The 115343-nt window shown below is 65.0% G+C and carries 104 protein-coding genes and 1 tRNA gene (2 of these 105 running past the window's edge); 63 read left to right on the forward strand and 42 right to left on the reverse strand.

What is annotated here, in order from left to right:
• The 6 genes from VGV41_RS17475 to VGV41_RS17500 form a co-directional block, all read left to right on the forward strand.
• Positions 1-597, forward strand: partial view of a ribonuclease J gene (locus VGV41_RS17475; protein ID WP_326865237.1) — the 3' end only. It extends 1074 nt beyond the left edge of the window; the window shows 597 of its 1671 coding nt (coding positions 1075-1671); the start codon falls outside the window, past its left edge; it ends in the stop codon at positions 595-597.
• A gap of 22 nt (positions 598-619) precedes the next feature.
• Complete coding sequence (gene mce, locus VGV41_RS17480; RefSeq protein WP_326865238.1) at positions 620-1024, forward strand: methylmalonyl-CoA epimerase; 405 nt, start codon at positions 620-622, stop codon at positions 1022-1024.
• Positions 1025-1306, forward strand: a complete 282-nt coding sequence (locus VGV41_RS17485) for a DUF1467 family protein (protein WP_326865239.1) — start codon at positions 1025-1027, stop codon at positions 1304-1306. It begins immediately after the preceding gene.
• Between the two features lie 404 nt (positions 1307-1710).
• Positions 1711-3033 carry a proline--tRNA ligase gene (gene proS, locus VGV41_RS17490; RefSeq protein WP_326865240.1) on the forward strand — a complete coding sequence of 441 codons (1323 nt, stop codon included), beginning with the start codon at positions 1711-1713 and terminating at the stop codon, positions 3031-3033.
• A 296-nt stretch (positions 3034-3329) separates the two neighbouring features.
• Positions 3330-4598: a lipoprotein-releasing ABC transporter permease subunit gene (locus tag VGV41_RS17495; protein WP_326865241.1), complete on the forward strand. Its 1269-nt coding sequence runs from the start codon at positions 3330-3332 to the stop codon at positions 4596-4598.
• Complete coding sequence (locus VGV41_RS17500; protein ID WP_326865242.1) at positions 4591-5337, forward strand: ABC transporter ATP-binding protein; 747 nt, start codon at positions 4591-4593, stop codon at positions 5335-5337. Before VGV41_RS17495 ends, VGV41_RS17500 begins: the two co-directional genes overlap by 8 nt.
• Before the next feature lie 60 nt (positions 5338-5397).
• Here VGV41_RS17500 and VGV41_RS17505 read toward each other — a convergent pair whose 3' ends face one another.
• Positions 5398-5931 carry a hypothetical protein gene (locus tag VGV41_RS17505; RefSeq protein ID WP_326865243.1) on the reverse strand — a complete coding sequence of 178 codons (534 nt, stop codon included), beginning with the start codon at positions 5929-5931 and terminating at the stop codon, positions 5398-5400.
• A gap of 659 nt (positions 5932-6590) precedes the next feature.
• Between VGV41_RS17505 and dnaE the strand changes: the two genes are divergently transcribed.
• From dnaE to VGV41_RS17585, 16 genes are all read left to right on the forward strand, one after another.
• Positions 6591-10022: a DNA polymerase III subunit alpha gene (gene dnaE / locus VGV41_RS17510; RefSeq protein ID WP_326865244.1), complete on the forward strand. Its 3432-nt coding sequence runs from the start codon at positions 6591-6593 to the stop codon at positions 10020-10022.
• A gap of 679 nt (positions 10023-10701) precedes the next feature.
• The gene (locus tag VGV41_RS17515; RefSeq protein WP_326865245.1) at positions 10702-11700 is read left to right on the forward strand and encodes a 30S ribosomal protein S2; all 999 of its coding nucleotides are present in this window, start codon (positions 10702-10704) and stop codon (positions 11698-11700) included.
• Between the two features lie 122 nt (positions 11701-11822).
• Complete coding sequence (gene tsf, locus VGV41_RS17520; RefSeq protein WP_326865246.1) at positions 11823-12746, forward strand: translation elongation factor Ts; 924 nt, start codon at positions 11823-11825, stop codon at positions 12744-12746.
• 33 nt (positions 12747-12779) lie between these two features.
• Entirely contained in the window at positions 12780-13493 is a 714-nt protein-coding gene (gene pyrH / locus VGV41_RS17525) for a UMP kinase (RefSeq protein ID WP_326865247.1), read from the forward strand.
• 77 nt (positions 13494-13570) lie between these two features.
• Positions 13571-14134, forward strand: a complete 564-nt coding sequence (gene frr / locus VGV41_RS17530; RefSeq protein ID WP_326865248.1) for a ribosome recycling factor — start codon at positions 13571-13573, stop codon at positions 14132-14134.
• A 12-nt stretch (positions 14135-14146) separates the two neighbouring features.
• Positions 14147-14902 carry an isoprenyl transferase gene (locus VGV41_RS17535; protein WP_326865249.1) on the forward strand — a complete coding sequence of 252 codons (756 nt, stop codon included), beginning with the start codon at positions 14147-14149 and terminating at the stop codon, positions 14900-14902.
• A 4-nt stretch (positions 14903-14906) separates the two neighbouring features.
• Positions 14907-15770: a phosphatidate cytidylyltransferase gene (locus VGV41_RS17540; RefSeq protein ID WP_326865250.1), complete on the forward strand. Its 864-nt coding sequence runs from the start codon at positions 14907-14909 to the stop codon at positions 15768-15770.
• The gene (gene dxr / locus VGV41_RS17545; RefSeq protein WP_326865251.1) at positions 15764-17005 is read left to right on the forward strand and encodes a 1-deoxy-D-xylulose-5-phosphate reductoisomerase; all 1242 of its coding nucleotides are present in this window, start codon (positions 15764-15766) and stop codon (positions 17003-17005) included. Before VGV41_RS17540 ends, dxr begins: the two co-directional genes overlap by 7 nt.
• Positions 17006-17052: 47 nt before the next feature.
• Positions 17053-18201 carry an RIP metalloprotease RseP gene (rseP, locus tag VGV41_RS17550; protein ID WP_326865253.1) on the forward strand — a complete coding sequence of 383 codons (1149 nt, stop codon included), beginning with the start codon at positions 17053-17055 and terminating at the stop codon, positions 18199-18201.
• 159 nt (positions 18202-18360) lie between these two features.
• The gene (gene bamA, locus VGV41_RS17555; protein ID WP_326865254.1) at positions 18361-20835 is read left to right on the forward strand and encodes an outer membrane protein assembly factor BamA; all 2475 of its coding nucleotides are present in this window, start codon (positions 18361-18363) and stop codon (positions 20833-20835) included.
• Between the two features lie 34 nt (positions 20836-20869).
• Positions 20870-21931, forward strand: coding sequence for a UDP-3-O-(3-hydroxymyristoyl)glucosamine N-acyltransferase (lpxD, locus tag VGV41_RS17560; RefSeq protein WP_326865255.1), 1062 nt, complete (start codon positions 20870-20872; stop codon positions 21929-21931).
• Positions 21932-21933: 2 nt separating this feature from the next.
• Positions 21934-22389: a 3-hydroxyacyl-ACP dehydratase FabZ gene (fabZ, locus tag VGV41_RS17565; protein ID WP_326865377.1), complete on the forward strand. Its 456-nt coding sequence runs from the start codon at positions 21934-21936 to the stop codon at positions 22387-22389.
• Complete coding sequence (gene lpxA / locus VGV41_RS17570; RefSeq protein WP_326865256.1) at positions 22386-23201, forward strand: acyl-ACP--UDP-N-acetylglucosamine O-acyltransferase; 816 nt, start codon at positions 22386-22388, stop codon at positions 23199-23201. The genes fabZ and lpxA overlap by 4 nt, the downstream gene beginning before the upstream one ends.
• Positions 23198-24061 (forward strand): LpxI family protein, encoded by an 864-nt coding sequence (locus VGV41_RS17575; protein WP_326865257.1) that lies wholly within the window; start codon positions 23198-23200, stop codon positions 24059-24061. The genes lpxA and VGV41_RS17575 overlap by 4 nt, the downstream gene beginning before the upstream one ends.
• Positions 24058-25218: a lipid-A-disaccharide synthase gene (lpxB, locus tag VGV41_RS17580; RefSeq protein ID WP_326865258.1), complete on the forward strand. Its 1161-nt coding sequence runs from the start codon at positions 24058-24060 to the stop codon at positions 25216-25218. Before VGV41_RS17575 ends, lpxB begins: the two co-directional genes overlap by 4 nt.
• Positions 25219-25319: 101 nt before the next feature.
• A complete protein-coding gene (locus VGV41_RS17585) occupies positions 25320-26366 on the forward strand; it encodes a beta-ketoacyl-ACP synthase III (RefSeq protein WP_326865259.1) in 1047 nt (348 codons plus the stop codon).
• 80 nt (positions 26367-26446) lie between these two features.
• Here VGV41_RS17585 and gltA read toward each other — a convergent pair whose 3' ends face one another.
• A complete protein-coding gene (gene gltA / locus VGV41_RS17590; protein WP_326865261.1) occupies positions 26447-27757 on the reverse strand; it encodes a citrate synthase in 1311 nt (436 codons plus the stop codon).
• A gap of 188 nt (positions 27758-27945) precedes the next feature.
• Complete coding sequence (gene gltX / locus VGV41_RS17595; protein ID WP_326865262.1) at positions 27946-29376, reverse strand: glutamate--tRNA ligase; 1431 nt, start codon at positions 29374-29376, stop codon at positions 27946-27948.
• Between the two features lie 131 nt (positions 29377-29507).
• On the opposite strand from gltX, the gene VGV41_RS17600 reads away from it, so the two are divergent.
• The 3 genes from VGV41_RS17600 to VGV41_RS17610 all read left to right on the forward strand — a co-directional run bounded on the left by VGV41_RS17600 (position 29508) and on the right by VGV41_RS17610 (position 34060).
• Entirely contained in the window at positions 29508-31205 is a 1698-nt protein-coding gene (locus VGV41_RS17600; protein WP_326865263.1) for a glutamine--tRNA ligase/YqeY domain fusion protein, read from the forward strand.
• Positions 31206-31221: 16 nt separating this feature from the next.
• Positions 31222-31731 (forward strand): GNAT family N-acetyltransferase, encoded by a 510-nt coding sequence (locus VGV41_RS17605; RefSeq protein WP_326865264.1) that lies wholly within the window; start codon positions 31222-31224, stop codon positions 31729-31731.
• Between the two features lie 79 nt (positions 31732-31810).
• Positions 31811-34060 (forward strand): ComEC/Rec2 family competence protein, encoded by a 2250-nt coding sequence (locus tag VGV41_RS17610; protein WP_326865265.1) that lies wholly within the window; start codon positions 31811-31813, stop codon positions 34058-34060.
• On the opposite strand, the gene lexA is transcribed toward VGV41_RS17610, so the two are convergent.
• From lexA to VGV41_RS17645, 7 genes are all read right to left on the reverse strand, one after another.
• Positions 34054-34758: a transcriptional repressor LexA gene (gene lexA, locus VGV41_RS17615; RefSeq protein ID WP_326865266.1), complete on the reverse strand. Its 705-nt coding sequence runs from the start codon at positions 34756-34758 to the stop codon at positions 34054-34056. The genes VGV41_RS17610 and lexA overlap by 7 nt on opposite strands.
• Positions 34759-34896: 138 nt before the next feature.
• Complete coding sequence (gene glp / locus VGV41_RS17620; RefSeq protein WP_326865267.1) at positions 34897-36105, reverse strand: gephyrin-like molybdotransferase Glp; 1209 nt, start codon at positions 36103-36105, stop codon at positions 34897-34899.
• A 1-nt stretch (position 36106) separates the two neighbouring features.
• Entirely contained in the window at positions 36107-36643 is a 537-nt protein-coding gene (gene moaC / locus VGV41_RS17625) for a cyclic pyranopterin monophosphate synthase MoaC (RefSeq protein ID WP_326865269.1), read from the reverse strand.
• A gap of 5 nt (positions 36644-36648) precedes the next feature.
• Positions 36649-37458 carry an indole-3-glycerol phosphate synthase TrpC gene (gene trpC, locus VGV41_RS17630; protein ID WP_326865270.1) on the reverse strand — a complete coding sequence of 270 codons (810 nt, stop codon included), beginning with the start codon at positions 37456-37458 and terminating at the stop codon, positions 36649-36651.
• A 1-nt stretch (position 37459) separates the two neighbouring features.
• A complete protein-coding gene (trpD, locus tag VGV41_RS17635; protein WP_326865271.1) occupies positions 37460-38485 on the reverse strand; it encodes an anthranilate phosphoribosyltransferase in 1026 nt (341 codons plus the stop codon).
• Between the two features lie 11 nt (positions 38486-38496).
• Positions 38497-39120 (reverse strand): aminodeoxychorismate/anthranilate synthase component II, encoded by a 624-nt coding sequence (locus VGV41_RS17640; protein ID WP_326865272.1) that lies wholly within the window; start codon positions 39118-39120, stop codon positions 38497-38499.
• Positions 39121-39246: 126 nt separating this feature from the next.
• Complete coding sequence (locus tag VGV41_RS17645; protein WP_326865273.1) at positions 39247-39576, reverse strand: hypothetical protein; 330 nt, start codon at positions 39574-39576, stop codon at positions 39247-39249.
• A gap of 144 nt (positions 39577-39720) precedes the next feature.
• Here VGV41_RS17645 and VGV41_RS17650 point away from each other — a divergent pair, with 144 nt between their 5' ends.
• Positions 39721-40593, forward strand: coding sequence for an undecaprenyl-diphosphate phosphatase (locus tag VGV41_RS17650; protein ID WP_326865274.1), 873 nt, complete (start codon positions 39721-39723; stop codon positions 40591-40593).
• 12 nt (positions 40594-40605) lie between these two features.
• Here the strand turns inward: VGV41_RS17650 and VGV41_RS17655 are convergent, their stop codons facing one another.
• From VGV41_RS17655 to VGV41_RS17665, 3 genes are read right to left on the reverse strand one after another with little or no spacing between them, the layout of a single operon-like run.
• Positions 40606-41085, reverse strand: a complete 480-nt coding sequence (locus VGV41_RS17655) for a cupin domain-containing protein (protein WP_326865275.1) — start codon at positions 41083-41085, stop codon at positions 40606-40608.
• Positions 41086-41098: 13 nt separating this feature from the next.
• Positions 41099-42616, reverse strand: a complete 1518-nt coding sequence (gene trpE / locus VGV41_RS17660; RefSeq protein WP_326865276.1) for an anthranilate synthase component I — start codon at positions 42614-42616, stop codon at positions 41099-41101.
• A 2-nt stretch (positions 42617-42618) separates the two neighbouring features.
• Positions 42619-44535, reverse strand: coding sequence for a peptidylprolyl isomerase (locus VGV41_RS17665; protein ID WP_326865277.1), 1917 nt, complete (start codon positions 44533-44535; stop codon positions 42619-42621).
• Between the two features lie 171 nt (positions 44536-44706).
• On the opposite strand from VGV41_RS17665, the gene tpiA reads away from it, so the two are divergent.
• The 5 genes from tpiA (at position 44707) to VGV41_RS17690 (ending at position 49892) form a co-directional block, all read left to right on the forward strand.
• Positions 44707-45465, forward strand: a complete 759-nt coding sequence (tpiA, locus tag VGV41_RS17670; RefSeq protein WP_326865278.1) for a triose-phosphate isomerase — start codon at positions 44707-44709, stop codon at positions 45463-45465.
• Positions 45466-45588: 123 nt separating this feature from the next.
• A complete protein-coding gene (secG, locus tag VGV41_RS17675) occupies positions 45589-46011 on the forward strand; it encodes a preprotein translocase subunit SecG (RefSeq protein ID WP_326865279.1) in 423 nt (140 codons plus the stop codon).
• A 171-nt stretch (positions 46012-46182) separates the two neighbouring features.
• Complete coding sequence (locus VGV41_RS17680; RefSeq protein WP_326865281.1) at positions 46183-47811, forward strand: CTP synthase; 1629 nt, start codon at positions 46183-46185, stop codon at positions 47809-47811.
• Positions 47812-47877: 66 nt separating this feature from the next.
• Positions 47878-48714 carry a 3-deoxy-8-phosphooctulonate synthase gene (gene kdsA, locus VGV41_RS17685; protein ID WP_326865282.1) on the forward strand — a complete coding sequence of 279 codons (837 nt, stop codon included), beginning with the start codon at positions 47878-47880 and terminating at the stop codon, positions 48712-48714.
• A 17-nt stretch (positions 48715-48731) separates the two neighbouring features.
• Positions 48732-49892 (forward strand): MFS transporter, encoded by a 1161-nt coding sequence (locus VGV41_RS17690; protein WP_326865283.1) that lies wholly within the window; start codon positions 48732-48734, stop codon positions 49890-49892.
• Here the strand turns inward: VGV41_RS17690 and queF are convergent.
• On the reverse strand, positions 49889-50341 hold the full coding sequence (gene queF / locus VGV41_RS17695) for a preQ(1) synthase (protein WP_326865284.1): 453 nt from the start codon (positions 50339-50341) through the stop codon (positions 49889-49891). The two genes, VGV41_RS17690 and queF, sit on opposite strands and share 4 nt — an antisense overlap.
• A gap of 110 nt (positions 50342-50451) precedes the next feature.
• Between queF and eno the strand changes: the two genes are divergently transcribed.
• From eno to VGV41_RS17760, 13 genes are all read left to right on the forward strand, one after another.
• On the forward strand, positions 50452-51735 hold the full coding sequence (eno, locus tag VGV41_RS17700; protein ID WP_326865285.1) for a phosphopyruvate hydratase: 1284 nt from the start codon (positions 50452-50454) through the stop codon (positions 51733-51735).
• Positions 51736-51817: 82 nt separating this feature from the next.
• Positions 51818-52621, forward strand: a complete 804-nt coding sequence (locus VGV41_RS17705; protein WP_326865286.1) for a hypothetical protein — start codon at positions 51818-51820, stop codon at positions 52619-52621.
• 133 nt (positions 52622-52754) lie between these two features.
• Entirely contained in the window at positions 52755-53072 is a 318-nt protein-coding gene (locus VGV41_RS17710) for a septum formation initiator family protein (RefSeq protein WP_326865287.1), read from the forward strand.
• 157 nt (positions 53073-53229) lie between these two features.
• A complete protein-coding gene (pdhA, locus tag VGV41_RS17715; protein WP_326865288.1) occupies positions 53230-54261 on the forward strand; it encodes a pyruvate dehydrogenase (acetyl-transferring) E1 component subunit alpha in 1032 nt (343 codons plus the stop codon).
• Between the two features lie 34 nt (positions 54262-54295).
• Positions 54296-55696: a pyruvate dehydrogenase complex E1 component subunit beta gene (locus VGV41_RS17720; protein WP_326865289.1), complete on the forward strand. Its 1401-nt coding sequence runs from the start codon at positions 54296-54298 to the stop codon at positions 55694-55696.
• Between the two features lie 12 nt (positions 55697-55708).
• On the forward strand, positions 55709-57064 hold the full coding sequence (locus VGV41_RS17725) for a pyruvate dehydrogenase complex dihydrolipoamide acetyltransferase (RefSeq protein WP_326865291.1): 1356 nt from the start codon (positions 55709-55711) through the stop codon (positions 57062-57064).
• A 126-nt stretch (positions 57065-57190) separates the two neighbouring features.
• Positions 57191-58609, forward strand: a complete 1419-nt coding sequence (gene lpdA, locus VGV41_RS17730) for a dihydrolipoyl dehydrogenase (protein WP_326865293.1) — start codon at positions 57191-57193, stop codon at positions 58607-58609.
• Positions 58610-58636: 27 nt separating this feature from the next.
• A complete protein-coding gene (gene cysK / locus VGV41_RS17735) occupies positions 58637-59692 on the forward strand; it encodes a cysteine synthase A (protein WP_326865294.1) in 1056 nt (351 codons plus the stop codon).
• Between the two features lie 30 nt (positions 59693-59722).
• Positions 59723-59965 carry a GlsB/YeaQ/YmgE family stress response membrane protein gene (locus VGV41_RS17740; RefSeq protein WP_326865296.1) on the forward strand — a complete coding sequence of 81 codons (243 nt, stop codon included), beginning with the start codon at positions 59723-59725 and terminating at the stop codon, positions 59963-59965.
• A gap of 61 nt (positions 59966-60026) precedes the next feature.
• Entirely contained in the window at positions 60027-60980 is a 954-nt protein-coding gene (gene lipA, locus VGV41_RS17745) for a lipoyl synthase (protein WP_326865297.1), read from the forward strand.
• 4 nt (positions 60981-60984) lie between these two features.
• A complete protein-coding gene (locus tag VGV41_RS17750; protein ID WP_326865298.1) occupies positions 60985-61446 on the forward strand; it encodes a type II toxin-antitoxin system RatA family toxin in 462 nt (153 codons plus the stop codon).
• A 63-nt stretch (positions 61447-61509) separates the two neighbouring features.
• The gene (locus VGV41_RS17755; RefSeq protein WP_326865299.1) at positions 61510-62487 is read left to right on the forward strand and encodes an FUSC family protein; all 978 of its coding nucleotides are present in this window, start codon (positions 61510-61512) and stop codon (positions 62485-62487) included.
• Between the two features lie 241 nt (positions 62488-62728).
• Positions 62729-63181 (forward strand): hypothetical protein, encoded by a 453-nt coding sequence (locus VGV41_RS17760; protein ID WP_326865300.1) that lies wholly within the window; start codon positions 62729-62731, stop codon positions 63179-63181.
• A 76-nt stretch (positions 63182-63257) separates the two neighbouring features.
• Here VGV41_RS17760 and VGV41_RS17765 read toward each other — a convergent pair whose 3' ends face one another.
• Both VGV41_RS17765 and VGV41_RS17770 read right to left on the reverse strand, forming a co-directional pair.
• The gene (locus tag VGV41_RS17765) at positions 63258-63782 is read right to left on the reverse strand and encodes a CinA family protein (RefSeq protein WP_326865302.1); all 525 of its coding nucleotides are present in this window, start codon (positions 63780-63782) and stop codon (positions 63258-63260) included.
• A gap of 3 nt (positions 63783-63785) precedes the next feature.
• Positions 63786-64964, reverse strand: a complete 1179-nt coding sequence (locus VGV41_RS17770) for a bifunctional 2-C-methyl-D-erythritol 4-phosphate cytidylyltransferase/2-C-methyl-D-erythritol 2,4-cyclodiphosphate synthase (protein ID WP_414705147.1) — start codon at positions 64962-64964, stop codon at positions 63786-63788.
• Between the two features lie 167 nt (positions 64965-65131).
• Between VGV41_RS17770 and dusB the strand changes: the two genes are divergently transcribed.
• The 8 genes from dusB (at position 65132) to hflX (ending at position 75325) form a co-directional block, all read left to right on the forward strand.
• Entirely contained in the window at positions 65132-66187 is a 1056-nt protein-coding gene (gene dusB, locus VGV41_RS17775) for a tRNA dihydrouridine synthase DusB (protein ID WP_326865305.1), read from the forward strand.
• Positions 66184-67335, forward strand: a complete 1152-nt coding sequence (locus VGV41_RS17780; protein WP_326865306.1) for a nitrogen regulation protein NR(II) — start codon at positions 66184-66186, stop codon at positions 67333-67335. Before dusB ends, VGV41_RS17780 begins: the two co-directional genes overlap by 4 nt.
• A gap of 16 nt (positions 67336-67351) precedes the next feature.
• On the forward strand, positions 67352-68800 hold the full coding sequence (ntrC, locus tag VGV41_RS17785) for a nitrogen regulation protein NR(I) (protein ID WP_326865307.1): 1449 nt from the start codon (positions 67352-67354) through the stop codon (positions 68798-68800).
• Between the two features lie 137 nt (positions 68801-68937).
• Positions 68938-71190, forward strand: coding sequence for a PAS domain-containing sensor histidine kinase (locus VGV41_RS17790; protein ID WP_326865309.1), 2253 nt, complete (start codon positions 68938-68940; stop codon positions 71188-71190).
• Between the two features lie 4 nt (positions 71191-71194).
• The gene (locus tag VGV41_RS17795) at positions 71195-72565 is read left to right on the forward strand and encodes a sigma-54 dependent transcriptional regulator (RefSeq protein ID WP_326865310.1); all 1371 of its coding nucleotides are present in this window, start codon (positions 71195-71197) and stop codon (positions 72563-72565) included.
• A 10-nt stretch (positions 72566-72575) separates the two neighbouring features.
• Positions 72576-73433, forward strand: coding sequence for a D-amino-acid transaminase (locus VGV41_RS17800; protein ID WP_326865312.1), 858 nt, complete (start codon positions 72576-72578; stop codon positions 73431-73433).
• A 272-nt stretch (positions 73434-73705) separates the two neighbouring features.
• Positions 73706-73963: an RNA chaperone Hfq gene (gene hfq, locus VGV41_RS17805; RefSeq protein WP_326865313.1), complete on the forward strand. Its 258-nt coding sequence runs from the start codon at positions 73706-73708 to the stop codon at positions 73961-73963.
• Positions 73964-75325 (forward strand): GTPase HflX, encoded by a 1362-nt coding sequence (hflX, locus tag VGV41_RS17810; protein WP_326865316.1) that lies wholly within the window; start codon positions 73964-73966, stop codon positions 75323-75325.
• Positions 75326-75370: 45 nt separating this feature from the next.
• Here the strand turns inward: hflX and mazG are convergent, their stop codons facing one another.
• The 7 genes from mazG to VGV41_RS17845 all read right to left on the reverse strand — a co-directional run bounded on the left by mazG (position 75371) and on the right by VGV41_RS17845 (position 82195).
• A complete protein-coding gene (gene mazG / locus VGV41_RS17815; RefSeq protein WP_326865318.1) occupies positions 75371-76174 on the reverse strand; it encodes a nucleoside triphosphate pyrophosphohydrolase in 804 nt (267 codons plus the stop codon).
• Between the two features lie 122 nt (positions 76175-76296).
• Positions 76297-77094 (reverse strand): MBL fold metallo-hydrolase, encoded by a 798-nt coding sequence (locus VGV41_RS17820; protein ID WP_326865319.1) that lies wholly within the window; start codon positions 77092-77094, stop codon positions 76297-76299.
• Positions 77091-77885 (reverse strand): TatD family hydrolase, encoded by a 795-nt coding sequence (locus tag VGV41_RS17825; RefSeq protein ID WP_326865321.1) that lies wholly within the window; start codon positions 77883-77885, stop codon positions 77091-77093. The genes VGV41_RS17820 and VGV41_RS17825 overlap by 4 nt, the downstream gene beginning before the upstream one ends.
• Positions 77886-77887: 2 nt before the next feature.
• Complete coding sequence (gene metG / locus VGV41_RS17830) at positions 77888-79489, reverse strand: methionine--tRNA ligase (protein ID WP_326865322.1); 1602 nt, start codon at positions 79487-79489, stop codon at positions 77888-77890.
• Positions 79490-79602: 113 nt separating this feature from the next.
• Positions 79603-80124, reverse strand: coding sequence for a DUF1697 domain-containing protein (locus VGV41_RS17835; protein WP_326865323.1), 522 nt, complete (start codon positions 80122-80124; stop codon positions 79603-79605).
• A 10-nt stretch (positions 80125-80134) separates the two neighbouring features.
• Positions 80135-80959, reverse strand: a complete 825-nt coding sequence (locus tag VGV41_RS17840) for an SDR family oxidoreductase (RefSeq protein WP_326865324.1) — start codon at positions 80957-80959, stop codon at positions 80135-80137.
• A 3-nt stretch (positions 80960-80962) separates the two neighbouring features.
• The gene (locus tag VGV41_RS17845) at positions 80963-82195 is read right to left on the reverse strand and encodes an ABC transporter substrate-binding protein (RefSeq protein ID WP_326865326.1); all 1233 of its coding nucleotides are present in this window, start codon (positions 82193-82195) and stop codon (positions 80963-80965) included.
• Between the two features lie 426 nt (positions 82196-82621).
• On the opposite strand from VGV41_RS17845, the gene VGV41_RS17850 reads away from it, so the two are divergent.
• The 4 genes from VGV41_RS17850 to VGV41_RS17865 all read left to right on the forward strand — a co-directional run bounded on the left by VGV41_RS17850 (position 82622) and on the right by VGV41_RS17865 (position 86432).
• On the forward strand, positions 82622-83293 hold the full coding sequence (locus VGV41_RS17850) for a PhoH family protein (RefSeq protein ID WP_414705148.1): 672 nt from the start codon (positions 82622-82624) through the stop codon (positions 83291-83293).
• Between the two features lie 83 nt (positions 83294-83376).
• Positions 83377-84312, forward strand: a complete 936-nt coding sequence (locus VGV41_RS17855) for an alpha/beta hydrolase family protein (protein WP_326865327.1) — start codon at positions 83377-83379, stop codon at positions 84310-84312.
• Positions 84313-84684: 372 nt separating this feature from the next.
• Positions 84685-84858, forward strand: coding sequence for a hypothetical protein (locus VGV41_RS17860; RefSeq protein WP_326865328.1), 174 nt, complete (start codon positions 84685-84687; stop codon positions 84856-84858).
• Between the two features lie 173 nt (positions 84859-85031).
• Positions 85032-86432, forward strand: coding sequence for a S41 family peptidase (locus tag VGV41_RS17865; RefSeq protein ID WP_326865329.1), 1401 nt, complete (start codon positions 85032-85034; stop codon positions 86430-86432).
• A 4-nt stretch (positions 86433-86436) separates the two neighbouring features.
• Here VGV41_RS17865 and VGV41_RS17870 read toward each other — a convergent pair whose 3' ends face one another.
• The 4 genes from VGV41_RS17870 to VGV41_RS17885 all read right to left on the reverse strand — a co-directional run bounded on the left by VGV41_RS17870 (position 86437) and on the right by VGV41_RS17885 (position 90361).
• Positions 86437-87465 (reverse strand): DNA polymerase III subunit delta', encoded by a 1029-nt coding sequence (locus VGV41_RS17870; protein WP_326865330.1) that lies wholly within the window; start codon positions 87463-87465, stop codon positions 86437-86439.
• Entirely contained in the window at positions 87462-88130 is a 669-nt protein-coding gene (tmk, locus tag VGV41_RS17875; protein ID WP_326865331.1) for a dTMP kinase, read from the reverse strand. Before tmk ends, VGV41_RS17870 begins: the two co-directional genes overlap by 4 nt.
• 40 nt (positions 88131-88170) lie before the next feature.
• Positions 88171-89373, reverse strand: a complete 1203-nt coding sequence (locus tag VGV41_RS17880; protein ID WP_326865332.1) for a D-alanyl-D-alanine carboxypeptidase family protein — start codon at positions 89371-89373, stop codon at positions 88171-88173.
• 73 nt (positions 89374-89446) lie between these two features.
• The gene (locus tag VGV41_RS17885) at positions 89447-90361 is read right to left on the reverse strand and encodes a septal ring lytic transglycosylase RlpA family protein (protein WP_326865333.1); all 915 of its coding nucleotides are present in this window, start codon (positions 90359-90361) and stop codon (positions 89447-89449) included.
• A gap of 248 nt (positions 90362-90609) precedes the next feature.
• Here VGV41_RS17885 and VGV41_RS17890 point away from each other — a divergent pair.
• Both VGV41_RS17890 and VGV41_RS17895 read left to right on the forward strand, forming a co-directional pair.
• A tRNA-Ser gene (locus tag VGV41_RS17890) sits at positions 90610-90699 on the forward strand.
• Positions 90700-90982: 283 nt separating this feature from the next.
• Positions 90983-92428 (forward strand): hypothetical protein, encoded by a 1446-nt coding sequence (locus VGV41_RS17895; protein WP_326865334.1) that lies wholly within the window; start codon positions 90983-90985, stop codon positions 92426-92428.
• A gap of 147 nt (positions 92429-92575) precedes the next feature.
• Here VGV41_RS17895 and VGV41_RS17900 read toward each other — a convergent pair whose 3' ends face one another.
• From VGV41_RS17900 to VGV41_RS17930, 7 genes are all read right to left on the reverse strand, one after another.
• Positions 92576-95455 carry a site-specific DNA-methyltransferase gene (locus tag VGV41_RS17900; protein WP_326865335.1) on the reverse strand — a complete coding sequence of 960 codons (2880 nt, stop codon included), beginning with the start codon at positions 95453-95455 and terminating at the stop codon, positions 92576-92578.
• Between the two features lie 8 nt (positions 95456-95463).
• Positions 95464-98448 (reverse strand): BPTD_3080 family restriction endonuclease, encoded by a 2985-nt coding sequence (locus VGV41_RS17905; protein WP_414705149.1) that lies wholly within the window; start codon positions 98446-98448, stop codon positions 95464-95466.
• 205 nt (positions 98449-98653) lie between these two features.
• Positions 98654-100711 (reverse strand): hypothetical protein, encoded by a 2058-nt coding sequence (locus VGV41_RS17910; protein WP_326865337.1) that lies wholly within the window; start codon positions 100709-100711, stop codon positions 98654-98656.
• Between the two features lie 15 nt (positions 100712-100726).
• Positions 100727-101038 (reverse strand): KTSC domain-containing protein, encoded by a 312-nt coding sequence (locus tag VGV41_RS17915; protein WP_326865339.1) that lies wholly within the window; start codon positions 101036-101038, stop codon positions 100727-100729.
• A complete protein-coding gene (locus tag VGV41_RS17920) occupies positions 100935-102845 on the reverse strand; it encodes an ATP-binding protein (protein WP_326865341.1) in 1911 nt (636 codons plus the stop codon). Before VGV41_RS17920 ends, VGV41_RS17915 begins: the two co-directional genes overlap by 104 nt.
• A complete protein-coding gene (locus VGV41_RS17925; RefSeq protein ID WP_326865342.1) occupies positions 102809-104026 on the reverse strand; it encodes an SIR2 family protein in 1218 nt (405 codons plus the stop codon). Before VGV41_RS17925 ends, VGV41_RS17920 begins: the two co-directional genes overlap by 37 nt.
• Positions 104023-105522, reverse strand: coding sequence for a TM0106 family RecB-like putative nuclease (locus VGV41_RS17930; protein WP_326865343.1), 1500 nt, complete (start codon positions 105520-105522; stop codon positions 104023-104025). The genes VGV41_RS17925 and VGV41_RS17930 overlap by 4 nt, the downstream gene beginning before the upstream one ends.
• A 604-nt stretch (positions 105523-106126) precedes the next feature.
• On the opposite strand from VGV41_RS17930, the gene VGV41_RS17935 reads away from it, so the two are divergent.
• Complete coding sequence (locus VGV41_RS17935; protein WP_326865344.1) at positions 106127-106660, forward strand: hypothetical protein; 534 nt, start codon at positions 106127-106129, stop codon at positions 106658-106660.
• A gap of 140 nt (positions 106661-106800) precedes the next feature.
• Complete coding sequence (locus VGV41_RS17940; protein ID WP_326865345.1) at positions 106801-107652, forward strand: hypothetical protein; 852 nt, start codon at positions 106801-106803, stop codon at positions 107650-107652.
• Between the two features lie 154 nt (positions 107653-107806).
• Here the strand turns inward: VGV41_RS17940 and VGV41_RS17945 are convergent, their stop codons facing one another.
• The 7 genes from VGV41_RS17945 to VGV41_RS17975 form a co-directional block, all read right to left on the reverse strand.
• A complete protein-coding gene (locus VGV41_RS17945) occupies positions 107807-108079 on the reverse strand; it encodes a hypothetical protein (protein WP_326865346.1) in 273 nt (90 codons plus the stop codon).
• Between the two features lie 837 nt (positions 108080-108916).
• Complete coding sequence (locus VGV41_RS17950) at positions 108917-109339, reverse strand: plasmid mobilization protein (RefSeq protein ID WP_326865347.1); 423 nt, start codon at positions 109337-109339, stop codon at positions 108917-108919.
• A gap of 62 nt (positions 109340-109401) precedes the next feature.
• On the reverse strand, positions 109402-110178 hold the full coding sequence (locus tag VGV41_RS17955) for a hypothetical protein (RefSeq protein ID WP_326865348.1): 777 nt from the start codon (positions 110176-110178) through the stop codon (positions 109402-109404).
• 177 nt (positions 110179-110355) lie between these two features.
• Positions 110356-110604, reverse strand: coding sequence for a PilZ domain-containing protein (locus VGV41_RS17960; protein ID WP_326865349.1), 249 nt, complete (start codon positions 110602-110604; stop codon positions 110356-110358).
• Between the two features lie 7 nt (positions 110605-110611).
• Positions 110612-110830, reverse strand: coding sequence for a hypothetical protein (locus tag VGV41_RS17965; protein ID WP_326865350.1), 219 nt, complete (start codon positions 110828-110830; stop codon positions 110612-110614).
• 126 nt (positions 110831-110956) lie between these two features.
• Positions 110957-111379 carry a DUF2147 domain-containing protein gene (locus VGV41_RS17970; protein ID WP_326865351.1) on the reverse strand — a complete coding sequence of 141 codons (423 nt, stop codon included), beginning with the start codon at positions 111377-111379 and terminating at the stop codon, positions 110957-110959.
• An 8-nt stretch (positions 111380-111387) separates the two neighbouring features.
• Positions 111388-111711 (reverse strand): hypothetical protein, encoded by a 324-nt coding sequence (locus VGV41_RS17975; RefSeq protein ID WP_326865352.1) that lies wholly within the window; start codon positions 111709-111711, stop codon positions 111388-111390.
• A gap of 195 nt (positions 111712-111906) precedes the next feature.
• Here VGV41_RS17975 and VGV41_RS17980 point away from each other — a divergent pair, with 195 nt between their 5' ends.
• Positions 111907-112707 (forward strand): aspartyl/asparaginyl beta-hydroxylase domain-containing protein, encoded by an 801-nt coding sequence (locus tag VGV41_RS17980; protein WP_326865353.1) that lies wholly within the window; start codon positions 111907-111909, stop codon positions 112705-112707.
• 172 nt (positions 112708-112879) lie between these two features.
• Positions 112880-114244: a 30S ribosomal protein S12 methylthiotransferase RimO gene (gene rimO / locus VGV41_RS17985; protein WP_326865354.1), complete on the forward strand. Its 1365-nt coding sequence runs from the start codon at positions 112880-112882 to the stop codon at positions 114242-114244.
• Between the two features lie 58 nt (positions 114245-114302).
• Here the strand turns inward: rimO and VGV41_RS17990 are convergent, their stop codons facing one another.
• A complete protein-coding gene (locus tag VGV41_RS17990) occupies positions 114303-114575 on the reverse strand; it encodes a hypothetical protein (RefSeq protein ID WP_326865355.1) in 273 nt (90 codons plus the stop codon).
• Between the two features lie 163 nt (positions 114576-114738).
• Here VGV41_RS17990 and VGV41_RS17995 point away from each other — a divergent pair, with 163 nt between their 5' ends.
• On the forward strand, positions 114739-115343 hold the 5' portion of the coding sequence (locus VGV41_RS17995) for a metallophosphoesterase family protein (protein WP_326865356.1). It continues 136 nt past the right edge of the window; only the first 605 of its 741 coding nucleotides appear in the window; it begins with the start codon at positions 114739-114741; the stop codon falls past the right edge of the window.

Below are 115343 nucleotides of genomic sequence, written 5' to 3' on the forward strand. Positions count from 1 at the left end.
GTCATCACCGACCGCACGCACCTGGTGCACGTGTCCGGCCATCCGCGCCGGGCCGAGGTCGAGGAGTTGCTCTCCTGGGTGAAGCCGCGCATCGTGATCCCGGTGCACGGCGAGGCGCTGCACCTCTCCGAGCACGCGAAGATCGCCCGCAAGGCCGGCGTGCCCGAGGTGATTCAGTGCCGCAACGGCGATCTGGTGCGGCTGGCGCCGAAGGCCGGCCTCATCGACGAAGTGCCGGCCGGGCGCATCTACAAGGACGGGCGTCTGCTGGTCGACGCGCAGGCGCGCACCGTCGCCGATCGCCGGCGGCTGTCGTTCGCCGGCGCCGTGTCGGTCGCACTGGCGCTGACCGAGAAGGGCGAACTCGTCGGCGATCCGTCCTACGATCTCCTCGGCATTCCCGAGCGCGACCGCAAGGGCGATTTCCTGCACGAGCACGTGCACGAGGCGGTGCTGTCCACCTTCGAGTCGCTGCCGCGCGGCAAACGGCGCGATCCCGACGCGGTCGGCGAGGCGGTGCGCCGGGCGGTACGCGCTGCGGTCAATGAGCGCTGGGGCAAGAAGCCCATGTGCTACGTGCACGTGCTGACGGTATAATCGGGCGAACGCGAGGGACTGCATGATCGGCCGTTTGAACCACGTCGCCATCGCCGTACGTGACATCGCCAAAGCAAGCGCGGTCTATCGCGACACGCTCGGCGCGCAGGTGTCCGGCAAGGTGGCGCAGCCCGACCACCGCGTCTTCACGGTGTTCATCACGCTACCGAACACCAAGATCGAATTGCTCGAGCCGATGGGCGCCGACTCGCCGATCGCCAAATTCCTCGACAAGAATCCGGACGGCGGCATTCACCACGTCTGCTACGAGGTCGACGACATCAAGGCCGCGCGCGACAAGCTCAAGCGCCAAGGCGCGCGCGTGCTCGGCGACGGCGAGCCGAAGATCGGCGCGCACGGAAAGCCGGTGCTGTTCCTGCACCCGAAGGACTTCTGCGGCACGTTGGTCGAACTGGAGCAGGCGTAAGTGACCATCACCACCACCACCGCCATCGCCGTCTACTTCCTCGTCTGGTGGGTGACCCTGTTCGCCGTGCTGCCGTTCGGCATGAACCGCCAGGCCGAGGACGGCGACGACACGCCCGGCCGCGATCCCGGCGCGCCGATCGTGCATGTGATGTGGCGCAAGCTCGGCTGGACCACGGTGGTGGCGACCATCGTCTTCGCCATCCTCGCCGCCATCTACCTGAGCGGCGTGATCAAGCTCGACTGGCTGATCAAGACCTTCGGGCCGCCGAAATCGTTCTGACGGAATCCCGACGCAGGCAAAACTGGACAAAAAAAGAGCAGGGCTGCTCGCCCTGCTCGTTTTATCCAGTGTCCTTCCCGATTCTTCTTGTCGCCGAGATCGGGGCGGCTGCGGGTGAACGCGCCGAGGACTTCTTCCCTCCCAAGACTTGGACCGCATTTTGGAGCCGGTCTTGTCGAGCCGGAATTCTCCTGCCACACGGACGCGCGCAAGCTAGCCCATGATTTTCCGGCTGTCACGAATTTTCGTTGCCCTGCTGCGCGTTTTCTTGCAACGACCTTGCCGCGGGCCCTCTGAAGCGGCACGGCCGGTCGCCGTTAGGTCCGCGGCGGCCCTTGTCTTTTGACGGGCGATCCGCTTTGTCTCGCATCGCCGTTCCCGCCCTCGAATCCCGCCGGATTTCCATGCGCCTGTCCCGCTATTTCCTGCCGATCATGCGCGAGACCCCGAAGGAAGCGGAGATCGTCTCGCACCGGCTGATGGTGCGCGCCGGCATGATGCGGCAGGAGGCCGCAGGCATCTACGCGTTCCTGCCGCTGGGCCTGCGCGTCCTGCGCAAGATCGAGCAGATCGTACGCGAGGAGCAGGACCGCTCCGGCGCCATCGAGCTGTTGATGCCGACCATTCAGTCGGCCGACCTCTGGCGCGAAAGCGGGCGCTACGAGGCCTACGGTAAGGAGATGCTCCGTATCGAGGACCGGCACGAGCGCGAGATGCTCTACGGCCCGACCAACGAGGAGATGATCACCGACATCTTCCGGGCCTACGTACGGTCGTACAAGGACCTGCCGCTCAACCTCTATCATATCCAGTGGAAGTTCCGCGACGAGGTCCGTCCGCGTTTCGGCCTGATGCGCGGCCGCGAGTTCCTGATGAAGGATGCCTATTCCTTCGACATCGACCAGGCCGGCGCACAGCACTCCTACAACAAGATGTTTGTCGCCTATCTGCGCACCTTCGCACGCATGGGCCTGAAATCGATCCCGATGCGCGCGGACACCGGCCCGATCGGCGGCAATCTCAGCCACGAGTTCATCATCCTGGCCTCGACCGGCGAATCCGAGGTGTTCTGCCACAAGGACTACCTCGATATGGCGGTGCCGGGCGCCGACGTGAACTTCGACGACGCCGGCGCCATGCAGACGATCGTCGACCAGTGGACGTCGCAATACGCCGCGACCTCCGACATGCACGACGCGGCCGCCTACGGCCTCGTGCCGGTCGACAAGCAGGTGTCGGCGCGCGGCATCGAGGTCGGCCATATCTTCTACTTCGGCACCAAGTATTCGGCGCCGATGAAGGCCGTGGTCGCTGGTCCCGACGGCAAGGAGGTTGCGGTCCATGGCGGCTCCTACGGCATCGGCCCGAGCCGGCTCGTCGCCGCCATCATCGAGGCCTCGCACGACGACGCCGGCATCGTCTGGCCGGAACCGGTGGCGCCGTTCAAGGTGGCGCTGCTCAACCTGAAGCAGGGCGGCGCGGAGACGGACGCCGCGTGCGAGCAGCTCTATCGCGATCTCTCCGCCAAGGGCGTCGATGTGCTCTACGACGACCGCGACGAGCGCGCCGGTGGCAAGTTCGCGACCGCCGATCTCATCGGCGTGCCGTGGCAGGTCCTGGTCGGACCGAAGGGCCTTGCCGAGGGCAAGGTCGAGGTTAAGAAACGCGCGGACGGCACGCGCGAGCAGATGTCCGCCGCCGCCGCTGTGGATTTGCTGACCAGGTAAGCGTCGCTGGCGCTCTTCACCTCTCCCATAGGGAGAGGTCGGATCGCGAAGCGATCCGGGTGAGGGGTTACAAAATTCGAGAGACACGACCCCCTCACCCCATCCCTCTCCCCGACGGGGAGAGGGAGCCGGCCCTGCTGGCGGACCCGCCGTGCCGCGCTCGCGGAGGAGGGGTGCCACACTCCCTTACATCCCGCTTCGAGAAAGCTGTGCGCGGACAAAGGCTTTCGCTGTTACACGGGCTTGAAAGCGCCAGAATCGTGTGAAAATCCACGGTTCGTGGGAACCAAACAACAATGACCGAACCCCAGGGGACGCGGCCCTTCTCCCCGTTTGAATGGATGCTGTCGCTGCGCTATCTGCGCGCGCGGCGGAAAGAAGGATTCATCTCGGTCATCGCCGGGTTCTCCTTCCTCGGCATCATGCTCGGCGTCGCCACGCTCATCATCGTCATGGCGGTGATGAACGGCTTCCGCCACGAACTGCTCGACAAGATCCTCGGGCTCAACGGCCATCTGCTCATCCAGCCGCTGGAGAAGCCGCTCACCGACTGGGCCGACGTTGCGAGCCGCATCGACAAGGTGCGCGGCATCAAGCTCGCCGCGCCGATCGTCGAAGGGCAGGCGCTCGCATCGTCGCCGTTCAACGCCGGCGGCGTCCTGATCCGCGGCATCCGCCTGCAGGACCTCGAAAAGCTTCCCTCGATCGCCAAGAACATCAAGCAGGGCACGCTTGCCAATTTCGACAGCGGGCAGGGCGTCGCCATCGGCCGGCGGCTCGCCGATCAATTGTCGCTGCGCGCCGGCGACAACATCACGCTCGTCGCGCCGCGCGGCGCGGTCACGCCGATGGGCACGACGCCGCGCATCAAGATCTACAAGGTCGCGGCCGTCTTCGAGATCGGCATGTCGGAATACGACAGCGCCATGGTGTTCATGCCGCTGAAGGAAGCGCAGGCCTATTTCAACCGCGCCGGCGACGTCACCGCGATCGAGGTCTATACCGACAATCCCGACAACGTCGACAGCTACCGCAAGGCGGTGCAGGCGGCGGCGCAGCGTCCGATCTTCATGATCGACTGGCGCCAGCGCAACGCGACCTTCTTCAACGCGCTGCAGGTCGAGCGCAACGTGATGTTCCTGATCCTGACGCTGATCGTGCTGGTGGCGGCGCTCAACATCGTCTCCGGCCTGATCATGCTGGTGAAGGACAAGGGGCAGGACATCGCCATCCTGCGCACGATGGGCGCGACGCAAGGCTCGATCATGCGCGTGTTTCTCATCACCGGGGCTTCGATCGGCGTCGTCGGCACGCTGGTCGGCTTCCTGCTGGGCGTGGTCGTGTGCCTCAACATCGAGAACATCCGCGAATTCCTGTCCTGGCTGACCAACACCGAATTGTTCTCGCCCGAACTCTACTTCCTGTCGCATCTGCCGGCCGACATGGACACCGGCGAGACGAGCGCGGTGGTGATCATGGCGCTGGTGCTGTCGTTCCTCGCCACACTCTATCCGTCGTGGCGCGCGGCGCGGCTCGATCCGGTGGAGGCGCTGCGCTATGAATGACACGACCACCATCGACGTCGAGATCGCAGCCGCCGAGGTCGAGGAGGGGGCGCCGGAGCAGAACCCGGTCCTTTTCCTGCACGACATCGAGCGCACCTATCGCCAGGGCGACGAAGCGCTGCACATCCTGCGCGGCGCCGAGCTCGCGGTGTGGCCGGGTCAGTCGATCGCGTTGGTGGCGCCGTCCGGCGCCGGCAAATCGACGCTGCTGCACATCGCCGGCCTGCTCGAGCATCCCGACCACGGCGAGGTCTATATCGACGGCCGCGCCACCGCGAGCCTGCCGGACTCGGAGCGCACGCGGCTGCGCCGCAACCTGATCGGCTTCGTCTATCAGTCGCACCGGTTGCTGCCGGAGTTCACGGCGATCGAGAACGTGATGCTGCCGCAGATGATCCGCGGCCTGTCGCGCAAAGAGTGCGAGAAGCGCGCGAGCGAATTGCTGGCCTATCTCGGCCTGCGCGACCGGCTGCGCCACCGGCCGGCGGAATTGTCCGGCGGCGAGCAGCAGCGCGTCGCCATTGCCCGCGCCGTGGCCAATGCGCCGCGTCTCCTGCTGGCCGACGAGCCGACCGGCAATCTCGACGTCCACACCGCCGACCACGTATTCCAGTCGCTGGCGACTTTGGTGCGCGCCTCCGGGCTCGCCACCATCATCGCCACGCACAACATGGAGCTCGCCGCCCGCATGGACCGCCGCGTCACCCTGCGCGAGGGGCGGGTGGTGGAGATGGAGTAGCGCGGCGGCGGGCAGGCCGCGCGCCGTGTTTCAGCGCGGGCCCACACCTGGCGTCAGGCTTCACTTGATGCACACGCCGGCGATCTGAACCTGCGTATCCGAGAGGGTCCCGTCGGCGTTCTTCATGGGCACCACGAAGATCGCGCCGTCGTAGCCTGGGCCCTTGGCCAGACTGTTAGCCACTGACCATCCGATGATCGTGGGCTGTGGCTTTCCGTCCTCCGTTTTGTAGCCGGTGAACGTCTCGTACACGGCCTTGGCCGACGGCACGTCAACCGAGATGTAGCTCTTGTAGTTTGCGCTGCAGTTCTTCGAGCCGGGATGGATGGCGGCGCTTTTCTTCTCGCCGTTCTTCTGACCGGGTGTGTCGTGCGGCGACTGGAAGCCCGTTCCACTCGGCTCGAGGCACGCGCCCTTGCGCGGCCGGATGTAGAAACGCCACGAGCGTCCGGCATCCTGCGGTTTGCGATTGTAGACAGCAAGGTACTTGGCCGTGGCGCCCGTAACCTCGGGCGTCGGGCAACCTGCCCAGGCCGGCGCTGCGGTGCAGGCGACGGAGAGTGCGGTGGCCAGGAGCTTTCTTGCAGTTTGCATTGCGGCAGTTCCTCCCTGACGTTCGGTTTGTTGATGGGTCGCTGGCATCGCCGCGGTCGTCCGTGCGCATGTACCGCAGGGACTCAGCGTATACCAATAAGTGTACAGTAGATACACGACACGCATAGCGCGTCATGATGTAGCAACCGGAGGAACGCTCCTGTGGTGCGTTACCGCGGGGCCGTGGGCGCGTCCACGCAGGGCGATGGCGTGGCGCGAGCGAGGCCCGATCGCAAAGCCACGCTCAAAGCTTATCGTGATGCAAGGAAGTCTTAACCCCGCCGCGGATTCAGTTTGACGGAAGAACATTCAGTGAACTATGTTCGTGTTCCGTTCATGGAGGGAGACATGATCAAGACCTTCGTTCACGAAGCCGCCGCGCTGGCCTCGCTCGCCCTGTTCGTCAGCATGATCGCCATCTGGACCCAGGTGCTGGGCAACCTGTGAGCCTGCGGGGGGGGGGCCTGAGGTGCCCGCGCTGGAGGCGCGGGCCTCGAAGGACCTCTGACTCGCCTGGGGCCGTTTATCCTTCAAGGCCCGCGTGCTCGGCCTCAGGATGACGGGGACAGGCCGAAGCCGGGGCGTGGCGGTGGTGGACTTGGCGGTGCCGCATCCCCAGTGTGGGTAGCATCACAGAATCACCCGAAGAAGACGCGCTAATGCCCGGTCCGAACTTCGTGCACCTGCACGTGCACTCGTCCTATTCGCTGCTCGAGGGCGCGCTGCCGATCGCCAAGCTCGCCGAGCTGGCCAAGGCCGACAAACAGCCGGCGCTGGCGCTGACCGATTCCGACAACATGTTCGGCGCGCTCGAATTCTCCGAGAAGATCGCCGGCTATGGCATCCAGCCGATCGTCGGCTGCGCGCTGGCCATCGATTTTGCCGACACCGACCACGGCGCGCGCGGCGTCGTCCAGGTCGAGCGCGCGCGCGTCGCGCTGCTCGCCGCGCGCGAGGAAGGCTATCGCAGCCTGATGCGGCTCAATTCGCGCGCCTTCCTGGAATCGCCGCCGAACGAGCCGCCGCGGCTCAAGCTCGACTGGCTCGAGGGCGAGACCGACGGTCTCATCTGCCTCACCGGCGGCCCGAACGGCCCGCTCGACACGGCCATCGCCGGCGGCCAGAGCCATCTCGCCGCCTCCCGCCTCGAGACCCTGATGCGGCTGTTCGGCGACCGCCTCTACGTCGAATTGCAGCGCCACGGCACGGCCTCCGAGAAGCGCACCGAGCCGGTGCTGATCGATCTCGCCTACAAGCATTGTCTGCCGCTGGTCGCGACCAACGAGCCGTTCTTCGCCACCGCCGCCGACTACGAGGCGCATGACGGGCTGATCTGCATCGCCGAGGGCAAGCTGATCGCCGAGACCGAGCGGCGGCAGTTGACGCCGCAGCACCGCTTCAAGACGCGCGCCGAGATGGCGGCCTTGTTCGCCGATCTGCCCGAGGCGATCGAGCACACGGTCGAGATCGCCCATCGCTGCGCCTACCGGCCGCGCACGGCCAAGCCGATCCTGCCGCGCTTTTCGCCCGAGGAGGACGAGGCCGCGGTGCTGCGCAAGGAAGCGGAGGAGGGGCTCGCGCACCGCCTCGCCACCGCCGGCATGGCCGAAGGCGTCAGCGAAGACGAGTACCGCCAGCGCCTCGACTTCGAACTCGGCGTCATCGAGCGCATGAAGTATCCCGGCTACTTCCTGATCGTGTCGGACTTCATCAAATGGGCGAAGGCGCACGGCATTCCGGTCGGGCCGGGCCGCGGCTCGGGCGCCGGCTCGCTGGTTGCCTATTCGCTGACCATCACCGATCTCGATCCGTTGCGCTTCAACCTGCTGTTCGAGCGCTTCCTCAATCCTGAGCGCGTGTCGATGCCGGACTTCGACATCGACTTCTGCCAGGACCGCCGCGACGAGGTGATCCGCTACGTGCAGGATCGCTACGGCCGCGACCAAGTGGCGCAGATCATCACCTTCGGCACGCTGCAGGCGCGCGGCGTGCTGCGCGACGTCGGGCGCGTGCTGCAGATGCCGTACGGGCAGGTCGACAAGCTGTGCAAATTGGTGCCGCAGAATCCGGCCAATCCGATCAGCCTCGCCAAGGCGATCGACGACGAGCCGAAATTACAGGCCGAGGCGGAGGCCGACGCGACCGTCAAGCGCGCCTTTGCCATCGCCAAGAAGCTCGAAGGCTTGAACCGCCACGCCTCGACGCACGCCGCCGGCATCGTCATCGGCGACCGGCCGCTGTCGCAGCTCGTGCCGCTCTACCGCGATCCGAAATCAGACATGCCGGTCACCCAGTTCAACATGAAATGGGTGGAGCAGGCGGGCCTCGTCAAATTCGACTTCCTCGGCCTCAAGACGCTCACCGTGCTGCAGACCGCGGTGAAGCTCGTCAAGCGCCGCGGTATCGACATCGATCTCGGGCAGATCCCGCTCGACGACAAGAAGACCTACGACCTGCTGGCGCGCGCGGAGGCGGTGGGCGTGTTCCAATTGGAAAGCGCCGGCATGCGCCGCGCGCTGCTCGACATGCAGCCGGACCGTTTCGAGGACATCATTGCCCTGGTCGCGCTCTACCGGCCGGGCCCGATGGCCAATATCCCGACCTACTGCGCGCGTAAACATGGATTAGAGACGCCCGATTACATCCACCCGAAACTGGAGGCGGTGCTCAAGGAGACCTTCGGCGTCATCGTCTACCAGGAGCAGGTGATGCAGGCGGCGCAGATCCTCGCCGGCTATTCGCTCGGCGAAGCCGACCTCCTGCGCCGCGCCATGGGCAAGAAGATCAGGAAGGAGATGGAGGCGCAGCGCGAGCGCTTCGTCTCCGGCTGCGTCGAGAACGGCATCGAGAAGGCGAAGGCCAACGAGATCTTCGATCTGCTCGAGCGCTTCGCCGAATACGGCTTCAACAAGAGCCACGCTGCGGCTTACGCGCTGGTCGCCTACCAGACCGCCTACATGAAGGCGAATTATCCGGTCGAATTCCTCGCCGCGTCCATGACACTCGACATGGGCAACACCGACAAGCTGTCGGAATTCCGCGCCGAGGCCGAGCGCCTCGGGCTCAAGATCGACCCGCCGTCGGTCAACCGCTCCGAAGTCGCCTTCGAGGTCGATGGCAACACGATCATCTACGCGCTCGCCGCGCTCAAGGGCGTCGGCCGGCAGGCAGTCGAGTCGATTGTCGAAGCGCGCGCGAAAGGCCGGTTCAAGGATATTGCCGACTTCGCGGCGCGCATGAATCCGCGTTCGGTCAACAAGCGTGTGCTGGAAAGCCTCGCCGCCGCCGGTGCTTTCGACGAGTTTGAGAAGAACCGCGCCCGCGTATTCGGCGGCATGGACGTCGTGCTCGGCCGCGCCCAGCACGCGCACGAGACCGCCGCGATCGGCCAGAGCGAATTGTTCGGCGGCGCCGGCCGGCCGGAACCGATCGTGCTGCCCAACGTCGAGCCGTGGCTACCGGCCGAGCGATTGAAGCGCGAATACGACGCCATCGGCTTCTTCCTCTCCGGTCATCCGCTCGACGATTACGCCGCGGTGCTCAAGAAGATGCGGGTGCAGCCGTGGGCCGACTTCGCGCGCGCCGTGAAGGCCGGCGCCACGGCCGGCAAGGTCGCGGGCACCGTCGTGGCGCGGCAAGAGCGGCGCACCAAGACCGGCAACAAGATGGGCATCATCGGCCTGTCGGACCCGACCGGCGCTTACGAGGCGGTGATCTTCTCGGAGGGGCTGGCCGAGCACCGCGATCTGCTCGAGCCGGGCACGGCGGTCCTGCTGACGGTCTCGGCGGAAGTGCAGGGCGACGAGGTGCGCACGCGCATCCAGGCGGCCGAGGCGCTCGACCGCGCGGCGGCCAATCTGGCCAAAGGTCTGCGCGTCTTCCTGCGAGACAATGCGCCGATCGAGGCCGTCGCCAAGCGGCTGGAGCCTGCCCCGCGCGCGGGCAGCGGAGACGGGAAGGTGAGTGTTATCCTGCTATTACAGCAAGGGACCGAAGTTGAGGTAGAACTTCCGGGTCGGTTCAAAGTCTCGCCCCAGATCGCCGGTGCCATCAAGGCCGTGCCGGGCGTTGTTCAGGTCGAGGCGCTGTAGATCAGCCTCTTGACAATAGTCCTTGCTGTTAGAATATTGTCTGTGCCGCGCTGGCTGCCCGGTGCGCTCTCATGAGGCACGCCGCGTCGCCGACGGACCGACGGCCCGACAACGGCCGCTGTCGCTGAGGCCGCTCATGCGGTGTCAGCGGTGGAGCGCCGGGAGGCGCAGCACCCGGGCGGTGGGCCTCGCAAACCTGCCGCAGTTGCGGTGCGCGCGCCCGGGAGCAGGCCTCGCAAACCCGCTCTCGATATCGGGCGCGCGGGCTGCCCGATCGCAAGGGCGGTCCAAAGGGGGCCTCGCAAGCCCTCTGGCGCCATCGCAAGTCGGGTTTAGCCGACTTGCGCACGTGAATGCCGATCTCGGGTGAACCCGAGATCGGGGTGCGCTCCATTCCCTCTTCGGAGGGGAGGAAAAAGGGACACCGGCGCGCCCGCGCCGTCAAAGGACAGGGCCGATGAGTCACGTCTGGCGCGTAGCAAACGAGCGCGCGGCGTCGACCTTAACCCCCTGTCCCGCCTTGCTTCCTCCGGAAACCGCCTATATAAGCCCGGCATCACTCACGCGGACGTTCGGCTGCGGCCCCGACAATGGGTTGCCTCGCCATCCGGTGGCCTCGTTTTCCCCAACGAAAACAAGCGCTCACAACCGTCCGCGGCGGACCAACCGGAGAAGATCTATGGCACTTCCTGACTTTTCGATGCGTCAGCTGTTGGAAGCTGGCGTGCACTTCGGCCATCAGGCCCACCGCTGGAACCCGAAGATGGGGCAATACATCTTCGGCACCCGCAACAACATCCACATCGTCGACCTCGCGCAGACCGTGCCGATGCTGCACCAGGCGCTGCAGGCGGTCAGCGACACCGTCGCAAAGGGCGGCCGCATTCTCTTCGTCGGCACCAAGCGCCAGGCACAGGATCAGATCGCCGACGCTGCCAAGCGTTGCGCCCAATATTATGTCAATTCGCGCTGGCTCGGCGGCACGCTGACCAACTGGAAGACCATCTCCGGCTCGATCTCGCGCCTGCGCAAGCTCGACGAGATGCTCGCCTCCGGCGACGCTGGCGGCTACACGAAGAAAGAGCGCCTGACGATGCAGCGCGAGCGCGACAAGCTCGACCGCTCGCTCGGCGGCATCAAGGACATGGGCGGCATTCCCGACCTGATCTTCGTGATCGACACCAACAAGGAAGACATCGCCATCAAGGAGGCGCGGCGCCTCAACATTCCGGTGGCGGCGGTGGTCGACACCAACTGCGATCCGGCCGGCATCACCTACGTCGTGCCGGGCAATGACGACGCCAGCCGCGCCGTCTCGATGTACTGCGACCTCGTCGCCCGCGCCGCCATCGACGGCATCTCGCGGGCACAGGGTGACGCCGGCATCGATCTCGGTGCGCAGGAGAAGCCGACCGTTGCCGAAGAGATCCCGACGCAGCCGTCCGGCGATCTCGGCTTCGAGCAGCTTCCCGGGCCGCGCGGCGTCGCCGACGACCTGAAGAAGCTGCCTGGCGTCTCCGGCACCGTCGAGAAGCAGCTCAACGATCTCGGCATCTTCCACTACTCGCAGATCGCCGAGCTCAACGAAAAGGCCGCGCACAATGTCGGCGAAGAGGTCGGTCTTCCCGCCCGCGTCGCCAGCTGGGTCGCCAAGGCCAAAGAGCTGACTGCCGAGTAAGCGCGAAATCGCGCGGGCGCCCGACGGATCGCCGGGCGCCCATTCTATACGAAGCGCCGCTGCGTTGCGGCGTGAGTGGCCGGGAACGAGCCCGGCCGCGATTCCATTTCGAGGATTGTGACATGGCAAATATCTCCGCCCAGATGGTCAAGGAGCTGCGCGAGTCGACCGGCGCCGGCATGATGGATTGCAAGGCGGCCCTCAACGAGACCGGCGGCGACATGACCGCGGCGCAGGACTGGCTGCGCAAGAAGGGACTCTCCAAGGCTGCCAAGAAGGCCGGCCGCGTCGCCGCCGAAGGCCTCATCGGCGTCGAGGTGGCCGGCACCAAGGGCGTCGTTGTCGAGGTCAACTCGGAGACCGACTTCGTCGCCCGCAACGACCTGTTCCAGGGCCTCGTCGCCATGATCGCCGACGTCGCGCTCGGTGTCGGCAGCGACGTCGAGGCGATCAAGGCTGCCAAGGTCGGCTCTATCACCATCGCCGACGCGATCAATGACACCATCGCCAAGGTCGGCGAGAACATGACTCTGCGCCGGGCCGCGACTCTCAGCGTGAGCAAGGGCGCGGTCGGCATGTACGTGCACAACTCGGTCACCGAGGGCCTCGGCAAGATCGGCGTCCTGGTGGCACTGGAGTCGCCGGGCAAGACCGACGAACTCGCCACGCTCGGCCGCATGGTTGCGATGCACGTCGCCGCGACCAACCCGCAGGCGGTCGAAGCCGCGGGCCTCGACCCCGACCTGGTCAAGCGCGAGAAGGACGTCCTGGCCGACAAATTCCGTCAGCAGGGGAAACCCGAGAACGTCATCGAGAAGATCGTCGATTCAGGCCTGAAGACCTTCTACAAGGAGGTCTGCCTGCTCGAGCAGGCCTACGTGCACGATTCGGCCAAGACGGTTGCGCAGGCGCTCAAGGAAGCCGAGGGCAAGGTCGGCGGCGCCATCAAGGTGACCGGCTTCGTCCGCTTCGCGCTCGGTGAAGGCATCGAGAAGCAGGACAGCGACTTTGCCGCCGAGGTGGCGGCCGCGGCCGGCCAGAGCTGAACAGTCGCCGCCAAGCGAGGGACTTCGCGCACCATGGCTGATCCGCTTTACCGCCGCGTGATCGTCAAGTTGTCCGGCGAAGCCCTCTGCGGCGACGGCGATTTCGGCATCGATCAGGCAACGGTCGAGCGGCTCGCCGCCGACCTCGTCGCGACCACGAAGCTGGGCGTCGAGCTCGGCGTCGTCGTCGGCGGCGGCAACATCTTCCGCGGCGTCGAGGTCTCCGAGCGCGGCGTGCCGCGTCCGGTCGGCGACACGATGGGCATGCTCGCCACGGTGATGAACTGTCTGGTGCTCGAGGCGGCTATCGAACGCGCCGGCCACGAGGCGCGCACGCTCTCGGCGCTGGCGATGCCTGCGGTCTGCGAGCAATACAATCGCAAGCGGGCGATGAAGAATCTGGGCAAGGGCAGGGTGGTGCTGCTCGCCGCCGGCACCGGCAATCCGTTCTTCACCACCGACACGACCGCGGTTCTGCGCGCGGCCGAGCTCGACGCGCAGGCGGTGCTGAAGGCGACCAATGTCGACGGCGTCTACACCGCCGATCCGAAGAAGGATCGACAAGCGAAACGCTACGAGCGGCTGACGCACCAGGAAGCGATCGAGAAGGACCTGCGGGTCATGGACGGCGCCGCCTTCGCGCTTGCCCGTGAAAACCGTATGCCTATCATCGTGTTTTCGATCGCGGACAAAGGCGCGGTCGAAGCTGTGCTGCGCGGCAAGGGCCGCGCCACCGTCGTCGCCTGACGCGTCGGCGCAATTTGAAAGCGGCGCCGGTAGGTCCGGCGCGACTTGAACGACACGTTGCACCTCTGGGGTTTTGTATGGCCAACCCAACCTACGACATCAACGACATCAAGCGCCGCATGCAGGGCGCCAGCGCCGCGCTGAAGACCGAATTGTCCGGCCTGCGCACCGGCCGCGCCTCGGCGCATCTCCTCGATCCGGTGATGGTCGAGGCCTATGGCAATCAGATGCCGCTCATCCAGTGCGCCAGCGTCACAGTGCCGGAGCCGCGCCTGATCTCGGTCAATGTGTGGGACCGCTCGCTGGTGAAGGCGGTGGAGAAGGCAATCGTCGATTCCAACCTCGGCCTGTCGCCGGCGACCGAAGGCCAGACCATCCGTCTGCGCATTCCCGAGCTCAACGAAGAGCGGCGCAAGGAACTCGTCAAGATCGCGCACAAATACGCCGAGACCGCGCGCGTCGCCGTGCGCCATGTCCGTCGCGACGCCATGGACCTGATCAAGAAATTGGAGAAAGATCACGCCATCAGCAAGGACGACCACGATCGTCACTCGGCCGAAGTTCAGAAGGCGACCGATGCCGGCATCGCCGAGATCGACCATCTGCTGTCGGCCAAGGAAAAGGAGATCCTCACCGTCTGAGGTGAATGTCCGATGACCGAGGTCAAGGTCCCATCCGACGCGATGCCGGCCATGCCGGTGCCCCGACACGTTGCCATCATCATGGACGGCAACGGGCGGTGGGCTGCGGCGCGCGGCCTGCCGCGGGTCGAGGGCCATCGCCGCGGCGTCGAGGCGGTGCGGCGCACCGTCCGCGCGGCTTCCGACATCGGCATCCAGATCGTCACCATCTTCTCCTTCAGCGCCGAGAACTGGGCGCGGCCGGCGAGCGAGATCGGCGAGCTGATGGGCCTGTTGCGCCGCTTCATCCGCAACGATCTCGCGGATTTGCACAAATCGAACGTGCGCGTGCGCATCATCGGCGAGCGGGAGGGACTCGACCCCGAGATCGGGCGGCTGCTCAACGACGCCGAGGAACTGACGCGCGACAATGACGGGCTGACCCTTGTCGTCGCCTTCAATTACGGCGCGCGGCAGGAGATCGTGCGCGCGGCCAGGCGGCTCGCCGAGCAAGTGGCCGCCGGCGCGCTGTCGCCGTCCGACATCGACACCGACCGCCTCGCGCGGTTCCTCGACGCGCCCGATCTGCCGGATCCCGATCTCATCATCCGCACGAGCGGTGAGCAGCGCCTGTCCAATTTCCTGCTCTGGCAATCGGCCTACAGCGAGCTCGTGTTCGTGCCGACCTACTGGCCGGACTTCGATCGCGGTACGCTCGAGGCGGCGATCCGCGAATACCAGCAGCGCGAACGCCGTTTCGGCGGGCTCGTCGCCAAGACCGGATCCTGACCCGGTGCGTGACAGCGCATCGCAGCCCGTCTCCGACCCGCCCGCTCCGGCGGCGCCGGCGATGAGCAACCTGGCGCTGCGCGCGGTGTCCGCAATGATCCTGGCGCCCATCGCGGTTGGCGCCGCCTGGCTCGGCAGCTGGCCGTTCGCGGTGTTCTGGCTGATCGCGGCGCTCCTCGTGCTGTGGGAGTGGATCCATCTCGTCGCCGGCCCCGGCCACAAATTGATGTTTTCCGCCAGTGGCTCGGCGCTCGCTGTTGCCGCGCTGGTGGAGTTTCGCGATCGACCGATCGCCGCGGGATTGCTGATCGTTCTTGGCGGCATCGCGGCTTTGATCTTCGCCCAGCGCGGTCGTCGCGTTTGGATCGTCGCCGGCATCGGCTATTCCGGGATGATGCTGTTGTCGCCGCTTCTGCTGCGCATCGATCCCGATTACGGCTTCCTCGCCATCGTTTTGTTGTTCGCCGTGGTGTGGGCGACCGACATCGTCGCCTATTTCGTCGGACGCGCGATCGGCGGTCCTTTGCTCTGCCCATCGGTCAGTCCGAAGAAGACCTGGTCGGGCGCGTTCGGCGGCGCGGTCGGCGCGATGGCGGCCGCGGTAGCCATTGCGCATCTCTTCGGCGCAAACCGGCAGGTTTTCGCGGTTCTTGGCCTGCTCTTGTCGGTCGTGGCGCAGCTCGGCGATCTGCTCGAATCCTGGATCAAGCGCCACTTCGGCGCCAAGGATGCCAGCCACTTGATCCCCGGGCATGGCGGCGTCATGGACCGGCTCGACGGCTTCTGGGCCGCGGCCTTGGTCGCCTGCCTGGTCGGGCTGGCGCGCGGCGGTCTTCACAACGCGGCACTGGGTCTCCTGATATGGTGAACGTACGACACGCCAGAAACGTTGTGCCGGGGCACGCCCCGGTGCCCGCGGCCGGCATGCGCAGCATCACCATCCTCGGCGCGACCGGATCGATCGGCACCAGCACCGTCGATCTGATCAAGCGCAACCGCGATCGCTACCGAGTCGAGGCGGTCGCGGCCGGACGCAACGTGCCGGCGCTCGCGCGGGTGGCGCAGGAAGTCGGCGCGCGCGTCGCCGTCGTGTCGGCGCCGTCAGCCTATGCGGAATTGAAAGACGCACTCGCCGGCAGCGGCATCGAAGTGGCGGCGGGTGAGGACGCGTTGGTCGAGGCGGCGACACGGCCGGCCGACTGGATCATGGCGTCGATCGCCGGCGCCATCGGGCTCAAGCCGACGCTCGCGGCCATCGAGAAGGGCATGACGGTCGCGCTCGCCAACAAGGAGTGCCTCGTCTGCGCCGGCGGGCTTTTCATGCGCCGCGCCGCCGCGAGCGGTGCCACCGTGCTGCCGGTCGACTCCGAGCACAACGCCATTTTCCAGGCGCTGCATTCCGGCCCCCGCGAGGGCGTACGCCGCATCATCTTGACCGCCTCCGGCGGTCCGTTCCGCACCTGGAGCATGGAGCAGATCCGCGCCGCGAGCCCGGAGCAGGCGCTCAAGCATCCGAACTGGTCGATGGGACCGAAGGTCACGATCGATTCCGCGACCCTGATGAACAAGGGTCTCGAACTGATCGAGGCGCATCACCTGTTCCAGCTACCGTCCGCCGAAATCGATGTGCTCGTGCACCCGCAGTCGGTGGTGCACGGCATGGTCGAATATCGCGACGGCTCCGTCGTCGCGCAGCTCGGTGCGCCCGACATGCGTATCCCGATCGCGCACTGTCTCGCCTGGCCGGCGCGCATCGACGGTCCGTCGCCGCGCCTCGACCTCGCCAAGGTGCGTCAGCTGACCTTTGAGGATCCGGACCTCGACCGCTTCCCGGCTCTCGGCCTGGCCCGGCAGGCCATGGAGGCGGGTGGGGCAGCGCCGACCGTGCTCAATGCTGCCGACGAGGTGGCAGTCGCCGAGTTCATCGCCGGCCGCATCCCGTTCATGGCCATCCCGGCCTTGGTCGAGGCGACGCTGGACGCGGCGGCCGGCCGCGGCCTCCTGGCCGAGCCGGACAGTATCGAGGCCGCCCTCGGCGTTGACCATGATTCACGACAGTTGGCCCGGAGCCTCTTGCCCGAAATTGCCGTAAAGGCATCCTAGTAACCTTTTGATAATGTTGCGGCGGCTTATAGGCCTGTGAGGACGCTATGGATCACGTGTTGACCAGCTTGGGCGCATTCGGCCACGGCGTCGCGGGCTACATCGTCCCGTTCCTGTTCGTCCTCACGATTGTCGTGTTTTTTCATGAGCTTGGCCACTTTCTCGTCGCCCGCTGGTGCGGCGTGAAGGTACAGGCCTTCTCGATCGGCTTCGGCCCCGAGATCGTCGGTTTCAACGACCGTTACGGCACCCGCTGGAAGCTTTCGGCGATCCCGCTCGGCGGCTTCGTCAAGTTCTTCGGCGACGAGAACGGCGCCAGCGTGCCAGACCGCGCGGCCGCCGCGGCCATGAACGACGAGGAGAAGAAGGTCAGCTTCGTCTACCAGCCGGTCGGCTCGCGGGCGGCCGTGGTCGCCGCCGGTCCGATCGCCAATTTCATCCTGGCCATCGCCATCTTCGCCATAATCTTCACGACCGTCGGCCGCCAGATCACCAGCGCGCGCGTCGATACGGTGCAGCCCAACAGCGCCGCCCAGGCGGCGGGCTTCCAGCCGGGCGACATGGTCCTATCGATCGACGGTGGCAAGATCGACAGCTTTTCCGACATGCAGCGTATCGTCAGCGTCAGCGCCGGCGAGCCCCTGAAGATCGTGGTCGACCGTGGCGGCAAGCAGGTGACGCTGACCGCCACCCCGCAGCTGCGCGAGTTGAAGGATAACTTCGGCAACGTGCATCGGCTCGGCGTGCTCGGCATCACCCGCTCGATGCATCCGGGCGACGTTAAGACCCAGAAGTTCGGACCCGCGTCCGCCGTGGCCGAAGGCGCCAAGGAAACCTGGTTCATCGTCGACCGCACGCTGTCCTACATCGGTGGCGTGTTCGCGGGGCGTGAATCGGCCGACCAACTCGGCGGCCCGATCCGCATCGCGCAGGTATCGGGGGAGGTGGCCACGGTCGGCTTCGTCGCCCTCATGCACCTGACCGCCGTGCTGTCGGTCTCCATCGGCCTCCTGAACCTGTTCCCGATTCCCCTGCTCGATGGAGGTCACCTTTTGTTCTATGGAATCGAGGCGGCCCGCGGCCGGCCTCTGTCCGAGCGGTCCCAGGAAATCGGCTTCCGCATCGGGCTGGCGATCGTTGTCATGTTGATGATTTTCGCAACCTTTAATGACATTCTGCGCCTGGCCACCTCGTAAGCGTTGCCGCGCGGCAACTTTTTGAGGGGAAAGGGAAAGTCGGGCGGGCACTTTCGTTTGCAGCGCCGCCAAAACGCTGTACAAAGTCCGCAAGCCTGCCCGGGAGTCTGCCGAATCCGCAGTGGGGGCGGCCGCAAGGATCGAGAGGGCGCGTAGCGCATGGGACTTTGTGTGCGGTTTTTTAGGGGGCTTGCGCTCGGCGGCGTACTCCTCAGCGGCATTTTTTTTGGTGCCGTCGGCGTTAGCATTGCAGGTGCCGGCGTTGCGGCCGCACAGTCCGTTAACTCCATCGAAGTGCAGGGAAATCGGCGCGTCGAAGCGTCGACCGTGCGCTCCTATTTCCATCCCGGTGCCAATGGCCAGCTCGGTCCGGCCGAGATCGACGAGGGCCTGAAGGCCCTCTACGCCACCGGCCTGTTTTCCGACGTGCACATCAGCCACGCGGGCGGTCACATCGTGATCGTGGTGGCCGAAAATCCTGTGATCAATCAGGTCGCCTTCGAGGGCAACAAGAAGGCCAAGGACGAGCAGCTCAAGGCCGAAGTGCAGTCGAAACCGCGCGGTACGCTGTCGAAGCCGACCGTGCAGGCCGACGTGCAGCGTATCATCGACATCTATCACCGCAGCGGTCGCTTCGACGTCTCGGTCAACCCGCAGATCATCGAGCTGCCGAACAACCGGGTGAACCTGGTCTTCGAGATCAAGGAAGGAGCGAAGACGGGGGTCAAGGAGATCCGGTTCGTCGGCGCCCACGCCTTCTCGTACAGCCGCCTCAAAGAGGTCATCAAGACGAGCGTCAGCAACTGGCTGAGCTTCCTGCAGACGACCGACATCTATGATCCGGATCGCGTCGAGGCCGATCGCGACCTGCTGCGCCGCTTCTACCTGCAGCACGGCTACGCGGACGTGCGCGTCGTCTCGGCGGTCGGCGAGTACGACCCGGCGAAGAAGGGCTTCGTCATCACCTTCACCATCGACGAAGGTCCGCAATACCATGTCGGCACCGTCGACGTGGTGTCGAACGTGCGAGCGATCAGCCCGTCCGTCGTGCGCAGCAAGGTTAAGCTCAGCCCCGGTAGCGTCTACAACGCCGACCTCGTGCAGAAGAGCGTCGAGGCGATGACCATCGAGGCGGCGCGCCGCGGCTACGCCTTCGCCAACGTGCATCCGCGCGGCGACCGCAATACCGCCGCGCGCAGGATCAACCTGACCTTCGTCGTCGACGAGGGGCAGCGCGCCTACATCGAGCGCATCAACATCCACGGCAACGTGCGCACGCGCGATTACGTCATCCGCCGCGAATTCGATATCGGCGAGGGCGACGCGTACAATCGCGCGCTGATCGATCGCGCCGAACGCCGGCTCAAGAACCTCGACTTCTTCAAGACCGTCAAGATCACCAACGAGCCGGGCTCGGCGCCCGACCGCGTCATCATCGACGTGAATGTCGAAGAAAAGCCGACCGGCGAGTTCTCCATCGCAGGCGGCTACTCGACCGCCGACGGCTTCATCTCCGAAGTGAGCATCGCCGACCGCAACCTGATGGGACGCGGCCAGTACGCCAAGGCGTCGGTGAGCTACGGCCAGTATTCGCGCGGCGTCGATCTGTCGTTCGTCGAGCCGTACCTGTTCGGCTACCGCATGGCCGGCGGCATCGATCTGTTCGCGCGGCAGAATCTGCAGAACAGCTACGTGTCGTACAACACCAGCACCTACGGCACGAACCTGCGCCTGGGTCTCGGTCTGACCGAGGAAATCGCGTTCCAGCCGCGCTATTCGATCTACCGGCAGGAAATCACGCTGCCGGACCAGTACAACAACTGTAAGGACTCGACCGCGGCGGTGAACTACCGCGCCGGCATTGGAACGGGTGTGCAGCCTGGCGACCCCTGCTACTCCGACGGCGAAGCTTCGCTGCCGGTTCGTCGCGAACTGGCGAACGGCCCGGTGACCGTGTCGATGGTCGGCTACACGCTGAGCTACAACACGCTCGACAACGTCAAGATGCCGACCAGCGGCCTCTATGCCGAGTTGAAGAACGACTTCGCCGGCGTCGGCGGCGACGTGGACTTCATCCGTACCCAAGCCGAGGTCCGCAACTACTACGAAGTCTTCCCGGACGTCGTCAGCGTGCTGAAGGTTCAGGGCGGCCACATCGCTTCCTGGGGCGGCCAGCAGCTGCGCATGCTGGATCACTTCCAGATGGGCCCAAATCTCGTCCGCGGCTTCGCGCCGTCGGGCATCGGTCCGCGCGACCTGACCAGCGGCACGACCAACGATTCGCTCGGCGGGTCGATGTACTGGGGCGCCAGCCTTGAGGCGCAGACGCCGCTGTACTTCCTGCCGAAAGAAATCGGTATCAAGCTCGCCGCGTTTGTCGATGCCGGTTCGGTGTGGGGCTACAAGGGCCCGACGACCTGGGATCAGACCGGTGAAACCGTGCAGGTCGGCCTCGACAGCTTCAGTGACGTCCGCTCGTCGGCCGGTATCGGTCTGTTGTGGGATTCGCCGCTTGGACCGCTGCGCTTCGACTTCGCCTATCCGATCACGAAGTACTGCCAGACCGGTCTGGCGGGCAATCAGGTGTGCGACAACACCCAGTTCTTCCGCTTCAGCGGCGGCACCAAGTTCTGATCGTGGCCGAAGCGCGGCCGAGACGCCTGGGGTGATGAGCGAGCCGGTCTTCCTGCGGCACTCGCGCGGTCTCACGCTTGCTGAGATCGCGACTGTCACCGGCGCCGCAGCGCCGGTGAAGGGCGCCGATTCCCGGCGCGTCTCCGGCATCGCGACCCTCGATCGCGCTTCACCCGGCGACCTCGTGTTCCTCGACAGTCGGATGCACGCCGCGGCCGCGCGAGCCACCCGCGCCGGCGCCTGTCTGACCACCGAGGCGCTCGCCGCCAATCTCCCGGCGGACACTGTGCCGCTGATCGTGAAGGCGCCGTACCGCGCCTTCGTCGTTGCAGCGCGCGAGATGTTCCCGCAGGCCTTGCGACCGTCGTCGCTCGCCGCCGCAGGATCACTCGAGGGAGCGCATGTCGACACGAGCGCGCGGCTCGAACTCGACGTGACCGTCGAACCCGGCGCCGTCATCGGGCCGCATGCAGAGATCGGCAGCGGCACGCTCATCGGCGCCAATGCGGTGATCGGCGCCGAGGTGCGCATCGGCCGCGACTGCGCCATCGGTTCCGGCACGACGGTCACCCACGCCCTCATCGGCGACCATGTCGTGATCCATCCCGGTTGCAAGATCGGGCAGGATGGCTTCGGCTACGTGATGAGCGGCACCGCCCACATGAAGGTGCCGCAGATCGGCCGCGTCATCATCCAGGACGAGGTCGAGATTGGCGCGGGAACCACGATCGACCGCGGAGCGCTGCGGGACACGGTGATCGGCGAGGGCAGCAAGATCGACAATCTCGTGCAGATTGGCCACAATGTGACGATCGGGCGCCATTGCATCATCGTCGCGCAAACGGGTATCTCCGGGTCCGCGACGCTCGAGGATTTCGTGGTGCTCGGCGCCCGTTCGGGTGTGAACAACCAAGTTACGATCGGCGAGGGCGCGCAGATCGCCGGCGTGAGCGTCGTGCACGGTGACGTTCCGGCCGGTGCACGCTGGGGCGGCACGCCGGCCAAGCCGGTCAAGCTGTGGTTCCGCGAGATGAGGCTGCTGGAGCAGATGGCGCAGCGCATGGGTGACGCCAGGTCGGGCAAGGACGAAGCGTGACGATGGATGCGCCGGTGACGACACTTGAGGCTGCCGACATCGCCAGGGTGATGGCGATGCTGCCGCATCGCTATCCCTTTCTGCTCGTCGACCGCGTGATCGACATCAGAGGCGACGAGCACGGCATCGGCATCAAGAACGTTACGATTAACGAGCCCCACTTCCAGGGCCATTTCCCGGAAAATCCGGTGTTTCCCGGCGTTCTGATGATAGAGGGCATGGCGCAGACCGCCGGCGTCATGTGCATCATCGCGTCCGGTTCGACGCCGAAATCGGTGTTCTTCCTGACCATCGACAAGGCCAAGTTTCGCAAGCCCGTTTTGCCCGGCGACACCATCGAATATCACATGAACCGCATCCAACGCCGCCGCACGATGTGGTGGTTCCGCGGCGAGGCAAAGGTGAACGGCCAGATCGTCGCCGAGGCCGAAGTCGGCGCCATGATTTCCGACCGATGAGCGAAGCCAGCATCGATTCTTCGGCGCGCGTCGCCGCCGGTACGCAAATCGGCAGCGACGTCGTCATCGGTCCGTTCTGCACCATCGGGCCGCATGTATCGATCGGCGACGGCTGCGTGCTGGTCTCGCACGTCAACATCGCCGGCCACACCACCATTGGCCCGCGCAACAAGATCCAACCCTTCGTCTCGCTCGGCACGCCGCCGCAGTCGGTGAGCTATCGGGGCGAGCCGACGAAGCTCGTCATCGGCGCCGACAACGACATCCGCGAGCACGTGACCATGAACACCGGCACGGTCGCCGACCGCGGCATTACGCGGGTAGGTGACGGCTGCATATTCATGGTCAACTCGCACGTCGCGCACGACTGTACCGTCGGCAACAAGGTCACCTTCGCCAATAATGCCGTGCTCGGCGGTCACGTCACGGTCGGCGACAACGTCGTGTTCGGTGGCGGCGTCGCGGTGCGGCAGTTCGTGCGCATCGGCGAGGGCGCGATGCTGGTCGGCCTCTCCGGGATCCGCGCCGACATCATTCCCTACGGTATGGCGCACGGGCCGCTGGCGAACCTCGTTGGCCTCAACGTTGTCGGCATGCGCCGCGGCGGCCTGTCGAAGGCGGATATCCACCGCGTGCGCGATGCCTATCAAGCACTGTTCTTCGGCGCGGGTGAATTCCGTGCGCGCCTCGAGCAGGTCGCCGCCGACTTCGCCGGCGAAGCGCTGATCATGAAGATCGTCGACTTCATCCGCGCCGGGAAACGGCCGCTGACCATGGCCATCAAGCGCGGCGGGACGGACGACGACGCATGAGCGCCGCGCCGCCAACGGTCGCGGAAGGACCGCTGGCGTTGGTCTGCGGCGGCGGCAGTCTGCCGCTGGCGGTTGCCGATCACGTCTCGGCGCGCGGTCGGCGCGTGCTGCTGTTTCCGCTGCGCGACGCCGCCGATCCAAAGGACTTTGCCGGGCGCGAGCATCACTGGATTCATGTCGGCCAGTTCGGCAGAGTGATGCGCATCGCGCGCGCACAAGGCTGCCGCGAAATTGTGCTGATCGGATCGTTGGTACGGCCGTCTTTGTGGTCGAGATGGCCCGACTGGACGACACTGAAGATGCTTCCACGCATCGTGGCCGCGTATCGGGGCGGCGACAATCATCTGTTGTCGAACGTGGCCAAGCTGGTCGAGCAGCAGGGCTTCACATTGCGCGGCGCGCATGAGGTGGCCCCGGAGATCCTCGCACCGCGCGGTGCGCTCGGTCGCCTGCGGCCGTCGGCCGGCGATGAGGCCGATATCGCGCTCGCGCTCGATTATCTGGCTACGGCCGGCCGCTTCGACATCGGGCAGGCGGCCGTGGTCGTGAACCGGCACATTGTCGCGGTCGAAGCGGCGGAAGGCACCGACGGCATGCTGGCGCGCGTCGCCGCGTTGCGCGCCGAAGGGCGCATTCCCGCGCCGAAGGGCGTGCTGGTGAAGGCCCCGAAGCCGCAGCAGGATCGCCGCTTTGATCTGCCGTCGATCGGACCGAAGACGGTCGAGGCGGCGGCGGGCGCGGGCCTTGCCGGCGTGGCCGTGATAGCCGGCGAAACCGTCGTGGCCGATCCGGCCGCCTTGGCTGACGCCGCCGATCGCGCCGGACTGTTCGTCATCGGTGTCGGCGGACCGGCCGCATGAGCGCGGCGGCGCACGTCTTTCTGGTCGCCGGCGAGGAATCGGGCGACCGGCTCGGCGCGGCCCTGATCGGAGCGCTGAAAGAGGCGACGCAAGGGCAGGTGCGCATTTCGGGCGTCGGCGGCGCGCACATGGCCGAAATGGGCGTTGTGAGCCCGTTCCCGCTCGGCGATCTGGCAATCATGGGCTTCGCCGCGATTCCCGCGCGACTGCCGTTGATTCTGCGCCGCATCCGCGAAGCGGCCGACGCGGTCATCGCGGCGAAACCCGATGTTCTTGTGATCATCGACAGCCCGGAGTTTACGCATCGGGTGGCCAAGCGCGTGCGCGCGCGCGCGCCGTCGATCCCAATCGTCGATTACGTCTGTCCGTCGGTGTGGGCGTGGCGGCCGGGACGCGCACGCGCGATGCGCGGTTATGTCGATCGGGTATTAGCGCTTTTGCCGTTCGAACCCGAAGCAATGCGGCGGCTCGGTGGACCGCCCACCGACTTCGTCGGCCATCCGTTGTCGGAGCAGGTCGCGCGCCTGCGCCCGAACGGCGACGAAGCGCAGCGCAGGCTTGCCGATCCGCCGCTCGTCCTGGTGCTGCCGGGCAGCCGTTCCGGCGAGGTGCACCGGATGGCCGGCGTCTTCGGCGACGCGGTCGCGCAGGTGAGCGTGCAATCGGGCCCGCTCGAGGTCGTCGTGCCGGCGGTGCCGCGGCTCGCCGCGCTGGTGCGCGAAGCGGTAGCGTCCTGGCGCGTGCCTGCGCGGGTCGTCACCGACGCCGCCGAGAAGGACGCCGCATTTCGCGCAGCGCGCGCCGCGCTGACAAAGTCGGGCACGTCGACGCTGGAGCTTGCGGTCGCCGGCGTGCCGATGGTCGCCGCCTACAAGGTGCCGCTGATGGAGGAACTGATCGCGCGGCTGCTGGTCAAGGCCGACACCGCCATCCTCGCTAATCTCGTGCTCGGCGAGAAGGTGATCCCCGAGTTCCTGCAGCGCGACTGCACGGCCCGTAAGCTCGCCGCGGCGCTGACGCCGCTTCTGTCCGACACGCCGCAGCGGCGGGCGCAGACGGCGGCGCTGGCGCGGCTGGACCATGTGATGGGGATCGGCCAGGCCAGTCCCGCCGCGCGCGTGGCAGCGCTCGTTCTGGGCGCATGCCGGCGGATTTAACCAATCTACGCGCGAGGAGATGACCGGACTACCGTCCCGATAGTACCTTGCTCCGGCGCTGCGAACGGGCTTATGTCATTCTTCCAACGGGACTTCCGCCTTTGACTCTTCCGTCACCGCGTGCCGCCATCACTGCCGTGCACGGCTACCTGCCGCCGGATCTGCTGACAAATGCGGATCTGGCGCAGCTCGTCGACACCACGGACGCGTGGATCACCGAACGCACCGGCATCAAGGAACGTCATGTGCTCAAGGGCGAGGGGCTCGGCACCTCGCACATGGCGGCTGAAGCGGTGCGCGGCCTGCTCGCCAAGACGCACACGCGGCCCGAGGACGTCGACCTTCTAATCTGCGCGACGACGACGCCCGATTTGCAGTTTCCCTCGACCGCCAATCTCATCTGCGACATGGTCGGCATCCGCAATGTCGGCTCCTTCGATGTGCAGGCGGCCTGCTCCGGCTTTCTCTATTCGCTGACCGTCGGCGCGCAGTTCATCGCCGCCGGTACCGCGCGAAAAGTGGTGGTGGTCGGCGCCGACAAGATGTCGTCGATCATCGACTACACCGACCGCGCGACCTGCGTGCTATTCGGCGACGGCGCCGGCGCGGTGCTGCTCGAGCCCGATGCCAACGGCTACGGCATCATGGATTCGCTGATCCGCTCCGACGGCTCCGGCATGATCCATCTGCATCAGAAGGCCGGCGGCTCGCGGCTGCCGCCGACGGCGGACACGATCGCGGCGCGGCTGCACTACGTGCACCAGGAAGGCGCTGCGGTTTATAAATTCGCCATCGCCAAGATGGCTGAGGTGTCCGGCGAGATCATGGCGCGCAACAACCTGCGCGGCGACATGATCGACTGGCTGGTGCCGCACCAGGCGAACAAGCGCATCATCGAGTCGACCGCCGAGCGCATGGGCATGCCGATGGATCGCGTGATGGTGACGATCCACAAATACGGCAACACCACCAATGCGACGATCCCCCTCTGCCTCTGGGACTACGAGTCGAAACTGAAGCCCGGCAACAAGATGGTGCTGGCGGCCTTCGGTGGCGGCTTCACCTGGGCCGGCCTCTACGTGCAGTGGGCCTATGACGGCGCGAAGGCGGCAAAGCTCAATGGACACGGCGCCAACGGGCACGGCTGACCGCGCTCGCGACGACCACTACCAGAAACAAATAGGGCGGCCCGAAAGGCCGCCCTTTGTTATTCGTCGCCTTGCGCCGCTTACTTGCGGCGCGAGATCGGCACGTAGTCGCGGCGGGTGGCGCCGGTGTAGAGCTGACGCGGACGGCCGATCTTCTGCTTCGGGTCCTCGATCATCTCCTTCCACTGCGCGATCCAGCCGACCGTGCGGGCGACCGCGAAGAGCACCGTGAACATCGTGGTCGGGAAGCCCATCGCCTTGAGCGTGATGCCCGAATAGAAGTCGATGTTCGGATAGAGCTTCTTCTCGACGAAGTAGTCGTCGTGCAGCGCGATCTTCTCGAGCTCCATCGCGACGTCGAGCAGCGGATCGTCCTTGATGCCGAGCTCGGCGAGGACCTCATGGCAGGTCTTCTGCATGATCTTGGCGCGCGGATCGTAGTTCTTGTAGACGCGGTGACCGAAGCCCATCAGGCGATAGGGGTCGTTCTTGTCCTTGGCGCGCTTGATGAACTCGGGGATGCGGTCGACCGAGCCGATCTCGCGCAGCATGTTGAGCGCAGCCTCGTTGGCGCCGCCATGCGCCGGGCCCCAGAGGCAGGCGCAGCCGGCAGCGATACAGGCGAACGGATTGGCGCCCGACGAGCCGGCGAGCCGCACCGTCGAGGTCGAGGCATTCTGCTCGTGGTCGGCGTGCAGGATGAAGATGCGATCCATCGCGCGCGCCAGCACCGGGTTCGGCTTGTAGTCCTCCGACGGCACCGCGAAGCACATGTTGAGGAAGTTCGAGGCGTAATCGAGCTTGTTCTGCGGATAGACGAATGGCTGACCGACCGAATACTTGTAGGCCATCGCGGCGAGCGTCGGCACCTTGGCGATCATGCGGATCGAGGCGACCATGCGCTGGTGCGGATCGGAGATGTCGGTCGAGTCGTGATAGAAGGCCGACAGCGCGCCGACGCAGCCGGTCATCACCGCCATCGGATGCGCGTCGCGGCGGAAGCCCTGGAAGAAGCGGCTCATCTGCTCGTGCACCATCGTGTGGCGCGTGACGCGGTAGTCGAAATCGGCCTTCTGCGACGGCGTCGGCAACTCGCCGTACAGCAGCAGGTAGCAGGTCTCGAGGAAATCGCCGTGTTCGGCGAGTTGCTCGATCGGATAGCCGCGGTACATCAGGATCCCTTCATCGCCGTCGATGTAGGTGATCTTGGACTCGCAGCTCGCCGTCGAGGTGAAGCCGGGGTCGTACGTGAACATCCCGCTCTCGCCGTAGAGCTTGGAGATGTCGATGACGTCGGGGCCGACCGTGCCGCTGTAGACGGGGAAGTCCCAATTATTATTGCCGACCGCTATCGTGCTGGTCTTCTTTTTGGCGTCGGTTTTGGCGTCCATGGTCGAGCCCTCACATTGGCAACGAGCGGTGCGTGGGAAAGGCACCGGAAGGAGCGGGGCGCGCCGGGGTCGGGCGTGTCTCGGTTCCGGCCGCTGTTTGCGTAGCCCATCCCACTGTGCGCTGCAAGATCGCGCACCGCATTGCTATGCCCGCGATATAGGCATGCCAGGCGTTTCGCCCGCGTAAATTACGTCGCGGCGGCGGCTGCGACCTGATCGCGCAGGCGGGCGATACTTTCGTCGCGGCCGAGCACCGCCAGCACGTCGAAAATTGGCGGCGACGTGGTCTTGCCGGTCAAAGCGGCGCGCAGCGGCTGGGCAATGGAGCCGAGTTTCTGCCCGGATCGCTCGGCAAAGCCCCGCACAACCGCTTCGATGGCCGATGCGGTCCAGTCGGCTACCGCGTCGAGTTCCGGCAGCAGGCTGCCGATCGTGGCTCGGGCCTCGGCGGTCAGCAGGGCAGCGGCCGGTTCGGTCATCGGCAACGGCCGGTCGGCCCACAGGAAGCGGGAGGCCTCGAACAGTTCGACCAAAGTCTTGGCGCGCTCCTTCAGCCCCGGCATGGCGGCAATGAGCGTTTCGCGCAGCACCGGCGAGAGCCGCGCCGCAAGCGCGTCGCCACCCGCAATGTGGGGCAGCACCGTCTCCAGCGCGGCGAGCAGATCGGGGTCGGTCGTAGCGCGGATGTAATGGCCGTTGAGGTTCTCGAGCTTGGCGAAGTCGAAGCGCGCCGGCGAGCGACCGATATGGGCGAGGTCGAAGGCTGCGACCATTTCCGCTTCGGTGAAGATCTCCTGGTCGCCGTGCGACCAGCCGAGACGTACGAGATAGTTTCGCATGGCGGTCGGCAGGTAGCCCATGGCGCGGTAGGCGTCGACGCCGAGCGCGCCGTGCCGCTTCGACAGCTTGGACCCGTCCGGCCCGTGGATGAGCGGGATATGCGCCATCGCCGGGACGTCCCAGCCGAGCGCGTCGTAGATGTGCTTCTGGCGCGCGCCATTGGTGAGGTGGTCGTCACCGCGGATAATGTGCGTCACGGCCATGTCGTGGTCGTCGACCACCACGGCCAGCATGTAGGTTGGCGTGCCGTCCGACCGCAGCAGCACGAGGTCGTCGAGGTCCGCGTTCTGCCAGACGACGCGGCCCTGGACCTGGTCCTCGATCACGGTCTCGCCGGTCTGCGGTGCCCTGAGCCGGATCACCGGCTTGACGCCGGCGGGCGCCTCGGACGGGTCGCGGTCGCGCCATAGTCCGTTGTAGAGCTTGGACCGACCCTCCTTGCGGGCGGCCTCGCGCATGGCCTGCAGTTCCTCTGGCGAGGCATAGCAGTGATAGGCCTTGCCCTCGGCCAGCAGCTGCTCGGCGATCTCGCGATGGCGGGCGGCGCGGGAAAACTGGTAGACGACGTCGCCGTCCCATTCGAGGCCGAGCCATTCCAGCCCGTCGATGATGGCGTCGATCGCCGCCTTGGTGGAGCGCTCGCGGTCGGTGTCCTCGATGCGCAGCAGCATCTTGCCGCCGTGGCGGCGCGCATAGAGCCAATTGAACAGCGCGGTGCGGCCGCCGCCGATGTGGAGGAAGCCGGTGGGAGAGGGCGCGAAGCGGGTGACGACGGTCATCTTGGGGCGGCGTCTAGCACGGTTGCCGGGATATTGTCAGCGCGGTTGACATTGAGCGGATCGTCCCGACATGGCATAGGCCGCCGGGCGGCCGCGGCCGCGACTGATGGATTTCAAGGGTATCGAGAAGCATGGCCACCGACGTCAAGGCAAGCGGGAATGCGGGCGCCATTGAGGCGGGCCGCGATTTCATCCGCGACATCGTTAAGGCCGATCTCGACGCCGGTCGCATCGAGGGAGTGGTCACCCGTTTCCCGCCCGAGCCGAACGGTTATCTGCACATCGGCCACGCCAAATCCATCTGCCTCAACTTCGGCATCGCGCAGGAGTTCGGCGGGCGCTGCCATCTGCGCTTCGACGACACCAATCCGGTCAGGGAAGAGCAGGAATATATCGATGCCATCAAGCACGACGTCGAATGGCTCGGCTTCAAGTGGGGCGAGCACCTCTATCACGCGTCCGATTACTTCGAGCGACTCTATGCCTGGGCCGAGGACCTGATCCGCGCCGGCAAGGCTTATGTCGATGACCAGACGCCGGAAGAGATGCGGGTCAACCGCGGCACGCTGACCGAGCCGGGCAAGAACTCGCCGTTCCGCGACCGATCGGTCGAGGAGAACCTCGACCTTTTCCGCCGCATGCGCGCCGGCGAATTTCCGAACGGCGCGCGCGTGCTGCGCGCCAAGATCGACATGGCGTCCGGCAATATCAACCTGCGCGATCCTGTGATGTACCGTATCCTGCATGCCAATCATCCGCGCACCGGCACGCAGTGGAAGATCTATCCGAGCTACGACTATGCGCACGGCCAGTCGGACGCGATCGAGCACATCACCCATTCGATCTGCACGCTCGAGTTCGAGGATCACCGGCCGCTCTACGACTGGTTCATCGCCAACCTGAAGGTGCCGTCGACGCCGCACCAGTACGAGTTCGCGCGGCTCAACCTCACCTACACGGTGCTGTCGAAGCGGGTGCTCACGAGGCTGGTCACCGACAAGCACGTCTCCGGTTGGGACGACCCGCGTATGCCGACGCTCGCTGGCTTGCGCCGGCGCGGCGTGCCGGCGGAGGCGCTGCGCGAATTCGTCAAGCGCATTGGCGTCGCCAAGGCGAACAGCGTGGTCGATGCCGGCATGTTCGAGTTTGCTATCCGCGAGGTGCTCAACAAGACGGCGCAGCGGCGCATGGCGGTATTGAAGCCGTTGAAGGTGGTGATCGAGAACTATCCGGAGGGGCAGAGCGAGGAGCTCGAAGCGGTCAATCATCCCGACGATGCGACCGCGGGCACGCGCAAGATCAAGTTCCGCCGTGAGCTCTATATCGAGCAGGACGACTTCATGGAGAATCCGCCGAAGAAGTTCTTCCGGCTATCTCCCGGCACCGAGGTGCGCTTTCGTTACGCCTACTTCATCACCTGCAAGGAGGTGGTGAAGGACGCGGCCGGCAACGTGATCGAATTGCGCTGCACCTACGATCCCGCGACGAGAGGCGGCAATGCCCCGGACGGCCGCAAGGTCAAGGCGACGATCCACTGGGTGTCGGCGAAGGACGCCGTCTCCGCCGAGGTGCGGGTCTACAATCCGCTGTTCGCCAAACCCGATCCGCGCGGCGGCGAGGACTTCGTCGCCGACCTCAACCCGAACTCGCTCGAGGTATTGGCGGACGCGAAGCTGGAGCCGTCGCTCAAGGATGCTGCACTCGGCGTGCCGATCCAGTTCGAGCGGCAGGGCTATTTCTGCCTCGACCGCGACAGCGCCGCCGGCAAGCTCGTGTTCAACCGCACCGTGGGTTTGCGCGACTCTTTCGCCAAGGAAGTCGCCAAATAGAGGTCGCCGCTTGGATGTGACCGTCAGACGCCTGGTGGTCGGCGACGCGGAGGCGCTTCGGCGCTTGCGTCTCGAGGCGCTGCAGGCGGCGCCGGAAGCATTCAATTCGAGCTACGAGGAAGAGGCGGCGCGGCCCTTCGACTGGTTCGAACGCGTCGCCACGGGGCCGGACCGCAACGCAATGTTCGGCGGCTTCCACGACGGCGCGCTCGTCGGCATGGCCGGCTTCGTCGCCGGCGAACGCCTCAAGGAACGGCATAAGGGCGTCCTGGTCGGGGTCTACGTGCAGCCGGCGTTCCGCCGCCGGCGGCTGGCGCGCCGGCTCGTCGAGGCGGTGATCGCACATGCCGCGCAGCACGCGCGCGTGCTCAATGCCACCGTCGGGGCCGACAATCAGTCGGCCTGCGCGCTCTATCGCGCGCTCGGCTTTACGACCTACGGCACCGAACCGCAGGCCCTGTGCGTTGGCGGCCGCTTCCTCGCCACCGACCTCATTCAGCTCGACCTCGCCAACCACAGGACGTGATTGCCGCGTTCACAACCGTTCTCCTAGCCACAACCGCGCAATGGCCTAGCATCGACCTGTGGTTGTGCGGGGTTGCGTCATGGCGTGGGGCGGGGACACGGATCCACGGACGCGGGCGGTCGCGGGCGTCATCGCCGCCGGCCGGCGCGCCGGCGTCGCCTCCGGCGACTTCGCCCGTCGTTCCGAAACCCTGCGCAAGCTCGTCGCGGACTGGGCGCTGGCCGAGGTCGCACCGGGCCGGCTGCTGCCCTGGCTCGCCGTCGCCTTCGGCTTCGGCGCGGTGCTCTATCTCGCCGCCGACACCGAGCCGGCGCTCTGGGCGGCTACGCCCGCGGCGCTGGTCGCCGTAGCGCTGGCCTTCCTCGCCCGCCAACGGCCACTGGCCTTTCCGCTCCTGCTCGGGTTCGCCGGCATCACTGCCGGCTTCGCTGTCGCCACGATGCAGACCGCGCGCATTGCCCATCCGGTGCTGCGCTACCCGGTCGGCAGCGCCACGCTCGGCGGCTACGTCGAGATCCGCGAAGGCCGCGAACGCTCGGACCGGGTCACACTGCGCGTCACCCATCTCGAAGGCCGCCGCATCGGCGTCCGTCCGGAGCGGGTGCGCCTCGCCATCCGCAAGGACACGGCGCCGCCGGTCGGAAGCTTCATCGAGCTGAAGGCGCATCTGTCCCCGCCGCTACCGCCCTTGCGCCCCGGCGGTTACGACTTCGCGCGCGACATGTACTTCCAACAGATCGGTGCATCCGGCTACGCGCTCGGCAAGATCAGGGTCGTGACGCCGCCGGCCAGCGGCGGCTGGTGGCTGCGTTATGCGGCGTTCCTCGATGCCACGCGCGCCTCGATCGACCGCCGCATCCACGCGGTGCTGCCGGGCGACCGCGGCGCCATCGCCTCGGCGCTGATCACCGGCACGCGCGACGCCATATCCACGCCGGTCAACGACGCGATGTACATTTCGAGCCTCGCGCATGTGCTGTCGATATCCGGCTATCACATGGCCGTCGTCGCCGGCATCGTCTTCTTCGTCATCCGCGGTTCGCTGGCGCTGGTGCCGGGATTGGCCATTCGTCATCCGATCAAGAAATGGGCTGCCGCCGGCGCCTTTGCCGCCGCGTTTTTCTATCTTTTGCTGTCGGGCTCCGAGGTGGCGACGCAGCGCTCCTTCATCATGATCGGCATTGTGCTCCTCGGCGTGATGATGGACCGGCCGGCGCTGACCTTCCGCACCATCACGCTCGCCGCTTTCGGTGTGCTCGTGCTGGCGCCGCAGGCGGTGGCGCATCCAAGCTTCCAGATGTCGTTCGCGGCGACGCTCGCACTCGTCGCCGGGTACCAGCACGGTCTGCCGTGGAAGGCCGGCAAGGATACGCCCCTGGCCGCCCGCGTGGCGCTGTGGGGCGGGCGCGAGGTCGCGGGTTTGATCCTCGCCTCGGTCGTCGCCGGCTTCGCCACCACGCCTTACGCCGCGTATCACTTCCATCGGCTCGCGCCTTACGGCGTGCTCGCCAATCTCGGCGCCATGCCGGTCGTCTCCGCCGTGGTGATGCCGGCCGGCATCCTTGGCGTCGTCCTCGTGCCGTTCGGCGTCGACGCGCCGTGCTGGCACATCATGGGCTGGGGCATCGACTGGATGATCGACGTCGTGCTGTGGGTGGCTCGCCTGCCCGGCGCGGTGGGACGGGTGCAGGCCTTCGGCAACGGGCCGCTGCTCCTGTCGACGCTCGGCATCCTGCTGCTTTGCCTGTTGCGCACGCCGCTGCGCTGGAGCGGCGCGGTGCTGGGCGTGATCGCCTGCATCTGGGCGGCGCTGGCGCCGCGGCCCGACGTGCTGATCTCGGCCGACGGGCAGACCGCGGCTTTCCGCGGCGCCGACGGCCGGCTCAGCGTGCTGCACAGCGGTCGCGACGCCTTCGCGGTCAAGGAATGGCTCGCGGCCGACGCCGATGCGCGCACGGCGAAGGACAAGTCGCTGGCCACAGGGGCGCGCTGCGATTCCATTGGCTGCATCGGCGCGCTCAAAGACGGGCGGCTGGTGTCGATGGTGCTCGCGCTGGAAGCCTTCGACGAGGACTGCGCTCGCGCCGCCGTCGTCGTCAGCGCGCGCGCGGCGCCGGTGCCGTGCAAGGCGCTGCTGGTCGACCGGCCGGCGTGGCAGGCGCGCGGCGCGATTTCATTGCGCTGGACCGGCGCTCGCTTCGAGGAGACGGCGGCGCGGCCGCCGGGCAGCGACCGCCCGTGGGCGCCGGCGCCGCGCACCCGGCAAACAAAAGCGGCGCCGCAGGACGCGACGCCGCGCTTGCAGGATGTCGCGCCGGCCGATCAGTAGCGCCGGAAAAGCCCGGCCAGCTTACCCTGGATGCGCACGCGGTTGGGCGGCAGGATGCGCACTTCGTAAGCCGGGTTCGCCGGCTCCAGCGCGATCGAGGCGCCGCGGCGGCGGAAGCGCTTGAGCGTGGCCTCCTCGTCGTCGATCAGCGCCACGACGATGTCGCCGGTGTCGGCGGCCTCGGAGCGGCGGATCAGGGCGATGTCGCCGTCGAGGATGCCGGCCTCGATCATCGAATCGCCGCGCACCTCGAGGGCGAAGTGCTCGCCGGCCGAGAGTAGGTCGGGCGGCATGTTGATGACGTGGCTGCGCTGCTGGATGGCCTCGATCGGCGTGCCGGCGGCAATACGGCCCATGACCGGTACCGCGATCGGGCGGCCGCTATTGTCGTCCTCCGACACCTGCCGGACGCGGCCGAGGTCACCCTCGATGACGCTGGGGGTGAAGCCGCGCGAGCGGCTGGAGCCGATGCCGTGACCGACCGAGTCGGGCAGCTTGATCACCTCGATGGCGCGAGCCCGGTTGGGCAGGCGGCGGATGAAGCCGCGCTCCTCCAGGGCGGTGATCAGGCGGTGGATGCCGGACTTGGAGCGCAGATCGAGCGCATCCTTCATCTCGTCGAAGGACGGCGGCACGCCAGCCTCTGTCAACCGCTCGTGGATGAAACGCAGGAGCTCGAACTGCTTGCGCGTCAGCATCAGGACCTTCCCCGGTCGCCCCGCCCGCCGGATCCCCGAAAGGGAGGGGGCAGGTCAGAAACAAATCATGAACGGACACTATCCGTTCGATATGTGTTCCGCAACCATTTAATTTGGAGTGAAGAACTCGAAGGGCCGCTAAAGGGCGAGCTTAAGGATGACGCAGGGTGAACCGGCGGGGGCAGCCGGCGCGTGCGGCGGCCGAATCACCAGGCATCCGGCGCGGGAGAGATGCGCCATAAGCGACGAATCCTGTGAGGATACAGGCGTCGCAATCGGGCCGTCCGCGCCGAAGCTCAGCGTGGCCCTGAGGTAATCCTCGCGCTCGTCGTTTTCCGGCAGGTCGCGGCCGAGGCGGGCAGTCTCACGCACGCGCTCGATATCGGAGCGGCCGGAGAGGCGGCGAATCAGCGGCACCAGGAAGAGCACGCTGCAGACATAGGACGAAACCGGATTGCCGGGCACGCCCAGCACCTGCAGGTCGCCGAGGCGGCCGTGCATCATCGGCCGGCCGGGCCGCAGCGCCACGCGCCAGAAGGAGAGGTCGAGGCCTTCGGCCTTCAGCGCCTTCTGCACCAGATCGTGCTCGCCGACCGAAGCGCCGCCGGTCGTTACCAGGATGTCGGCGCCCCAGTCGCGGGCGCGGCCGATGTGGGCGCGGATGGCGTCGAGGCTGTCACGGGCGATCCCGAAGTCGCGTGCCTCCGCGCCCTCGGTGCGGGCAAGCGCAGTGAGCGCGAAGCCGTTCGAGTAGACGATCTCGCCGGGCTGCGGCTCGGTGCCGGGCATCACCAGTTCGTCGCCGGTGCCGACGATGGCGACCTTCGGCCGCCGGAAAACTGGCACTCGGTCATGATTCATCGAGGCGGCGAGCATCAAATCGCGGTCGTCGAGGCGGCGGCCTTGCTCGAGCAGGACCTGACCTTCGCTAAAGTCGATGCCCTTGCGGCGGATGTTCTTGCCCTTGATGCCGGAGCGCTTGATGACCACGCGGTTCTCCGCGCGTTCCGTTACTTCCTGGATGATCACGCAGTCGGCGCCGGCCGGCAGCACGCCGCCGGTGAAGATGCGAGCGGCCTCGCCCGGGCCGACCGTGCCCTCGAAGGGATGGCCGGCGGCGACCTCGCCGATGATGGTCAGCGTCGACGGCTCGTGCGCCGTGTCCGCGGCGCGCACGGCATAGCCGTCCATGGCCGAGACGTCGTCCGGAGGCTGCGTGCGCTTCGCGGCGAGATCGGTCGCCAGCACGCGGGCGAGCGCGTCATCGAGTGCGACGGTCTCTGTGCCAAGCGGCTGCGTGCCGGACAGCACCTGGCGCAACGCTTCGGCAACCGGCATCAACGGCATTTCAGGACTTCTCCGCACGCCAGTCGCCGGACTTGCCGCCACGCTTTTCCAGAAGGCGGATGCCCTCGATGCGCATGCCTTTCTCGATCGCCTTGACCATGTCGTAGATGGTCAGGCACGCGACCGACACGGCGGTCAGCGCCTCCATCTCGACCCCGGTCTGGCCGTTGACCTTGACGGTCGCCTGTACCCGGTAACCGGGCAGGGCGTGCTCCGGATCGATCTCGATCTCGACTTTGGTGATCGGCAGCGGATGGCAGAGCGGGATGAGCGAATGCGTGCGCTTGGCCGCCATGATGCCGGCGAGCCGCGCGGCGCCGAGCACGTCGCCCTTGAGCGCGTTGCCGGCGATGACGCGGTCGAGCGTGTCCTTGCGCATGGTGACATGGCCCTCGGCGACCGCGATGCGCTCGGTCTGCGGCTTGCCGGAGACGTCCACCATGCGCGCTTCGCCGCGCTGGTCGATGTGGCTGAGCGTCGGCTGCGGGGCTGGCGAGGGCGGCTTGCGGCTCCGCGAAGACTTGGTCTTGCGGGCCATGCTCGTCACTCCGCGGCGGCGGTCTGGCGCGCCAGCAGGGCGCGGGTCGCGGCGGCGACGTCCGCCTGGCGCATCAGGCTTTCGCCGATGAGGAAGGTCGAGATGCCGACCTTCGCGAGGCGGGCGAGGTCGGCTGGGGCATAGAGCCCGCTCTCGCCGACGACGACGCGGTCCTTCCGGACGCGCGGGGCAAGGCGCTCGGAGACGGCCAAAGTCGTCTCGAAGGTGCGCAGGTCGCGGTTGTTTATGCCGATCAACTTCGACTTTAACTTCAAAGCGCGGTCGAGCTCATCTTCCTGATGAACTTCAATCAAAACATCCATACCCCAGCTAAGAGCGGCGCTTTCGATCTGCTGGGCGGCGGAGTCGGTGACTCCGGCCATGATGATCAGAATGCAATCGGCGCCCCAGGCACGCGCCTCGGCAACCTGATAGGGCTCGTAGATGAAGTCCTTGCGCAGGGCCGGCAGCCGCGTCGCCGCGCGCGCCTGCGTCAGGTATTCCGGCCGGCCCTGGAACGAGGGGGCGTCGGTCAGCACCGAGAGGCAGGTGGCGCCGCCTTCTTCGTAGGCGCGCGCGAGCGCCGGCGGATCGAAATCGGCGCGGATCAGGCCCTTCGAGGGGCTGGCTTTCTTGATCTCGGCGATGAGGGCGTAGGCGTCGGTCGCGATCTTGCGCTCGATCGCCTTGAGGAAGCCGCGTGGGGCACCTTGCGCCTTTGCCTCGGCCTCGATCACCGACAGTGGCTTCGCGCGCTTGGCCGCCGCGATCTCCTCGCGCTTGTAGGCCTCGATCTTTTTCAGAATGTCGGCCACGTCATTCCTCCGTGGCGTTCGACACGGCGATCAGCCGGTCGAGGCGGCCTTCGGCTTCGCCCGTGTCGATCGACTTGGCGGCGAGTGCGGCGCCTTCCTTCAAATCCTTCGCCTTGCCGGCGACGATCAGCGCCGCCGCGGCATTGAGCACGGCGACGTCGCGGAAGGGGCCGCCCTTGCCCTGCAGCACGCCGAGCAGCGCCTTGGCGTTGTGCTCGGCGTCACCGCCGCGCAGGGCGTCCGGCTTGCTCCTCTGAAGGCCGGCGTCTTCCGGCGTGATCTCGAAGCTGCGCACTCTGCCGTCCCTGAGCTCGGCGACGGCGGTCGGACCCGTCGTGGTGATCTCGTCGAGCCCATCGGAGCCGTGCACGACCCAGATCGACTCGGAGCCGAGATTTTTCAGCACCTGCGCCATCGGCTCGATCCAGTGGCGCGAGAAGGTGCCGATCATCTGCCGCTTGACGCTCGCCGGGTTCGACAGCGGCCCGAGCAGATTGAAGATCGTGCGCGTGCCGAGCTCGACGCGAGTCGGGCCGACGTTCTTCATCGCAGGATGATGCGCCGGCGCAAACATGAAGCCGATGCCGGCATCGCGGATGCAGCGGCCGACGCCTGCGGAATCCAGATCGATATTAACGCCCAAGGCCTGCAGCACGTCGGCCGCGCCCGACTTCGACGACAACGCGCGGTTGCCGTGCTTGGCGACCGGCACGCCGGCGCCGGCGACAATGAAGGCGGCGCAGGTCGAGATGTTGTAGGAGCCGGAAGCGTCGCCGCCGGTGCCGACGACGTCGATGGCGTCGGCTGGCGCCTTCACGCCCAACATCTTCGCGCGCATCGTCGTCACCGCGCCGGTGATCTCGTCGACGGTCTCGCCGCGCACGCGCAGCCCCATCAGGAGGGCGCCCATCTGCGATGGCGTCGCTTCGCCCGACATCATGCGGTCGAAGGCGGCGGCGGATTCCTCGCGGGTAAGGCTGGCGCCGGTCGCGACCTTGGCGATGAGCGCCTTGAATTCGTCGGCCATGTCCGCCCCTTCTAGACCGCTGTCTTCAGGCCCGAGGCGGTGCGGCGGCCGCTCTTTGCGTTCCATTCGGCCGCGAGATCGAGAAAATTCTTCAGCATCAGATGGCCGTGCTCCGAGGCGATGCTCTCGGGATGGAATTGCACGCCATGGATCGGCAGGGTCGCGTGCATCAGCCCCATGACGAGGCCATCCTCGGTCTCGGCATTGGCGATGAGCTCGCGCGGCAGCGAGGCGCGGTCGACGACCAGAGAATGATAGCGCGTCGCCTTGAACGGGCCGTTGATGCCGCGGAACACGCCGGTATTGGTGTGCCGGATCTCGGACAGCTTGCCGTGGATCGGCACCGGCGCACGGACCACCTTGCCGCCGAAAGCCTGGCCAAGGGCCTGATGGCCGAGGCAGACGCCGAGGAGCGGCACCTGACTTTTTGCCTTGCCGATGAGGTCGAGGCAGATGCCGGCCTCGTTCGGGGTGCAGGGGCCGGGCGAAAGCACGATGGCGTCGGGCGCCAGCGCCAGCACCGCGTCGGCGGAAATCTTGTCGTTGCGATGGACGATGACGTCCGCCCCCAGCCCGCCCAGGTAATGGACGAGGTTGAAGGTGAAGCTGTCGTAATTGTCGATGACAACGATCATGTTCTGCTGCCCGCTCAGGGTCTTACGGCGCGGGCGGAGGGGGGTCAAGCAGCCCTGGTTGCCGTCGGGGAGCACCTCGTGCCTTCGTTTCCTCGAGGCATTTGGCGATTTCCGGAGTTGCGTGGCTCACCGCAGCGGCCGCCATGGCATATCGATCACCTCTCGGCCCCACCCGCGATTTACCGCGATGGCGTGCTGCCGCATGATGATCGCCGCGGCTTCGTTTTCGGCGTGGGCGCATTCGACCACATCGTGCGCCAGACGGTGCTCGGTGAGGGCGGTGTCGAAGCCCGGTTCCGCCGCGTCCGTCGCGCTGGCCGGAAACGGCTTCGAGACATAGACGCGATTCTGCGCGTCCGCAGGAGCGACACAGTAGCCCCATGCTGCGGCGCGCGCCGTCTGTTGCAAAGCCATCATTGCAAGCGCCAGCGTGACCGCGGTTTTGATCGGCGTCATGCGGTGTCGTCGCGCGAATGTCGCGCAATGTCCGTAAAGCCGCCCCCGGCTATGCATACTAAGACCGGGGACGTGCGATTCGGATAAAAACGCCATAAAGCGCGGGCTGGTGGCGCCGGCCATCGGAAGCTGGAGATCATCACCATGAGCGATGTGTGTACGCGGGGCCTGGATACGGGCTTCGTCGCCCTCGGCTACGGTAAGGTAGCCATTCTCGGCGTACTGCAGGGCATTACCGAACTGATGCCGATCTCCTCCACCGCGCATATGCGACTGGTGCCGGCGTTCCTCGGCTGGACCGACCCGGGCTCGGCCTTTTCCGCGGCGATGCAGCTCGCGGCGCTGGCTGCGGTCGTCAGCTACTTCTGGGCCGACGTGAAAGGGCTGTTCGTCAATTCGCTGTCGGCACTATCGCAAGGCCGTTTCAGCGATCATTCGCTGCGCTTCGTCATCTGGGTGTGCATCGCGACTATCCCGATCGGGCTCGCCGGACTCGCGTTGGCGCCGGTATTGAATGCCTGCAACTCGCCGCTGCGGCGCATCGAGGTGATCGGTTGGGCCTGCGTCGGGCTGGCGGCGCTGCTCGGCATCGCCGAGATCAGAGCGCGTCATCGCCGCACGATGGAGCAGGCGAGCTTCTGGGACGCGCTGCTGGTCGGCATCGCGCAGGTCGGTGCGCTCATCCCCGGCGTGTCACGCTCCGGCTCGACGCTGACGGGCGCGCTGGCGCTCGGTTTCAAGCGCGAGGAGGCGGCGCGCTTCTCGTTCCTGCTCGGCGTTCCGGCGATCACGCTCGCCGGGCTGAAGGAAATTTACGAACTGCACAAGGTTCATCTCAGCGCGCACGGCTGGTCTGTGCTCGCGGTCGGGCTAGTGGTCGGTTCGATCTCGGCCTTCTTCACGATCTGGGGCCTGATGCGCATCCTCGAGCGCTACTCGAGCTGGCCCTTCGTGCTCTACCGTTTCCTGCTCGGCGTCGTCATCCTCGTCGGCGCGGCGGTCGGCTGGTTCGCCTGAGGCGACGGCGCCTCATGCCTTGTGGATCGAGTCGATCCAGGCGACGTCTTCCGGCTTCTCGACCGGCTCGATGTCGAGATTGACCACGACCGCCTCGTTGTCCGAACGCACCAGCACGCATTCGAGCACCTCGTCGCGGCTGGCGTTGATCTCCTGGTGCGGCACGTAAGGCGGCACGTAGATGAAGTCGCCGGGGCCGGCTTCGGCGGTGAATTCGAGGTGCTCGCCCCAGCGCATGCGTGCGCGGCCGCGCACGACATAGATCACGCTTTCCAGCGCGCCGTGATGATGCGCGCCGGTCTTGGCGTTCGGGTGGATGGCGACGGTGCCGGCCCAGATCTTCTGCGCGCCGACGCGCGCGGCATTGATCGCCGCCTTGCGGTCCATGCCGGGCGTCTGCGCCGTGTTCGGGTCGAGATTGTTGCCGGGGATGACCCGGACGCCGTCGTGCTTCCACCTCGGCTCGTGCGGATGATCGTGGTCGTCGGACATCGCTCGTCCTCCGCTACTGACCGCGCTTGGCCTGGCTGGCGAAGCGCCGCGCCTCTTCCGCCGCGCGGAACAAAGCCTTCGCCTTGTTGACGCATTCCTGCTGCTCGGAGGCCGGGTTGGAATCGGCGACGATGCCGGCGCCGGCCTGCACGTACATCTTGCCGTCCTTCACCAATGCGGTGCGCAGCACGATGCAGGTGTCCATCTCGCCGGCGGCGGAGAAGTAGCCGACGCAGCCGGCGTAGAGGCCGCGCTTGTCCTTCTCCAGTTCGTCGATGATCTGCATCGCGCGCACCTTCGGCGCACCGGACACGGTGCCGGCCGGGAAGCCGGCGGCCAGCGCGTCGAGCGCATCGTATTTGGCATCGAGCCTGCCCTCGACGTTGGAGACGATGTGCATCACGTGGCTGTAGCGCTCGATGAAGAACTGGTCGGTGACCGTCACCGTGCCGATCGCGGCGACGCGGCCGACGTCGTTACGGCCGAGGTCGAGCAGCATCAGATGCTCGGCGCGCTCCTTCGGATCGGCGAGCAACTCCTCTTCGAGCGCCTTGTCCTCGTGCGGCGTGAGCCCACGCGGCCTTGTACCGGCGATCGGCCGGATGGTGACGACGTCGTGCGACACCTTCACCAGGATCTCCGGGCTCGAACCGGCGACGGCGAAGCCGCCGAAGTCGAGGAAGTAGAGATAAGGCGAGGGATTGGTGCGGCGGAGCGCGCGATAGAGCGAGAAGGGCGGCAGCGTGAACGGCGCCTCGAAGCGCTGCGCCAGCACGATCTGGAAGGCGTCGCCGGCGGCGATGTACTCCTTCGCGCGCGCGATCATGCCGGCGAATTCCTGCGGCGTCGTGTTCGACTGCGCCGGCACGTCGATCGGTCCTTCGGCGAAATCGGTGAGCGACTTGTCGAGCGGGCGGTCGAGTGCGTCGACCACGGCGCCGAGGCGTTCGACCGCGCGCACGAGCGCCACGGTCGCGTCGACGCCAGGCTCCGGCCGCACCGGCGTCACCACGGTCATCGCGTCCTTGACCGTGTCGAACACGACGATGAGCGTCGGCCGCACCATCACCGCGTCGGGAATGCCGACCGGGTCCGGCTTGTCCGCCGGCAGATGCTCCATCTGCCGCACCATGTCGTAGCCGAGATAGCCGAACACGCCGGCGGCCATCGGCGGCAGCACGTCGGGCAGAGCGATGCGGCTCTCCGCGATCAGCGCCCGCAAGTCATCGAGCGGCGGGGCGCCGCACGGTTCGAACGTGTCCGGCTTGCTGCGCGCGGAGCGGTTGATCGATGCTTTGCCATCCTGCGCGCGCCAGACGAGATCGGGCTCGAGCCCGATGATCGAATAGCGGCCGCGCACGGCGCCGCCCTCGACCGACTCGAGCAGGAAGCTCATCGGCTTGCCGCCGCCGAGCTTGAGAAAGGCCGACACCGGCGTTTCCAGATCGGCGACGAGGGTCGTCCACACCACCTGCGCCTCGCCGCGCCGATAGCGCGCGGCGAAGACGTCCTCCGACGGCTCGATCTGCATGGCTACCGTTCGGTTGGCGCGCCGACGACCTGGTTCACCGCCGACTGATTGATGCTGACGTTGTACTCGCTCTCGAGCCGCGCCAGGTATTGGCCGATGAGATCGTCGGAATAGGCGTTCTGCAGCAGCGTCTTGAGCTCGCGCAACGTCACGGCATTGGTGTCCATCGCCGGATCGGTCACCTGCGCGACGCGGAGGAGATAGCGCTGCGCCTCGTTGTTGCCATCGGCCGCGGCGAAGCCGTCCTTCGGCGTCTTGAACGCGACGTCGACGACGTTCGCCGGCACGTTCGGCCCGGCCTTGCCGCGCTGCAGGTCGATCGCCTTCTGCACGGTCAGCTTCTCGTCGCTCGCCAATTGTTCGAGCGTCGTACCCGCCTTGAGCTTGGCGAGCATGGCGTCGGATTTCTTCTTCAACCGCTCGGCAATCTGATCGTCGCGCCAGCGCGCCTCGACCTGCGGCTTGATGTCCTCGAGCTTGCGGTCATGCGACGGCGTGACGTTCGTCACTTCGTAGTAGAGGAAGCCGCCGCCCGGCAGTTGCAGCGCCTCGTTGTCGACGCCGACGTCGGTCGTGAAGACCGCGTTGAGCAGGGTCGGCGGGTAGGGCTGCAGCGCCGGCACGATCTTGCCGTCGGGGCCGCGGCCGGAGCGGTCGATGGCGTCGACGGTGACCACCTTGAGGCCGAGCTTCTTGGCCGTCTCGGGCAGGGTCGCGCCGCTCGCGCGCTCGTCCTCGACCTTGTCGCGCAGATCGTTCATCGAGCCGCGCGCGCGCGTCTCGGCGATCGTCTGTTTGATCTGGGGTGCGACCTGCTCGAACGTCTGCTGCGAGCCCGGCTCGATCTTGGTCACGAGCAGCAGCAGCGTGCCGAAGCGGCCCTTCACCGGCTGGCTGATCTCGTTGAGCGGCAGCGAGAAGGCGGCGCTGGCGGCCGCCGGATCGATGATCTGCGTCTTGGTGACCATGCCGACATCGACGTCGGACGGTTTCAGTCCGTGCGCCGTCGCCACCTGGGCGAAGGTCTGGCCCTTGGTGATCTCGTCGCGCGCGGCGGCGGCCTTCGCCTCGTCCGGGAAGACCATCTGGTGCAGTTCGCGCTTTTCCGGCGTGCCGTACTGGCCCTCATGCTGGGTGAAGTAGGTCTTGGCGTCGGCGTCGCTGACCTGGTCGGGCTTCGCCAGTTGGGCGGGCGAGACCGCCAGCAGATTGACCTTGCGAAATTCCGGCGCGCGGAACATCGCCTTGCGTTCGTCGTAGAACTTCGTCAGCTGGTCCTGCGTCGGCGCCGGCACATCGCCGGCCTGCGCGCCGCCGAGCACGAGATAATCGATGTCGCGATGCTCGTTTTCGAACTTGTTGAGCGCTTCCATCGCCACCGTCGGCACCGGCACGTCGCCGCCGATGCTCTGCGCGATCTGCCGGCGCAGGAGCACATTGCGCTGTTCGGCGACGAAACGCTGCTCGGTGTAGCCGGCGTCGCGGATGATCTGCGCGAAGCGGTTGGGATCGAACTGGCCGTTCGGCCCCTTGAACGTCGGGTCGTTCTCGATGGCCCCGGCGATCTGCTCGTTGCCGAGGTTGAGGTGCATGGTGCGCGCCTGCTCGTCGAGCGTCACCTGGGCGACGAGCTGGCCGAGCAACTGCCGGTCGAGGCCGAGCCCGCGCGCCTGGTCCGGCGAGATCGGCCGGCCGGTCTGGCGGCTCAGCTGCTGCAGACGCTGGTTGTAGAACTGCCGGAATTCGTCGATCGAGATCGTGCTGCCGCCGATGGTGGCGACGTCGTTCTGGCCGAAGCCGCCGCGGAAAATATCGGCGATGCCCCAGATCGCGAAGCTGACGACAAGGATGCCCATGACGGCGGCCATGATGCCTTTGCCGAGCCAGGTCGAGGAGGCTTTGTGGATGTTGCGGAGCATTGGCGCGCGACTTCGTCCTGTCCTTTAAGGTTCCGGTCAAATGACGGGAGGCGGGGGCTCTTTTAAGCTTTGCCCCAACGCCCTGCAACACAAGAGGGATCGGCTTTAGCGCCGCAGTCTGGCGCGGGCGGCGTGGGTCTGGTAACGGCTCGCGGCGAAGGGAACAGGTTCATGGCCGGGAAGACGCTGCTGCCGCTGGTCGCGGGCAACTGGAAAATGAACGGGCTCAAGGCCTCCGTCGGCGAGCTCGGCAAGATCATTGCCGGCGCCGCGCGGCTCGCCGGCAAGGCGGATCTGATGGTCTGCCCGCCGGCGACCCTGGTCGCCCAGTTCGCGCAAGGAGCACGTGACTCCGGCGTCGTCATCGGCGGCCAGGACTGCCACGCCAAGGCCTCCGGCGCGCATACCGGCGACATCGCCGCCGAGATGCTGGCCGACGCCGGCGCCACTGCCGTCATCGTTGGCCACTCGGAGCGCCGCGCCGATCACCACGAGACCGACGACGCCGTGCGCGCCAAGGCCGAGGCTGCGTGGCGCGCGGGCCTGACCGCCATCGTCTGCGTCGGCGAAACCCGGGCGCAGCGCGAGGCCGATGAGACGCTCGACGTGGTCGGACGGCAGATCGACGGCTCAGTCCCGGATGGCGCAATCGGGGCCAATCTGGTGATCGCCTATGAGCCGGTCTGGGCCATCGGCACCGGCTTGACGCCGACGCCGGACGACGTCGCGCTCGTGCACGCCTTCATCCGGGAGCGGCTGATCGGCCGTTTCGGTCCGGAGGGCGGGGCCGTGCGCATCCTCTACGGCGGCTCGGTGAAGCCGGCCAACGCCGGGGAACTGCTCACCATCCCTCACGTCAACGGCGCGCTGGTCGGCGGGGCCAGCCTCAAAGCCGAGGATTTCCTTGGCATTGCCGCCGTTTACGAATAGTCGGGCAAGGGTGGAAAAACCGGTTTCGATCGTGTAGAGACCGCCACGCCTTCCTATATGGAGCGAAATACGTCGGCTCGGGCTGTGGCCGCGAGCGGATGGGTTCGAACGGATTTTGGCCTTATGCAGCAAGTCGTCATCGTCATTCATTTGATGCTCGTGCTCGCCCTGATCGGCGTGGTCCTGCTGCAGCGCTCGGAAGGCGGCGGCCTCGGAATCGGTGGCGGCGGCGGCTTCATGACCAGCCGCGGCACGGCCAACGTGCTGACGCGCGCGACAGCGATTCTCGCCGGCCTGTTCTTCGTCACCAGCCTGATCCTGTCGATCCTCGCCGGCTTCGATCGCAAGCCGACCTCGATCCTTGGCGGCTCAAGCGCGCCGGCGACGTCTCCGGCGGCGCCGGGCAGCCCGCCGCCGCTCGGCGGACAAGGGGGGCTGCTCAAGCAGCTTGGCGGCGGTCAGCCGGCGCAACCGCCGGCCGCCCCGCCGGCCGCCCCGGCGGCGCCCGCGGCTCCGAGCGGCCCGACGGTGCCGCAGTCGAAATAGAGACCTTCGGAAGGGCCGGGTGACCGGCCCTTCTTCGTTGCGATAGGACCTGAGGTTCGCGTTGCAAGCTTCGGAAAGACAGAGAGTTTTGCACACTACGCACAAGCGCAGAGCCGCCCTTCGTTTTTCGCCCTCGTCGAATCGATTCGGCCTCGCTAAAGGTTAGGCCCCATGGCGCGGTACATTTTCATCACCGGCGGCGTGGTCTCGTCCCTTGGCAAAGGTCTGGCTTCAGCAGCCCTTGGCGCGCTGCTGCAGGCGCGCGGCTACAAAGTCCGCCTGCGCAAGCTCGACCCCTATCTCAACGTCGATCCCGGCACGATGTCGCCGTATCAGCACGGCGAGGTCTTCGTCACCGACGACGGCGCCGAAACCGATCTCGACCTCGGCCATTACGAGCGCTTCACCGGTCGCCCGGCGACGCGGCACGACAACATCACCACCGGCCGCATCTACCAGGACATCCTCACCAAGGAGCGGCGCGGCGACTATCTCGGCGCGACCATCCAGGTGATCCCGCACGTCACCAACGCCATCAAGGATTTCGTCCGCGATGGCAACGAGGGCTTTGACTTCGTGCTGGTCGAGGTCGGCGGCACGGTCGGCGACATCGAAGGCCTGCCGTTCTTCGAGGCGATCCGTCAGTTGGGCAATGACCTGCCGCGCCAGCACGCGGTCTACGTCCATCTGACGCTGCTGCCCTTCATCCCGAGCGCCGGCGAACTGAAGACCAAGCCGACGCAGCATTCGGTGAAGGAACTGCGCTCGATCGGCATCCAGCCGGACGTCCTGCTCTGCCGCACCGACCGGCCGATTCCGGAAGGCGAGCGGCGCAAGCTGGCACTGTTTTGCAACGTGCGCGAAAGCGCCGTGATCGAGGCGCGCGACGTCGACAACATCTACGCCGTGCCGGAAGCCTATTCGGCGCAGGGCCTGGCGGCGGAAGTGCTTGCCGCCTTCGGCGTGGAGCCGCAGCAGCCGGCCGACCTCGAGCGCTGGCGGCTGATCAACGAGCGTATCCGCAATCCGGAAGGCGACGTCACCATCGCGGTGGTCGGCAAGTACACCGGGATGAAGGACGCCTACAAATCGCTGATCGAGGCGCTCTCGCACGGCGGCATCGCCAACAAGGTGAAGGTCAATCTCGACTGGATCGAGTCGGAAGTGTTCGAGAACGAGGACCCGGCGCCGTTCCTCGAGCACGTCAACGGCATCCTCGTGCCCGGCGGCTTCGGCCAGCGCGGCGCCGAAGGCAAGATCCGCGCGGCGCAGTTCGCGCGCGAGCGGCAGGTGCCGTATTTCGGCATCTGCTTCGGCATGCAGATGGCCTGCATCGAGGCGGCGCGGAATCTGTGCGGCATTACCGAGGCCAACTCGACCGAATTCGGCCCGACGCCCGAGCCGATCGTCGGCCTGATGACCGAATGGCTGAAGGGCAACGAATTGCAGAAGCGCACCGCCAGCGGCGATCTCGGCGGCACCATGCGGTTAGGGGCCTATGACGCGGTGCTCTCGCGCGGCAGCCGGGTGGCTCAGATCTACGGTGCGACGGAAATCTCCGAACGCCATCGCCACCGCTACGAGGTCAACACCGCCTACAAGGATCGCCTCGAGCAGCGCGGCATGCGCTTCTCCGGCATGTCGCCCGATGGCATCCTGCCGGAGATCGTCGAGTACGAGGACCACCCCTGGTTCATCGGCGTGCAATTCCACCCCGAGCTCAAGTCGCGGCCGTTCGACCCGCATCCGCTGTTCGCGTCGTTCATCGGCGCGGCGGTGGAGCGCTCGAGACTGGTCTGATCTGGCCTGCAACGCGCCGTTGACCCAGCGACGTCAGCGCCGCATGGTCGCGGCCACGAGGCGACCGTGAACACCGTGAAACCCAACACAATCGTCACCATTGGCAGCGCCAGGTTCGGCAACGACCTGCCGCTCGCGCTGATCGCCGGCCCCTGCCAGATGGAGAGCCGCGCGCACGCGCTCGAAATGGCGACGGCGCTGAAGGAGATCGCGGCGCGCGTCGGCATCGGCCTCGTCTACAAAACCTCGTTCGACAAGGCGAACCGCACCTCGGCGGGTTCGGCGCGCGGGGTCGGGCTCGACAAGGCGCTGCCGGTGTTCGCCGAGATCCGGGAGAAACTGAAGCTGCCGGTGCTCACCGACGTGCACGACGCCGCGCAGTGCAAGCCGGTGGCCGAGGCCGTCGACGTGCTTCAGATTCCGGCCTTCCTTTGCCGCCAGACCGACCTGCTCATCGCCGCGGCGGCAACCGGCAAGGTGGTCAACGTCAAGAAGGGCCAGTTCCTGGCGCCGTGGGACATGGCCAACGTCGTCGCCAAGATCACCGGCGCCGGCAATCCCAACGTGCTCGTCACCGAGCGTGGCGTGTCCTTCGGCTACAACACGCTCGTCTCCGACATGCGCGCGCTGCCCATCCTCAAGCGGACCGGCGCGCCGGTGATCTTCGACGCCACCCATTCGGTGCAACAGCCGGGCGGGCAGGGTACGTCCTCGGGCGGCGAGCGCGAGTTTGTGCCCGTGCTGGCGCGGGCGGCGGTGGCCATAGGGGTCGCCGGCGTCTTCATCGAAACGCACCAGGACCCCGATCGCGCGCCCTCCGACGGCCCTAACATGATGCCGCTCAAGGAGATGGAGCCACTTCTGCGCAAGCTGGTTGAATTCGACCGCTTAGCCAAAGCCTGACGTTCAGGCCACAGGCGATGAACCGCACCCTCAATCTCATCGCGCTCGTCGTGTTTGCGAGCTCGCTGTTCATCCGTTCGACCGACCCGATCATCCCGCAGATCGCGCTCGGCTTGCACGTCGAGCCGCGCACGGCGGCATTGCTGTCGACCGCCTTCACGTTGCCCTATGCGCTGGTGCAGCCGCTGCTCGGGGCCCTGGCCGACATGTTCAGCAAGCCGCGGCTGATGCTGATGTGTCTTGCCACGCTGACGGTGGCGACCTTCATCAGCGGCATCGCCCCGAACTTCGAGGTGCTCATCGCCGGACGTGTGATCGCCGGGCTGGCCTCCGGCGGCGTCGTGCCGATCGCCTTCGCGCTCGTCGGCGACCGTGTGCCCGTGCATGAGCGGCAAGTGGCCATGGGCCGCCTGCTGTTGGCGATCATGACCGGCAACGTGCTCGGCGCCACCTGTGCCGGCTTCGTCGGCGACCTCGTCGGCTGGCGCGGCGTGTTCTTCTCGACCGGCGCGGTCGGCTTCATCGCAATGCTCGCGGCGCTGCCAGGTTTCCGCGGCTTCAAGGAGGTCGGCGGACGCTTCGACCTGTCCGCGCTCGGCCCGAGCTACCGCACGATCTTCAAGAATCCGCTGGCCAAAATCTGCTTCGGCGCGGTCTTCCTCGAAGCCGTCTTCATGTACGGCGTGTTCCCGCACATCGCGAACATGATGCATGCCGCCGGCGTCACGCTCGCATCGATCGCCGGCATCGTGATCGCGGGCTTCGGCATCGGCGGCGCACTCTACGGTGTGACGGTCTCGCGTCTGCTGCCGATCCTCGGCGAGCGCTGGATGATGCGGCTCGGCGGCATGACCATGGGGTTCTGCCTGCTGGTGATCGCGGCGACGTTGCCCTGGCCGGTCGAATTCTTCAATTTCGCGCTGCTCGGATTCGGATTCTACTCGCTGCACGCGGTGATCCAGATCTACGCCAGCGAGTTGGCCCCGAGCGCGCGCGGCTCGGCGATGGCGCTGCACTCGTTTTTCTTCTTCATGGGACAGGCGATCGGTCCGATCGTCTACGGCCTAAGCCTCGCCAGTATCGGCATCCGACCGATGCTGGTCTTCGGCGCGGCGGTCCTGGTCGTCGTCGGCTGGACTTGCGCGCAATGGCTCCGCCGCGAGCCGATCTCCATCTAGCCGCGGCCGCGGTAGGGCGCGACGCCTTGCTCGGGCACCCAGACGTCCTTCGGCAGCTTGCCGGCCTGCCAGAACACGTCGATCGGGATGCCGCCGCGCGGATACCAGTAGCCGCCGATCCGCAGCCATTTCGGCTTCAGGAGCGCGACGAGCCGCTTGCCGACGGCCACTGTGCAGTCTTCGTGGAAGGCGCCGTGGTTGCGGAAGCTGTTCAGGTAGAGCTTCAGCGACTTGGATTCGACCAGGAATTTGGCCGGCACGTAGTCGATGACCAGGTGCGCGAAGTCGGGCTGGCCGGTGATCGGGCAGAGGGTGGTGAACTCCGGCACGGTAAAGCGAGCGACGTAGTTCGTGCCGGGCTGCGGATTGGGCACGCGGTCGAGCACCGCCTTGCCAGGGGAGGCGGGGATCGGGGCCGGGCGGCCAAGCTGCAAACTGCGTTTCGCCATCGGGGGTTACCGTGCCTTTCCTCATCCCCTGCATGCCTTGCCGGCGCGGGGCATGACAAGGGGGTTATCGATCCTGTAGAAGCGCCGCACAACGCATCGGGACCCTGCACATGACAGCCATCGTCGACATCATCGGCCGCGAAATCCTGGACTCCCGCGGCAACCCCACCGTCGAGGTCGATGTGCTGCTGGAAGACGGGTCCCGCGGCCGCGCCGCCGTGCCTTCGGGCGCCTCGACCGGCGCGCACGAGGCGGTGGAGCTGCGCGACGGTGACAAGAAGCGGTATCTCGGCAAGGGCGTGACCAAGGCGGTCGACGCCGTCAACGGCGAGATCTTCGACACCATCGGCGGCATGGACGCCGAGGCGCAGACGCAGATCGACGAGACGATGATTGAGCTCGACGGCACGCCGAACAAGGCCCGGCTCGGCGCCAACGCCATCCTCGGCGTCTCGCTAGCGACCGCCAAGGCGGCCGCGGAGGCTTCCGGCCTGCCGCTCTACCGCTACGTCGGCGGCACCTCGGCGCGGCAGTTGCCGGTGCCGATGATGAACATCGTCAATGGCGGCGTGCACGCCGACAACCCGATCGACTTCCAGGAATTCATGATCATGCCGACCGGCGCTGCGACGTTCGCCGACGGCCTGCGCATGGGCGTCGAGGTGTTCCAGACGCTGAAGTCGGCGCTGAAGGCGGCCGGCCACAACACCAATGTCGGCGACGAAGGCGGCTTCGCGCCGAACCTGAAGTCGGCGGAAACCGCGCTCGATTTCGTCATGCAGGCGATCGAGAAGGCTGGCTACAAGCCCGGCGAGGACGTGATGCTGGCGCTCGATTGCGCCGCCACCGAGTTCTTCAAGGACGGCAAATACGTCTACGCGGGCGAGGGCAAGACACGCTCCGCCGCCGAGCAGGCGCAGTATCTGGCCGACCTCGTCGGCCGCTATCCCATCGTCTCGATCGAGGACGGCATGAGCGAGGACGACTTTGCCGGCTGGAAGATCCTCACCGAGAAGATCGGCGCCAAGTGCCAGCTCGTCGGCGACGACCTGTTCGTGACGAACGTCAAGCGCCTGTCGCAGGGCATCGAGCAGGGCATGGGCAATTCGATCCTGATCAAGGTCAACCAGATCGGCACGCTGACCGAAACGCTGGCCGCCGTCGAAATGGCGCACAAGGCGGCCTACACCTGCGTGATGTCGCACCGCTCCGGCGAGACCGAGGATTCGACCATCGCCGACCTCGCCGTCGCCACCAATTGCGGGCAGATCAAGACCGGCTCGCTCGCCCGTTCCGACCGCACCGCGAAGTACAATCAACTGCTGCGGATCGAGGAGGAACTTGGCGATCAGGCTCTCTATGGTGGCCGGTCGGTGCTCAAGGGCAAGCGGTAATCAGTCTTTCGCTTCGCCTTGCGTCGGGGCGCAAATCCCCGCACATTTGCGAAGAGCCTCAGGCCAAACAGCGAGGTCGTCCATGGATCAGTCCACGCAATTCGCCCCGCATGACCGCAAGCGCGCGGTCGCGCGTCTGGCCGAATCGATCGCGCAGTCCATCGACGCCGCGCGCGCGGTGGAAAAGCCGTTCTTCCATCTCGAATTCGATCGCGTCTTCCCTGACGACATCTACGCGCAGATGGTCGCGTTGATGCCGCAGAACCGCGACTACCGGCCGATGCACGGCCGCAGCAAGGGCCACGACCTCGAGGATGGCACGCATACGCGGGTGAAGATCGATCTCTTTCCCGAATACATCCGCAATCTGCCGCCGGATAAGAAGGAACTCTGGGATATCGTCGGGCGCGCGCTGTGCTCGGAGCCGGTGAAGCAGGCATTCATGCGCCGGCTTGCGCCCGGGCTGAAGAAGCGATTCGGCGAAGGGCACGCGGATGTCGGCATGTATCCGATCCCGATCCTGACGCGCGACATCCCCGGCTATCTCATTACGCCGCACACCGACACGAGCTGGAAGGGCATCACCGTGCAGCTGTATCTGCCGGCGGACGATGCCAACACCGATATCGGCACGATCTTCCACGACGTGCTGCCCGACGGTTCCAAGCCCAAGGCGACGCAGATGCGTTTCGCGCGCAATACCGGCTATGCCTTCGCCGTCGGCGACGACACCTGGCATTCGGCCGACCCGGTACACAACCGGGTGAAGACGCGCGATTCGATCCTGCTAACCTATTTCGTCGATCAGGGGGCCTTGCGCGTGCTGCGCAACCGCGCCAAGCGATTCGGCAATTTCGTGCTCAACGAAATCCGCTCGCGCATTTAGCGGCGGACAGAGGCCTCCTTGCACCCTTGGGCCCGGCTGTCAGCCGGCCCCTGCGCGCCACAACCGCGCGGCGGCCTCGAAAGCCCCCCGTCCTTAAACCGGTTTTAACGCGGCTGCGGCATTTTTGCCGGCCATGGTCTCCCATCGTCGCCGCCGCGCCATCCTGACCGTGCTGGGTCTCTATCTCTTCGCCGGGCTGTTCATCGGCTATTTTGCCGTCAACGCCGTGACGGGAAACCGCGGCCTGCGCGCCCAGGCGGACCTCGACCAGCAGATGAGCGTGCTGCAGCAGCAGCTTACCGGGTTGAAGGCGGAACGGGCTGGACTGGAGCGGCAGGTCGCGCTGTTGCGCTCCGAACGGATCGATCCCGACATGCTCGACGAGCGGGCACGGGTGCTGCTCGGCTATGTCGATCCGCAGGACCTCGTCTACCTTCTGCACCCGCACTAGCAACCCGTTCCACCATCACACGTTATCCACTGCGGTCGTCGTCTTCCCCGCGGCACTTGGCTGTGCAGGCCTGATCGGCTGTGGGACGCTTCCGCCCTCCCATGATTTACGCTATGGGGAGCGGACAAACCTTCCCGACGCCGCTGAAGGAGTATTCATGGCGGTCGCCCAGAAAAATCCGAGCGCCGAGCAGGCCGAGCCGGCGCAGCCCAAGGGGCCGATCGCCGACTTCAGCAAGGAGCAGGAATTGTCCGCCTATCGGACGATGCTCACCATCCGCCGCTTCGAGGAGAAGGCGGGCCAGCTTTACGGCATGGGCCTGATTGGCGGCTTCTGCCACCTCTACATCGGCCAGGAAGCCGTCGTCGTCGGCATGCAGATGGCGCTGAAGGAAGGCGATCAGGTCATCACCGGCTACCGCGACCACGGCCACATGATCGCGACCGGCATGGACCCGAAAGGCGTCATGGCGGAGCTGACCGGCCGCGCCCACGGCTACTCCAAAGGCAAGGGCGGCTCGATGCACATGTTCAGCGTCGAGAAGGGCTTCTTCGGCGGCCACGGCATCGTCGGCGCGCAGGTGCCGATCGGCACGGGCCTCGCCTTCGCCAACCGCTACCGCGGCAACAAGAGCATCTCGGTCACCTATTTCGGCGACGGCGCCGCCAACCAGGGCCAGGTCTACGAGAGCTTCAACATGGCCGAGCTCTGGAAGCTGCCGGTCATCTACGTGATCGAGAACAACCGCTACGCCATGGGCACGTCGATCACGCGCGCCTCGGCGCAGGTCGATCTGTCGAAGCGCGGTCTCTCATTCAACATCCCCGGCGAGCAGGTCGACGGCATGGACGTGCGCGCGGTCAAAGCCGCCGGCGAAAAGGCCGCCGAGTGGTGCCGCTCCGGCAAGGGCCCGTACATTCTCGAGATGCTGACCTACCGCTATCGCGGCCACTCGATGTCGGATCCGGCCAAATACCGCACGCGCGAGGAGGTCGAGAAGGTGCGCACGACGCACGATCCGATCGACATGGCGCGCCACCGCATCCTCGAGACCAAGCTCGTCAAGGAAGACGCGCTGAAGAAGATCGATGGCGAGGTGCGCGATCTGATCAACGAGGCCGCCGAATTCGCCACCCACGATCCCGAGCCGGACGTTTCCGAGCTCTGGACCGACGTATACCGCGCCTAAAAGACGTTGCCCGCGTAGGACACAGTAGCGAACCATGCCGACCGAAGTACTGATGCCCGCGCTCTCTCCGACGATGGAGAAGGGCAACCTCTCCAAGTGGCTGAAGAAGGAAGGCGACTCGATCAAGTCGGGTGACGTCATCGCCGAGATCGAGACCGACAAGGCGACGATGGAGGTCGAGGCGGTCGACGAGGGCACGCTCGGCAAGATCCTGGTGCCGGAAGGCACCGCCGACGTCGCCGTGAATACGCCGATCGCCGTCATCCTCAACGAAGGCGAGGATAGGGGCGCAATAAAGGACGTGAAGCCGTCGCAGCAGGAGAAGGCCGCGGAGTCTGCGTCGCCTGCCGCGAAGTCGCCGGCGGCACCAGCCCCGAAGAAAGAGCAGAAGGCGTCGGTCGCGCCCGCGGAGGTGAAAGCCGCCGCCGATCCAGCGATCCCCGAAGGCACCGAGATGGTCACCATGACCATGCGTGAAGCGCTGCGTGACGCCATGGCCGAGGAGATGCGCCGCGACGAGAACGTCTTCGTCATGGGCGAAGAGGTCGCCGAATATCAAGGCGCCTACAAGGTAACGCAGGGGCTGTTGCAGGAGTTCGGCGACCGCCGCGTCATCGACACGCCGATCACCGAGCACGGTTTCGCCGGCCTGGGCATCGGCGCGGCGCTCTCCGGACTGAAGCCGGTCGTCGAGTTCATGACTTTCAATTTCGCCATGCAGGCGATGGACCAGCTCATCAATTCGGCGGCGAAGACGCTGTACATGTCCGGCGGCCAGATGGGCTGCCAGATCGTCTTCCGCGGCCCGAACGGCGCTGCCGCGCGCGTTGCCGCACAGCACAGCCAGGATTATTCGTCCTGGTACTCGCACATTCCCGGTCTCAAGGTGGTCTCGCCCTCGACCGCCGCCGATGCCAAGGGCCTGTTGAAGGCGGCGATCCGCGATCCCAATCCGGTCATCTTCCTCGAGAACGAAATTCTATACGGGCATTCGTCGCCGGTGCCGAAGCTCGATGACTTCGTGCTGCCGATCGGCAAGGCCAAGATCGCGCGCGAGGGCAAGGACGTGACCATCATCTCCTGGTCGATGGGCATGTCCTATGCGCTCAAGGCGGCCGAGGAACTCGCCGCCGAAGGCATCGAGGCCGAGGTCATCGACCTGCGCACGCTCAAGCCAATGGACACCGAGACGATCGTCGAGTCGGTGAAGAAGACCGGCCGCTGCGTGACCGTCGAGGAGGGCTGGGCGCAGTCCGGCGTCGGTGCCGAGATCGCCGCGCGGCTGATGGAGCATGCCTTCGATTATCTCGATGCGCCGGTCGTGCGCGTCACCGGCAAGGACGTGCCGATGCCCTACGCCGCCAATCTGGAGAAGCTCGCGCTGCCGTCCGCCGCCGAGGTGGTCGAGGCGGCGAAGTCGGTTTGCTACAAGTAAGGCGCAAGCGTCATGCCCACCAACATTTTGATGCCCGCGTTGTCGCCGACGATGGAGAAGGGCAATCTCGCCAAGTGGCTGAAGAAGGAAGGCGACACGGTCAAGTCCGGCGACATCCTCGCCGAGATCGAGACCGACAAGGCGACGATGGAATACGAGGCGGTGGACGAGGGCACGCTCGCCAGGATTGTCGTTCCCGAAGGGACTCAGGATGTTGCCGTTAATGCCGTGATCGCCGTTCTTGCCGGCGAGGGCGAGGACGTGAAGGCGGCGGCTTCCAGCGCCGCCAAGGCGCCGGCGCCTGCCGCCGCGCCGAAAGCGGAAGTCAAAACTGAACCGCAGCCGGTGATGAAATCGGAGCCGCCGAAAGCTGCTGCGCCGGTGCAAACACCGGCGGCTGCGAAAGCGCCCGATGCAGCGCTAAAGCCCGGCGGCCGCGTCTTCGCCTCGCCGCTGGCGAAGCGGCTGGCCAAGGAGGCCGGTATCGACCTCTCGCGCGTCGCGGGCTCCGGCCCGCACGGCCGCGTCATCGCTCGCGACATCGACGCGGCGAAATCCGGCAAAGGCCTGCGCGCGCTGGGCGCCGCCCCTACGGCCGCTGCCGGCGCGCCGACCATCGCTCCGGCGATGTCGGACCAGCAGATCCTGTCGCTGTACGAAGAAGGCTCCTACGAGCTCATCCCGCACGACTCGATGCGGCGCACGATCGCGCAGCGGCTCACCGCCGCGACGCAGTCGATGCCGACCTTCTATCTCACGGTCGACTGCGACATCGACAAGCTCACCGCCGCGCGCGAAGAGATCAACGCCACCGCGCCGAAGGACAAGGACGGTAAGCCCGCCTACAAGCTTTCGGTCAACGACTTCGTCATCAAGGCGCTGGCGCTGGCGCTGCAGCGCGTGCCGGAGGCCAACGTGTCGTGGACGGAAGCGGCGATGCTGCGCCACAAGCATTCCGACATCGGCGTCGCTGTGGCGCTGCCGTTCGGGCTGATCACGCCGATCATCCGCCAGGCGGAGACGAAGTCGCTCTCGGCCATCTCCAACGAGATGCGCGACCTCTCGACGCGCGCCAAGGGCAAGAAGCTCAAGCCGCACGAATACCAGGGCGGCACCACCTCGGTGTCGAACCTCGGCATGTACGGCATCAAGGACTTCACCGCGGTGATCAATCCGCCGCAGTCGACCATCCTGGCGGTCGGCGTAGGCGAGGAGCGCGCGGTGGTGCGGGGCGGCAAGCTCAAGATCGCCACAATCATGAGCGTGACGCTGTCCTGCGATCACCGCGCCATCGACGGCGCGCTCGGCGCGCAGCTCATCACCGCCTTCAAGACGCTGATCGAAAATCCGGTGATGATGATCGTGTAGTTGTCGTCGCCGGGCTTGTCCCGGCGACCTCGCTTGGGCGGGCACGGCCGTGCCATTCTAAGCGGGATGGCCGGGACAAGCCCGGCCATGACAGGCAGAGCGGCCGGCTATTTCCTGCGAGTTCTCATGGCAGACACTTCCTTCGACGTCATCATCATCGGCTCGGGTCCCGGCGGCTACGTCACCGCCATCCGCGCGGCCCAGCTCGGCTTCAAGACGGCGATCGTCGAGCGCGATTATCTCGGCGGCATCTGCCTCAATTGGGGCTGCATCCCGACCAAGGCGCTCTTACGCTCGGCCGAGATCTATCACTACATGCAGCACGCCAAGGATTACGGGCTGAAGGCCGACAATGTCGGCTACGATGCGGCCGAAATCGTCAAGCGCTCGCGCGGCGTGTCGAAGCGGCTGAATGACGGCGTCGGCTTCCTGATGAAGAAGAACAAGGTCTCGGTGATCTGGGGCGAAGCGGCGATCGACGCGCCCGGCAAGGTCACCGTGAAGGCCTCGAAGACCGAGGCGCCGAAGGGCGCGCTCGGTGCCGCGCAATATCGGGCCAAGCACATCATCATCGCCACGGGCGCACGGCCGCGCGTGCTGCCGGGCCTCGAGCCTGACAAGAAGCTGGTCTGGACCTATTTCGAAGCGATGGTGCCGCCGGCGATTCCGAAGTCGCTGCTCGTCATCGGCTCCGGCGCCATCGGCATCGAGTTCGCGTCGTTCTATCGCACGTTTGGAACCGACGTGACCGTCGTCGAGGTGCTGCCGCAGATCCTGCCCGTCGAGGACCACGAGATCCAGGCCTTCGCGCGCAAGAGCTTCGAGAAGCAGGGCATTAAAATCCTCACGAACGCCAAGGTCAGCAAACTCGACAAGAAGGCCGACAGCGTCACCGCCACCATCGAGGCGGACGGCAAATCCCAGCAGATCACGGTCGAGCGCGTCATCTCCGCCGTCGGCGTCGTCGGCAACATCGAGAACCTCGGCCTCGAGAAGCTCGGCGTGAAGACCGAGCGCAGCATCGTCAAGGTCGACGAGCTGAGCCGCACCAGCGTGCCCGGCATCTACGCCATCGGCGACGTCGCCGGCCCTCCGATGCTCGCGCACAAGGCCGAGCACGAGGGCGTCGTCTGCATCGAGGCGATCAAGGGCCTCAATCCGCACCCGATGAACAAATTGATGATCCCCGGCTGCACCTATTGCTCGCCGCAGGTCGCCTCCGTCGGGCTGACCGAGCAGGCGTGCAAGGACAAGAAGCTCGACGTCCGCGTCGGCCGCTTCCCCTTTGTCGGCAACGGCAAGGCCATCGCGCTCGGCGAGGATCAGGGTCTGGTCAAGGTCATCTTCGACAAGAAGACCGGGCAGCTCCTCGGCGCGCACATGGTCGGGGCCGAGGTAACCGAACTGATCCAGGGCTATGTCGTCGCCATGAACCTGGAGACCACGGAAGAAGAGCTGATGCACACGGTCTTCCCGCATCCGACGCTGTCGGAGATGATGAAGGAAGCGGTGCTCGACGCGTATGGACGTGTCCTGAACATGTAACGGTCGCAAGCCACCGGGGGAGACGTGATGGCCAAGTTCGACAGCATTCTCGGCACCATCGGCCGGACGCCGGTCGTGCGCATCAACAAGCTCGCGCCGAAGGGCGTCAACCTCTTCGTCAAGATCGAGGCCTTCAATCCGCTCGGCTCGGTCAAGGACCGCCTCGCGCTCGGCGTCATCGAGGCGGCTGAAAAATCCGGCGAATTGAAGCCCGGCATGACCGTCGTCGAGGCGACGTCCGGCAACACCGGCATCGGGCTGGCCATGGTCTGCGCCGCGAAGGGCTATCCGCTCGTCATCACCATGGCCGAGAGTTTCTCGGTCGAGCGGCGCAAGTTGATGCGCTTCCTCGGCGCCAAGGTGATCCTGACGCCGGCGGCCGAGCGCGCCTTCGGCATGGTCAACAAGGCGCAGGAGTTGGCCAAAAAGAACGGCTGGTTCATGACGCGCCAGTTCGAGAACGAGGCCAACCCGGACATGCACGAGCGCACGACCGGACGCGAGATCGTCGACGACTTCAAGGGCGAGCGGCTCGACTATTGGGTGACCGGCTTCGGCACCGGCGGCACGTTGACCGGCGTTGCCCGGGTCCTGCGCAAGGAGCGGCCCGAGACCAAGATTGTCGTGTGCGAGCCGTCCGATGCGCCGATGCTGGCGTCCGGCGAGAAGCAGGAGCGCAACGCCGACGGCACGCCGACGAAACCGCATCCGGCCTTCAGGCCGCATCCGATGCAGGGCTGGTCGCCCGACTTCATCCCGCGCATTACCAGCGAAGCGGTCGACAAGAAGGGCTTCGACCGGCTCATGACCATCGCCGGCCCCGATGCGATGAAATACGCCAAGGCGCTGGCGCAGAAGGAAGGCATCTTCGTCGGCATCACCGCCGGCGCGACCTTCGCCGGCGCGCTCAAGGTGGCGGAAGAGGCCGGTTCCGGTGCGACCATCCTCTGCATGCTGCCGGACACCGGCGAGCGCTATCTGTCGACGCCGCTGTTCGGCGACATTGGCGCCGACATGAGCGAGGAAGAGCTTTCAATCTCCAATTCGACGCCGGGCAACCGCCTGCCGTCGAAGACCGCGTAGCGGTAGCTTTCACGGGGCGGGAGGCCGCGCATGAGTATCTTCTATTGGATCATCATTGGCCTGGTCGCCGGCTGGCTGGCGACGCAAATCCTCGGCGGCCGGGGCGGGCTCCTTTACAACTTGGCGGTCGGCCTCGTCGGAGCAATCGTCGGCGGCTTCCTGTTCGAGAAGCTCAATCTGCACGTCATGCCTGATTTCTGGGGCAATCTGATCACCGCCACCATCGGCGCCATCGTGTTCTTGCTGATCTGGCGGGCGATCCGACGGGCCTGATGCGCGCGCGCCGCCGGACAGCCGACCTTGCAGCCCCCCTTTGGCAGCCGTAAGTAGGGGCATGGCCGTCGTCCTCGACCTCATCAACAATCCGCGCCCGCGCCATCCGGAAAAGGCGCACAGGCCGGATTCCGCGGAGCAGCCGCAGAAGCCCTCCTGGATCCGCGTCAAGGCGCCGGTGTCGAAGGGCTATGCCGAGACGCAGGCGCTGATGCGCGCCAACAACCTGCACACCGTGTGCGAGGAAGCTGGCTGCCCGAACATCGGCGAGTGCTGGGAGAAGAAGCACGCCACCTTCATGATCCTGGGCGACACCTGCACGCGCGCCTGTGCCTTCTGCAACGTGAAGACCGGTCTGCCCAACGCGCTCGATGCCAACGAGCCGGAGCATGTCGGGCAGGCGACCGCCAAGCTCGGCCTGTCGCACATCGTCGTCACCTCGGTCGACCGCGACGATCTCGCCGACGGTGGCGCTGGGCATTTCGCGCAGACCATCGGTGCAATCCGGACGCACGCCCCTGACACCACGATCGAGGTGCTCACCCCCGATTTCCTGCGCAAGGACGGCGCGGTCGAGATTGTGGTCGCGGCAAAACCCGACGTGTTCAACCACAATCTCGAGACGGTGCCGTCGCTCTATCTCTCGGTGCGGCCTGGCGCGCGCTACTTCCATTCGCTGCGGCTGCTGCAGCGTGTGAAGGAGCTCGATCCGCAGATGTTCACCAAGTCCGGCATCATGGTGGGCCTGGGCGAGGAGCGGAACGAGGTGCTGCAGGTGATGGACGACCTGCGCTCGGCGAATGTCGACTTCCTCACCATCGGCCAGTACCTGCAGCCGACGCGCAAGCATCATGCGGTCGAGCGCTTCGTGCCGCCGGACGAGTTCAAGGCGCTTGAGACGATCGCCTACGCCAAGGGATTCCTGATGGTCTCCGCCTCGCCGCTGACCCGCTCGTCGCACCACGCCGGCGAGGACTTCGCGCGGCTGAAGGCCGCCCGCGCCGCGCAGCGCTAACGGAATGCCGCAATTCTCCACCCGCCGGCTCGTCCGCCACACCGCCAGCGACATGTTCGACCTTGTCGCCGACGTCGAGCGCTATCCGGAATTCGTGCCGCTGTGCGCAGGCATGCGCATGAAGAGCCGCACCGAGAAGGGCGAGGGGGTGAGCGTCATCGTCGCGGTGATGACGGTCGCCTACAAGGTCATTCACCAGAGCTTCACCAGCCGCGCCACGCTCGACCGCGACAACCTGAACATCCTCGTCGAGTATCTCGACGGCCCGTTCAGCCGCATGCAGAACCGCTGGGCCTTCCATCCGAAGTCGGACACGTCCTGCGAGGTCGAGTTCTTCATCGACTACGAGTTCAGAAGCCGCACCTTCGCCATGCTCGCCGGCGCGGTATTCGACACCGTCTTTCGCCGTATGGCGGCCGCCTTCGAGAAGCGCGCCGATGCTGTCTACGGCCGCAAGCTGGCTTAAACTGCGCAACCGGCTCCACGGGCGGCGCGTTGGTCCGGGTTTCGTCACCGTCCCGAAGGGCCCATGCCCAGAGTCTCCATCGATCAGGCGGCGTTGCGCCGGGCACTCCTGTTTCTCGCGGCGATCGGCTCCCCGCTCTGCGTCGGCGTCTGGGCGCAGTCGCCGGCTGGCGCCCTTGTCGGCGCGGTGACCGGATTATTGCTGTCCTTCGCCGATGACGACGGCCCGCTCACCGGACGGCTGACAATCCTCGCGATGGCCGCGGCGACGCTCGGCTTTGGCGGCCTCATCGGCATTTATTTGCGTGGATTTCCGTGGCCGGTCTGGGTGCTCTTCGTACTGGCGACCTTCACTACCGGACAGGTGCTCCGTCTCGGCAAGGGTCCGGCGATGGCAGGACGGAATTTCGCGATGGCGCTGGTCGTGACCAGCGGCGGGCCGGAATTCACCGTCGCGCTGCTCTGGTACCCGGTGATTGCCCTCCTGATCGTCGTCTGCGCCCGCCTGCTCGATCACCTGGTTGCCGGGCCGCTGACACAGCAGCGCGGCGGCGGCGGCGGACCGCCGGCGGGCGGCTGGACCCGGTTTGCCGTAGCCTATGCTGGGGCGGCGACCGCCAGCCTGTGGATCGGAGTGCATCTCGACCCCGAGCGGGCGCTCTGGGTGGTTGTGACCACGCTCGTGGTGATGCAGTCAGACGCACGCTTGAGCTACGTGCGCATCGTCCACCGCATCGCCGGAACCATGGTCGGCGTCGTCGCCGCCTTCGCGCTGACCAGCGTCCTGCAATCGCCCTGGATCATCGCGGCGGCGGTGCTCATCCTGGCGCCGCTCATTCCACACCATTTGCAGCATCGCTACTGGCTGCACACCGCGCTGATCGCGCTGGTGGTGCTGCTTGCCTACCACCTCGCCACATCCGACCCGCGCATTTTGCGCGGGCTGTTCACGGAACGCCTGGAAGACGTGCTGCTTGGCGCCGGACTGGCGCTGATCGGTACGGTTCTGGCATTTCCGCGGTGGGTGGTGGAGGAAGGTTGACGCCGGCTGCGTCGGCGCCGCACTTTGTGCCGGCTCGCCACAATTCATAGAGCGCGTTCAAACAGAGAAGACGCAGAGAGGGGTCGAATCGTTCCCACTCCTGCGAACAATATATTTTCGTCCGCGCGACAGAAAAAGGCGGGCTGCGACCTTATGGCCGCCACCAAAAGCAAATGAAATCGTTGGGCCGTTGAACAACCGCTTCGGCTGTTCGCAGACAGCAGACAATGGAGAACACTCGATGTGCGATTATAGCCTGCACGGGGTCGCAAACCGTCCTGCGAAGATCGGAGACAAGCTCGTCTCCACGAATTTCATCAATTCGTTCACCCGCGGCTTCACCGAAGTAAGTGAGCCGAAGGTCGCCGTCTGTCTGATGCCGGGCACCGAGCTGGCTTTCGAGCATGACGTCGAGGTGGATCACATTTTCCGTCGCCTGATGCCGCGTTTCGGCTTCGGCAAGACCGGCCAACGCGTGGCGCGCTTCCGCCAGGTCAATCTCGACCGGCCCGACACGCATCACGATGCGCTGGAATTTCCGAACGGCAAGATCGTGCTGGTGACCCGCCTGCGCGCGGGCCAACGCGCGACCGTGCTGCAGCTGCCGGCGACGGTGAAGCCGCACGTTCACGGCGAGCCGGCGCTCACGTCCCTGCAACCGCATAGCCCGGCGACGTCGACCCCGATCGCCTGAGCAGCGATTTGTTACGAACCTTGCGAACGCGCGGGCTCCGTGACCCGGAGCCCGTCGTCCCAGTGCGGATGTGCGTTCAGCTCGTGCCCGCCGGCGGATGCGGCTCTTCCTTGTCCGCCAGCTCCGTCAGCATCGCCAACGCCTGCAGCACCGACGCGCGACGCACCTGCGAGCGGCCGATGTCGCCGAACTTGCGGTCGTGCGCGATGGTGCGACCGCTGCGCGCGGCGGCGCAGAAATAGACGAGGCCGATCGGTTTTCCCGGCACCGCGCCGGTCGGCCCGGCAATGCCGGTGATCGACACCGCAAGATCGACCTGCGCGTGGGCGAGCGCGCCCTTCGCCATTTCCTCGGCGCACTCCTTGCTCACCGCGCCATAGACGTCGATTGTCGCCGGCGTCACGCCGAGCATCTCCTGCTTGGCTTCGTTGGAATAGGTCACGAAGCCACGGTCGAGCACCACCGACGAGCCGGAGATCTCGCTGATCGCCGCGGCGACCAGCCCGCCGGTGCAGGATTCGGCCGTCGTGACCGTCAGCTTCTTCGCCTTGCAGAGGTCGAGCAAAGTGACGACGGCGTTGATGATCTCCTCATCGAACATGGATCAGGCCCAGGGCAGGCGAACCGTCGCGGTGGCGTAGGCGACGATGCCTTCGCCGCGACCGGTGAAGCCGAGCTTCTCGCTGGTGGTGGCCTTCACGCCGACGCGCGAGATGTCGATGCCGGCGATGCGGGCGATCGCCGCGCGCATGGCGTCGCGATGCGGACCGATCCTCGGCGCTTCGGCGACGATGTTGAGATCGAGATGCGCGATCATGCCGCCGCGCGCCTTGACCCGCTCGACGGCGAAGGCGAGGAACTTGTCGGAGGAGGCGCCTTTCCACTGCATGTCGCTCGGCGGAAAATGCGAGCCGATGTCGCCGTCGGCCAGAGCGCCGAGGATCGCGTCGACCAGCGCGTGCAGGCCGACATCGGCGTCGGAATGGCCGGTGAGCGCATGCGTGTGCGGGATGCGCACGCCGCCGATGACGACATGGTCGCCGGGACCGAACGTGTGCACGTCGATGCCCGTTCCGGTGCGGATGTCGCCGAGCTGGGCCGCCTCGATTGCTTCGGCGCGCATGAAATCCTCCGCGTGCGTGACTTTGATGTTGGCCGGCTCGCCGTCGAACACGACGACCTGCATGCCGGCCCATTCGGCGAGCGCGGCATCGTCGGTGAAGTCGTCGCGGCCTTCGCGCTGCGCACGGCGATGCGCCTCGAGCAGCGGTGCGAAGCGGAACGCCTGTGGCGTCTGGATGGCGCGCAGGCGGGAGCGGTCGAGCGTCTCGCCGACGCGGCCGTGGCCGTCCACCGCCTTGATCGTGTCGGTGACCGGCATGCCGGGGATGGCGGCGCCGGTGGCGCCGGCGGCCTCGATGGCACGGACAACAAGCGCCGCGCTGGCGAAAGGACGTGCGGCGTCGTGGACCAGCACGATTTCAGGTGCCCGCGAGGCCAGCGCCTCGAGACCCGCGCGCACCGAGTCCTGGCGCGTGGCACCGCCTGCGACCGGCGGCAGCAGCGGCAGGCCGGCCACGGCCTCGTCGAATAGCGTCCGATCCTCCATCCGGATGACCGGCTGCACAGCCCCAATCAGGCCGCAATCGAGGAACAACGACAGCGTCCGACGCAGCATGGTCTGGCCGCCGATGGCGCGAAATTGCTTCGGCCGGTCGCCCCCGGCGCGCAGACCCTGTCCCGCGGCCACGACTACGGCTGCAACATCGGCCATCTTGTCCATGCTCCCTGCAATGAACCTTGCCTTTAGCGCGTTCCCGCGCCTGCGTGGAAGCGTCCGGACGAGCCCCGGCCCGGATGCATGCGAGGCATGAACAAGAATATTGCAGTGCAGCACTTGCACCCCGCCACCGTTTGGCTATTCTGTGTGCATCAAAGAGGTTCGCCTAAATGCTAGGCAGCGTTGAAATCCTGCCGGTTACACCCGGCCAGACTGCGGCTCCGCTCCAGATCGGCGCGGTTACCGCGCCGAATCCGGTGGTGCTGGCGCCTATGTCGGGAATCACCGATGCGCCATTCCGCCGGCTGGCCGAACGGATGGGCGCGGGACTGGTGGTCTCCGAGATGACCGCCTGCGCCGGCCTGGTGCGCGGCGAGCGTGAGGCCGCGGTGCGTAGCGACGGCGCCGGCATCGGAATTCACGTCGTCCAACTTGCCGGCTGCGAGGCGCAGTGGATGGCAGAAGGCGCGCGCATCGCCGAAGGGCAGGGCGCACAGGTCATCGACATCAACATGGGCTGCCCGTCGAAGCAGGTCACCAACGGCGCTTCCGGCTCGGCGCTGATGCGCGATCTCGATCACGCCCTCGGCCTGATCGAAGCGACCGTCGGCGCCGTCCGCGTGCCGGTGACGCTGAAGATGCGACTCGGCTGGGACACCGCGTCGATCAACGCGCCGGACCTGGCGCGCCGCGCCGAAGCCGCCGGCATCACCATGATCACCGTGCACGGCCGCACGCGCTGTCAATTCTACACCGGCAGCGCCGACTGGAGTGCGGTGCGCGCGGTCAAGCGCGCCGTCGGCGTGCCCGTCATCGTCAACGGCGACATCAAAACCTTCGACGATGCGCTCGCCGCCCTCGACGCCTCCGGCGCCAACGCCGTCATGGTCGGGCGCGGCGCACAGGGCCGTCCGTGGTTTGCCGGCCAGGTCGCGCGCTTCCTCAAGACCGGCGTGCGCGAGGACGCGCCGCCGCTCGCCGAGCAGCATGCCATCACCGCCGCGCTTTACGACGAGATGATCGCGCATCACGGTGTGCGCATCGGCCGCCGCCATGCGCGCAAGCATCTCGGCTGGGCGCTCGATTGCGCCGCCGCCACGGCGGGCGCTTCGGCCGAGACGCTGAAAGCGCATCGCGCGCGCGTACTCACCGCCGAAGAGCCGTGCGAGGCGCAGCGCCTGCTCGCCGAAGCCTACGACGATTTCGCGCAGAGGATCGCCGCATGAGCCGTAGCCGCGCTCAAGTCATGCCCCAGACGGCGCAGACGCCCGCCGACGCGATGTTGCACGCGCTGCCGCATCCGGTGCTGATGGTGTCGCCGGACGGCCGCATCGCCGACGCCAACGTCGCCGCCGAGCAGTTCTTCGAAGCCTCGATCCCCATGCTGCGCCGCTATATGCTGCGCGATCTGGTGCCGTTCGGCTCGCCGCTCCTGCCGCTGATCGAACAGGTGCGCCGCAGCGGCGCCGCGGTGAACGAGTACAAGGTCGATCTCGCGACGCCGCGCAATCCCGGCGAACGGCTGGTCGATCTGCATGTCGCGTCGCTGCCGGAATTCGACGGCCATGTCGTCGTGATGCTGCAGGAGCGCACAATCGCCGACAAGATGGACCGGCAATTGACACATCGCGGCGCCGCGCGCTCGGTGATTGCGCTTGCCGCCATGCTGGCACACGAGATCAAGAATCCGCTCTCGGGCATTCGCGGCGCGGCGCAACTGCTCGAGCAGTCCGCCGGCGACGACGACCGTTCGCTGACGCGGCTCATCTGCGACGAGACCGACCGCATCGTGAAGCTGGTCGACCGCATGGAAGTGTTCGCCGACGAGCGGCCGGTCTCGCGCGAAGCGGTCAACATCCACGTCGTGCTCGATCACGTGAAGCGGCTGGCGCAGACGGGCTTCGCGCGTCACATCAAATTCGTCGAAGAGTACGATCCTTCGCTGCCGCCGGTGCTCGCCAACCGCGATCAATTGGTGCAGGTGCTGCTCAATCTGGTGAAGAATGCGGCCGAATCGATCGGCGACGGCGCCGTCGAGGGCGAGATCCAGCTTACCACCGGATTCCGTCCCGGCGTGCGACTGTCCATTCCCGGCAGCAAAACGCGCGTGTCGCTGCCGCTCGAGATTTGCGTCAAGGATAACGGCCCCGGCGTGCCCGAGGACCTGATGCCGCATCTGTTCGACCCGTTCGTCACCACCAAGCGCAGCGGCAGCGGGCTGGGGCTGGCGCTGGTGGCCAAAATCGTCGGCGACCACGGCGGCATCATCGAATGTGAGTCGCAGCCGCGCCGTACGATTTTTCGCGTGTTGATGCCGATTTACAGCGGTGAGGGCTACGTCGTCGACGACGCTCCGCCGGAGCAGGGCCCGTGAGGGTTTAGAGAGAGCAATGCCGACCGGAAGCATATTGGTTGCCGACGACGATGCAGCAATCCGCACCGTCCTCAATCAGGCCTTGTCGCGTGCGGGCTATGAAGTCCGCTCGACCGGCAATGCCGCCACCTTGTGGCGCTGGGTGACGCAGGGCGACGGCGATCTCATCATCACAGACGTGGTGATGCCTGACGAGAACGCCTTCGATCTCATCCCACGCATCCGCAAGACACGGCCCGACCTGCCGATCATCGTCATGAGTGCGCAGAATACGTTCATGACCGCGATCCGCGCCTCCGAGCGCGGCGCCTACGAGTATCTGCCGAAGCCGTTCGACCTGAAGGAGCTGATCGGGATCGTCGGCCGCGCACTGTCGGAGCCGAAGGAGCGCTCGACCGCGGCGCCAAAGACCGAGGAGTTCGACCCGTCGATCCCGCTGGTCGGCCGCTCGCCGGCAATGCAGGAAATTTACCGCGTGCTGGCGCGCTTGATGCAGACCGACCTCACGGTGATGATCTCCGGCGAGTCCGGCACCGGCAAGGAGCTGGTCGCGCGCGCGCTGCACGATTTCGGCAAGCGCCGCGCCGGGACCTTCGTCGCCATCAACATGGCGGCGATCCCGCGCGACCTCATCGAATCGGAATTGTTCGGCCACGAGAAGGGCGCCTTCACAGGCGCCAACACGCGCAGCGCCGGCCGCTTCGAACAGGCGGAAGGCGGCACGCTGTTCCTCGACGAGATCGGCGACATGCCGATGGAGGCGCAGACGCGGCTCTTACGCGTGCTGCAGCAGGGCGAATACACGACCGTCGGCGGTCGCACGCCGATCAAGAGCGACGTGCGCATCGTCGCGGCGACCAATAAAGATCTGCGCTTGCTGATCCAGCAGGGTCTGTTCCGCGAAGACCTGTTCTTCCGCCTCAACGTCGTGCCGCTGCGTCTGCCACCGTTGCGCGAGCGCACCGAGGACATTGCGGACCTCATCCGCCACTTCTTCGCACAGGCGGAGCGGGAGGGGCTGCCGCCGAAGCAGATTGACCAGGCGGCGCTCGAGCGGCTGAAGCGCCATCGCTGGCCGGGCAACGTGCGCGAGCTGGAAAACCTCGCCCGGCGGCTGGCCGCGCTGTACCCGCAGGAGACCATTACTGCCGCGGTCATCGAGACCGAACTGGCGCAGCCGGCGGTGCCGCTCGGCGGCTCGGAGGAGGGCCGCGCGGACGAATCCTTAAGCGCCGCCGTCGAGCGGCACCTCGCCGCCTATTTCGGCGGTTTCGACGAAGGCCTGCCGCCGGCGGGCCTCTACCACCGCATCCTGCGCGAGATCGAGCATCCGCTGTTGACGGCCGCGCTGGCCGCAACCCGCGGCAACCAGATCCGGGCGGCCGACCTGCTCGGGGTCAACCGCAATACCCTGCGCAAGAAGATCAGGGACCTGGACATTCAGGTGTACCGCGGCGGCAGCTGAGGTGGCGCGTTAACCGCCGCTCCCGGTTTCGCGCCGTGCTTTAGTCGCAATTCGGCAACAATGTTGTATAAAAGCATCACCGGTCGGGGGATTCTCCCTCCGGCCGCTGTTGTTTTGCGCACGCCGCCCGGGGGTCAATGAGCTCCGATCAAGCTGCCGCCAACGATCCCATCTTGAGCGCGGCGTCCACCCGCCGCGGCGAGACGCGCGTGCTTGGCCCGCTGGCGGTGGGACTGGCGCTGCTCTCGGCCTTCGTCACATTCATTGTCCTCGCCGACCTCACGCCAATCCTCCCCACGCACAACGTGGTCGTCACGCTGCTGCTGACCAACGCCGTCACCGTCATCCTGCTGCTCGCCGTCATCATCCGCGAGGTCTGGCAGGTGGTACAGGCGCGGCGGAGCGGGCGGGCGGCGGCGCGGCTGCATGTACGCATCGTCGGCCTGTTCTCGATCATCGCGGCGGCGCCCGCCATCCTGGTGGCAATCGTGGCCAGCGTCACGCTCGACCGCGGCCTCGACCGCCTGTTCTCGACGCGTACGCGCGCGGCAATCGATAATTCGCTCATCGTCGCCGAGGCCTATCTCCACGACCACGCGCAGATCGTCCGCTCCGACATCATGGTGATGGCGTTCGATCTCACACGCACCAAGCCGCTGTTCGATACCGAACCGGCCAAGCTGCCGCAGTTCCTCGACTTCCAGGCCGCGGTGCGCGGCCTCTCGGCGGTCATGATCCTCGACAAGAACCTGAAGGTTGTGGCCCGCGCCGACACCAAGGTCACCCAGACCTTCGCGCTCCCGCCGAAGGAGGCGCTGCCGCACATCGGCGACAAGGAGCCGCAGGTCGTGCTCCTGCCCGACACCAACTACGTCGCCGCGGTGATCAAGCTCGACAAGTATTCGGACGAGTGGCTCTACGTGACGCGTCTGCTCGACCCGCGCGTCGTACCTCAACTGCAGGCGACGCGCGAGAGCGTGACCGAATACGCCGCGCTGGAAGCGCGCCGCGTCGGCGTGCAGGTCGCCTTCGCGCTGATGTACACGGTCATCGCCCTGATCGTGCTTCTGTCCGCGGTATGGATCGGCCTCAACTTCGCAAACAGGCTGGTGGCGCCGATCCGTCGGCTGATCGGCGCGGCCAACGCCGTTTCGACCGGCAATCTCTACGTGCGCGTGCCGGTGCGGCAGTCGGAGGGCGACCTCGCGCATCTCGGCGAGACCTTCAACCGCATGACGCACGAACTGCGCACGCAGCGCGACGACATCATGCGCGCGCACGACGTCATCGACAGCCGGCGCCGCTTCACCGAGGCGGTGCTCGCCGGCGCCTCGGCCGGTGTGATCGGTGTCGACGGGCGCGGCTGCGTCAGCATCCTCAACCGCTCGGCGGAGAAGCTCATCGGCCGCAGCGAGGCCGAGGCACTCGGCAATCCTCTCGCCGAAGTTTTCCCCGAGCTCGCCGATATCATGGCGGCGGCGCAGGTCGGTGCCCGCACGCAGGACCAGGTGACGATCACGCGCAACGGCCGCGAGCGCAATCTGTCGGTGCGCGTGACCAGCGAACAGTCGGCCGAATCCGAGCACGGCTACGTGGTCACGCTTGACGACGTCACCGAACTGGTGGCCGCGCAGCGCACTTCGGCCTGGGCGGATGTCGCCCGCCGCATCGCCCACGAGATCAAGAATCCGCTGACGCCGATCCAGCTTTCGGCCGAGCGGCTGCGCCGCAAATACGGCAAGATGATCGTCGAGGACCGCGGCGTGTTCGAGCAGTGCACCGACACGATCGTCCGCCAGGTCGACGACATCCGCCGGATGGTCGACGAGTTCTCACGCTTTGCGCGCATGCCGAAGCCCGTGATCACCGCCGAGAACGTCGCCGACGTCGTACGCGAGGCGGTGTTCCTGATGCGCGTCGGGCACGCCGACATCGACATGGAAGTCGGGATCGCCGAAGACCCGATGCCGGCGCAGTTCGACCGCCGCCTGCTCTCGCAGGCGCTGACGAATCTGATCAAGAATGCCGCCGAGGCGATCGCCGCCGTGCCGCCGGCCGAACTCGGCCGCGGCTCGATCAAGGTTTCCGCCGTACGCGAGGGCGAGACCATCGCCATCGACATCGTCGACAACGGCGTCGGCCTGCCCAAGGAAAACCGCAGCCGTCTGCTCGAACCCTACGTCACCACCCGCGAGAAGGGGACCGGTCTCGGCCTCGCCATCGTCGGACGCATTTTCGAGGAACACGGCGGCGGCATCGAGCTACACGACGCCGCCGAGAAGATCCCCGGCCAGCGCGGCGCCTGGATGCGCGTCTACTTCCTCGCCGCCGGCAAGAGCGGCGCGGCTGAGGCCGGGCCGTCCGACAAACAGAAGACCGTGAACGAGTGATCGCATGTCCTCTGAAATCCTGATCGTCGACGACGAAGCCGATATCCGCGATCTGGTTGCGGGAATCCTCGAGGACGAGGGCTATACGACGCGGACGGCGCGCAACAGCGACGACGCGCTCGCCGCCGTCGCCACGCGCCGGCCGAACCTCGTCTTCCTCGACATCTGGCTGCAGGGCTCCAGGCTCGACGGCCTGCAACTGCTCGACGCCATGAAGCACGAGCACCCCGAGTTGCCGGTCGTGATGATCTCCGGCCACGGTAACGTCGAGACGGCCGTCGCGGCGATCAAGCAGGGCGCCTACGACTTCATCGAGAAGCCGTTCAAGGCCGACCGGCTCGTGCTGGTTGCCGACCGCGCGCTCGAAACCTCGCGGCTCAAGCGTGAGGTGAAGCAGTTGAAGCAGCTCGCGCCCTTGCCGCCCTCGCTCGTCGGCCGCTCGGCGGCGATGTCCCAGCTGCGCCAGGCGCTCGAGCGCGTGGCACCGACCAATAGCCGTGTCCTCGTCGTCGGCCCCTCCGGCGCCGGCAAGGAGCTCGCCGCGCGCACCATCCACCAGATGTCGGCGCGGGCCAGCGGGCCGTTTATCGTCATCAATGCTGCTGCGATCACGCCGGAGCGCATGGAGACCGAGCTGTTCGGCATCGACCACTCGAATGGCTCCGAACAACGCAAGCCCGGCGCGCTGGAAGAGGCGCACGGCGGCAGCTTGTTCATCGACGACATCGCCGATTTACCGCGCGAGACGCAGAACAAGATCCTGCGCGTCCTGGTCGACCAGACCTTCCAGCGCGTCGGCGGCACGGCGAAGATTTCCGTCGATGTGCGCATCGTCTCCTCGACCGCGCGCAATCTCGAGGCGCTGATCGCGGAAGGCCGCTTCCGCGAGGATCTCTATCACCGCCTGTCGGTCGTACCGATCCGCGTGCCGGCGCTGGCCGAGCGGCGCGAGGACATTCCCGAACTGGTCGACTATTTCATGGACCAGATATCGCAGGCGACCGGCCTGCCGAAGCGGCGCATCGGCGAGGACGCGATGGCCGTGCTGCAGTCGCATAACTGGCCCGGCAATGTGCGCCAGCTGCGCAACAACATCGAACGGTTGCTGATCCTCGCCGGCGGCGACCCGGAAGCGGTGCTGGACGCCTCGATGCTGCCGCCCGACGTCGGCTCGATGGTGCCGTCAATGCCGAACGGCAATGGCGGCGAGCAGCTGATGGGCCTGCCACTGCGGGACGCCCGCGAGGTGTTCGAGCGCGAATATCTCGTCGCGCAGATTTCCCGCTTCGGCGGCAACATCTCGCGCACCGCGGAATTCGTCGGTATGGAGCGCTCGGCGCTGCACCGCAAGCTCAAGGCGCTGGGAATCGGGTAAGGCGCCGGCCATGTCACGCATTGCCTATGTGAACGGCCGCTATTTGCCGCACGGTGAGGCCGCCGTGTCGATCGAGGATCGCGGCTACCAATTCGCCGACGGCGTCTACGAAGTCTGCGAGGTGAGGGAGGGCAAGCTCGTCGACGAGCCGCGCCACATGGCGCGCCTCGACCGCTCCCTCAAAGAATTGCGCATGGCGCGGCCGATGTCGGCGAGGGCGCTGGCGCGCGTGCTGCGCGAGACCGTGCGGCGCAACCGCGTGCGTGACGGCATCGTCTATCTGCAAGTGACGCGCGGCGTCGCGCCGCGGGACTTTCCGTTTCCGGCGAGCGGCACGCGCCCGAGCCTGGTCGTCACCGCGCGCAGCCATGACCGCGCGCGGCTGGAGAAGCAGGCCGAAGGCGGCATCGCCGTCGTCACCGTGCCGGACATCCGCTGGCAGCGCGTCGACATCAAATCGGTTGCGCTGCTGCCGAACGTGCTCGCCAAGCAGGCGGCGCGCGACCAGGGCGCGCGCGAGGCCTGGATGGTCGACCCCGAGGGGCGGGTCACCGAAGGTGCCTCGTCGAATGCCTGGATCGTCACGCGCGACGGCGTGCTGATCACGCGCCCGCTCGACACCGGCATTCTGCCCGGCATCACGCGCTCCGTCGTCATCGACGAGCTCAAGGCGAAGGGGTTGAAGGTCGAGGAGCGGCCCTTCACCGTCGAGGAAGCCTATGCCGCGCGCGAGGCCTTCGTCACATCCGCCAGCCAGATCGTCATGCCGGTTGTCAGCATCGACGGACGTCCGGTTGGCGGCGGCAAACCGGGACCTGTTACCGCCAGTCTTCGCGGTGCCTATCACCAGCACGCCGACATCCGCTGAGAAACGCTCGCGGCGCGCGAATGGCTGCGGCAAAACGCGTACAGGGAGCGTAAAATACTATAAAAATCATTATGTTAGCTACCCTGCATCCAACTAGCGCTTGCACCGCGGCCGTCCGTGATTTCTAATGGCTCTTTCCGGGCGGGCCGCTCTGGTTGTGGGACTGGGCGGCACGTGCTGACATGTCCGCATGCAATGCGGGCCTGCCCGCATGACAAGAAGAACCGGCAACAGTCTCGTGCGAAGACACGGGCATAAAACGGAACACGGCCATGGCAGCCGAACGTGCGCAAAATCTGCAAGACACCTTCCTCAATCACGTCCGCAAGGCGAAGATCCCGCTCACCATCTTCCTGGTGAACGGAGTGAAGCTGCAGGGCGTTGTAACTTGGTTCGATAATTTCTGCGTGCTGCTGCGGCGGGATGGGCATTCCCAACTTGTCTACAAGCACGCGATTTCGACCATCATGCCCGGCCACCCGATCCAGCTGTTCGAAGGCGGGGAAGAGGCCGGCGGAGACAAGGTCTGATTGGAACCTCGCCGTCGTGACCAGAGCGCTGATCGTCTGACCCCGACAAGGGCGGAGACCGGGCGCGCCATCGTCATCGAGCCCTGGCTGAAGCAATCCGCATCGCGTGCGGCGAGCGCGCGCGAGGCGGATATGCGCACGCCGCAAGCGCGGCTCGAGGAGGCGGTCGGGCTTGCGCGCGCCATCGACCTCAACGTGGTGGAGCAGGGCCTCGTCACGCTGGGAGAGATCCGGCCGGCGACCTATATCGGCAAGGGCAAGGTCGACGAGTTCGCCGGCCTCGTGAAGAGCCTCGAAGTTTCTGTCGTGATCATGGACTGCCCGGTGTCGCCGGTGCAGCAGCGCAATCTCGAGAAGGCGTGGGGCGCCAAGGTCATAGACCGCACCGGTCTCATCCTCGAGATCTTCGGCCGGCGCGCGCGCACGCGCGAGGGCGCGCTGCAGGTCGAGCTCGCGCATCTCAATTATCAAAAGACACGCCTCGTGCGCGCCTGGACGCATCTCGAGCGCCAGCGCGGCGGCTTCGGATTCCTCGGCGGCCCCGGCGAGACGCAGATCGAGGCCGACCGGCGCGTCATCGGCGAGCGCATCGCCCGCATCGAGGAGGAACTGGAGAAGGTCAAGCGCACCCGCGCCTTGCACCGCGAGAGCCGCAAGCGCGTGCCGTATCCGATTGTGGCGCTGGTCGGCTACACCAACGCCGGCAAGTCGACGCTGTTCAACCGTATGACGCAGGCGACCGTGCTGTCGGCTGACATGCTGTTCGCCACGCTCGATCCGACCCTGCGCGCGGTCGACCTGCCGCACGGCAGTCGCGTGATCCTGTCCGATACCGTCGGTTTCATCTCCGACCTGCCGACCACGCTTGTCGCCGCCTTCCGCGCCACGCTGGAAGAGGTGATCGAGGCCGACGTCATCCTGCATGTGCGCGACATGTCGCACGAAGACGCGGCGGCGCAATCGCGCGACGTCGAGGCGGTGCTCGGCGAGCTCGGCATCGAGCCGACCGACAAGCGTCTGATCGAAGTCTGGAACAAGATCGACCGGCTCGACGCGGATGGACGCGCGCGCGCCGCCAATCTAGCCGAGCGCCAGCCGGCGGAGCGGCGGCCGGTCCTGGTGTCAGCCCTGGGCGGCGAGGGCATCGACGCGCTCACAAAGGCGATCGAGCGCCGACTGGGCGAGGGGCGGCTGACCTTGTCGCTGTCGCTCGATCCGGCCGACGGCGCGGGGCTCTCCTGGCTCTACCGGCACGCCGAGGTGCTCACCCGCGATCTCGGCGACGATGGCCGTCTGGCGGTGACGGTGCGCGCCGATGCCGCCAATGCCGACATCGTGCGGCGGAAGTACGCGGCGATCTAGGTTCTTTACCCTCCCCACAAGGGGGAGGGTAAGAAAGGCGGAGCGTTACTTACGCTTTTCCTCGGCCTTCGCCGCATCCCACAACGCGTCCATCTCCGCCAGTGTCGCGTCCTTGGGCGTTTTGCCTTGCGCCGCGAGCGCGCGCTCGATGAAGGCGAAGCGACGCTCGAATTTCAGGTTGGTTGCACGCAGGATGCCTTCCGGGTCGGCGTCGAGATGCCGCGCCAGGTTGACCACGGCGAACAAGAGATCGCCGACCTCGGTCGCCGCGTGCGCCTCATCCTGCGCATCGAGCGCGGCCTCGATCTCGTCGGCTTCCTCGCGAATCTTGGCCAGCACCGCGCGCGGATCGTTCCAGTCGAAGCCGACCTGGCCGGCCTTGTTCTGCAGCTTGAGCGCGCGCGTCAGCGCGGGCAGGGCGACCGGCACCCCGGCCAGCGCGCCCGCCTCCGCCGGCTCGCCACGTGCCGCGCGCTCCTCGGCCTTGATGCGCTCCCACAGGCCCTTGACCGCCTCGGCGGTCTTTCCGTCCGCGTCGGCGAAGACGTGCGGGTGCCGGCGGACGAGCTTGGTGGTGATCGCCTCGACCACGCCGCCGAAATCGAACACGCCTTGCTCCTGCGCCATACGCGCGTGGAAGACGACCTGCAGCAGCAGATCGCCGAGCTCGTCCTTGAGGTGCGCGAGATCGCCGCGCGCGATGGCGTCGGCCACCTCATAGGCTTCCTCGAGCGTATAGGGCGCGATGCTGTCGAAGGTCTGTTCGAGGTCCCAGGGGCAGCCGGAGCCCGGCGTGCGCAGCGCTGCCATGATCTCGATGAGCCGGCTGATGTCCCTGGACGGCTTCACAGCGCTAGCGGTCCTTGATTCGCATAAGACATATTATGGAATACCTATAAATACCCAGATCAGGTCGGACATAAAGTTTCACCGTTAAGAATTGGCCGGAACACAATAATCCTGAGACGCACTCAGGCATCGAAGCTCATCCCGTCGAACGCCGGTTCGATGGGTTTCGGCAGCTCGGCAGTCAGGGTCGCGTAATCCATGTCGGTGTGCAGGTTGGTCAGGACGGCGCGCTTCGGCTTGACGCGGTCGATCCAGTACAGCGCTTCGTCGAGGTTCAGGTGGCTCGGATGCGGCGCGCGGCGCAGCGCATCGACGAGCCAGACGTCGAGGCCGGCCATCAGCGGCAGGCTCTCGTCGGGCAGGTACTTGATGTCGGCCGAATAGGCCACGTTGCCGATGCGGAAGCCGAGCGACGGGATGTCGCCGTGGTTCTGCAGGATCGGCATCACCTCGATGTCGCCACCCTGCCCCGAAATCGTGACGGCTTCGCCCGGCGTCAGCCGGCGCTCGTGCGCGATCGGCGGATATTCCGAGCCCGGCGGCGTCATGAAGCAGTAGCCGAAGCGGGCATGCATGGCGCGCGAGGTCGGCTCGTCGAGCCAGACGTCGACGCGGCGACGTTTGTGCACGAACAGGGGGCGCAGGTCGTCGATGCCGTGCGTATGGTCGGCGTGCTCGTGCGTGATCACGACGCCGTCGAGCCAGTCGACCTCGGCGTCCAATAATTGCTCGCGACAGTCCGGCGAGCAGTCGATCAGGACGCGCGTCTTGTGCCCGGCATCGTTGGTCTGCGTGATCAACATTGAGCAGCGGCGGCGCCGGTTCTTCGGGTTGTTCGGGTCGCACGAGCCCCAGCCCAGCGCCACGCGCGGCACGCCCATGGACGAGCCGCAGCCGAGGATGGTGAAGGTTCTCGTCATGCGGCGCTGGCCAGGCTTTGCGGGACTTTGCTGAACAGGCGGAAGAAGTTTTCGGTCGTCTGTCGCGCGATCTCAGCCTCGGTGATGCCGCGTGTTGCGGCCAGCACCTTGGCGGTCTCGGCGACGTAGGCCGGTTCGCAGCGTTTGCCGCGATACGGCACCGGCGCGAGATACGGCGAGTCTGTTTCAACCAGAATACGGTCGGCCGGCAGCGATTGGGCGATGTCGCGCAAAGACTGCGAACTCTTGAAAGTCAGGATGCCGGTGAAGCCGATGTACAAGCCGAGATCGATGGCCGTGCGGGCCAGCGCCGCGCCGGCCGTGAAACAGTGCAGCACCGCCTTGAAGGGACCCTTGCTCACCTCCTCGGTCAGGACAGCCGCCATGTCAGCGTCGCAATCGCGCGCATGGATGACCAGCGGCAGCCCGGTTTCGCGTGCCGCAGCAATGTGTTCACGGAAGCTTTTCAACTGATCGTCGCGCGGCCCGGTGTCGTAGTGGTAGTCCAGCCCGGCCTCGCCGATCGCCACGACCTTCGGGTGCTTGGACAGGCCGACCAGCATCGTCGCGTCGACATCCATCTCGCTCGAGGCGTGGTGTGGATGGGTGCCGACCGTGCAGAAAACATCCGGATATTTCTCTGCGATGGCAATGAGCTGCGCCTGCTTCTTCACCTTGGTCGAGATCGTCACCATGCGCCCGATCCCGGCCGCTCGCGCCCGCGCTACCACTGCATCGAGCTCGGCCGCGAAATCGGGGAAATCGAGATGGCAGTGGCTATCGACCAGCATCGTCAGGACTTTGGCTTTTGTTTCTTCGGCGGCTTCTCGCCGGGCTTGGGGCCGCCTTCGGCCTCCGGCTCGATCCAGCGCGGGAAAACCGGCGCCGGCGCCGGCAGCGTGCGGCCGGGCGCGAGACGGGTGGCCAGGGAAGCGAAGCTGCGCTCCTCGGCGGGCACCGCCAGCAGGTCGAGCATCTTGGCCGCGGACGATGGCACGAAAGGCTGCGCCAGGATGCAGACCTGCCGCAGGACTTCGGCTGTGACGTAGAGGATCGTCCCCTGCCGCTTGGGATCGGTCTTGGCGAGGCCCCACGGCGCCTCTGAGGCGAAGTAGCGGTTGGCGTCGGCCACCACGGCCCAGATCGTATTCAGGATGTGGTGCAGGCCATAGTTCTTCATCTGCTCGCGCGCCGCGCCGATCATCGCATCGGCGGCGGCGAGGATGGTCTTGTCCGTCTCGCTGAACGCGCCCGGCTCCGGCAGCACGCCGCCGAACGCCTTGCCGATCATCGACAGCGAGCGCTGCGCCAGATTGCCGAGATCGTTGGCGAGGTCGGCGTTGATGCGGTTGACGATCGCCTCGTGGCTGTAATTGCCGTCCTGACCGAACGGCACCTCGCGCAGGAAGAAATAGCGGAACTGATCGACGCCATAGGTGTCGGACATCGTGAACGGGTCGACCACGTTGCCGACCGACTTCGACATCTTCTCACCGCGGTTGAACAGGAAGCCGTGCGAGAAGATGCGCTTGGGGACGGCGACGCCGGCCGACATCAGGAAGGCCGGCCAGTAGACGGCGTGGAAGCGCACGATGTCCTTGCCGATGACGTGCAGGTTGGCCGGCCAGAAGCGCGTGAACTTCTCGCTTTTGTCGTCGGGGAAACCGGCGGCGGTGATGTAGTTGGTCAGCGCGTCGACCCAGACATACATCACGTGCTTCGGATTGCCCGGCACCGGCACGCCCCAGTCGAAGGTCGTGCGCGACACCGACAGGTCCTGCAGCCCGCCCTTAACGAAGCTCGCCACCTCGTTCATCCGTTCGCGCGGCAGCACGAAGTCGGGGACCTTCTCATAGAGGTCGAGCAGTTTCTGCTGGTAGGCGGAGAGGCGGAAGAAATAGCTCTCCTCCTCCACCCATTCGACCGGCGTGCCGGTCTTGGTGGCGATGCGCTTGCCGTGCTCGTTGAGGTGCGTCTCATCCTCGGCGTAATAGGCCTCGTCGCGCACCGAGTACCAGCCGGCGTACTTGTCGAGATAGATGTCGCCCGCCTTCTCCATCCGCTCCCAGATCGCGGTCGACGAGCGGTAGTGGCGCTCCTCGGTGGTGTGGATGAAGTCGTCGTTCGAGCACTCGAGCCGGGCGACCATGGCCTCGAAGCGCGGCACGTTGCGGTCGCGCAGTTGCCGCGCCGTCAGCCCGAGCTTGGCGGCGGTCTGCTGCATCTTCTGTCCGTGCTCGTCGGTGCCGGTCAGGAAGAACACGTCGAAGCCATCGAGCCGCTTGAAGCGGGCAATGGCATCGGTCGCGACCGCCTCGTAGGCGTGGCCGATATGCGGCTCGCCGTTCGGGTAGGAGATCGCGGTGGTGATGTAGAACGGGGTCTTGGCGGCCATTCGACTGTCAATATGGGGCGCAATGCGCCGATGTCACGCGGATCAGACCGGCCTTGTGCCGGGCCTCGGCGGCTTATGCAAGGCGGCTGTCCGGGCGAGGGGCCGGCCCTCCCCTAGCCGCCCACCTCCGCCGCCATCGCCGCCAGCTTGCGGACCGTATTGATGTTGCGGGCGGTCGCCGGCCCGAAGGCCTTCGGCAGCTTCAGCTTCGAGCGGCCCATGCCGTCCGGGAAGTGGATGTAGGCCTCGCGGGTGTCGAGGACGACTTCCTCCTTGCCGGGAATGGTGACGTCTTTGAGCATCGCCTTGGTGACCCGCTTGCCGAGGAACGCGACCCCCACCTTCGCCGGCGGCGCCTTCGGAAACGGGTTGGCTTTCAGGACCGCCGCCATCTCGGCCGTGGTGCGGACCGCGACATCCGCTGGCCTGCCGAGTGCCTTGGTCAGCGCCGCTTGCAACGCCTTATGCACCGCGACCTCGCCTTTGCGGCTTGTGAACACGACATTTCCGCTCTGGATGTAGGTGCGCACGTCCGCGAAGCCGAGACCGGTGCAGAGGCTCACGAGCGTCTTCATCGGCAGCTTGCCGCTGCCGCCGACATTGATGGCGCGGAGGAGCGCGACGTAAGCGGTCACTTATTCCTCCTCATAGTGTCGTCGTGAACCACGCCGGACCGGCCGCAAGCTCCGGCCAGCCAATGTGGCGCGCGGCTTTCATGGCGGCCTCCGCCGGCGGCAGCAACGCGTCCCAGTGTTGCGCCGTGAAGCGCTTGCCATTCACGCCGTTCGAGGCCTCAGACATCAGCCACGAGATCGGCGGTCCCATGATCGCCGGCTTCAGCATCTGGTTGCGCGGCCAGCCCGCGGCGTCGTTGATGAAGGGCGTGTCGGTCGGACCGCCCGGCACCAGCACGTTGACGGTGATGCCGGTGCCGTCCAGTTCGAGCGCCCACACCGCCGACATCGATTCCAGCGCCGACTTGGTGGCGCCGTAGGGCAGGACGCGCAGCATGGTGCGGTAGCTCGTCGTGTTGTTAACGATGCGCCCCCACCCCGCGCGCTTCATATGCGGCAGCGCCGCTTGCGTGATCATCAGCGGCGCACGGACGTTGACCGCGAAGAAACGGTCCCAGACATCGGCGGTCAACTCCGCGATTCCGGGATGATTGCTCTCCGCGTCGGGGCGGATCGCGCTCATGCCGATGCCGGCATTGTTGACGACGCCCTCGATCCGCCCGAAATGCGCAACCGCGGCTTCGACCGCGCGGGTGCAGGCGACCGGCTCCGACAGTTCCGCCTCGACGGGCAAGAGCCGTTCGCGCCCGGCGCCCAACGAGGCCACCAGGCGCGCCAGGCCCTCGCGGCTGCGATCGACTGCGGCGACCGCATGCCCGTCCTTGAGCAGCGCCGCCGTCATCACCGCGCCGAGGCCGCCGGCGGCGCCGGTGATCAGAACCGCGCGCGACGGCACGTCTCAGCTCTTCATCGGCGGATAATCGCGCGAGAACACCGGCTCCTTCAGGAACGCCTTGGGGTCCATGCCGCCGAACTGGCTGACCTTGTGATAGGTCTTCACGGTCTTGTTGGCCATCTTGCCGTTCACCTTGCCGGCGCGGCGCACATAGACGTCGATCACGGCATTGCCGTAGTCGTCGAACGACAAGGGCCCGCGCGGCGTATCGGCCAGCGTGACCGACCGTAGCGCCTTGACGAATCCTTCGCGATCGTCGGCCTTGCCGCCGGTCTTGGCCAGAGTCGCCTCGATCAGTTGCCCGTTGGCATAGAAGCACGCGGCGTAATGACCGATGCGCACGCCATCGCCGTAGTTCTTGCGCATCTCGGCGATGAAGCGTTTGTTCGCCTCGCTGTCGTGGTCGAGCGAATAGGGATTGGTGTTGATCAATCCTTCCGCGCTTTCGTCGTGGGCGGCGATGATGGTGTCGTCGGCGACCGTAGACCCGCCGACCAGCGGCTGCTTCACGCCAAGCCCGCGCGCCTGCTTGGTGAACTTGAGCGGATTGGACCCGGCCAGCACCTCGCAGACGACGTCGCTTTGCGGCAACTGCGCGATGTAGGGCGCGTAATCGGCCGTATTGAGCGGCGACCACAGCTTCTTCACGATGCGCCCGCCGCCCTCCTCCAGCACGCGCTGGAAGCCGCCGACCTGCTCGTAGCCGAAGGCGAAGTCGTCGCCGATGGTCGCAGCGGTCTTCAGCTTCATCTCGTGCAGCACGTAATCGGCCAGCGGATACAGGCATTGCGCCGAGGTGTACGACGAGCGCGTGACGTAGGCATTCCTCTTGCGCTGGGTGACGTCCTCGGCGCCGGCAAAGGCGAGCGTCGGCATCTTGGCCTCGGCGAAATAGTCGAGGGTCGCCAGAAGCTCGAAAGCCGCGAAAGGCCCGAGCACGACGTCGACCTTGTCGCGCTCGACCACTTCCTGCGCCTTGGTCTTGGCACCGGCCGGATTGCCGCCGGTGTCGGCAACGATCAGGTCGATCTTGCGTCCCGACAGTGTGTAATTCTTTTCCTTGAGGAAGGTGACGAATCCCTCCTCGAAATGAATGCCGCCCGCGGCAAGCGGACCGGTCTTCACGGTCAAGAGACCGATCTTGATCGGCGCATTCTGTGCGATCGCGGGCATCGGCAATGCCGCAGCCGCGGCGGCACCGGCCAGCATCTGGCGGCGACTCAGCTTGATGGTCATGGATCTGTCTCCCTCTGGTGCGGCCCTTCTGGCTGAGGCCGGTCGGGAGAAATTCAATCACAGAGGCCGGGGTGGAAGCGACGACCATTTGCGGCCCAGAGACTTGGGGCCATTGCCCACGATCCCGGGGTGCAGCGCAATAATTTTTAGAAATCCGTCACCCGAATCGCTTAGCTTTCGGGGCATGGCGGTTCGTAACTTACGGATCGAGAGGCAGCCGGGGGAGTTGGCAACACCCCGAAGGCCGGTCGCGCGAGACAACCGCCCGCTTTCCTCACATCGCAACCTGCTGCAGTACCCGCGCCCGCGCGCGGTCCGTTGGCGTATGCACTTATCCTTAAGTCCACCAGAAGGATCAGACCCTTGGGTAAGAACCTCGCGAAGAAGAGACGCCGTCACGAGCGCCTGCTGGGATCCGCTGAAATCATAGAGTTCCAAAACGCCAAATTCGAAACCGAACGCGCGCTGCCGCCGATAAAAGCGCTCAATCCCACGCAAGCGGACTATCTCGACGCCCTTCGCAAATCTCCCCAAGTCATCGTTCTCGGGCCGGCGGGCACCGGCAAGACCTGGATCGCTGCCACGCACGCCGCCGATCTCTACCGCAACCGCCAGATCGACAGGATCATCCTCACCCGCCCGAACGTCCCCTGCGGCCGTTCGCTGGGCTTCTTCCCCGGTTCGCTCGAGGACAAGTTCGCGCCCTGGGCCGTACCCGTCGCGGAGGCGATCAAGGAGCGCATCGGCAAGGCGGCTTACGACATCGCGCTCAAGAACGGCGCCATCGAGTTGGTGCCGTTCGAGGTGATGCGCGGCCGCTCGTGGAAGAACGCCTTCGTGCTGCTCGACGAAGCGCAGAACGCCACACCCTCCGAGATCAAGACGTTCCTCACCCGCATCGGCGAGGACTGCACAATGGTCATCAACGGCGACATCAGTCAGTGCGACCTCGACCGCGACAGCGGCCTGCGCGTCGTCATCGACATCGTCGCCAAGCAGAGCCTGCCGGTACCGGTGATCGAGTTCAGCTGCGCCGACATCGTGCGTTCGGGGCTGTGCGCGATGTGGGTCAACGCTTTCGCGGAGGCGAACCTCTAGGACGCGCGGGACAGGCTGACGACGGCGGGCGGCGGTGCTAGCGTTCCGCTCCCGCCGTTTCGTCTGTCTCTTTGAAGGTCCATATGAGCGCCGATGCATGGCCGCCGAAGGCCATCGATCCCGAACACGTTATCGTCTCTGAAAAGGTCAAAGGCTCGGCCATCCCGGTCCACCTGATGTACGTGGAGGCGATCGACGGCGCCTACATCCCGATCGCGCTGCGCAAGCCGGAAGGGCCGGGCCCCTTCCCTATCGTGCTGTTCGCGACCGGCAATGGCGGCGGCGGCATGGCGATGCTGCGCGAGCATGTGCAGAATCTCAGCTGGACCCAGGAGCAGTACGTCGCGGCCGGCTACGTCGCGGTGTGGATGCGCTACCGCGCCGAGGTCGATTACGCCTACGACAGGATCGGCAAGTTGATCTCGTCCGGTCGGCAGGGCCGGCAACTGCTCAACCGCGGGCCGCTCGAATACGAGGACGCCATCGCCATCGCCGATTACGTGAAGACTCTGCCGTTCGTCGACGCCAAACGCGTCGGCTACATGGGCATGAGCCACGGCGGCGAGATGGCGCTAAAGATCGCCTCGGAATACCACGGCTTCCGCGCCATGGTGGCGAGCGAGCCGGCCTCGCACGAATTCCTGCGGCTCAAGCCCGACGAAACGGCCAAGGTCGACCCGGCTACGGGCCTGCTCAACGTCGAGAAGATGTTGATGCGCGAGCCGGAAAAGGTGCGTCCGCGCATCACCGAGGAGATCGCCAAGGCGCGCGTCGCGCCGATCAAAACCCCCATCTTCGTGCAGGGCCGCGACAGCGATGAACTGCAGGGCATCTTCCGCGTCAGCTACGATCTGCTCGCCGAAGCAGGCAAAGATGCCGACTGGAAGAGCTACGACCACGCGCTGCACGGCTTCGTCTATCCGGAACGCAATGACGCCGGCGTCTACGCGCCGGATGCGGTGCAGCTACGCGCCGTCGCGGACACGCTTGCCTTCTTCGCCCGTCACATGAGGAGCTGACGCTAGCTTACTATTTTGGCGTGCGGAGTTCGGCCGGCTGGGGCTGCGTCAGGGCCACTCGGCAGGCATTGCATTCGAACACGTTCTGCCCGCGATAGGTCGCGTCCGGCTCGATGCGGCGCGTCAGGCGCATCGGGTGGACGCAATTCGGACATAGCGGCAAACTGTCCAGCATCTTCCGGGCGTTACGCCTGTCCGCCTCGATCCGCAAGGCCGATTCTACCTCAGGATTAAGCAGCGGCAGCGCGGCCTGCTCGTCCGCCGGGTTCCGGGCCGGCGCGTCATCCTGCCCGAGGAACCGGGCCTCGCCGTCCGCGTTGAGAAGCGCGCCGCAACAGCAACAAAAAGACGCGCAGGGACGTCCACCGAGCCATGACAGCGACCCAGTATCTCCAGAACCAGGCCGAGCATTGCCGGCGCGCTGCCGATGATGCCGCCGATCCCTTCGTTGCCGAGGAATTGCGGCGTCTTGCCGCGGAGTTCGAGCGACGGGCGCGGGCCGAAATCCGCGCCGCGGCGCCGGCCCGGGAGAACCGGGCGGCTTGAGGCACCTCAAGGCGCGCTTCAGACCGCCCCGTTCACGTCTCGTAAATTCGGGGCGAGGCGGCACGGGGAGGCTTGAATTGGTTGAGAACGGCTCCTAATACCCGAGAGGGGGAACGTTGCGTGTCCCTTGCCGTTTATGCGGTGGGTTTCGCAGTCTTTTTTGGGGTTCCTGCATGCTGAAGTCGCGACTGCTCATCGCCGGCGTTGTCGCCGCCGCGATCGGAGCCATGCCGCCGTTGAACGGCGCCATCGCCGCGCCGCGCCAGGCGCAGGCCGACCAGGGCAAGCTGTCCACCTCGGACCTCGCCTTGATCGGCGGCGTCATCCAGTTGGTGCAGCACGACTACGTGCACCCGGTCGGCTCCGCCACGCTCACGGACGACGCCTTGAAGGGCATGCTCAACCGGCTCGACCCGCACTCCGACTACATGAACGAGCAGGAATTCCGCGAGACGCAGGCGGACATCGCCGGCAAGTTTGGCGGCCTCGGCATCCAGATCTCGTCGCAGAACGGCGTACCGAAAGTGATTGCGCCGATCGACGGCACGCCGGCCTCGAAGGCCGGCATGCAGCCGGGCGACCTCATCGTTGCCATCGACGGCCACAGCACGCAGGGCATGGGCCTGACCAAGATCGTGCGCCAACTGCGCGGCGATCCCGGCACCAAGGTGACCATCGCGGTCCTGCGCGGCACCAAGGCGCCGTTCGACGTGACGATCACGCGCAGCATCATCAATGTCGCGACGGTCAAGTCCAAGATGCAGCCGAATGACGTCGGCTACGTGCGTGTCACCGAGTTCGGCGAGGAAACGGCGGCAGACTTCAAGAAGGCGGTCGAGCAGCTCAAGCAGCAGGCGAACGGCAACCTGAAGGGCTTCGTGCTCGATCTGCGCAACGATCCCGGCGGCCTGCTCTCGGCCGCGGTTTCGATCGGCGGCGACTTCCTCGGCAGCGGCAAGGTCGTGAGCATCCACGGCCGCAATCCCGACGACGACCATGTTTATCGCTCGGCGTCGGCGCAATTGCTGCCGAACGTGCCGGTCGTTGTGCTGATCAACGGCGCCTCGGCGTCCGCCTCGGAGATCGTCGCCGGCGCGCTGCAGGACCGCAAGCGCGCCACGATCATGGGCACGCAGAGCTTCGGCAAGGGTTCGGTGCAGACCGTCATCCCCCTCAACGGCCACGGCGCGCTGCGCCTGACGACGGCGCTCTACTACACGCCGAGCGACCGCTCGATTCAGGGCAAGGGAATCTCGCCGAACGTCGTCGTCGACGTGCCGAAGGACGAGCAGGTCGAAGGTGGCGTGATCCTGCACGAGAGCCAGTTGCAGGGCGCCTTCGCCAATCCCGGCGTGCTCGGAGCCAAGCCCGCTGCCAAGCCGAATGCGCCGAAGGGCGGCGAGCAGTCGTCGGACGACGATGACAAGCCCGACATGGCGAAGGAAGGCCACGTGGATTATGCGACGCCGATCAAGAACGAGTTGATCGGCACCGACCACGACTCGCAGCTGAAGGCCGCCCTCACCTATCTGGCGAAGAACCCGGGCACGACGTCGGGCCAGGCGGAGAAGTAACCCGTCAGGCGCGGCCGAGCGCGGCGAGCTCGGTGAACACCGAGAAGACGAAGGGCTTGCGCTCGAGATTGTAGGCGTCGACGTCGCGCGCCGTCCGGTTGACCTTGTCCCAAACCTCGGCGGCGCGCACCAAAATGCGCGCATCGCCATCGCCGCGGCCGAGCCGCTGCGACAGCCAGCCGTTCACCAGATCCATGAACGTCGCCAGCACCTGCGGGTCGGTGCCGGCAAGCGCATCGGCAAGCGCGTGCAGCGCGCGCGGGTCGGGATTGGGCAACTGGAAGATCGCGTCGAGCACGCGCTGACGCAGCGCCAGCGCCGGCCCGTCGAGCAGCGCCAGCGCGCGCGACACGCTGCCGTCCGACGCCGCCGCGGCCTTCGCCAGTTCCGGCTCCTCGGCGTCGCGTCCGGTCGCCGCCGCGAGGGCGTGCACCACCTGCTCCTGCTCCAGCGGCCGGAGCAGCAGGCGGCGGCAGCGTGAGCGGATGGTCGGCAGCTCGCGCCCCGGCGAATGACTGATGAGCAAGAGCAGCGTGCGGGCCGGCGGTTCCTCCAGCACCTTCAACAAGGCATTGGCGCCCTCGCGCGCGAGGTCGTCGACAGCGTCGACGATGGCGATGCGCCAGCCGCCCTCGCCCGCCGTGCCGGCAAAGAACGAGACCATGCGGCGGACGTCGTCGACGCGGATATTGGTGTAGAGCTTGCCGGTCTGCTCGTTGAGCACGCGCTCGAGCACGCGCAGGTCGCCCTGCGCCTGCGCTGCGATCCGGCGGGCAACGAGATGGTCCGCGTCGATGGCGAGCGACGTCGCCGCCTGCACCTCCGCCGCCAGCGGATCGGGATGCGCCAGCACGAAACGGGCAAAGCGGAACGCGAGCGTCGCCTTGCCGATGCCGGGCGGGCCGCCGATCAGCCAGGCATGCGCGATGCGGCCACTCTTGTAGGCGTCGAGCAATGCGCGCTCGGCCGCCTCGTGTCCGAACAGAGCGAGCGTCTCGCGCGGCCCCTTGATGTCGCTGTCGTCCTCGCTCACGGCGCGACCGCCTCGATAGACAGCGACGATGCCGGATGTAGCCGTTCCTCGACGATGGTCCAGATGCGCTCGGCGACGACCTCGCGCGGCGCGCGGCCGTCGACGACAACGATGCGCGCAGGCTCCGCGGCGGCAAGCGCCCGATAGGCGGCGCGCAGCTTTTCGTGGAATTCGACCGACTCGGATTCGAAGCGGTCGGCGGCGGCACCGCCGCGCCGCGACTGCGCACGCGCCAGCCCTACCGTCGCCGGCACGTCGAGCAGGAACGTCAGCTCCGGTTGCGCGGCCTTTCCGACCGTGATGCGCTCGAGGCCGCGGATCAGCTTGGCCTCGACGTTGCCGAGCGCGCCCTGATAGACGCGTGTGGAATCGATGAAGCGATCGCAGATGACCCAGCGGCCGGCCTCGAGCGCCGGCAGGATGGTGTTGCGCACGTGATCGTCGCGCGCGGCGGCGAACAGGAAGGCTTCCGCCTCCGCGCCGAGCGGCTTGGCGATGCCGGAGAGCAGAATGTGGCGGATGATCTCGGCGCCGGGCGAGCCGCCCGGCTCGCGCGTGCGCACCACCGCGATGCCCTGCGCCTGCAGCCGCTCGGCAAGTGCTGCGGCGTGAGTCGACTTGCCGCTGCCTTCCCCGCCCTCGAAGGTGATGAAATGTCCGCGCATCGCGTCTCGTCGGCCGCCGGGCGACGCGCCCGGTAAGCCTTTATAACCGCTCGGCGCCGGCACGGAACAGGGCGATCACCATTTCGGTCACAGCATCGAAGGCTCGCTGCGGCAGCGTGCCCTTGCCGACATCCTCGCCGGCGTAGAGCGGCTGCGTCAGCACCAGGTTCTCGCCGCGCCAGACCTTGACCGCGCCGATCGGCTGGCCCTTCTTGATCGGCGCGGGAACAGGGCCGGTGTAGACGATGCGCGCGATGAGCCGCTCGCCGCCGGCCTTCGGCATCATCACCTTGACCAGCCCCCTGGCGACCAGCGGCACGTGGCCCTCGGCGCCGCCATAGATCTTGGCTGTGCCGAGCGTCTGCCCTTCGGCGAACAGGATGCGCTGTTCGAAGCTGCGGAAGCCCCACTCCAGCAGCTTCTTGGCGTCGTCGGCGCGCTCCTTCGCCGTCTTGTCGCCGTTGACGACGACGATCAGCCGCAGCCCGTTCTGCACCGCCGAGCCGACGAGGCCGTAGCCGGCGTCCTTGGTGAAGCCGGTTTTCAATCCGTCGGCGCCGATGCCCATGCCGAGCAGCGGATTGCGGTTCGGCTGCTTGATCCTGTTCCAGGTGAATTCGGTCTGGCCGAAGATCTTATAGAACTCGGGATAGTCGAGGATGATGTGGCGCGCGAGCATCCCCAGTTCGCGCGTCGTCACCTTCTCGTCCGGATTTGGCAGCCCGTTCGAGTTCTTGAATACCGACTGCGTCAGCCCGATCTGGCGCGCGCGCTCGGTCAGCTTGTCGCCGAACGCGGCCTCGTCGCCGGCGAGCGCCTCCGCGATGACGATGCAGGCGTCGTTGGCCGACTGGATGATCATGCCGTGCAGCAGGTCGTCGACGCTGACGCGGCTGTGCAAGGCAGCGAACATCGTCGAGGAATGCGACGGCGCACCGCCCTTACGCCAGGCGTTCTCGCTGACCTCGTATTCGTCGGTGAGCTTGATTTTTCCTTCGGTGAGCTGATGGAACACGTATTCGGCGGTCATCAGCTTGGCGAGGCTCGCCGGAAAGATCAGCTTGTCGGGATCGCGCTCGAACAGCACGCCGCCGTTTTCGGCGTCGATCAGCAGCGCATGCGGCGCGGCGATCTGCGGCCCATCCTTCTTCGGCTCGTCCTTGCGCTGCGCCAGCGCGGGCTGCGCGACGAGGAGCGCCGCGGCGAGCGCCGCCGTCAGCAGAGATGAAAAGCGCGAACGCATAGCCCGATTGTTGCCCGTACCGCCTGCATCCTGAGATGGCGCAGAATGATGGCTTTGTCGAGCCGAAGGTTGCCTAGTAGAGGCCGCGGCCGCTCATGAAGCCGGTGGCGCGGGCGCCTTCGTCACGCGCCGGGGCATAGGCCGACACCGGCGAGTAGCGCGGCGTCTCGGTGACCGCCGGCGTGCGCGACGCAGCCGCCAGCTCGACGGTGCGTGCCGCCGGCGCGGCCTGCGCGACCGCCGGCTCCGGTGACGTATCCATCGCAATGTCCGCCTCGCCGAGGCGGTACGGGCGATCCGGCGGGATCGGCGCCACCTGCGTCATCGGGCGGCGATCGAAATAGGTCGGCACGAAAGGTTTCGCCGAGGCGACCATGACCGGCGCCTCAGCCGGCGTGCCCTCGCGCAGGGTCGCCATCAGCTTGCGGTCGTCGGAGCCGGCGAGCGGCGCCATGCCGACGAAGTCGACGCGCACTTTGGCGATGCCGTGGCCGTAGAAGCCGAGCAGCTTGGCCGTTTTCACCGACAGATCGATCAGCCGGCCCTTGGCATAGGGGCCGCGGTCGTTGACGCGCACGATGATGGAGCGGCCGTTATTGAGGTCGGTGACGCGCGCGTAGCACGGCAGCGGCAGCGTCGGATGCGCCGCGGAGATGGCGTTCTCGTCGAAGATCTCGCCGTTGGCGGTGTAACGGCCATGGAAGTCGTCGCCATACCAGGACGCGAGACCGGTGGCGGTGTAATGCGGATCGGTTTCCGGCACGTAGACGCGGCCGGCGACGACGTAAGGCTTGCCGACGCGATAGACGCCACCGCCCTTCGGCACCGGCTGGCCCGGCTCGATCACGCGGGCGCTGGCGGACACGCCATAGCGCGGATCGATTCTGCCCGAGAGACCGCCGGAGCAGTTGGCGAGCGCGAGGCCGCCCGCGGCGACTGCCGCAAGACGTGCCCAACGGCCGATGGCGCCGTCGCCGCGCAAACCCATGCTGATGGCCTTAAGTCCCCGTCGAAGGAAGTTCGATCTTAACCTAAACAGCCCGGGCCGTGAACCGCCGCCGCTCCGTCATGGTAAACGTTTGGTTCCACAGCGACTTAAGGCGGGTTGCTCGCCCCGGCAGGCGAATCCGGGATAACTGAGCCGCCCTGCCCTTGCAAGTGTGGCCGCATTGCACCATTGGGAGGGAGCGCCAAGGAGCGCTAAGCCGCCCGCGCGGTTTACGCCGGGCGGTCAGTGGAAGGGTGGCCGAGTGGTTTAAGGCACCGGTCTTGAAAACCGGCGTACCTGCAAGGGTACCGTGGGTTCGAATCCCACCCCTTCCGCCAATATCCCAATATCCCGCAAAACCGCGGTGACAAGAAGCGTCTACCCCTCAATGTAGGGGCGGTTGTACGCATGCGCAATTCACGCGTTAGCAAATTTCTCACCAGGCGCGGCTCAGTATGGATCTTTCAACGGCGCCTCCCGCGGACACTTGACCCAGAGTTCCGATTTTCACCCCTTCGAATTCGAATTGGCCCTGTCCCGGCGAGGGAAGCTCACCGGACGGCCGTACTACTCGCGGCAGCAAGCCAACTCGTCTTCGACCGCCTCGAAAGGAGCCCTCTTGTGAAAGATCTGACCGCTACCAGGGGTTTGGTCGTGAAGGTGCGGGACCTGCTGATCCTTGACGACGAAGGCGAATTGGTGCCTCGCCCGGACGGTCCTCTGCCCCCCGAGACTCGCCTGGAAGACCTCGTCACATTCGGACCGGAACCCTCACCGACGCGGCGCAACGATGAGACGCAGTCGGACGAGATCCTAAACCAATTGGTTGTCGTGCCGCCGGCTGAAGCACATGAAAGAAATCGAAGAAGGGCGGCTGGCGATACGCTGGGGCGATTAGAGGTAGGGCTGAACACACTGCAGGCCGAGCTGAAGGCGAAAGAAGGCCCGAAGTTTAGCCAAGCCGCTGACGACTACATTCGGCTACTTCAGGAAACGGACGGCGAGGATGCGGCGGTTGAAATCGCCTATCTGAGGCACCGCCGGGACGTCTTTCTCCAACTAATGGAAGATAAGCCGGTTAACACTTATACGAAACGCGATCTCCAAATTTTTGTAAACGAAATACGTCACTTGCCGGCCCATTATGCCCGCCAGAAGGACTACGATGTCTCAAAGATCCGCGAATACATCAAAGAGGAAAAGAGACGCCGAGACGCCGGCGAGCCAAAGACCGCAACGCTCGCTCAGAGCAGCATCAAAGACAACTATCTCACTCGCATCAAAACAATTCTGAAAGAAGGGTGCGAGCAGGCTGGAATACCCTACCCGCTCATGAACGTCAGCATCAAAATTCCGAAGGATGCTCCTGTTCCGCGACAGCAAATCCCGCCCGATTTCGAGACACTAAATCGAATTTTTGTTTTTGCGAAGCGAACGGGCGTGCTCGCTGACATCATGCTTCCTCTACTCGGGTTTCTGACCGGTCGGCGGCTGTCGATCCTTGTGTCGATGCGTGGAGAACGCATATTAAGATATCATGACAACTGGGTAGTTGTTCCGGAAAATGTCATTGTTGAGGACGGAAACTCTATCAAGATTGGCTACAAGACCGAACAATCATTGCAATTCTATGTTCTCCATGAGTTTCTCGACAGAATGGGATTTGTCGAATGGGCCCGGAAACAAGAGGGATTTGTTTTCGTTCAATTAAACCAGGTCGACGATCCGGCGCGGGCCGCGAGCAAGCGGATGGGGAGACTCTTCAAAGCTGCCGGCGCCGAAACAGTGCTCCTGCAAACCTTCCACTCGCTTAGACATGCAAAGCGACTAGAGGACAGCCGCAACAAGGTCAATCCTTCTGCTAGCAGACGGCAAGCAGGCAGAAAGCCATCAGATCAGCACGATGAGTACGGCGCTGGTGTATTTAGTCAAGCAGATGTCGAGGAGCTTGCAAAAGCGCCGCTCCCAAAAGAGATCGACTGGGCAGGCCTGTTTTACAACCTGCCATTCGACGAGCTTGCGAAGGGCGACCGGTGGCCGAGGGACCTGACGCCGAAGAAGAAGTAGCTATCGAATGGAAATCGACGCACGAACAACGAGATTGCACCCGGCCTCTCATAGCGATCCACCGATCGCTTGATCTAGCTTTTGGAATGCGAATTGGGTCACTACCGGACGGGCTGTCACTGCCGCGGGCATCCATCGGCATACGGACTAGACGGAGAATACCTTCTGCACTTCGTCGCCGAAGTGGTTGATTACCTTGACGCAAATCAGTCCGCGCTCCGGCTTCAGGAACGGCCGCGACACCGTCGAATTCAATTCCGCCCAGGCCGTCTCGTCGATTTCGGCCTTCAGCGCCCGCTTGAGCCCGTCATAGGGATCGTCGCCGACGAAATAGGCCTGCCGCACGAAAAAGCTTTCTTCGTCGTAGTCGCTGTCGATGAACCATGCCGCCACGTCGTTCATGAGGTTCGAGCCGGTCGACGAGCGCACTTCGCCGGTGGTCGGATCGAAGATGTCCATGCCGCGGATTTCCACCTTCAGCATGTCGTTCTTTTCCTTGTGAATGACGATATCCGGCTCGCCGAACACGACGAACAGATTGCCGGCACCGGTCGCCTTGAGCTTGTCGGCCATGCGCAGGTCCTGGTTCATGCGCGCCTTGAGCACCGTCAGGTTGCCGAAATTCAGCCGTGTGTCGTCTACCTCCGGCGCAAAGGCAAAGCCGCAGACGATCAGCATGTCGAACATATCGACCGCCTCGCGCGCGGCGCGGCGAACGAGGTCATAGCCCACCGTATCGTATTCCGGGCCGATGCAGACAGCAGCGCGCTTGCTCGCGCCCTTCTCTTGATAGCGGCCCTCAAACTGGATCATCCCGCTACGCGAGGCGAAAGGCCGGAGATTCTCCAGCATCAGCCGCTCGTCTTTCTTGGTGTTCTGCACACCGGAGGTTTTGAGGTTCTCGTACACCACCTGGGCGAAGTCGGTGGTGACCATCCCTCCGGCGTCATGGCGGGGTTTGTCCCGGCCATCCACATCTTCGCCTTTCGCCGCCAGAGCCTCCGCCAGGTACGGGTCCTCCTCCATCGGCAGCACGCGGTGCGGCGACAGGCTCTCAACGGTGAACGGTCCCGCGACCCGCACCACGCCGCGCGCCTTGTAGGGCCGGTCGTAAAGATATTCGACGTCGGCGTTGCGCGCGATCGAGTCGTCGATCTCTTTTTGCCGCGCGCGCCGCGCATCCCACCACGCGGCATGCGTTTTCTTGGCCGCCGCCGGCCATGATTCGTCGGGTTCGGATGGGATTTGCCACTCTTCCCAGGAGTTCTTGAGGGCCTTGATTAGCTTCTCGCGCAGCGGCTCCAGCGTCCTCTGCCAGCGCTCCCAGATCACGTCAATCTCGGCGTTGTTGGCGATGGATTTCAGGGTCACATGCGGCGCGCGCTCATAGACGAAGCCGTGGCGGATGTTGTTCGTGAATGGCCCCTTAGCCGGCGGCTTGCCGGTACTCTCGCCTTCTTTGCCCGCACCGTCCTTGCTATCCTTGAGAAGATAGTATTCGTACTTGGCACCCATCAGCCGCGCGCGCGCGAGCGTCAACGCGACGCGACTAGTGTCGATGGTGATCCAGCGGCGTCCCCACTGCTCGGCGACGTACGCTGTCGTTCCCGAGCCGCAGGTCGGGTCGAGAACGAGGTCGCCAGGATCAGTCGTCATCAGGATGCAGCGCTCCATGACTGCGAGCGCAGTTTGGACCACGTAGATTTTCTCGCCGCCGTATTGCCCCTGCCCAACCGTATCAGACCAAATATTCGTCAATGGAAACGCTGGAAAATCATCAAAAAAACGAACGTATCCGATGCCTCCCGTCGCAGTTGTCGAGACTCGGGCGGCCTTAATGAGACGCTCGATTCCAGTCTGAGTTGTTGACCATCCACGCGTACCCGATGGTCGAAACTCGCGGCCATGAAGCTTAATCGTGAAGGCCATAGCGGACCCTTCACCTGAAGGTCGGCCTTGTCGCTGGGAGCTAAGGTCGCCAATTCCAAATGCGCGGCTTCCTGAGGACAGCGAAACTATGCCCGCTCTTTCTGCGGCGGTCATTGTGCGCTCGGTGCCATCTGGCAACTGCACGAGCCGATAACCAGAGACCCCCTCCCCTCCGAATTCTTTCAATCTGAGCAATGTACGATACTTAAGCCGACTTCTATCTTTGGCGTACCAAATGACGTAATCAGCGACGTTCGGTAGGATGTCCGCTGTTTGGCCTACGGTCTTTGCGATAACAATCGAAGTGCAGAGATTTCCGGGCCCAAACACTTCGTCAAGCAAGCATCGAACTAGATGCGTATTTTCTTCGCCAATCTGTACAAAAATCGATCCAGTTTCTGCGAGTAAGTCCCGCGCAGCAATCAGCCGGTCGCGTAAATAGCTGACATAAGAGTGAATCTCATCCTTCCATGTATCACGGAAGGCGCGAATAACTTCTGGCTCACGCGACACCGCGCTTAGCTGACCGTCTCTGACGTCTTTGCTCTTCGTCGACGGTTGCCAGTTCGAGTTAAACCGGATTCCGTACGGCGGATCGATGTAGATGCATTGCACCTTTCCCCGCAGCGCCTCGCGTTCCGCCAGCGACGCCATAACCAGCAACGAATCGCCGAGGATCATCCGGTTCTGCCAGTTGCCCTCGTCGTGGTAATAGCTCTGGGTCGCGTCCTCCTTCCAGCCTTCAGGAAGACCGTTGAAGTCGCCGTAGAAATCGAATTGCTCGGTGTCCTCTTTAGCACGCTCTTTGGATTGCTTCTGCAAGTCCTTGATAATCGCACCAGGCTGAATCTTCTCCTGAATGTAGATCGGCGGCGCATCGACTTCCAAAGGATCGGATTCAAAATCCTTGCCGCGCCAGACCAATTGCGGATCGAGATCGAGATTCCGCGGCCAGCGTAGCTTCTTGATCGCCTTATCCTCGTCGGCGACCAGCTTTTGGTTCTCGGCCGTCGGGATGTTCTTGCGCTTGGCCTCCTTGTGCCTGTAGCTCTCGACGTCTGCCTCGGCGCCTGTTTTTCGTTTGGTTCCTTTTGCCATCCTGGTCCTCACGCCATCGCCGGCGCGCGCACGAAGGCGCGCAGGCGGTCTTCAATGTCATAGGGAATGTCGGTCAGTTCCAGAAAGTCCCAGCGGCCATATTGGCCGGAGTTGTTCACTGCGGGAATCCAGACCTTGCGCATGGTGTCGGCCTTGGCCGCATCCTTGGCGTCGCGCTGGCCCTTGACCTCGACCACGAGATTGAGCCGTTCAGCACCCTTGAGGCGGACGATGAAGTCGGGGCGATAACGAAACGTGTCGCCGCCGTATTCGTACGGCACCTCGAAATGCAGGCTGTGATTCTTGACATAGGAGACGACAACGTCGCTGAGCTTTTCCAGCCGCTCGGTGAAACCCGCCTCCCAGTCCTTGTCATAGACGACGTAATTGACGTGCGAGAGAGTGGTCGGGATCAGCGTCTGCTTGGAGGTGGTGAAATCGACGTGGCGGGTCGAGCCTTCCGGGTTGAGCGGATTGACGATCGGGAGTAGGCGCCCGCGCGTTCCGTTGGCCGGGCCGGTGAGTGAGCCGACGAGCGCCCTAAAAATGCGGTCAACCGCCCGCTGCGCCAAAGGCCGCCATTTCAGGTACTGTTTCGGGCTCTTGCCCTGCGTGGTCAGGCACTGCTCGAACCATTGCTCCGTGATGCGTACCAGTTCCGGGTAGCGCCAGACCTGATCGGGGAATTTCTCGCGCAGCAGGAGACCGGCAACGTCGAAGGCGACTGACTTGAGCCGCAGCTTCTCGGCGTCCTCGCGCAGATCGAAGGTGATGCCCTCGCCGATCAAGGGCTCGGCTTCGGTCACATTGGGGACGTCGTCCGGCGTCAACTCCATCTTGCTGTCGTCGGTGAACACCGGCCGCAGCGGCCGACGCGGAAACTCGACGCGGTAGCCTTCGACGTTGGGAAAGCGGATTTCGCGTTCTTTCCGCCGCTCTTCCAGCGCGCGCACGCGGGTGACGCGCGGCGGCGGCGGTGGATCGCCCCCACCGCCGCTCTGCGCGAACGAGAAGGGCACGCCAAGCACTTCCGCATATTCGACCGGGAAGAAGCCCGTCTTGGGATCGACCTCGTAGGACACACGGCGCAAGCCGCGGCCCACTACCTGCTCGCACAAAAGCTGCGTGCCAAAAGCGCGGACGCCCATGATGTGGGTGACCGTGTTGGCGTCCCAGCCTTCGGTCAACATCGACACCGACACGACACAGCGAATATCGGCGCCAAGCCGGCCGGGCCGGCCGACCGTGTTCATGACCTCGCGCAGAATGTCGGCGTCGGTAATGTCGTCGACCGATTCACCGCGCGCCTGCTTTTCTTTCTTGAATTCGTCGATTTCGCGCGCCGCCACTTTTCTGAAATCGTCCGACAGTGCCTCGCCGGATTCGAGCTGAGACGAATCGATCAGGAAGGTACGGAAGCGCCGGCGCCAGCGGCCGTCCTCATCGACATTGGAGAACAGCGGTAGTTTGCCAGGAACGGTCCGGGTCTTAGCGTCCTCGCCCTCGCCTTCGGTTTTGTCGTAGCCGGAAATCCAGTCGTAGACGAGCTTCGACGTCGACGTGTTGTTGCAGACGACGATAAACACGGGTGGACGGCCAAGCTCCGGCACCTTTTCCCACTTGGCGAACATCTCGGCATAATGCTTGTAGAGCGCCTCGATGGCCGCTTCGAGCAGATGGTGCGGAAGCTGGCTCGGATCTGCCACCGCGGCTTGTGTGCGCCGCCCACGCATTGGAAACGCGCGCGGGTTCTCCTTGCGGATGACATTGTAGATATCACGGAATTTCGGCAGTTCGCCCTTGATGGCGTCGTCCAGCACCGGCAGCCGCGGCACCTTGACGATGCCGCTCTCTATGGCGTCGAGCAGCCCAAAGTCGGACACCACCCAGGGAAACAGCTCGCCCTCGTCGTAACCGGAGCCACGCAGAAAGAACGGCGTGGCGGACAGGTCGTAGACAGCTTCGAGGCCGATGTGGCCGGCGAAAGCCTCAAGCCCGCTGATCCAGACGCGCGCCGCCTTCTCGTTGCTCTCGGCCTCGGCCCGCTCTTCCGCCGTCATCGGCGCCGCATCTTCCTCCTCATCGCCAACCTTGCGCCGATAGCAATGATGCGCCTCGTCATTGAGCACGATGATATTCTTGCGTCCCAGCAGGTCGGTTCCGCCAACGCGCGCGACCATCTCACCGATGGTTTCGGTGAATTTCTTCTCGCCTTCGCGCCCACCGAGGATTTGCCGGTTGAGCTTGGAGACCTGTTCTTTCTCCTTCAGCATGAAGGCGTGATAATTGGTGATGACGATCCGCGCCTTGAGCACCGCATCCATCATGTCCGGCGGCACGAGATCGAGCTGCTGATAGATGTTCTGCTGATCCTGCGGCTTGAGCACCCGCAGGCGGTCCCTGATGGTGATGCCCGGCGTGACGATCAGAAACGCGTCGGAAAAGTGCTTAGAGCCAGGCCGGCGTGCGCGGTTCACCGCGTGCCACGCGATGATCATCGCCATGACGGTGGTCTTGCCGGCGCCGGTCGCCATTTTGCAGGCGAGACGATAAAGGCCGGGATTGGCTTCGGCGTTGGCAGTCTCGATTTCCGTTCGAAATTCTTTCGGCGCGACTTCGGTGAGCCAGATCAGCGTCTCGATCGCCTCGCGTTGGCAGAAGAACAGCCTTCGTTCGCGATCAGGGTCTTGCCAATGCAGCAGGAGGCGTTGGCTTTCCGGCGTCACGCCCCATTTGCCGGGTGGCAGCTCGCGCCACTTGTCGACCTCTTGCCGGATCTTGTTGACGAGGACGTTGGTGGTGACCTTGTCCTCCAGCGCAAGCTGGCCCTGTTGTGCCCCCCTCCGGCGTGCCGCCGGCACCGGGACGACATAGATGCTCTTTCGCCGATCGGGCAGCACCTTGCCCGTCGGTTGGCCGTCGCCATCCAGCTCATAGTGTGATTTCGGCTTCTCGAACGGTGAGTTAATGATTGGATCGTTGGCGAACCCCATCTCCACCCCAATACCCCGAGCCACTGAATTCCCTCGGCTCTCTTTTTGAAGGCTAGACTACCGGTCGCCATCGCTAAAGTCAGCCTTCCGACTGGTCGTCGGCCGTTACCCACCACCGGCCGGTGCGTAACTTGGAGTGCCGGTAAGGCTATACACTCCTGATTGATTCTCCTGTGGAAAAATCCGGCAAGATGGCGGTCAGCTCTCAGTCAACCATACCCTGCGACTTAAGGAAGTGAAATTCGAGTAGCGGATTCCCTGTGTTGGCCGTAGCCCTCACGTTGACGCGCCTGACGAAGTGTCCAATATCCTTTGCGCCAACCAAAAATATAGCGAGCTGACCGATGTTGACTGATGCTCCACCCAAGACCGTTTTCCGAATTGGATGCCCGACGGCCTGAATAAGACCAACCTCTTTGCCAATAGTGGCGATCAGGTCGTTAATTTCGTCGATTTTCTGTTTCCTCGGATGCTTGGTGCCTGCGCGTACGTTTGATCGAAGAATTGTGTCAAAGAGCGACCAAAATAACGAAGCATCCTGTAGAGTACCGTGTTCGAGCAAGGTGACGCTCAGTCGGGTAATCTGCCGTCCTCGATGCTCGAGCCTCTTCCCGCTATCAAACTGAATAAAGCCATTGGTGCGCAGCAGGCGTTCATGCCGAAGTCCTTGCGCCTGAGCGGCTAGGACCCCTTCCGCGTAATCCATAAGGGCGTAGCCAGATACGCCCGCCATTGCCGCTCGCGTGAGCGCCTTTGCTTTGCACTCGATCAGAACAATATTGTCCTTGTCCTCCAAAACGATGTCGCATTCTCCCTCGTCCGGCTGGTTCTGATTATATCTCTCACCGATGAGTGAGGGGGATGTCCCAACGTGACGAAGCAGCAACTCGGTAACACGCTCTGTGCCGTTTCCCGTGATCTCGGCAATAACTGGTTTGGGCAAAGCAGCGCGGGCAGCGACCATGGTCGCTTCGTAGAACGCCGGACCTGCGAGGGACGCCGCAGGTACGATGAAGGAGTTGTTAGTGCCTTCGATGAGCGGCCTAAACATAAGATCGCTTTTTTCGGCAAGTAGTGGAGACAAATACCTAGAGTTTACGACGCCCGCGCCGTAAACAAAATGAGGCATCATCTTATCGAGTTGACTATCCGTGAGCCCCCGCTTCATCAGGTCTGCGCGGCTCAAACGCGCCGGATCGGTGTGCGCCGATAGAATGATAGACTCACAAAGTCGGATGGCATCGTCAATGTCCCAGCCGTATTTCCGGCGCATCGCTTGATTATGGCCACCGCCGAATAGGCCGCGTAGCACAAGGGGCGTGACAAAGAGAGACCACTGTTTCAAACCGAAAAGATGGTCATAGAGACCGATTTCGCGAAGCAAATCGTCAAGCCGTTTCGAAGCGGTGTTAATCGCCCAGAACTGATTCTGTGGTTCGACATCGATAATGGCGACGAGGTCTCGTGCAAGCTCTAACGCGTCCCGCCATGCGTGAGTGGGGTCAGAGTGGTGCGGTCCAACGTCGGGGGTTTTGACGGCCAGATTGACTAGATACCCAAATGGGAATGACGCATCGTGCCCAGTGGGAGAATAGCGCCGCCCTGTCAGGTACTGATCGAAGTCATAGACATGGCGCAGGCGCATCTCACTGCACAGATTTCCGAGAACCTTTTGGATGCCAAGCTGATTGAATATCTTCTGTATGTACGCGGTTGCGCGCTTGAGTTCGCGATGTGATATCCACGGACGCGTGTGCTTCACGGAGACTTTATAGCCTCTTCCGGCCAGTCGCCTCGCCGCTTCAGCGACGACCCGGTGACGGGGATTAGGAACATAAAATGCGTCGAGCGCAACGAGCGCTCGGCCGAGTGTCGCCGCCTGCTCCCATGACGAGTGGTTCGGCCTCTTAAGCTGCGATCCTGCACCTAGAGGCTGAAGTAGAAGGAGGATGGCCGCATCCCGCCGGCGACGTGAGCCAGCTAGCGCATCTTCCAACGTAAAAACTTTTGCGATGTCGCGCAGGTCATGCGTGTCGAAATCCGAGGGCTTTGCGCTAGGCAAAATGGCAGAAATGCGCCGAAACAGCTCATCCTCAAGCCTGCCACTTTGAGGCGCACCGAAATGTGCGACAACGTCAGCTCTGTTTGTAAAAACGATGCATTGCTCCGATTTGTCGAAAGCGGAACGAATCTGGCTGACTAAGGCATCGGACACATGCGCCCGTTTTGAAATTCTGACCTTCTTCGCTAGCTGTTTTGCCATCTACGCAAGTCTGCGTTATAATTTCGCGAACTGGTAATTTGGCTTGATGTTGGCGTTAAGATAAATGCCCTTTGAATCCGCCTGCATGAGCTCTTGATGCCTCCACTCCTCTACAGCGTAATACACGTACGTTTCTCCCGACCTCAGAAACCTTATACGGAGTTCCTGCGATACGGCGTCGTAACCGATCGCCTCGATGTTCTTTGAGTCTACAAAAATCATTTCAGGCATTGCCACCTCCCTCTTCTTGGTCTTGATTATCTTCGATCTCAGCCGACGTGGACTGGGCACGCCAGTTGGCGAGCGCTTGTGTGTAGAGGTTTCCATCGGGGCGATCCGGCGTTTGCCAAACATCTGGAAGCTTCGGATCATCGCCAACAGGCTTTTGCCTCGCCTTACGCACGCGCACACGCGATGGGATTGGCATCACCTCGCCCAGGAAAACACCTTCGCCCGTCCGCAACGAAGGCAACTGATCGACAAGGCCGCCAAGGTCATCGGGAATGGCGGCCGAAACCTTGGAGCGATCGGCCGAATTGGTGAGTCGAAGAGCGATCAAGGAGCCGCATTGGCTTAGAATTGCGCCGTCGATTTCAGAAGGCCGTTGCGTGACCAGCATCAGGCCAGTCCCGTATTTCCTCCCTTCCTTTGCAATCATCGACAAAGTGCGATGGGCGGGCGTCTCAACGCCCTCGGGAACAAAGCGATGGGCCTCATCGAGCACAATAAGAAGCGGTTGCTGTCGCCCCCCTATCGGCAGATCCTGCGCCCAAAACAGCATGTCGTACACAATGCGCAACATCGTGCCGACGATAGTTGGAAGCACTTCAGACGGTAAACCTGAAACATCGAAGATCGTTATTGGCTTGTCATGCCCAACCCAGTCCCTGACAAGAGCGTTGAGATCATTCTGTACCTGGCCATTCAAGTCGGGTTCGTAGCCGCCACCCGGGTTAAAAAGAAACGAGAACCGTGCATCCTTAAGGCGGCTGTGCATGAGGTCGAGGTGACGCTCAATGTTACGCTTTTTCTGGTTCTTATAAGGCGCCTGATTATAGGGACTCGCCGCAGGATATCGATCCGACCGAAGAAGGCTGGCATCTCCCACTTGTTCGGGAGCATAGGCGTTTGCGGCGGTTTGCGGCGCGTTAACAGGAAACGTCACCCTCTCGAATTTATCGAGTTCGTACCAAAGCTTCTTAACGCTGAACGGCACTGGCGAGTCCGCCGTCAGCGTTTCAGGCGGCGGCGGAAGGGCGAGATGAGCAGCAGCCGCGACTTTCATATCAAGCACTTCATCGCGGATCGCCGCCTCATGGTTCGGTTGGAGGCCCCCCAACGTGAGTTGCTGAAGCTCTGCGAACGGAAGGGCCCAGAATGGCACCCAAAGAGGCCTTTCGCCGGCCTCCTCATTCGGCCGAATGCGGAATACACGCGCACGCTCGCCGAGCGCTGTCGCATATTCGCCGTGCGGATCAATGACAATCGCGCGCGCATTGGGCAAGCTGCCGTCCGAAACAGTTTCCAGTAGAACCGTAACGAGGTTTGATTTTCCAGCACCCGTCGAACCAACGACTGCGCTGTGCCGACTAACAAGCCCCGCAATGCTGATGTCCGCCGATATTCCCGACGCCGCCGCGATCCGGCCAACCGAGATCGTGCCTTTCTTGCCCTTCGCCCAACCATAGATAATCTTTAGATCATCATTGGTCACTAGATGGACTTCGTCACCAACTGTCGGATACTGACCGACGCCGCGCTCAAATTCGCCGCCTAAAGTCTCGCCGAACAGAACGATGGTCATCCAGCGATAGCCGGAAAGATGAAGTTGTTTATCGTCTTCGAGCGCAGCGCCAAAACTGGGCTGCCCGCTGCCCGGCGGCGCGGCATCAGCGCCAATCTGCGTGCATACCGCGTATAGGTTCGTGTAGCCCAATGGCACGCGGAAGAATCCCCCTATCTGGCCGACGCGGTATGACTCGCCGCCGATCATGACAAGGGTGGAGGGCATATCCTCGCGCAGCCGGACCCGAATAACCGCGCCCGTAACGGAGGCCACCTGCCCGATATATGTTGGATCGGCTAGCGGCATGCGCTTCAGTTGGCCATAGATTCGAGAAAACGACAGAAGCAAGCGAAGTCGCCGATCTTCATGACGCCAGACTTCGGCACCTTGGAAGCGTCACCGCCGGCAGCAACGGCTTCGGATTTCAGCTCGAACACTCCATCCATGAAAGACGGGATTTCGTTAGGCGCCCACTTCGAACGACGCCCTCCTATTACGCCGGTGTGCGGCCCCACCACAATCAAATTAGATCGTTGATAGGCGCGCTTAATCAGCACGCTATCATCCGCAAGTTCCTCAAACTGCAAGGCATAGACATGAGTCCGGGGTCGGTTCTCTAATGCTCCGAAAATCAGGTTGTTTATGTGCTCATCTCCAAAATTAAATCCCGCCGCAATTAAAAGGGCATCATCCTGTTCCAAAAAGCGAGTTAGACGGTCGGTGAATGCCGCATAAGGCTGTTGGCGTGATTCATCGTATTTTTGAAACGACGGCATAATCATTTCTCCCGCCGGGTCGATCGCACCCCGAACGACGCGGCTGCGCCCGTCCTGCTCGATGCGCTGCCAAGTGACGGAGCCGTGCATCTTCCACAGGCGAGTCCAATTCGCGCCCGGCGCCGTTTCGGCCCGCCTCACACTGTCCGGGTGGAAAAAAGGCTGGTAGCTCCCCACAAACCCGTCGAAGACGGGAACACGCTCCGATTCAAGGGCGTGCTCAATGAGCACATCGTAGTTTACCGTAAAAATCTCCACACAGCATTTCCGGGAAGTCTTGGCGATCCACCGCGCTAATTTTCGATGCGCGAAATCTTCGGGAAGGATCTTGAGCTCAGGCGTCACGATTCGAGCGATTGTCTTGCGCACACATTCTTCAAGCTTATCCAGCTCGTCGACCTTGAGGCCGCACAACGTATCGTCCTTGCCAATGGCGTTGAGCATCATCCTCAAGCGGGAAAGGACGTTCTCAATGTGGGGATCAAGCTTTGCCTCTTCGCAGTGAGCTTCAATCGAGGCCCAGGCCTTCGCAAATTTTTCTCCCAGTTCGCCGCAATCCTTTTTGCAAGCTGCGGTCAGGCCCGGCACGGCGGGGACCACTGGCTGCGTTTTGCCTCCGGCAACGGGCACGGTTATCGAACACGAAGTGCCCGCGCCGAAAAAGAAAGCAATGGGCTTGTCGTGCCGCGCCAGATGATCTCGAAGGTCGGCGAGGGTCTTCTGCGCGTCGTGCGACGGCTGTCCATTGGTCATGCTATGGGCTCCGCCATGACTGGCAAGTTTGCGAGGGCGTCACGCAAGATGCGTGTCGCGCGGCAGTCGTCCTCATTGTAATCGAGTATGCGCTGACGGATCGCAGGGTCGGCCGAATCGATCCAGCGGTGAAACCATTCAATCGAAGCGGCGCCAGATGGGTGGGTGTCACGCCACGAAAATCCGAGATACTTTGCAAGTGTTTTGATCGAAAAATCCCAGGTGGGCCACTCGGTCGTCTTTTTTACAATGTCATTGTAAAGGTCGATCGCGTTGGTAGGATCAAAAAGACGTTCAATATCGTCAGCGCTGCAAACGTCCGGATATTTTTCCTGAAGCGCACGGTATACCGTACGCTCATATTTCGAATAGTAGTAGATCGTGCAAGGCTGGCGATCTTGGATGTAGGTCCATGCCTCACCGAATGCCCTTTTTTCAGCCGCCGGCGTAGCTGTTTCGGCAAATGTGGAGACGAATCTTTCCGTTGCGTTGTCTTGGCCGAGGCGCTCGACAAACCCATGCAGGTAACAGATGTCGCGCATGGGATCGACTTCGATGTCGAAGAACAGCTCGCACTCATGATCAGGGAACGCTATAGGCTCGCGGGTGTAGGGTGTACCGTCTTTGGCCGACAGTAGCTTCGCCCGCTCGTGAAATTTACGAAGCGTGCCGAGCCCTATTCCCGGGAATACGCTCTTCTGGCCATTGGCAAAGCTTTCCGGGTCTGTGCTAGCGAGCTGCGCGACCGTCCGGACGCTGCCATACATCACATCGCGCTTCGACCTACCAAGTTCAGGGATCATCGTCAGATCGTCGGTTTTCTTCAATTGTTCGACGCACAGCGAGTACCAGTGGCAAAGCTTGCAGATGGCCCCGAAGGCGGGAAGCGTCACCAATCTTTTGTTGACGATCGATTGGGCTTGGCCAAGCGCATCCTCGTAGTCCTGCCAAAGCGTACGCGCGCTGCGTTTCCCGTACGGCGCCTGAAAATCGTAGGAGACTTCCCTGCCATGTATGTCCCACACGAACGCGTGGCGGCTCGCAGAAAGATTTTTGCGTTCCAGAATGTCGGTGTAGAGACCAAGCTGAACCACGTACTGGAGTTTTGGTTTGGAATTATCGTCCGGCCCTTCCTCGCCTGAACCGGATTTTATATCGCCAGCCAAGTATCCCGACTCTTTTTTGCGCAGTAGATCGGGGTCGCCCAAAAGACCGTCGATCTGGATACGCCCGCCGTATATCAGCGGTTCGCCGCGTTGCATTGCCTCGGATGTGCGCTGTTCCTTTTCGTCACCTGCGAAATGAGAGAGATCGAGGAATCGCTCTTTGAGACCTGCAATGACTTCCTTTTCGTATAACGAACCCTTTTCCCAGAGAAGTTCGACGAACGCGCTCGGCTCGTCCCGTTCCGAGGGATCAGAGTACAGGTCCATCGTTACGCGGTGGGGGCATGCAATTAAGTCGTAAAGCAATGCGGCTGTTACGGGCGGTGTCATTGATAGATTTCCCGGATTGGCTCTTCGGCGCCGGACGGGCAAGTTCCATCCGGTGGCTGGAGGCCCCTTCACGCCCTTGCTCGAATCGACGGAAAGGGACGTTGCCCCATAGATATCCATATCCCCTGTAGCGGCTCAACCTCTGGCCGCAGGGCTGCGCGCTTGCTACATTCTGTCGATATAGACCCGCTTCGTCTCTAGCAGATTTCACTTCCAGCCGCGAACAACTAGCGAACATTGTCCCCCAAGCTGGAGATCAGTTTCCGCGACCAGTGGGAACGTTGCTGCGCGGCGTGCTGAACTGCGCCCGCAAGACGGAGGTCAAAGGTCCAAGGCTACCCAGCAAGAAATGGGTCAAAGACGCTGGAGGAGCGGAGAGCGGGTCGACCGCCCTGAAGCATGACGCGCAGAGTGTGCAGCGACCACGCGTGGATCCTGCTTTGAAAGAGTTTCCGCGTCGAGATCAGAGTAACCAAAAGAGAGCATCCCCCGCCAAACTGCGCTAGTACCTTACTACGCGATCGTGTATAAATGCGCTGCGTTATGGCGAAAGGCCTTGTGTATGTTTTTCCTGGTATTTCCGCCTGAGGAGCTTCGGAAGCGTATGCGCGAGAGCTTTCCGCGCATGAACGCCATGAAGGCGTTTCTGGATGTTGCACGAACCTGCGACGCGACCATGTCCGTCGGAGCGTTGTCGACCTTTCTTTATGTCGCGGTGTACGTTCCCGAGCTCGCTTCAGGCAGGATGTCGGTCCAAGACCTCTCACGCGCGATGGCTGTACCATACACGTCGCTGGCAAGGCACATCGACTTGCTGTCGAACGGCGTTCCTGGACGGGTCCGCGGTCTTGGGCTCTTAGAGCGCGGCGCCTTGGCGACCAACCGTCGCCAAAATCAAATCGTACTGACCGAAAAGGGCATGGAACTGCTGGCCCGCCTGGCAGCGGCCTTCAATTCGTCTTCGGATGACCCGGAGTTCGAAGAGATTCTGCCAGAAGTGTCTCCGCCGCGCCCGATCAGCCTCGGCATGATCCCCTCCTCCTACGGCAAACCCGGGAAGAACAGGAAAACGGAAAAGCCGAGAAATAGGGAAACGAGGAAACAGGGAAATAGGGAAAGAGAGAAGGAAGGAAATTAGATCAACATTCGTCGGGGTTCATCGTCCTCCTTTGGCGGTTATTTTCTTAACGCAAATTAACTCTAAAGATAGTACGCGATAGTGTCATTACGTGATCGCGTTATATTCGACGTAACGCGTTCATCTGGATTGGTGTTGACATGAACTTCGCGCATGGATGGAAGCCGCGCCGTCCCTATAGCTACGCAAAGGCTCAGCGGGAATTCGGCAAGATCCTCGCCGAGGAGAACGGTGACGCTCTCGTCGACAAAATACAAACCGCTATGGCGACGCTGAAGAACTCGCCAGACGGGATTTCCAGCGCGGGAGTGCAGCGTCTCGTTTCTCTCAAGATGAGCCTCGTCTCCCATGTCATGAGGATTCTCGCGGCGCTGGACGCCGGTCCCGAGGGATCTGCGAACGCCGGCAACACGCAGTCCGGGTCGACGGTTAAGGACCCTCCCGACGGTAAGCGGCCCGAACGGTGGCAAATCCAAGTGCAGGCAGCCCTTGACGCAGCGGAAAGGCGCGGCGCCGACCGTCTCGTTCCCGCCCTCAAGGCCCTTGAAGAGCGCGACGAGAAGCAAGCTGCAGAGCTCAATGCCGCCGACTTGGAAATCGAAGGCCTCAACGAAGAAGTACAATCGCTCCAAGTCGAACTTGGTACCGTAAGGGGATATCTCGAAGCAGAAGGATTGAAGCTGAAAGCCGCCGACGAGGCGAAGAGGTTTTCCGATGACCGGGCAGCCCATGCGGAAGCCCAGGTCGCCGAATTGAGAGCAAGTAATTCCGAGCTCGTTCAAGTCGTGGCCGCCGCCAAAGCGGAGGCGGCCCTCGCCCATAAACAAGCTGAGACTCGGCTTGCGGAGTGCGTACAGTTGAAGTCGCACCTTCAGGATCAGATCTCGCTCTCGTCGCGGCTCGACGCGCGGGTCAAAGAACTCGATGCCCTCGTGTACGTTCTGACGCTGGCTCGTTTGGCACCGTTGGTGCCCGATCTTGGCGACGCTTAGACGCGCGGCTTTGGCAGAATTGCAATTCCCCAAATATCCTTGCGTACCAGATAGTCGTCATGGCGTACACCGCGGCGGGGCCTTGCCCTTGTATTTCGGGACAAGGAGGAGCTGAGCTTGCTCAGAGCCGTTAAGTCTAGATGGCGGAGCACTTTCAACCCTTGGCGGTGATGATACGTTGAATAGCTTCGAGTCGCTCGGTTGCTCTTTCGATGGCTAAGTTCTGGCTTCGCTGGTTCTGAACTATTTGCTCCAAAAGATTGATGATCAATTTGATCGGGTCCATGCCGGACTCCACCGGCAGCTCGCGCAGCAATTCCAGCAGAGGCTTCAGCTCTTGCACGCCGGCTAGGATCTTCTGTGTCTGCTCGAAGATCTTCCTTCCGTGATGCACTTTCATCAAATCTGTCTGCTCGTCTGCGGGCATGCTCAAACATCTCCATTATGGTTCGACGATTGACCTTGACGAGTCGATCCACGGAACCGAGGACAAGGTTGGACTCGACGTGTCGGACGACCAAGACGCCAGGCTTCTCTCCTTTCTCGATGATGAAGCCTTTACGCGAAATGGCTCTCTCAAAAGCCGGAAGCTCACCCGCAGTCTCCCAGAGCCGCTTCAACTGCGTCCGCGCCCGAGGCAAGTTGAGTCCACGTCTTTTGGCCAAGCTGCGCGTTCGACTGGAATAGGACGTTTGGGGCTTTTCGGGGCTTTCTCCATGAGCCTCAATGAGCCAGGCCGCAGTCTCGGGATCCGACTTTTTAAGATGACGCACCACGGAGGCGTGATTGCGCCCTAAGACGGCGGGCTCGTGTAGGATAAGCCGCTCGGACAATCGGCTTACCTTTTCAAGGCGGATCGCGGAGTAGTTCTCCTTCAAGGCCCGCCCCTCAAAGTACCGTCCCAATATTAGGTGGCCATGCAAGTATCCGGAGCCGCTAGCACGTGCCTTGCCGTGTACAACGATCGCGTATGGTCGCGAATCCTCCGGGTCGAGCTCCAGACGCGCCAAGTGGGCGGCCTCCAGGAATGTTTTTCGCGAGCACATTCGAGCGGGGTTGAGCGTGATATGGAATGCGGCTGGTGAGCGGGGAAACGCGCCGTCTCTATAGGCGAGAGCGTCATCAAGGACGCCTTGCACATCACTTGCCAGCGAGTTTCCAATCTCCGCCACGTCCACGTAGTCGTTGTCTTCTGACTTGAAGACGTGCCTGCGAAGGGCGTTGGCGTCCCTTGCCGTGCGAGCGTGCTTGACGATGGTGATGATCATTGGCACCCGCCCTCGCCCAATTCGTCGAGCACGGCTTGTCTGAGATGGCGGAGTTCGTCTCGGATATCGGCGAGTATCGATTGCTCAACCGCAAGACCCGAATTCAATTTGCGGGCGACCTGGTTGGCGTTGTTGCCGATGCGTCCGAGCTGACCAAGAAACGTCCCGAGGCTGCGTTGAGCTTCGGTGGGCATCTGGCGCCGCGCGGGGGGATCAACGGGCACCTGCCCGACTGCCCTGAGCACCGTCACGCGCGCAAACGAACAAATCCCCATGCCCGCGGCATCGGCGGCGGCCACGATCGATCGTCGTTCCTCCTGCGTGACGCGCAGCCGAAGGGCTGCGGTCCGCCGAGGCTTTTTGGTTTGGGGTTGCACAGGGGATTCCCCTTGCCCGGCCTGGCGGTGGTCCTGGCGCATGCGCCCCCTTTTGGACCACCGCCACTGCTGGCTACTGCCCGTTATCCCTTCCCCTACTGCCGCTACCGATCTTGTCCGTGGTTCCCGCGCGGGACCAGCACGTCGCCGGGCGGGTCGCCCCCATCGTCATCCTCGGGGCCGGGTCCCGCGAGCGGCCCGAGTCCGCCGTCCCGGAATTGCCATCCCGAAAGCGTCGCTGACCGCTCGTGGAACTTCTTCTTCCCGCTCACTACCACCAAGGGAGAATCCCCGCGCCGGGTGACCTGGGGCAACACCGGAAAGCCCGTCGCCGTCTCGACCACGTGCATACGGCGCTCAGCGGCTGGAGCGAACCAAGGCGCGGGCTGAACGCGCACAGCGGCGGGCTGCGAGAAGCCCAGCGCTTCGGCGGCGCGCTGCACGAGGACGTCGGTGACGGGCTTGGGGACCCTGACCGGGATGTCGCTAAACAGTCCGTCGAGCCAGCCATCAATGTCATTGACGGCCCGGTCCCCAAGGAATGCGGCGAACTCATCCGCACTCATGCCGCGAGAAGGACTAGGTATTGTATTACCTCCCGCAGAAAGGGCGTCGAGGTAATCGACCACGATGGGCTTCAGGATCCGCCTGGCCTCTTGGACGAGGCGGACGGGCGGGTTCCCTTCGACGACGAGCTGTCCGGCATCGCGCTTGAGGATCCGCACAGCCTCGATCGCGCTCATGGGCTCGGGCGGCGGGGCGACCTTAAGCTCCTCTGCGCGCTCAAGCAGCGGGGCCTTCGAAGTCTCTTCGCGGAGTTTGGAGACGCCGTCTGCGGGCCGCAGACGGCGCCATAGAGCCAACAGCAAACGCTTAACCATATCGAGGCGTCCTCGTCTTCAAAGTTGATGAAGACGGGCGCCACCGCGGGCTTGACCGTCGCGATCCGGGCGGTTTGTATCCGCGTGGATACTCACTCCCCGGGGAGCGCCTCTTTAAGCTCGGTTTTCAAGGGAAAAAGCGCTATTGGCTTAGAGTCCCACCCCTTCCGCCAAACCTCACTCCAAAAACCGCACCCCGTACTCGTGCTCCAGCCGCCAGACGACGCGGCAGGCCTTGCGCCGTTCGCCGTCGTCGCTGCGGATGCTGAGGGTGAATTCCGGCGGCAGGTCGTCGTCGGCGCACAGGCGCGCGCCGCCGTTCGACAAATCGACGATGGTGCAGCGGCGCAGGCCGGTCAGATCGTGATGGATGTGGCCCGCGCGATTGAAGCGTGCGCGCGGGGATTGTCTCCGCTCCGCGAACACGGCGCGATCACTGCATCTGCCCGACCGGATAGGCGAACAGGCAACGTCCGGCCTCGTCCTTGACTTGGACCTCCGAGCCGACCCAGGGGCTGTTTTCGGTGATGCCGAGGTCGAGGCTCATGAGTTGCGCGGCCTCGCCGGCCTCATCCGCGGACGAGAACAGCCGTCCCGAGAAATCGAGATGCCTCTGCTCCGGTCCGACAATATCGAAAAACAGCTTCGTCATTTGCGTTCCACACTCCAGGAAGCCCCTTCCCTTAATGCGGAAACTAGCGCATGCGCGCTAAGTTGCTGTTCAGTATTTGGATAAGAATTTAGAAGAACTCGCCCGGACAGATCGTGCAAATTGCCGCTATTTCAGGCGGGTGAGTTCCTCGCCGCCGCACAGCGCTCCGGCGCAGCCTTCGATGCGGATCGCCTTGGGCCCGAGTTCCCTGATCTTGCCGCGATAGGTGTGGCCGTCGTCGTCATTGTAGAGCTCGCCGGACCATACGCCGGGCGCGCTCGGCGCCATGCCGAACAGGATCTGCATGCCGGCCAGTGGCCGGTGGCGTTTGGCCGGATCGGGATTGTGCTTGTCGACCGGCGGCCGGCCGGTCTGCGGGTCGAGACGCGGATTGGTCGTGGCGATGAAGCCGCAGACCGCCTTGCCGCAGGTGGCGACGCGGATCTGCGCGCCGTCCTTGGCGCGCCAGAGCCCGACCGGCGAGGCCGCCGCACTTTGCGCAAGCGCCAAGGCGCCGAGCGCCGCGATGAGGATGTGGGTCCGCCGCATGCCGCGCCTCAGAAGTCCAGCAAATCGGGGAGCAGCGGGCCGCCCTGCGTACGGCACTGATTCTGGCAGTAGCGGTCGCAGCGGTCGGTGAGTTTGAGGCACTGACCTTGCGAGTTGCGGCTCAAGCAGCCGACCAGGCCCTGCGCACAATAGGCGCCGCATTGGGTCCCGCAGACGCCCGAGGCCCAGACCGACTGCGCGCGTTCGCTGCGCGGGAACGGCAGCGTCTGCGGCGTCGTCAGCGCCGCCGGGCGCACCGTCACGTCGGCCGCGCCGGCCGGGAGCGCCGTCACGAGAGCCAGCAGGGTGAAGAGGAGCACGAAGGGGCGCATGCGGCACCGTCCGGTTGCCTTGGAGTCGGCGGGAGAATAGCGCCCGTCCCTGCCGCAGGCTATGCCGTCCGCCGCATTGCCCACGGCCGCAGGCGCAACTTTCGGCGCTGTCGTCTCATTGCTACAGTCGCGTGACAGCAAGGGCGCGGGGGCATTGCGCGAGGGAAGACCGTGAATACCGTTGCAGAGCAAGAGATGACTGCCCCCGAGGCCCCGGTGCAGCGTTTCGCCACCGACGGCATCAAGCCGATGGGCCGACCGAGCCTGGTCACGCGCATCTTCATGGCCGTCGTGGCCTGCGCCGAGCGCCTCAACGTGCGCTTGAGCCGTGTCGGCAATCCGCCGATCTATGACAAGGCTGTCTTCCCGTGGGCGACGGCGGTCGAAGCCGACTATCCCGCCATCCGCGCCGAGCTCGAGCGCGTGCTCACGCGCCAGGACGACCTGCCCGGCTTCCACGAGATCTCCTCCGACGTCGCGACCATCAGCCAGGACCGCGGCTGGAAGACCTTCCTGCTCGCCGGCTACGGCTTCAAGTCGGACGCCAATATCGCGCTCTGTCCGCAGACCTGGGCGGCCTGTCAGAAGATTCCCGGCCTCATCACGGTGATGTTCTCCATCCTCGAACCGGGCAAGCATCTGCCGCCGCACCGGGGCCCCTACAACGGCGTGCTGCGGCTCCATCTCGGTCTCATCGTGCCGGAGCCGCGCGAGGCGCTCGGCATCCGCGTCGAGAACGAGCTCTATCGCTGGAAGGACGGCGAGGCGGTGATCTTCGACGACGCCTTCGAGCACGAGGCCTGGAACCGCACGCCGCACACGCGCGTGGTGCTGTTCGTCGATTTCCGCAAGCCCCTGCGCTTCCCGGCCAACGTCCTCAACTGGCTGCTGTTGAACCTTGCCGTGTTCACGCCCTTCATCCGCGAGGGCATGGACAACCAGAAGGCCTGGGAGAAGCGGTTCTACGCCGAGGCCGAGGCGCTGAGGAACAGGTGACGCGCGCTTCATCCCTCCCCTGAAAGGGGAGGGTCCGGCGCGCAGCGCCGGGGGTGGGGTTAAGTCGCGGTCATCTGCAAATAGCCCCCACCCGCCGCCTTCGGCGGCACCCTCCCCCGCAAGCGGGGGAGGGATAAGAAGCCCCTGACGGCTCGCCTTGCTTTCGCGGCCAATGCTCTATAGCTCCCCCGGCATGCTCGACCCCGACAAGAAAACCGACACCGCCGCCCCCAAGGTGAGCTTCGTTTCGCTCGGCTGCCCGAAGGCGCTGGTCGACAGCGAGCGCATCATCACGCGCCTGCGCGCCGAGGGCTACGAGCTGACGCGCCAGCACCAGGGCTCCGATCTGGTCATCGTCAACACCTGCGGTTTCCTCGACAGCGCCAAGGCGGAATCGCTGGAAGCGATCGGCGGTGCGCTCAAGGAAAACGGCAAGGTCATCGTCACCGGCTGCATGGGCGCCGAACCGGAGAACATCACCGCGGTGCATCCGGGCGTGCTGGCGATTACCGGCCCGCAGCAATACGAGAGCGTGCTCGATGCCGTGCATCGCGCGCTGCCGCCGCAGCACGATCCTTTCCTCGATCTAGTGCCGCCGGAAGGCATCAAGCTGACGCCGCGCCACTACGCCTATCTGAAGATTTCCGAAGGCTGCAACAACCGCTGCTCCTTCTGCATCATCCCGAAGCTGCGCGGCGATCTCGTCTCGCGCCCCGCCGCCGACGTGCTGCGCGAAGCCGAGAAACTTGTCGCCGCCGGCGTCAAGGAACTGCTCGTCATCTCGCAGGACACCTCCGCCTACGGCGTCGACGTCAAATACGCCGTCAGCACATGGCGCGACCGCGAGGTGCGGGCGAAGTTCATCGATCTGACCGCCGCGCTCGGCGAGCTCGGCGTCTGGGTGCGGCTGCACTACGTCTACCCGTATCCGCACGTCGACGAGGTCATCCCGCTGATGGCCGAGCGCAAGGTGCTGCCCTATCTCGACATGCCGCTGCAGCACGCCGCGCCGGACGTCCTGAAGCGGATGAAGCGGCCTGCCTCGCAGGAGAAGACGCTTGAGCGGATCGCGCGCTGGCGCGAGATCGCGCCCGACCTGACGCTGCGCTCGACCTTCATCGTCGGCTTCCCCGGCGAGACCGACGCCGATTTCGACTACCTGCTGCAATGGCTCGACGAGGCCGCGCTCGACCGCGTCGGCTGCTTCAAATACGAGCCAGTCAACGGCGCGGCGGCGAACGACATTGCCGAAGCCGTTCCGGACGAGGTGAAAGAAGACCGCTGGCACCGCTTCATGCAGGCGCAGCAGAAGATTTCGGCGCGGCGCTTGAAGCGCAAGGTCGGCACGCGCCAGCAGGTCATCATCGACGAAGTCGGTCCGAGCGTGTCGAAGGGCCGCTCGATGGCCGATGCGCCGGAGATCGACGGCGCCGTTTACGTGGCGAGCCGCCGGCCTCTGCGCGTCGGCGAAATCGCGACCGTCAAGATCGAGCGCGCCGACGCCTACGATCTGCACGGCAGCGTCGTCGGCTTCTGACGCGCAAAGGTCCGGCCGCGCGGGACGCGGGCCGGACCCTGCAATACGGTGCGATCGCCTACCAGCGATTGTAGCGGTAGTGCCGGTGATAGAACGGGCCAGGGCCATAATAGCGGTGCGGCCCGACCCACGCGCAGCGCTGCACCCAGCGATGGCCGTTCCACCAGCGCCGGCAGACGGTGCGCGCCTGTTCGACGCTGCCGAGATCCTGCGCCGCCGCCGGCACGTTGGACGCGCCGGACACCGGCGCCGCGCCGGCCCCGCCGGCGGGCAGCAGCATCGCCAGCGCGATCGCGCCGGCGGCGAGTGAGAGTGTCAGTCCTGTTCGCATGGTGGTCCTCCATCGGCGCTGAACCGCGCCATTGCACTCACCATGCGAAACGGCACATGAAGGCTGGTTGATCTGGATCAACGCGGGTTAACGTCAGGCCGCGGCCGCGTTGACAAAGGTCAACGTCAAACGGGCGGTACGCGGCACGCTGTCGCATGACGTCATGTTGATCGCTGTCCTCGCCGACATCCACGCCAACCGGCAAGCCTTCTCCGCCTGCCTCGACGACGCGCGCGCGGCCGGTGCACTGCGCTTCGCGTTGCTCGGCGACTATGTCGGCTATGGTGCCGATCCGGAGTGGTCGGTGGAGACGGTGATGCATCTCGCCGGCGACGGCGCGGTCGCCGTACTTGGCAATCACGACAATGCCGTCGCCGATGCGCACGAGACCATGAACGTCGAGGCAAAAGTGTCGCTGGAGTGGACGCGCGGCGAGCTCGGCAAACCGGCGCGTGATTTCCTGGCGCGCCTGCCGCTCACCGCAACGGACGACGACCGTCTCTACGTTCACGCCGAAGCGAGCCATCCGAAAACCTGGACCTACGTGACCTCCACGGTCGAGGCCGCGCGCAGCATCGTGGCGACGCCAGCGCATGTCACATTCTGCGGCCACGTGCACCGCCCGGCGGTGTACTCGCTGTCCGCCGCGGCCAAGATGACAGCCTTCACCCCGGTCACCGGCGTGCCCATCCCGCTGCTGCCCGGACGGCGCTGGCTGCTTGTCGCAGGCTCGGTCGGCCAGCCGCGCGATGGCAATCCGGCGGCAGC

The organism is Pseudolabrys sp., assembly GCF_035943735.1.
Taxonomy (GTDB): Bacteria; Pseudomonadota; Alphaproteobacteria; order Rhizobiales; family Xanthobacteraceae; genus Pseudolabrys.

Excerpts from the sequence above, each read along its gene's own strand:
- mce (WP_326865238.1), top strand. The coding sequence starts at position 620 with ATGATCGGCCGTTTGAACCACGTCGCCATCGCCGTACGTGACATCGCC.
- proS (WP_326865240.1), top strand. The coding sequence starts at position 1,711 with ATGCGCCTGTCCCGCTATTTCCTGCCGATCATGCGCGAGACCCCGAAG.
- VGV41_RS17495 (WP_326865241.1), top strand. The coding sequence starts at position 3,330 with ATGACCGAACCCCAGGGGACGCGGCCCTTCTCCCCGTTTGAATGGATG.
- VGV41_RS17500 (WP_326865242.1), top strand. The coding sequence starts at position 4,591 with ATGAATGACACGACCACCATCGACGTCGAGATCGCAGCCGCCGAGGTC.
- VGV41_RS17505 (WP_326865243.1), bottom strand. The coding sequence starts at position 5,931 with ATGCAAACTGCAAGAAAGCTCCTGGCCACCGCACTCTCCGTCGCCTGC.
- dnaE (WP_326865244.1), top strand. The coding sequence starts at position 6,591 with ATGCCCGGTCCGAACTTCGTGCACCTGCACGTGCACTCGTCCTATTCG.
- VGV41_RS17515 (WP_326865245.1), top strand. The coding sequence starts at position 10,702 with ATGGCACTTCCTGACTTTTCGATGCGTCAGCTGTTGGAAGCTGGCGTG.
- tsf (WP_326865246.1), top strand. The coding sequence starts at position 11,823 with ATGGCAAATATCTCCGCCCAGATGGTCAAGGAGCTGCGCGAGTCGACC.
- pyrH (WP_326865247.1), top strand. The coding sequence starts at position 12,780 with ATGGCTGATCCGCTTTACCGCCGCGTGATCGTCAAGTTGTCCGGCGAA.
- frr (WP_326865248.1), top strand. The coding sequence starts at position 13,571 with ATGGCCAACCCAACCTACGACATCAACGACATCAAGCGCCGCATGCAG.
- VGV41_RS17535 (WP_326865249.1), top strand. The coding sequence starts at position 14,147 with ATGACCGAGGTCAAGGTCCCATCCGACGCGATGCCGGCCATGCCGGTG.
- dxr (WP_326865251.1), top strand. The coding sequence starts at position 15,764 with ATGGTGAACGTACGACACGCCAGAAACGTTGTGCCGGGGCACGCCCCG.
- rseP (WP_326865253.1), top strand. The coding sequence starts at position 17,053 with ATGGATCACGTGTTGACCAGCTTGGGCGCATTCGGCCACGGCGTCGCG.
- bamA (WP_326865254.1), top strand. The coding sequence starts at position 18,361 with ATGGGACTTTGTGTGCGGTTTTTTAGGGGGCTTGCGCTCGGCGGCGTA.
- lpxD (WP_326865255.1), top strand. The coding sequence starts at position 20,870 with ATGAGCGAGCCGGTCTTCCTGCGGCACTCGCGCGGTCTCACGCTTGCT.
- fabZ (WP_326865377.1), top strand. The coding sequence starts at position 21,934 with ATGGATGCGCCGGTGACGACACTTGAGGCTGCCGACATCGCCAGGGTG.
- lpxA (WP_326865256.1), top strand. The coding sequence starts at position 22,386 with ATGAGCGAAGCCAGCATCGATTCTTCGGCGCGCGTCGCCGCCGGTACG.
- VGV41_RS17575 (WP_326865257.1), top strand. The coding sequence starts at position 23,198 with ATGAGCGCCGCGCCGCCAACGGTCGCGGAAGGACCGCTGGCGTTGGTC.
- lpxB (WP_326865258.1), top strand. The coding sequence starts at position 24,058 with ATGAGCGCGGCGGCGCACGTCTTTCTGGTCGCCGGCGAGGAATCGGGC.
- gltA (WP_326865261.1), bottom strand. The coding sequence starts at position 27,757 with ATGGACGCCAAAACCGACGCCAAAAAGAAGACCAGCACGATAGCGGTC.
- gltX (WP_326865262.1), bottom strand. The coding sequence starts at position 29,376 with ATGACCGTCGTCACCCGCTTCGCGCCCTCTCCCACCGGCTTCCTCCAC.
- VGV41_RS17600 (WP_326865263.1), top strand. The coding sequence starts at position 29,508 with ATGGCCACCGACGTCAAGGCAAGCGGGAATGCGGGCGCCATTGAGGCG.
- VGV41_RS17610 (WP_326865265.1), top strand. The coding sequence starts at position 31,811 with ATGGCGTGGGGCGGGGACACGGATCCACGGACGCGGGCGGTCGCGGGC.
- lexA (WP_326865266.1), bottom strand. The coding sequence starts at position 34,758 with ATGCTGACGCGCAAGCAGTTCGAGCTCCTGCGTTTCATCCACGAGCGG.
- glp (WP_326865267.1), bottom strand. The coding sequence starts at position 36,105 with ATGCCGTTGATGCCGGTTGCCGAAGCGTTGCGCCAGGTGCTGTCCGGC.
- moaC (WP_326865269.1), bottom strand. The coding sequence starts at position 36,643 with ATGGCCCGCAAGACCAAGTCTTCGCGGAGCCGCAAGCCGCCCTCGCCA.
- trpD (WP_326865271.1), bottom strand. The coding sequence starts at position 38,485 with ATGGCCGACGAATTCAAGGCGCTCATCGCCAAGGTCGCGACCGGCGCC.
- VGV41_RS17640 (WP_326865272.1), bottom strand. The coding sequence starts at position 39,120 with ATGATCGTTGTCATCGACAATTACGACAGCTTCACCTTCAACCTCGTC.
- VGV41_RS17645 (WP_326865273.1), bottom strand. The coding sequence starts at position 39,576 with ATGACGCCGATCAAAACCGCGGTCACGCTGGCGCTTGCAATGATGGCT.
- VGV41_RS17650 (WP_326865274.1), top strand. The coding sequence starts at position 39,721 with ATGAGCGATGTGTGTACGCGGGGCCTGGATACGGGCTTCGTCGCCCTC.
- VGV41_RS17655 (WP_326865275.1), bottom strand. The coding sequence starts at position 41,085 with ATGTCCGACGACCACGATCATCCGCACGAGCCGAGGTGGAAGCACGAC.
- trpE (WP_326865276.1), bottom strand. The coding sequence starts at position 42,616 with ATGCAGATCGAGCCGTCGGAGGACGTCTTCGCCGCGCGCTATCGGCGC.
- VGV41_RS17665 (WP_326865277.1), bottom strand. The coding sequence starts at position 44,535 with ATGCTCCGCAACATCCACAAAGCCTCCTCGACCTGGCTCGGCAAAGGC.
- tpiA (WP_326865278.1), top strand. The coding sequence starts at position 44,707 with ATGGCCGGGAAGACGCTGCTGCCGCTGGTCGCGGGCAACTGGAAAATG.
- secG (WP_326865279.1), top strand. The coding sequence starts at position 45,589 with ATGCAGCAAGTCGTCATCGTCATTCATTTGATGCTCGTGCTCGCCCTG.
- VGV41_RS17680 (WP_326865281.1), top strand. The coding sequence starts at position 46,183 with ATGGCGCGGTACATTTTCATCACCGGCGGCGTGGTCTCGTCCCTTGGC.
- VGV41_RS17690 (WP_326865283.1), top strand. The coding sequence starts at position 48,732 with ATGAACCGCACCCTCAATCTCATCGCGCTCGTCGTGTTTGCGAGCTCG.
- queF (WP_326865284.1), bottom strand. The coding sequence starts at position 50,341 with ATGGCGAAACGCAGTTTGCAGCTTGGCCGCCCGGCCCCGATCCCCGCC.
- eno (WP_326865285.1), top strand. The coding sequence starts at position 50,452 with ATGACAGCCATCGTCGACATCATCGGCCGCGAAATCCTGGACTCCCGC.
- VGV41_RS17705 (WP_326865286.1), top strand. The coding sequence starts at position 51,818 with ATGGATCAGTCCACGCAATTCGCCCCGCATGACCGCAAGCGCGCGGTC.
- VGV41_RS17710 (WP_326865287.1), top strand. The coding sequence starts at position 52,755 with ATGGTCTCCCATCGTCGCCGCCGCGCCATCCTGACCGTGCTGGGTCTC.
- pdhA (WP_326865288.1), top strand. The coding sequence starts at position 53,230 with ATGGCGGTCGCCCAGAAAAATCCGAGCGCCGAGCAGGCCGAGCCGGCG.
- VGV41_RS17720 (WP_326865289.1), top strand. The coding sequence starts at position 54,296 with ATGCCGACCGAAGTACTGATGCCCGCGCTCTCTCCGACGATGGAGAAG.
- VGV41_RS17725 (WP_326865291.1), top strand. The coding sequence starts at position 55,709 with ATGCCCACCAACATTTTGATGCCCGCGTTGTCGCCGACGATGGAGAAG.
- lpdA (WP_326865293.1), top strand. The coding sequence starts at position 57,191 with ATGGCAGACACTTCCTTCGACGTCATCATCATCGGCTCGGGTCCCGGC.
- cysK (WP_326865294.1), top strand. The coding sequence starts at position 58,637 with ATGGCCAAGTTCGACAGCATTCTCGGCACCATCGGCCGGACGCCGGTC.
- VGV41_RS17740 (WP_326865296.1), top strand. The coding sequence starts at position 59,723 with ATGAGTATCTTCTATTGGATCATCATTGGCCTGGTCGCCGGCTGGCTG.
- lipA (WP_326865297.1), top strand. The coding sequence starts at position 60,027 with ATGGCCGTCGTCCTCGACCTCATCAACAATCCGCGCCCGCGCCATCCG.
- VGV41_RS17750 (WP_326865298.1), top strand. The coding sequence starts at position 60,985 with ATGCCGCAATTCTCCACCCGCCGGCTCGTCCGCCACACCGCCAGCGAC.
- VGV41_RS17755 (WP_326865299.1), top strand. The coding sequence starts at position 61,510 with ATGCCCAGAGTCTCCATCGATCAGGCGGCGTTGCGCCGGGCACTCCTG.
- VGV41_RS17760 (WP_326865300.1), top strand. The coding sequence starts at position 62,729 with ATGTGCGATTATAGCCTGCACGGGGTCGCAAACCGTCCTGCGAAGATC.
- VGV41_RS17765 (WP_326865302.1), bottom strand. The coding sequence starts at position 63,782 with ATGTTCGATGAGGAGATCATCAACGCCGTCGTCACTTTGCTCGACCTC.
- VGV41_RS17770 (WP_414705147.1), bottom strand. The coding sequence starts at position 64,964 with ATGGACAAGATGGCCGATGTTGCAGCCGTAGTCGTGGCCGCGGGACAG.
- dusB (WP_326865305.1), top strand. The coding sequence starts at position 65,132 with ATGCTAGGCAGCGTTGAAATCCTGCCGGTTACACCCGGCCAGACTGCG.
- VGV41_RS17780 (WP_326865306.1), top strand. The coding sequence starts at position 66,184 with ATGAGCCGTAGCCGCGCTCAAGTCATGCCCCAGACGGCGCAGACGCCC.
- ntrC (WP_326865307.1), top strand. The coding sequence starts at position 67,352 with ATGCCGACCGGAAGCATATTGGTTGCCGACGACGATGCAGCAATCCGC.
- VGV41_RS17790 (WP_326865309.1), top strand. The coding sequence starts at position 68,938 with ATGAGCTCCGATCAAGCTGCCGCCAACGATCCCATCTTGAGCGCGGCG.
- VGV41_RS17795 (WP_326865310.1), top strand. The coding sequence starts at position 71,195 with ATGTCCTCTGAAATCCTGATCGTCGACGACGAAGCCGATATCCGCGAT.
- VGV41_RS17800 (WP_326865312.1), top strand. The coding sequence starts at position 72,576 with ATGTCACGCATTGCCTATGTGAACGGCCGCTATTTGCCGCACGGTGAG.
- hfq (WP_326865313.1), top strand. The coding sequence starts at position 73,706 with ATGGCAGCCGAACGTGCGCAAAATCTGCAAGACACCTTCCTCAATCAC.
- VGV41_RS17820 (WP_326865319.1), bottom strand. The coding sequence starts at position 77,094 with ATGACGAGAACCTTCACCATCCTCGGCTGCGGCTCGTCCATGGGCGTG.
- VGV41_RS17825 (WP_326865321.1), bottom strand. The coding sequence starts at position 77,885 with ATGCTGGTCGATAGCCACTGCCATCTCGATTTCCCCGATTTCGCGGCC.
- metG (WP_326865322.1), bottom strand. The coding sequence starts at position 79,489 with ATGGCCGCCAAGACCCCGTTCTACATCACCACCGCGATCTCCTACCCG.
- VGV41_RS17845 (WP_326865326.1), bottom strand. The coding sequence starts at position 82,195 with ATGACCATCAAGCTGAGTCGCCGCCAGATGCTGGCCGGTGCCGCCGCG.
- VGV41_RS17855 (WP_326865327.1), top strand. The coding sequence starts at position 83,377 with ATGAGCGCCGATGCATGGCCGCCGAAGGCCATCGATCCCGAACACGTT.
- VGV41_RS17860 (WP_326865328.1), top strand. The coding sequence starts at position 84,685 with ATGACAGCGACCCAGTATCTCCAGAACCAGGCCGAGCATTGCCGGCGC.
- VGV41_RS17865 (WP_326865329.1), top strand. The coding sequence starts at position 85,032 with ATGCTGAAGTCGCGACTGCTCATCGCCGGCGTTGTCGCCGCCGCGATC.
- tmk (WP_326865331.1), bottom strand. The coding sequence starts at position 88,130 with ATGCGCGGACATTTCATCACCTTCGAGGGCGGGGAAGGCAGCGGCAAG.
- VGV41_RS17880 (WP_326865332.1), bottom strand. The coding sequence starts at position 89,373 with ATGCGTTCGCGCTTTTCATCTCTGCTGACGGCGGCGCTCGCCGCGGCG.
- VGV41_RS17885 (WP_326865333.1), bottom strand. The coding sequence starts at position 90,361 with ATGGGTTTGCGCGGCGACGGCGCCATCGGCCGTTGGGCACGTCTTGCG.
- VGV41_RS17900 (WP_326865335.1), bottom strand. The coding sequence starts at position 95,455 with ATGGCAAAAGGAACCAAACGAAAAACAGGCGCCGAGGCAGACGTCGAG.
- VGV41_RS17905 (WP_414705149.1), bottom strand. The coding sequence starts at position 98,448 with ATGGGGTTCGCCAACGATCCAATCATTAACTCACCGTTCGAGAAGCCG.
- VGV41_RS17910 (WP_326865337.1), bottom strand. The coding sequence starts at position 100,711 with ATGGCAAAACAGCTAGCGAAGAAGGTCAGAATTTCAAAACGGGCGCAT.
- VGV41_RS17915 (WP_326865339.1), bottom strand. The coding sequence starts at position 101,038 with ATGGAAACCTCTACACACAAGCGCTCGCCAACTGGCGTGCCCAGTCCA.
- VGV41_RS17925 (WP_326865342.1), bottom strand. The coding sequence starts at position 104,026 with ATGACCAATGGACAGCCGTCGCACGACGCGCAGAAGACCCTCGCCGAC.
- VGV41_RS17930 (WP_326865343.1), bottom strand. The coding sequence starts at position 105,522 with ATGACACCGCCCGTAACAGCCGCATTGCTTTACGACTTAATTGCATGC.
- VGV41_RS17935 (WP_326865344.1), top strand. The coding sequence starts at position 106,127 with ATGCGCGAGAGCTTTCCGCGCATGAACGCCATGAAGGCGTTTCTGGAT.
- VGV41_RS17940 (WP_326865345.1), top strand. The coding sequence starts at position 106,801 with ATGAACTTCGCGCATGGATGGAAGCCGCGCCGTCCCTATAGCTACGCA.
- VGV41_RS17945 (WP_326865346.1), bottom strand. The coding sequence starts at position 108,079 with ATGCCCGCAGACGAGCAGACAGATTTGATGAAAGTGCATCACGGAAGG.
- VGV41_RS17950 (WP_326865347.1), bottom strand. The coding sequence starts at position 109,339 with ATGCGCCAGGACCACCGCCAGGCCGGGCAAGGGGAATCCCCTGTGCAA.
- VGV41_RS17955 (WP_326865348.1), bottom strand. The coding sequence starts at position 110,178 with ATGGTTAAGCGTTTGCTGTTGGCTCTATGGCGCCGTCTGCGGCCCGCA.
- VGV41_RS17965 (WP_326865350.1), bottom strand. The coding sequence starts at position 110,830 with ATGACGAAGCTGTTTTTCGATATTGTCGGACCGGAGCAGAGGCATCTC.
- VGV41_RS17970 (WP_326865351.1), bottom strand. The coding sequence starts at position 111,379 with ATGCGGCGGACCCACATCCTCATCGCGGCGCTCGGCGCCTTGGCGCTT.
- VGV41_RS17975 (WP_326865352.1), bottom strand. The coding sequence starts at position 111,711 with ATGCGCCCCTTCGTGCTCCTCTTCACCCTGCTGGCTCTCGTGACGGCG.
- VGV41_RS17980 (WP_326865353.1), top strand. The coding sequence starts at position 111,907 with ATGACTGCCCCCGAGGCCCCGGTGCAGCGTTTCGCCACCGACGGCATC.
- rimO (WP_326865354.1), top strand. The coding sequence starts at position 112,880 with ATGCTCTATAGCTCCCCCGGCATGCTCGACCCCGACAAGAAAACCGAC.
- VGV41_RS17990 (WP_326865355.1), bottom strand. The coding sequence starts at position 114,575 with ATGCGAACAGGACTGACACTCTCACTCGCCGCCGGCGCGATCGCGCTG.